At 71.9% G+C, this 112969-nt stretch carries 99 protein-coding genes, 2 tRNA genes, 6 pseudogenes and 2 riboswitches (2 of these 109 cut by a window edge); of the genes and pseudogenes, 72 read left to right on the top strand and 35 right to left on the bottom strand.

The window, feature by feature from the left end; all coding sequences use genetic code 11:
* Positions 1–25: the beginning of a hypothetical protein gene (locus Q3Y56_RS12305; protein ID WP_304461985.1), read on the bottom strand. The gene continues 287 nt to the left of window position 1, outside the view; the window shows 25 of its 312 coding nt (coding positions 1–25); it begins with the start codon at positions 23–25; its stop codon lies off the left edge, out of view.
* A 340-nt stretch (positions 26–365) separates the two neighbouring features.
* On the opposite strand from Q3Y56_RS12305, the gene Q3Y56_RS12300 reads away from it, so the two are divergent.
* Together Q3Y56_RS12300 and Q3Y56_RS12295 are read left to right on the top strand one after the other, a co-directional pair.
* Entirely contained in the window at positions 366–2762 is a 2397-nt protein-coding gene (locus Q3Y56_RS12300) for an immune inhibitor A domain-containing protein (RefSeq protein WP_304461984.1), read from the top strand.
* Between the two features lie 121 nt (positions 2763–2883).
* The gene (locus Q3Y56_RS12295) at positions 2884–3234 is read left to right on the top strand and encodes a hypothetical protein (protein ID WP_304461983.1); all 351 of its coding nucleotides are present in this window, start codon (positions 2884–2886) and stop codon (positions 3232–3234) included.
* A 126-nt stretch (positions 3235–3360) separates the two neighbouring features.
* Here Q3Y56_RS12295 and Q3Y56_RS12290 read toward each other — a convergent pair whose 3' ends face one another.
* On the bottom strand, positions 3361–3945 hold the full coding sequence (locus Q3Y56_RS12290; RefSeq protein WP_304461982.1) for a nicotinamidase: 585 nt from the start codon (positions 3943–3945) through the stop codon (positions 3361–3363).
* Positions 3946–4227: 282 nt separating this feature from the next.
* Positions 4228–5556, bottom strand: coding sequence for a nicotinate phosphoribosyltransferase (locus Q3Y56_RS12285; protein ID WP_304461981.1), 1329 nt, complete (start codon positions 5554–5556; stop codon positions 4228–4230).
* Between the two features lie 135 nt (positions 5557–5691).
* Here Q3Y56_RS12285 and clpS point away from each other — a divergent pair, with 135 nt between their 5' ends.
* From clpS to Q3Y56_RS12250, 7 genes are all read left to right on the top strand, one after another.
* A complete protein-coding gene (gene clpS / locus Q3Y56_RS12280) occupies positions 5692–6003 on the top strand; it encodes an ATP-dependent Clp protease adapter ClpS (RefSeq protein ID WP_304461980.1) in 312 nt (103 codons plus the stop codon).
* Entirely contained in the window at positions 6003–6623 is a 621-nt protein-coding gene (locus Q3Y56_RS12275) for a DUF2017 domain-containing protein (protein ID WP_304461979.1), read from the top strand. The genes clpS and Q3Y56_RS12275 overlap by 1 nt, the downstream gene beginning before the upstream one ends.
* A 336-nt stretch (positions 6624–6959) precedes the next feature.
* Positions 6960–8417, top strand: a complete 1458-nt coding sequence (locus Q3Y56_RS12270) for an amino acid permease (RefSeq protein ID WP_304461978.1) — start codon at positions 6960–6962, stop codon at positions 8415–8417.
* A 111-nt stretch (positions 8418–8528) separates the two neighbouring features.
* Positions 8529–8975 (top strand): M67 family metallopeptidase, encoded by a 447-nt coding sequence (locus Q3Y56_RS12265; protein ID WP_304461977.1) that lies wholly within the window; start codon positions 8529–8531, stop codon positions 8973–8975.
* Between the two features lie 166 nt (positions 8976–9141).
* Positions 9142–9420: a MoaD/ThiS family protein gene (locus tag Q3Y56_RS12260; protein ID WP_304465572.1), complete on the top strand. Its 279-nt coding sequence runs from the start codon at positions 9142–9144 to the stop codon at positions 9418–9420.
* 1 nt (position 9421) lies between these two features.
* The gene (locus Q3Y56_RS12255) at positions 9422–10372 is read left to right on the top strand and encodes a PLP-dependent cysteine synthase family protein (RefSeq protein ID WP_304461976.1); all 951 of its coding nucleotides are present in this window, start codon (positions 9422–9424) and stop codon (positions 10370–10372) included.
* Between the two features lie 186 nt (positions 10373–10558).
* The gene (locus Q3Y56_RS12250) at positions 10559–11311 is read left to right on the top strand and encodes an MBL fold metallo-hydrolase (protein ID WP_304461975.1); all 753 of its coding nucleotides are present in this window, start codon (positions 10559–10561) and stop codon (positions 11309–11311) included.
* A gap of 96 nt (positions 11312–11407) precedes the next feature.
* Here the strand turns inward: Q3Y56_RS12250 and Q3Y56_RS12245 are convergent, their stop codons facing one another.
* Positions 11408–12679: a PTS transporter subunit EIIC gene (locus tag Q3Y56_RS12245; protein ID WP_304461974.1), complete on the bottom strand. Its 1272-nt coding sequence runs from the start codon at positions 12677–12679 to the stop codon at positions 11408–11410.
* 256 nt (positions 12680–12935) lie between these two features.
* On the opposite strand from Q3Y56_RS12245, the gene Q3Y56_RS12240 reads away from it, so the two are divergent.
* The 4 genes from Q3Y56_RS12240 to rdgB all read left to right on the top strand — a co-directional run bounded on the left by Q3Y56_RS12240 (position 12936) and on the right by rdgB (position 15304).
* The gene (locus Q3Y56_RS12240) at positions 12936–13169 is read left to right on the top strand and encodes a PTS glucose/sucrose transporter subunit IIB (RefSeq protein WP_304461973.1); all 234 of its coding nucleotides are present in this window, start codon (positions 12936–12938) and stop codon (positions 13167–13169) included.
* Positions 13170–13281: 112 nt separating this feature from the next.
* Positions 13282–14013: a ribonuclease PH gene (gene rph, locus Q3Y56_RS12235; protein WP_304461972.1), complete on the top strand. Its 732-nt coding sequence runs from the start codon at positions 13282–13284 to the stop codon at positions 14011–14013.
* 133 nt (positions 14014–14146) lie between these two features.
* A complete protein-coding gene (locus Q3Y56_RS12230; protein ID WP_304461971.1) occupies positions 14147–14551 on the top strand; it encodes a hypothetical protein in 405 nt (134 codons plus the stop codon).
* Positions 14552–14698: 147 nt separating this feature from the next.
* Positions 14699–15304 (top strand): RdgB/HAM1 family non-canonical purine NTP pyrophosphatase, encoded by a 606-nt coding sequence (gene rdgB / locus Q3Y56_RS12225; protein ID WP_304461970.1) that lies wholly within the window; start codon positions 14699–14701, stop codon positions 15302–15304.
* A 55-nt stretch (positions 15305–15359) separates the two neighbouring features.
* Here the strand turns inward: rdgB and Q3Y56_RS12220 are convergent, their stop codons facing one another.
* The 4 genes from Q3Y56_RS12220 to bcp all read right to left on the bottom strand — a co-directional run bounded on the left by Q3Y56_RS12220 (position 15360) and on the right by bcp (position 19294).
* Positions 15360–17354, bottom strand: a complete 1995-nt coding sequence (locus tag Q3Y56_RS12220; RefSeq protein WP_304461969.1) for a serine/threonine-protein kinase — start codon at positions 17352–17354, stop codon at positions 15360–15362.
* A gap of 189 nt (positions 17355–17543) precedes the next feature.
* Positions 17544–17627 (bottom strand) — tRNA-Leu (locus Q3Y56_RS12215).
* A gap of 57 nt (positions 17628–17684) precedes the next feature.
* Positions 17685–18686, bottom strand: a complete 1002-nt coding sequence (locus Q3Y56_RS12210) for an HNH endonuclease signature motif containing protein (protein WP_304461968.1) — start codon at positions 18684–18686, stop codon at positions 17685–17687.
* Between the two features lie 140 nt (positions 18687–18826).
* Positions 18827–19294, bottom strand: a complete 468-nt coding sequence (gene bcp, locus Q3Y56_RS12205; RefSeq protein ID WP_304461967.1) for a thioredoxin-dependent thiol peroxidase — start codon at positions 19292–19294, stop codon at positions 18827–18829.
* 223 nt (positions 19295–19517) lie between these two features.
* Here bcp and Q3Y56_RS12200 point away from each other — a divergent pair, with 223 nt between their 5' ends.
* The 3 genes from Q3Y56_RS12200 to Q3Y56_RS12190 all read left to right on the top strand — a co-directional run bounded on the left by Q3Y56_RS12200 (position 19518) and on the right by Q3Y56_RS12190 (position 20741).
* The gene (locus tag Q3Y56_RS12200; protein WP_304461966.1) at positions 19518–19847 is read left to right on the top strand and encodes a DUF3618 domain-containing protein; all 330 of its coding nucleotides are present in this window, start codon (positions 19518–19520) and stop codon (positions 19845–19847) included.
* A 100-nt stretch (positions 19848–19947) separates the two neighbouring features.
* Entirely contained in the window at positions 19948–20250 is a 303-nt protein-coding gene (locus tag Q3Y56_RS12195) for a co-chaperone GroES (protein WP_304465571.1), read from the top strand.
* Between the two features lie 67 nt (positions 20251–20317).
* Positions 20318–20389: riboswitch (guanidine-III (ykkC-III) riboswitch) on the top strand.
* 31 nt (positions 20390–20420) lie between these two features.
* Complete coding sequence (locus tag Q3Y56_RS12190) at positions 20421–20741, top strand: multidrug efflux SMR transporter (RefSeq protein WP_304461965.1); 321 nt, start codon at positions 20421–20423, stop codon at positions 20739–20741.
* Between the two features lie 109 nt (positions 20742–20850).
* On the opposite strand, the gene Q3Y56_RS12185 is transcribed toward Q3Y56_RS12190, so the two are convergent.
* The gene (locus Q3Y56_RS12185) at positions 20851–23247 is read right to left on the bottom strand and encodes a transglycosylase domain-containing protein (RefSeq protein ID WP_304461964.1); all 2397 of its coding nucleotides are present in this window, start codon (positions 23245–23247) and stop codon (positions 20851–20853) included.
* 661 nt (positions 23248–23908) lie between these two features.
* Between Q3Y56_RS12185 and Q3Y56_RS12180 the strand changes: the two genes are divergently transcribed.
* The 4 genes from Q3Y56_RS12180 to Q3Y56_RS12165 all read left to right on the top strand — a co-directional run bounded on the left by Q3Y56_RS12180 (position 23909) and on the right by Q3Y56_RS12165 (position 27243).
* Positions 23909–24709, top strand: coding sequence for an ABC-2 family transporter protein (locus tag Q3Y56_RS12180; protein WP_304461963.1), 801 nt, complete (start codon positions 23909–23911; stop codon positions 24707–24709).
* A 100-nt stretch (positions 24710–24809) separates the two neighbouring features.
* The gene (locus tag Q3Y56_RS12175) at positions 24810–25574 is read left to right on the top strand and encodes an ABC transporter permease (RefSeq protein ID WP_304465570.1); all 765 of its coding nucleotides are present in this window, start codon (positions 24810–24812) and stop codon (positions 25572–25574) included.
* Positions 25575–25613: 39 nt separating this feature from the next.
* Positions 25614–26576, top strand: a complete 963-nt coding sequence (locus Q3Y56_RS12170) for an ATP-binding cassette domain-containing protein (protein ID WP_304465569.1) — start codon at positions 25614–25616, stop codon at positions 26574–26576.
* Positions 26577–26586: 10 nt separating this feature from the next.
* Positions 26587–27243 (top strand): DUF1707 domain-containing protein, encoded by a 657-nt coding sequence (locus tag Q3Y56_RS12165; RefSeq protein WP_304461962.1) that lies wholly within the window; start codon positions 26587–26589, stop codon positions 27241–27243.
* A 137-nt stretch (positions 27244–27380) separates the two neighbouring features.
* Here Q3Y56_RS12165 and Q3Y56_RS12160 read toward each other — a convergent pair whose 3' ends face one another.
* Positions 27381–28688 carry an SGNH/GDSL hydrolase family protein gene (locus tag Q3Y56_RS12160; RefSeq protein WP_304461961.1) on the bottom strand — a complete coding sequence of 436 codons (1308 nt, stop codon included), beginning with the start codon at positions 28686–28688 and terminating at the stop codon, positions 27381–27383.
* Positions 28689–28967: 279 nt separating this feature from the next.
* On the opposite strand from Q3Y56_RS12160, the gene Q3Y56_RS12155 reads away from it, so the two are divergent.
* Positions 28968–30401: a DUF445 domain-containing protein gene (locus Q3Y56_RS12155; RefSeq protein WP_304461960.1), complete on the top strand. Its 1434-nt coding sequence runs from the start codon at positions 28968–28970 to the stop codon at positions 30399–30401.
* A gap of 94 nt (positions 30402–30495) precedes the next feature.
* A riboswitch (TPP riboswitch) is annotated at positions 30496–30681 on the bottom strand.
* Positions 30682–30886: 205 nt separating this feature from the next.
* Complete coding sequence (locus Q3Y56_RS12150) at positions 30887–31744, top strand: fumarylacetoacetate hydrolase family protein (RefSeq protein ID WP_304461959.1); 858 nt, start codon at positions 30887–30889, stop codon at positions 31742–31744.
* Positions 31745–32275: 531 nt separating this feature from the next.
* Here Q3Y56_RS12150 and Q3Y56_RS12145 read toward each other — a convergent pair.
* Positions 32276–33367, bottom strand: coding sequence for a Gfo/Idh/MocA family oxidoreductase (locus tag Q3Y56_RS12145; RefSeq protein ID WP_304461958.1), 1092 nt, complete (start codon positions 33365–33367; stop codon positions 32276–32278).
* 56 nt (positions 33368–33423) lie between these two features.
* Between Q3Y56_RS12145 and Q3Y56_RS12140 the strand changes: the two genes are divergently transcribed.
* Complete coding sequence (locus Q3Y56_RS12140) at positions 33424–34659, top strand: ROK family protein (protein WP_304461957.1); 1236 nt, start codon at positions 33424–33426, stop codon at positions 34657–34659.
* A gap of 516 nt (positions 34660–35175) precedes the next feature.
* Positions 35176–35934 (top strand): hypothetical protein, encoded by a 759-nt coding sequence (locus Q3Y56_RS12135; protein ID WP_304461956.1) that lies wholly within the window; start codon positions 35176–35178, stop codon positions 35932–35934.
* A gap of 3 nt (positions 35935–35937) precedes the next feature.
* On the opposite strand, the gene Q3Y56_RS12130 is transcribed toward Q3Y56_RS12135, so the two are convergent.
* A complete protein-coding gene (locus Q3Y56_RS12130; RefSeq protein WP_304461955.1) occupies positions 35938–36672 on the bottom strand; it encodes a hypothetical protein in 735 nt (244 codons plus the stop codon).
* A gap of 77 nt (positions 36673–36749) precedes the next feature.
* Here Q3Y56_RS12130 and Q3Y56_RS12125 point away from each other — a divergent pair, with 77 nt between their 5' ends.
* Positions 36750–37817 (top strand): ribosomal protein L7/L12, encoded by a 1068-nt coding sequence (locus Q3Y56_RS12125; RefSeq protein WP_369696737.1) that lies wholly within the window; start codon positions 36750–36752, stop codon positions 37815–37817.
* Positions 37818–37967: 150 nt separating this feature from the next.
* Positions 37968–38735, top strand: coding sequence for a GntR family transcriptional regulator (locus Q3Y56_RS12115; RefSeq protein WP_304461954.1), 768 nt, complete (start codon positions 37968–37970; stop codon positions 38733–38735).
* 39 nt (positions 38736–38774) lie between these two features.
* On the opposite strand, the gene Q3Y56_RS12110 is transcribed toward Q3Y56_RS12115, so the two are convergent.
* Entirely contained in the window at positions 38775–39608 is an 834-nt protein-coding gene (locus Q3Y56_RS12110; RefSeq protein WP_304465567.1) for an SDR family NAD(P)-dependent oxidoreductase, read from the bottom strand.
* A gap of 209 nt (positions 39609–39817) precedes the next feature.
* On the opposite strand from Q3Y56_RS12110, the gene Q3Y56_RS12105 reads away from it, so the two are divergent.
* The 10 genes from Q3Y56_RS12105 (at position 39818) to Q3Y56_RS12060 (ending at position 49532) form a co-directional block, all read left to right on the top strand.
* Entirely contained in the window at positions 39818–40939 is a 1122-nt protein-coding gene (locus Q3Y56_RS12105; protein ID WP_304461953.1) for a TIGR03364 family FAD-dependent oxidoreductase, read from the top strand.
* A 74-nt stretch (positions 40940–41013) separates the two neighbouring features.
* Complete coding sequence (locus Q3Y56_RS12100; RefSeq protein ID WP_304465566.1) at positions 41014–41868, top strand: phosphonatase-like hydrolase; 855 nt, start codon at positions 41014–41016, stop codon at positions 41866–41868.
* Between the two features lie 413 nt (positions 41869–42281).
* Positions 42282–43394, top strand: coding sequence for an ABC transporter ATP-binding protein (locus Q3Y56_RS12095; RefSeq protein ID WP_304465565.1), 1113 nt, complete (start codon positions 42282–42284; stop codon positions 43392–43394).
* Positions 43395–43410: 16 nt separating this feature from the next.
* Complete coding sequence (locus Q3Y56_RS12090) at positions 43411–44280, top strand: 2-aminoethylphosphonate ABC transporter permease subunit (protein ID WP_304465564.1); 870 nt, start codon at positions 43411–43413, stop codon at positions 44278–44280.
* Entirely contained in the window at positions 44267–45073 is an 807-nt protein-coding gene (locus Q3Y56_RS12085; protein ID WP_304461952.1) for an ABC transporter permease, read from the top strand. The genes Q3Y56_RS12090 and Q3Y56_RS12085 overlap by 14 nt, the downstream gene beginning before the upstream one ends.
* 77 nt (positions 45074–45150) lie before the next feature.
* Positions 45151–46212, top strand: coding sequence for a 2-aminoethylphosphonate ABC transporter substrate-binding protein (locus Q3Y56_RS12080; protein ID WP_304461951.1), 1062 nt, complete (start codon positions 45151–45153; stop codon positions 46210–46212).
* A 100-nt stretch (positions 46213–46312) separates the two neighbouring features.
* On the top strand, positions 46313–47092 hold the full coding sequence (locus Q3Y56_RS12075; protein ID WP_304461950.1) for an HAD-IIA family hydrolase: 780 nt from the start codon (positions 46313–46315) through the stop codon (positions 47090–47092).
* A gap of 86 nt (positions 47093–47178) precedes the next feature.
* Positions 47179–47442, top strand: coding sequence for a hypothetical protein (locus Q3Y56_RS12070; RefSeq protein WP_304461949.1), 264 nt, complete (start codon positions 47179–47181; stop codon positions 47440–47442).
* A gap of 5 nt (positions 47443–47447) precedes the next feature.
* The gene (locus Q3Y56_RS12065) at positions 47448–48278 is read left to right on the top strand and encodes a sortase domain-bontaining protein (protein ID WP_304461948.1); all 831 of its coding nucleotides are present in this window, start codon (positions 47448–47450) and stop codon (positions 48276–48278) included.
* A 186-nt stretch (positions 48279–48464) separates the two neighbouring features.
* Positions 48465–49532, top strand: a complete 1068-nt coding sequence (locus Q3Y56_RS12060) for a glycoside hydrolase family 6 protein (RefSeq protein ID WP_304461947.1) — start codon at positions 48465–48467, stop codon at positions 49530–49532.
* A gap of 102 nt (positions 49533–49634) precedes the next feature.
* Here the strand turns inward: Q3Y56_RS12060 and Q3Y56_RS12055 are convergent.
* The 3 genes and pseudogenes from Q3Y56_RS12055 to Q3Y56_RS12045 form a co-directional block, all read right to left on the bottom strand.
* Positions 49635–51583 (bottom strand): annotated as a pseudogene (locus Q3Y56_RS12055) (galactose oxidase-like domain-containing protein).
* Positions 51584–51763: 180 nt separating this feature from the next.
* Complete coding sequence (locus tag Q3Y56_RS12050) at positions 51764–52444, bottom strand: FadR/GntR family transcriptional regulator (protein WP_304461946.1); 681 nt, start codon at positions 52442–52444, stop codon at positions 51764–51766.
* A gap of 92 nt (positions 52445–52536) precedes the next feature.
* Positions 52537–52610: transfer RNA gene (locus Q3Y56_RS12045), tRNA-Lys, on the bottom strand.
* Positions 52611–52708: 98 nt separating this feature from the next.
* Between Q3Y56_RS12045 and Q3Y56_RS12040 the strand changes: the two genes are divergently transcribed.
* Positions 52709–53374 (top strand): nucleoside/nucleotide kinase family protein, encoded by a 666-nt coding sequence (locus Q3Y56_RS12040; protein WP_304461945.1) that lies wholly within the window; start codon positions 52709–52711, stop codon positions 53372–53374.
* Positions 53375–53515: 141 nt separating this feature from the next.
* The gene (locus tag Q3Y56_RS12035; protein ID WP_304461944.1) at positions 53516–54109 is read left to right on the top strand and encodes a lytic polysaccharide monooxygenase; all 594 of its coding nucleotides are present in this window, start codon (positions 53516–53518) and stop codon (positions 54107–54109) included.
* Between the two features lie 69 nt (positions 54110–54178).
* On the opposite strand, the gene Q3Y56_RS12030 is transcribed toward Q3Y56_RS12035, so the two are convergent.
* The 3 genes from Q3Y56_RS12030 to Q3Y56_RS12020 form a co-directional block, all read right to left on the bottom strand.
* On the bottom strand, positions 54179–55036 hold the full coding sequence (locus tag Q3Y56_RS12030; RefSeq protein ID WP_304461943.1) for a cytochrome c biogenesis CcdA family protein: 858 nt from the start codon (positions 55034–55036) through the stop codon (positions 54179–54181).
* On the bottom strand, positions 55033–55830 hold the full coding sequence (locus Q3Y56_RS12025) for a DsbA family protein (RefSeq protein WP_369696736.1): 798 nt from the start codon (positions 55828–55830) through the stop codon (positions 55033–55035). Before Q3Y56_RS12025 ends, Q3Y56_RS12030 begins: the two co-directional genes overlap by 4 nt.
* Before the next feature lie 105 nt (positions 55831–55935).
* Positions 55936–56427 (bottom strand): hypothetical protein, encoded by a 492-nt coding sequence (locus tag Q3Y56_RS12020; RefSeq protein ID WP_304461942.1) that lies wholly within the window; start codon positions 56425–56427, stop codon positions 55936–55938.
* Positions 56428–56956: 529 nt separating this feature from the next.
* Between Q3Y56_RS12020 and Q3Y56_RS12015 the strand changes: the two genes are divergently transcribed.
* The 5 genes from Q3Y56_RS12015 to Q3Y56_RS11995 all read left to right on the top strand — a co-directional run bounded on the left by Q3Y56_RS12015 (position 56957) and on the right by Q3Y56_RS11995 (position 61634).
* Positions 56957–57754 carry a hypothetical protein gene (locus Q3Y56_RS12015; protein WP_304461941.1) on the top strand — a complete coding sequence of 266 codons (798 nt, stop codon included), beginning with the start codon at positions 56957–56959 and terminating at the stop codon, positions 57752–57754.
* A gap of 101 nt (positions 57755–57855) precedes the next feature.
* Entirely contained in the window at positions 57856–58611 is a 756-nt protein-coding gene (locus tag Q3Y56_RS12010; RefSeq protein WP_304461940.1) for a DNA-binding response regulator, read from the top strand.
* A 185-nt stretch (positions 58612–58796) separates the two neighbouring features.
* Positions 58797–59606 carry an ABC transporter permease gene (locus Q3Y56_RS12005; protein ID WP_304461939.1) on the top strand — a complete coding sequence of 270 codons (810 nt, stop codon included), beginning with the start codon at positions 58797–58799 and terminating at the stop codon, positions 59604–59606.
* Positions 59607–59671: 65 nt separating this feature from the next.
* Positions 59672–60724 carry an ABC transporter substrate-binding protein gene (locus Q3Y56_RS12000; RefSeq protein WP_304461938.1) on the top strand — a complete coding sequence of 351 codons (1053 nt, stop codon included), beginning with the start codon at positions 59672–59674 and terminating at the stop codon, positions 60722–60724.
* Positions 60725–60893: 169 nt separating this feature from the next.
* Positions 60894–61634, top strand: coding sequence for a TetR/AcrR family transcriptional regulator C-terminal domain-containing protein (locus tag Q3Y56_RS11995; protein WP_304461937.1), 741 nt, complete (start codon positions 60894–60896; stop codon positions 61632–61634).
* Between the two features lie 9 nt (positions 61635–61643).
* Here Q3Y56_RS11995 and Q3Y56_RS11990 read toward each other — a convergent pair whose 3' ends face one another.
* The 9 genes from Q3Y56_RS11990 to Q3Y56_RS11950 all read right to left on the bottom strand — a co-directional run bounded on the left by Q3Y56_RS11990 (position 61644) and on the right by Q3Y56_RS11950 (position 70848).
* Positions 61644–62069 carry a ferredoxin gene (locus tag Q3Y56_RS11990; protein WP_304461936.1) on the bottom strand — a complete coding sequence of 142 codons (426 nt, stop codon included), beginning with the start codon at positions 62067–62069 and terminating at the stop codon, positions 61644–61646.
* The gene (locus Q3Y56_RS11985) at positions 62066–62590 is read right to left on the bottom strand and encodes a cytochrome P450 (RefSeq protein WP_304461935.1); all 525 of its coding nucleotides are present in this window, start codon (positions 62588–62590) and stop codon (positions 62066–62068) included. The genes Q3Y56_RS11990 and Q3Y56_RS11985 overlap by 4 nt, the downstream gene beginning before the upstream one ends.
* A gap of 859 nt (positions 62591–63449) precedes the next feature.
* On the bottom strand, positions 63450–64745 hold the full coding sequence (locus Q3Y56_RS11980) for an MFS transporter (RefSeq protein WP_304461934.1): 1296 nt from the start codon (positions 64743–64745) through the stop codon (positions 63450–63452).
* The gene (locus Q3Y56_RS11975; RefSeq protein ID WP_304461933.1) at positions 64742–65581 is read right to left on the bottom strand and encodes an LLM class F420-dependent oxidoreductase; all 840 of its coding nucleotides are present in this window, start codon (positions 65579–65581) and stop codon (positions 64742–64744) included. Before Q3Y56_RS11975 ends, Q3Y56_RS11980 begins: the two co-directional genes overlap by 4 nt.
* Positions 65582–65603: 22 nt before the next feature.
* Complete coding sequence (locus Q3Y56_RS11970; RefSeq protein ID WP_304461932.1) at positions 65604–66620, bottom strand: zinc-binding dehydrogenase; 1017 nt, start codon at positions 66618–66620, stop codon at positions 65604–65606.
* Positions 66621–66735: 115 nt separating this feature from the next.
* Positions 66736–67449 carry a trans-aconitate 2-methyltransferase gene (locus Q3Y56_RS11965; protein ID WP_304461931.1) on the bottom strand — a complete coding sequence of 238 codons (714 nt, stop codon included), beginning with the start codon at positions 67447–67449 and terminating at the stop codon, positions 66736–66738.
* Between the two features lie 25 nt (positions 67450–67474).
* Positions 67475–68947, bottom strand: a complete 1473-nt coding sequence (locus Q3Y56_RS11960; RefSeq protein ID WP_304461930.1) for an asparagine synthase-related protein — start codon at positions 68945–68947, stop codon at positions 67475–67477.
* Between the two features lie 323 nt (positions 68948–69270).
* Positions 69271–69591 carry a hypothetical protein gene (locus Q3Y56_RS11955; RefSeq protein WP_304461929.1) on the bottom strand — a complete coding sequence of 107 codons (321 nt, stop codon included), beginning with the start codon at positions 69589–69591 and terminating at the stop codon, positions 69271–69273.
* A gap of 78 nt (positions 69592–69669) precedes the next feature.
* On the bottom strand, positions 69670–70848 hold the full coding sequence (locus tag Q3Y56_RS11950) for a helix-turn-helix domain-containing protein (RefSeq protein WP_304461928.1): 1179 nt from the start codon (positions 70846–70848) through the stop codon (positions 69670–69672).
* An 83-nt stretch (positions 70849–70931) separates the two neighbouring features.
* On the opposite strand from Q3Y56_RS11950, the gene Q3Y56_RS11945 reads away from it, so the two are divergent.
* Entirely contained in the window at positions 70932–71477 is a 546-nt protein-coding gene (locus Q3Y56_RS11945) for a GNAT family N-acetyltransferase (RefSeq protein WP_304465562.1), read from the top strand.
* Between the two features lie 18 nt (positions 71478–71495).
* On the opposite strand, the gene Q3Y56_RS11940 is transcribed toward Q3Y56_RS11945, so the two are convergent.
* Positions 71496–73070 carry an MFS transporter gene (locus Q3Y56_RS11940; protein WP_304461927.1) on the bottom strand — a complete coding sequence of 525 codons (1575 nt, stop codon included), beginning with the start codon at positions 73068–73070 and terminating at the stop codon, positions 71496–71498.
* A gap of 263 nt (positions 73071–73333) precedes the next feature.
* Between Q3Y56_RS11940 and Q3Y56_RS11935 the strand changes: the two genes are divergently transcribed.
* The 9 genes from Q3Y56_RS11935 (at position 73334) to Q3Y56_RS11895 (ending at position 82389) form a co-directional block, all read left to right on the top strand.
* Positions 73334–74152: a helix-turn-helix transcriptional regulator gene (locus Q3Y56_RS11935; protein ID WP_304461926.1), complete on the top strand. Its 819-nt coding sequence runs from the start codon at positions 73334–73336 to the stop codon at positions 74150–74152.
* Between the two features lie 334 nt (positions 74153–74486).
* Positions 74487–74738 (top strand): acyl carrier protein, encoded by a 252-nt coding sequence (locus tag Q3Y56_RS11930; protein ID WP_304461925.1) that lies wholly within the window; start codon positions 74487–74489, stop codon positions 74736–74738.
* A 37-nt stretch (positions 74739–74775) separates the two neighbouring features.
* Positions 74776–76023: a beta-ketoacyl synthase gene (locus tag Q3Y56_RS11925; RefSeq protein ID WP_304461924.1), complete on the top strand. Its 1248-nt coding sequence runs from the start codon at positions 74776–74778 to the stop codon at positions 76021–76023.
* A complete protein-coding gene (locus Q3Y56_RS11920) occupies positions 76020–77159 on the top strand; it encodes a beta-ketoacyl synthase (protein WP_304461923.1) in 1140 nt (379 codons plus the stop codon). Before Q3Y56_RS11925 ends, Q3Y56_RS11920 begins: the two co-directional genes overlap by 4 nt.
* Positions 77156–78301 (top strand): beta-ketoacyl synthase N-terminal-like domain-containing protein, encoded by a 1146-nt coding sequence (locus Q3Y56_RS11915; protein WP_304461922.1) that lies wholly within the window; start codon positions 77156–77158, stop codon positions 78299–78301. The genes Q3Y56_RS11920 and Q3Y56_RS11915 overlap by 4 nt, the downstream gene beginning before the upstream one ends.
* Entirely contained in the window at positions 78298–79161 is an 864-nt protein-coding gene (locus tag Q3Y56_RS11910; RefSeq protein WP_304461921.1) for an alpha/beta fold hydrolase, read from the top strand. The genes Q3Y56_RS11915 and Q3Y56_RS11910 overlap by 4 nt, the downstream gene beginning before the upstream one ends.
* A complete protein-coding gene (locus Q3Y56_RS11905; protein WP_304461920.1) occupies positions 79161–80222 on the top strand; it encodes a hypothetical protein in 1062 nt (353 codons plus the stop codon). The genes Q3Y56_RS11910 and Q3Y56_RS11905 overlap by 1 nt, the downstream gene beginning before the upstream one ends.
* On the top strand, positions 80222–81421 hold the full coding sequence (locus Q3Y56_RS11900; RefSeq protein WP_304461919.1) for a beta-ketoacyl synthase: 1200 nt from the start codon (positions 80222–80224) through the stop codon (positions 81419–81421). The genes Q3Y56_RS11905 and Q3Y56_RS11900 overlap by 1 nt, the downstream gene beginning before the upstream one ends.
* Entirely contained in the window at positions 81418–82389 is a 972-nt protein-coding gene (locus tag Q3Y56_RS11895; protein WP_304461918.1) for a beta-ketoacyl synthase N-terminal-like domain-containing protein, read from the top strand. Before Q3Y56_RS11900 ends, Q3Y56_RS11895 begins: the two co-directional genes overlap by 4 nt.
* An 11-nt stretch (positions 82390–82400) precedes the next feature.
* On the opposite strand, the gene Q3Y56_RS11890 is transcribed toward Q3Y56_RS11895, so the two are convergent.
* Positions 82401–83603, bottom strand: coding sequence for an RNA-guided endonuclease TnpB family protein (locus tag Q3Y56_RS11890; RefSeq protein WP_304465561.1), 1203 nt, complete (start codon positions 83601–83603; stop codon positions 82401–82403).
* Positions 83604–83761: 158 nt separating this feature from the next.
* On the opposite strand from Q3Y56_RS11890, the gene Q3Y56_RS11885 reads away from it, so the two are divergent.
* The 11 genes from Q3Y56_RS11885 to Q3Y56_RS11835 all read left to right on the top strand — a co-directional run bounded on the left by Q3Y56_RS11885 (position 83762) and on the right by Q3Y56_RS11835 (position 95350).
* Positions 83762–84556, top strand: a complete 795-nt coding sequence (locus tag Q3Y56_RS11885; RefSeq protein WP_304461917.1) for an SDR family oxidoreductase — start codon at positions 83762–83764, stop codon at positions 84554–84556.
* 15 nt (positions 84557–84571) lie between these two features.
* Positions 84572–85690 (top strand): beta-ketoacyl synthase N-terminal-like domain-containing protein, encoded by a 1119-nt coding sequence (locus Q3Y56_RS11880; protein ID WP_304461916.1) that lies wholly within the window; start codon positions 84572–84574, stop codon positions 85688–85690.
* A gap of 65 nt (positions 85691–85755) precedes the next feature.
* Positions 85756–86019, top strand: a complete 264-nt coding sequence (locus Q3Y56_RS11875; protein ID WP_304461915.1) for an acyl carrier protein — start codon at positions 85756–85758, stop codon at positions 86017–86019.
* A 2-nt stretch (positions 86020–86021) separates the two neighbouring features.
* Complete coding sequence (locus tag Q3Y56_RS11870; RefSeq protein ID WP_304465560.1) at positions 86022–86423, top strand: 3-hydroxyacyl-ACP dehydratase FabZ family protein; 402 nt, start codon at positions 86022–86024, stop codon at positions 86421–86423.
* Entirely contained in the window at positions 86420–86926 is a 507-nt protein-coding gene (locus tag Q3Y56_RS11865) for a beta-hydroxyacyl-ACP dehydratase (protein ID WP_304461914.1), read from the top strand. The genes Q3Y56_RS11870 and Q3Y56_RS11865 overlap by 4 nt, the downstream gene beginning before the upstream one ends.
* Before the next feature lie 20 nt (positions 86927–86946).
* Positions 86947–87690 (top strand): 3-oxoacyl-[acyl-carrier-protein] reductase, encoded by a 744-nt coding sequence (fabG, locus tag Q3Y56_RS11860; RefSeq protein WP_304461913.1) that lies wholly within the window; start codon positions 86947–86949, stop codon positions 87688–87690.
* Positions 87691–87712: 22 nt separating this feature from the next.
* On the top strand, positions 87713–88444 hold the full coding sequence (locus Q3Y56_RS11855) for a 2-hydroxychromene-2-carboxylate isomerase (RefSeq protein WP_304461912.1): 732 nt from the start codon (positions 87713–87715) through the stop codon (positions 88442–88444).
* A 150-nt stretch (positions 88445–88594) separates the two neighbouring features.
* The gene (locus Q3Y56_RS11850) at positions 88595–89521 is read left to right on the top strand and encodes an alpha/beta hydrolase (protein ID WP_304461911.1); all 927 of its coding nucleotides are present in this window, start codon (positions 88595–88597) and stop codon (positions 89519–89521) included.
* 57 nt (positions 89522–89578) lie between these two features.
* Positions 89579–91336 (top strand): biotin carboxylase N-terminal domain-containing protein, encoded by a 1758-nt coding sequence (locus Q3Y56_RS11845; protein ID WP_304461910.1) that lies wholly within the window; start codon positions 89579–89581, stop codon positions 91334–91336.
* A gap of 310 nt (positions 91337–91646) precedes the next feature.
* The gene (locus Q3Y56_RS11840) at positions 91647–92408 is read left to right on the top strand and encodes a thioesterase II family protein (RefSeq protein ID WP_304461909.1); all 762 of its coding nucleotides are present in this window, start codon (positions 91647–91649) and stop codon (positions 92406–92408) included.
* Between the two features lie 110 nt (positions 92409–92518).
* Complete coding sequence (locus Q3Y56_RS11835; RefSeq protein ID WP_369696735.1) at positions 92519–95350, top strand: AAA family ATPase; 2832 nt, start codon at positions 92519–92521, stop codon at positions 95348–95350.
* Between the two features lie 15 nt (positions 95351–95365).
* On the opposite strand, the gene Q3Y56_RS11830 is transcribed toward Q3Y56_RS11835, so the two are convergent.
* The 5 genes from Q3Y56_RS11830 to Q3Y56_RS11810 form a co-directional block, all read right to left on the bottom strand.
* Positions 95366–95932 (bottom strand): hypothetical protein, encoded by a 567-nt coding sequence (locus tag Q3Y56_RS11830; protein WP_304461907.1) that lies wholly within the window; start codon positions 95930–95932, stop codon positions 95366–95368.
* Entirely contained in the window at positions 95929–96309 is a 381-nt protein-coding gene (locus Q3Y56_RS11825; protein WP_304461906.1) for a PadR family transcriptional regulator, read from the bottom strand. Before Q3Y56_RS11825 ends, Q3Y56_RS11830 begins: the two co-directional genes overlap by 4 nt.
* Positions 96310–96501: 192 nt before the next feature.
* Positions 96502–96996 carry an RICIN domain-containing protein gene (locus tag Q3Y56_RS11820; RefSeq protein WP_304461905.1) on the bottom strand — a complete coding sequence of 165 codons (495 nt, stop codon included), beginning with the start codon at positions 96994–96996 and terminating at the stop codon, positions 96502–96504.
* Positions 96997–97471: 475 nt separating this feature from the next.
* Positions 97472–98107 carry a response regulator transcription factor gene (locus Q3Y56_RS11815; protein WP_304461904.1) on the bottom strand — a complete coding sequence of 212 codons (636 nt, stop codon included), beginning with the start codon at positions 98105–98107 and terminating at the stop codon, positions 97472–97474.
* A gap of 5 nt (positions 98108–98112) precedes the next feature.
* Positions 98113–99357 (bottom strand): sensor histidine kinase, encoded by a 1245-nt coding sequence (locus Q3Y56_RS11810; RefSeq protein ID WP_304461903.1) that lies wholly within the window; start codon positions 99355–99357, stop codon positions 98113–98115.
* Between the two features lie 175 nt (positions 99358–99532).
* On the opposite strand from Q3Y56_RS11810, the gene Q3Y56_RS11805 reads away from it, so the two are divergent.
* From Q3Y56_RS11805 to Q3Y56_RS33475, 8 genes and pseudogenes are all read left to right on the top strand, one after another.
* Complete coding sequence (locus tag Q3Y56_RS11805; protein ID WP_304461902.1) at positions 99533–100096, top strand: hypothetical protein; 564 nt, start codon at positions 99533–99535, stop codon at positions 100094–100096.
* A gap of 53 nt (positions 100097–100149) precedes the next feature.
* The gene (locus Q3Y56_RS11800; protein WP_304461901.1) at positions 100150–100650 is read left to right on the top strand and encodes a PH domain-containing protein; all 501 of its coding nucleotides are present in this window, start codon (positions 100150–100152) and stop codon (positions 100648–100650) included.
* Entirely contained in the window at positions 100647–102194 is a 1548-nt protein-coding gene (locus Q3Y56_RS11795) for a PH domain-containing protein (protein ID WP_304461900.1), read from the top strand. Before Q3Y56_RS11800 ends, Q3Y56_RS11795 begins: the two co-directional genes overlap by 4 nt.
* Before the next feature lie 260 nt (positions 102195–102454).
* Positions 102455–102703, top strand: a pseudogene (locus tag Q3Y56_RS11790) (acyl carrier protein); the annotation flags it as partial.
* Between the two features lie 161 nt (positions 102704–102864).
* Positions 102865–107427: pseudogene (locus Q3Y56_RS11785) on the top strand (type I polyketide synthase); the annotation flags it as partial.
* Positions 107428–107562: 135 nt separating this feature from the next.
* A pseudogene (locus Q3Y56_RS11780) lies at positions 107563–112053 on the top strand (type I polyketide synthase); the annotation flags it as partial.
* A 162-nt stretch (positions 112054–112215) separates the two neighbouring features.
* Positions 112216–112887, top strand: a pseudogene (locus Q3Y56_RS33480) (beta-ketoacyl synthase N-terminal-like domain-containing protein); the annotation flags it as partial.
* 30 nt (positions 112888–112917) lie between these two features.
* Positions 112918–112969, top strand: a pseudogene (locus tag Q3Y56_RS33475) (hypothetical protein) (its annotated part continues 293 nt past the right edge of the window); the annotation flags it as partial.

Raw genomic sequence — 112969 nt, 5'->3', positions numbered from 1 at the left:
ACTGGGCGCGAGTCGGACGCGGCATGGCGGGATCCGTCCTCAAGGCATCGGCGGACGAGCGTCTAAGGTCCTGCATGCCCGACCGGGACGGCGGGTAAGCGCGCGCCTCGCCACGGCCCCGCGCGACCGGTGCACAGGGGGCGCACGGAGTCACGTCCGGTTTCAACCCGTGAGACAAGCGCGCTCGTTCCGCTCAGCGGTATCCGCCCGTCGGCTTCGTCGACCGGTATCCCCGCGTCCGCATGATCGCTATGCGGGTGCCAAGGATCGGTTAACGTACTGCCGTTGTCTGTTCATGTCAAGATCTGTCTTTTCTGTCGCCACTCCTGTCAAATACGGCCCAGGTTTGACAGGGGAGGCATGTTTTGAACAGCCAACGGAGGGCCGTCAGATCGGCCGCCATCGCCACGGTGATCGCCGCTATCGGCGCGGTCGCCCTGACCAGTGGCATGGCACAGGCCGACGATCAACCGGCTGCGCCGCGTGCGGAGCGCCATGACCCGGCGCCCGCGCGGAGCGACGTCGACCACGATCTGACGGGGCCGTACAGCAAGGAGCAGGAGGCGCGCCGCGAGGCCGCCCTCCAGCAGGTCATATCCGGCGACGCCGACACCGAGCGGCGCGGCGGCTCGGAGGTCGTCAAGCTCGGCAAGGGCAAGTACGTCGAGCTCGCCCGGGAGAAGACGGACAAGATCTTCACCATCCTCGTGGAGTTCGGCGACAAGGTCGACGACACGACGATGCACGACCCGGACGGCCCGGACGGGCCGAAGCCGCCGGTGAAGAAGTACGGCGGCACGCCGGGTCCGGCGCACAACACCATCGCCGAACCCGACCGCGCCACCGACAACAGCACCGCCTGGCAGAAGGACTTCAACCGCAAGCACTTCCAGGACCTGTACTTCTCCAAGGAGAAGGGCAAGCAGTCCCTGAAGAAGTACTACGAGAAGCAGTCCTCGGGCCGCTACTCGGTCGACGGCGAGGTCTCCGACTGGGTGAAGGTCGACGCGAACGAGGGCCGTTACGGCTCCAACTACTGCGGCGACCACAACTGCAGCAACGCCTGGGACCTGATCCGCGACGGCGTCAACCAGTGGGCCAAGGACCAGAAGGCCGCCGGCCGCACCGACGCCCAGATCAAGGCGGACCTGGCGAAGTACGACCAGTGGGACCGCTACGACCACGACGGCGACGGCAACTTCAACGAGCCGGACGGCTACATCGACCACTTCCAGATCGTGCACGCGGGCGAGGACGAGTCCGCGGGCGGCGGCGCGCAGGGTGAGACCGCCCTGTGGGCGCACCGCTGGTACGCGTACGGCAGCGACGCGGGCAAGACCGGGCCGGGCGAGAACAAGGCCGGCGGCACCCAGATCGGCGAGACCGGCATCTGGGTCGGCGACTACACCATGCAGCCGGAGAACGGCGGGCTCGGCGTCTTCGCCCACGAGTACGGCCACGACCTGGGCCTCCCCGACGAGTACGACACCACCGGCAAGGGCGAGTCGTCGGTCGCCTACTGGTCGCTGATGTCCTCCGGTTCGTGGCTCGGCCGCGGCAAGGACTCCATCGGCGACCTGCCCGGCGACATGAACGCCTGGGACAAGCTCCAGCTCGGCTGGCTCAACTACGACCGGGCGAAGGCCGGGAAGAAGTCCACGCACAAGCTGGGCGTCGCCGAGTACAACACCAAGCGGAAGCAGGCGCTGGTCGTCGAGCTGCCCGCGAAGCCCGTCACCACCGAGGTCGTCAAGCCGGCCGAGGGCACCAAGCAGTGGTGGAGCGGCCAGGGCGACGACCTCAAGAACACCCTCGCCCGCACCGTCGACCTGACGGGCAAGGCCAAGGCCTCGCTGGACCTCCAGGGCTGGTGGGACATCGAGGAGAACTACGACTACCTCTACGCGGAGGTCTCCACCGACGGCGGCGCCAACTGGACGCCGGTGGACGGCACCGCGGACGGCAAGGCCATTCCGCGCGACGGTGGCGACAAGCCCGCCCTGACCGGTGTCTCCGGCGCGTACAAGAAGCTCTCGTACCCGCTGGACGCCTACGCGGGCAAGAAGATCGACGTCCGCTTCCGCTACCAGACCGACGGCGGCACGAGCGGCAAGGGCTTCGCGGCCGACGCGATCAGCGTGACGGCTGACGGCAAGGCGCTGTTCACCGACGGCGCCGAGGGCGACGACAACGGCTGGGCGGTGAAGGGCTACACGCGCATCGGCGCCTCCTTCACCAAGGAGTACGCGCAGTACTACATCGCCGAGAACCGGCAGTACGTGTCGTACGACAAGACCCTCAAGGTCGGCCCGTACAACTTCGGTTGGTCCGACACCAAGCCGAACTGGGTCGAGCACTTCCCGTACCAGAACGGCCTGCTGATCTGGAAGTGGGACACCTCGCAGCCGGACAACAACGTCGGCGTGCACCCGGGCAGCGGCCTGATCCTGCCGGTCGACGCGCACGCCAAGCCGGAGAAGTGGGCGGACGGCACGCTGATGCGCAACCGCTTCCAGGCGTACGACTCCCCGTTCAGCCGCTTCCGCACGGACGGCTACACCGTGCACAACAAGGGCGTCCCCACGAAGATCAAGTCGAAGAAGGGTACGTCGGTCTTCGACGACCGCAAGGGCGTCTACTGGTACGACACGAACCCGACCGGTGGTGTCAAGATCACTGACACCAACACCAAGATCGCGATCCTCAAGGAGGCCCTCGACGGCTCCTCGATGACCGTCCAGGTGGCCCCCTCTGTGAAGTAGACCTCGTCGTCGCAGGTCACAGCGTTACCGGCCGTCGCCCTCTAGCGGGCGGCGGCCGTTCGCGTTTAGATGCAGCTACGACCTTCTTATTGACACGACATCTCACGGGGGAGATGAACGCATGGCCGACGGCGGATTCACCAAGCTTCCAGGCGGGAGCGTGGTCGTCGCACTCTCGCTCCCGCGCCCGCCGCTGGGCGGCGCGGGCGGCGGCCGGGGTGCGGCGGTCCCGCAGGTCCGGGTGCTGGTGCACGCGGTCAACCGGCAGCGCGCCCTGACCAGGCTGCGCAACCTGGGGCTGGGCGCGGTCTACCTGCGCGGCAACATGAAGCCGCCGACGCCGGACGAGGTGACGGCGGTGCTGCACCATCCGGACGGGCTGGTGTGGCGTACGGCACCGGAGTGCGGCGGCGAGCTGTGGCACCCCATCGCCGCCCTGCTCCGCGCCCCTGTCCGCCCGCTCACGGCCTGACCTGCGCCTTCACCCCTGCCAGGACGCGAAGGCGTACCGGCAGGGCCGGGTGAGGGGTGGCTCGGCGGCGTACCGGCGGGGCGGGGGCGACCCGGAGGCGAACCGGCAGGGCCGGGTGCGGGTGGCTCAGACGACCGGTTTGCCGGTCAGCTCCACGCCCGCCGCCCGCAGCTCCTCCAGCGCCCGCTGCGTCGTCTCCGGCGCCACCCCCGCCGTCAGGTCCAGCAGCACCTGCGTCCGGAAGCCCTCGCTGCGCGCGTCCAGGGCCGTCGCCCGTACGCAGTGGTCGGTGGCGATGCCGACCACGTCCACCTCGGTCACGTCCCGCTCGCGCAGCCACTCCGCCAGCGGGGTGCCGTTCTCGTCGGTGCCCTCGAAGCCGCTGTACGCCGCCGCGTGCGCGCCCTTGTCGAAGACCGCCTCGATCGCGCCGGACGCGATCACCGGGGCGAGGTTCGGGTGGAAGCCGCTGCCCTCGGTGCCGGCCACACAGTGCACGGGCCAGCTGGTGACGTAGTCCGGGTGGTCGGAGAAGTGGTCGCCGGGGTCGATGTGGTGGTCGCGGGTCGCGACGACATGCCGGTAGCCGGCGGTGGACTCCCCGATCAGGTCGGTGATGGCGGCGGCGACGTCCGAGCCGCCCGCGACCGCGAGGCTGCCGCCCTCACAGAAGTCGTTCTGTACGTCGACGACGATCAGTGCGCGGTGCATGGCGCGTGCCTTCCGGCTGGAGACGGGAGGTGCCGGGGCGCGGCCCGGCCCTTGGCGGACGGTGATCTGCGGCGGATGTAACCGAGGGTATCCACTTGGCGGTGATTACGGGAGTGGTAGGGGAGCCGTACGGGAGTCGCACTGGAGTCGCATTGGAGTCGCAGGGGAGTCGCGCGGGGGCGGCCCGGGGCGCGCAGCCCCCTCCGGGGCGCCCCCCCACGATCGAGCCCGGCGAAGCGACCGGGGACCTCCCTTTCCCCGGTCGCCGGGCGCCGCGACGTCTCAGACGAACTCCGTCGGCAGCACCGGCTCGCCGCGCGACAGCTGCGTGGCCGACAGTGGCAGTCCCGCCCGGGCCGCCGCGTGCCGGGCGCGCGCCGCGTCCAGGGGCTCGCGGGCAACGGTCTCGCCGCCCCGTATCAGCGGCACCTGGAGCTGCCGGTCCGCCAGCTCCGCCGGGATCGCGCCGGAGCCGACCACCTCCGCGTCGGCCACCCCGTCCGCGTCCAGCCGCCGCGCCGCCCACTTGCGGCCGCCGACGGAGCTCTTGCCGCCCATCGACTTCTTCGCGACCGGCCGCAGCGGGGCGGCCGGGTCGTCGCTGTCGGCCCGGGCGACCAGTTTGTAGACCATGGAGCAGGTCGGGTGGCCGCTGCCGGTGACGAGCTGGGTGCCGACCCCGTACGCGTCCACCGGCGCGGCGGCCAGCGAGGCGATCGCGTACTCGTCGAGGTCGCTGGTCACGACGATCTTGGTCTCCTTGGCGCCCAGATCGTCCAGCTGCTGCCGCACCCGGTGGGCGAGCAGCAGCAGGTCGCCGGAGTCGATGCGGACCGCGCCCAGGCCGGGCCCGGCCACCTCGACGGCGGTACGGACCGCCTCGGCGACGTCGTAGGTGTCCAGCAGCAGGGTGGTGCCGCTGCCGAGCGAGTCGACCTGGGCGGTGAAGGCGTCCCGCTCGTTGTCGTGCAGCAGGGTGAAGGAGTGCGCGCTGGTGCCCATGGTCGGGATGCTGTAGCGGAACCCGGCGGCCAGGGCGGTGGTGGTGGTGAAGCCGCCGACGTACGCGGCGCGGGCGGCGGCCACGGCGGACAGCTCGTGGGTGCGGCGGGCGCCCATCTCGATCAGCGGCCGGTCGCCGGCGGCCACGGACATCCGGGACGCGGCGGCGGCCACGGCCGAGTCGTGGTTGAGGATCGACAGGAGCACCGTCTCCAGCAGCACGGCCTCGGCGAACGTGCCCTCGACGCGCATGACGGGGGAGCCGGGGAAGTAGACCTCGCCCTCCGGGTAGCCCCAGATGTCGCCGCGGAAGCGGTAGTCGGCGAGCCAGGCCAGCGTCGGCTCGTCGACGATCCGCTGCTCGGCGAGGAAGTCCAGGACGCCGCTGTCGAAGCGGAAGTTCTCGACGGCGTCCAGGACCCGCCCGGTGCCCGCGACGACGCCGTAGCGGCGGCCGTCGGGCAGTCGGCGGGTGAAGACCTCGAAGACGCAGGCCCGGTCGGCGGTGCCCGCCCGCAGCGCGGCCTGCAGCATCGTCAGCTCGTACCGGTCGGTGAACAGCGCTGTCGACGGCACGGCCACCGGCAGCCCCAAGTCCGCAGTGTTCATGGGCATGATGCTAACCCAATTTCGTCAGAGTGACGATTTCTAAGGTGGCGAGCCCGGGGTGCCGTCCGGCGCCGCGCCACGACGGGCCTCGCCGTAGCGGGGGCCTTTGTGCGCCGGTCCACTCCGGGTGGCAGCATGGAACCCGTGAGTGTCGCACCGGCGGAGATCGAACGTACCGAGACGAGCGAGGCGCCTTCGGCGGTGCCGGAGCCCGACGTCCCCTGGGTCACGGTGGTCCACAACGATCCGGTGAACCTCATGAGCTACGTCACCTATGTCTTCCAGAGCTACTTCGGCTACCCGAAGGACAAGGCGCACCGACTGATGCTGGACGTCCACCACAAGGGCCGCGCGATCGTCTCCAGCGGCAGCCGCGAGGAGATGGAACGCGACGTGCAGGCCATGCACGGGTACGGCCTGTGGGCCACCCTCCAGCAGGAGCGCTGATGTCGGGGACCTTTGAACCGCGGCCCGGCGGCGGGGCGGCCGTCGCCCTCGACCAGGTCGAGATCTCCATCCTGCGCAGCCTCGCCGTGCAGATGCTGGAGCTGATCGGGCCGGGCGACGAGCCGGCGGCCGGCGGCGACCCGCTCGCCGCGCTCTTCGCCGAGGGCCCCAGCGAACCGCCCGCCGATCCGGCGCTCGCCCGGCTGTTCCCGGACGCCTACGGGGGGCCGGACCGCGAGCTGAGCGCGGAGGAGGAGGTCGAGGCGCGGGCCGCCTCGTCCGAGTTCCGCCGCTATACCGAGACCGACCTGCGGACCCGCAAGCGCGAGGACGCCCTGGCCGTGGTGCGCGCGCTGGACGCGCTCGGCTCCGACGCCGCCGCCTCCGGTCCGGCCGCGGACTCCGCGGTGCTGGAGCTGGACCCGGGCGAGTGCACGCGCTGGCTGGGCGCGCTCAACGACCTGCGGCTGACGATCGGCACCCGGCTGGAGGTGACGGACGACGAGGACGGCGGCGAGCTGCTGCGGCTGCCGGACTCCGATCCGCGCAAGCCGATGGTGCTGGCGTACTTCTGGCTGGGGGGACTCCAGGAGTCACTCGTAGAGACGCTCATGACGTGACGCAGATACGTCGATAGCCGTCCTTTTCGGACATCTCTCGAGCCTGTTCGCTCAGAGGGTGCTCAATTCCGAATAACGATCGGATTACCGCGTACGCCTTATTTCGCACCCTGAGCGCAGTTTGTCCGGTTCTTTCTGTGGTGCCGCCCACAATCGCCTCGACGGATCACTGTTGCGGCCGTGATAAATCTTCACGACCAACCCGTGGACGCCACCCCTGTCCGCGGGACGCTCCAACCGGCAGACCGCCGGTAGCACTCCATCGAACATCCGGGGGGATCGGGACCCGATCCGAGCCGCAGAGGCCGGGTCGGTATGGAGAAAGGCGTCCAATCCATGACCTCAGTGCGGGTCGCAGAACATCACGACGGCAATGAGGCCGCGGGTACCACACCCGAAGAGGGTTACGAGCGGGGACTGGGCAGCCGCCAGGTCCAGATGATCGCCATCGGCGGCGCCATCGGCGTCGGCCTCTTCATGGGAGCCGGGGCGAACATCGCCAAGGCGGGCCCGAGCATCATCCTGATGTACGCCCTCGCGGGCGTCATCATCTTCTTCATCATGCGAGCGCTCGGCGAGCTGCTCCTCTACCGCCCGTGTTCGGGCTCCTTCGCGGAGTACGCCCGCGAGTTCCTCGGCCCGTTCTTCGGGTACGTCACCGGCTGGACCTACTGGCTCATGTGGGTCGTCACCGGCATGGCGGAGCTCACCGCGGCGGCCATCTACGTCCACTTCTGGTTCCCCGAGATCCCGCAATGGGTCAGCGCCCTGGTCTTCCTGGTGGTGCTGTTCGGCGTCAACCTGATCTCGGTGAAGATCTTCGGCGAGGTCGAGTTCTGGTTCTCGATGGTCAAGGTCACCGCGATCATCGGCATGATCGTCATCGGTCTGGGCGTGCTCACCCTCGGCTTCTCCGACGCCGGTGACACCGCCACGCCGTCCAACCTCTGGTCGCACGGCGGCATCTTCCCCAACGGCATCGGCGACAGCCTGATGACCCTGCAGGGCGTGATGTTCGCCTACCTGGCCGTCGAGCTGGTCGGCGTCACCGCCGGCGAGTCCGAGAACCCGGAGAAGACGCTCCCCAAGGCGATCAACACCCTGCCGTGGCGCATCATCATCTTCTACGTCGGCGCGCTCGCCGTGCTGCTGGCCGTGGTCAAGTGGACCGAGTTCACCGACGGCGAGAGCCCCTTCGTGCATGCCTTCGACAAGATCGGCATCCCGTTCGCGGCCGGCATCGTGAACTTCGTGGTCCTCACCGCGGCCCTGTCGTCCTGCAACTCCGGCATGTACTCCACCGGCCGCATGCTGCGCGACCTGGCCGCCAACAACGAGGCGCCCGGTGTCTTCGGCAAGCTCAACGCCCGCAAGACCCCGGCCATCGGCATCACGCTCTCCGTCATCCTGATGGGCATCGGCGTGGTCCTGAACTACGTCGTCCCGGACAAGGCGTTCGAGTACGTCGTCTCGGTCGCCACGGCCGCTGGCATCTGGACCTGGATGATGATCCTGGTCAGCCACATCCGCTACCGCCGCGCGGTGGTCGCGGGCCGGCTGCCGGGCTCCTCGTTCCCGGCCCCGGGCGGCGCCGCCTTCAGCTGGGTCGCGCTGCTCTTCCTGATCTTCGTCACCGGCATGATCGCCTACGACAAGGACGCCCGGGTGTCCCTGTACGTCGGCGCGGGCTGGGCCGTGGCCCTGGCCGTCGGCTGGTTCGTCCTCAAGAGCCGCAACCCGCAGATCGCGGCGGCGGCGCAGGCCGAGGCGGAGAAGGCACCCGCGGCCAAGTAGGCCCCGCGGCCAGGTGGGCCCGCGGCCGACCAGGCCCCGCGTCTCACCGCAGCGTCTCAACAGGCGGGCTCCGGATCTCGTATCCGGGGCCCGCCTGCCTATTCTGTGGCCATGCTGACCATCACCGAGGCCCTGCACGACGAGATCGTCAAGCACGCCCGCGCCGACCACCCCGACGAGGCGTGCGGCGTGGTCGCGGGACCGGCGGGCAGCGGGCGCCCCGAGCGCTTCATCCCCATGCTCAACGCGGCCCGTTCGCCCACGTTCTACGAGTTCGACTCGACCGACCTGCTCAAGCTCTACCGGGAGATGGACGACCGGGACGAGGAGCCCGTCGTCATCTACCACTCCCACACCGCCACCGAGGCGTACCCCTCCCGCACCGACATCTCCTACGCCAACGAGCCCGGCGCGCACTACGTCCTGGTCTCCACGGCCGAGTGCGGGAACGACGAGGGCCCGGTGCAGTTCCGTTCGTTCCGCATCGTGGACGGCGAGGTCACCGAGGAAGAGGTCCAGGTCGTCGCGGCGTACGAGGACGGGGCCGCGTCTCGCTAGGTGGTCGCTTTCTGTCCGGGTCCTGGGACAGAGTTCCGGGGCCCGGTCCGGGAATCGATACGATGCCCGCATGGTTGTCCAGGACGAGCGGCCCCGCCGCACCGTCCGCCGCCGGTCGGGCCCGCCGACAGCAGCCCCCGCCTTCAGTATCGACAGGAGCCTCTCCATGGCCATCGAGGTCCGCATCCCGACCATCCTCCGCACCTACACCGACGGCAAGAAGGCCGTCGAGGGCAGCGGCGGCACGCTCGGCGAGCTCTTCGCCGACCTCGAGACGCGACACCAGGGCATCCAGGAGCGGCTGATCGACGCCGGCAAGCTGCGCCGTTTCGTGAACGTCTACCTCAACGACGAGGACGTGCGCTTCCTCGACGGGCTGACCACCAAGCTCACCGACGGCGACAGCGTCACGATCCTCCCGGCCGTGGCCGGAGGAGCGCGCTGACATGCGCTACGACAGCCCGCTGGCCGCGGTCGGCAACACGCCGCTCGTCCGGCTGCCCCGGCTCTCCCCCTCCTCCGAGGTGTCGGTCTGGGCGAAGCTGGAGGACCGCAACCCCACCGGCTCGGTCAAGGACCGCCCCGCGCTCCACATGATCGAACAGGCCGAGAAGGACGGCCGGTTGGCTCCCGGCAGCACCATCCTGGAGCCGACCAGCGGGAACACCGGCATCTCGCTCGCCATGGCGGCCAAGCTCAAGGGCTACCGCATCGTGTGCGTCATGCCGGAGAACACCAGCGAGGAGCGCCGCCAGCTGCTCGCCATGTGGGGCGCGGAGATCATCTCCTCGCCCGCGGCGGGCGGCTCCAACACGGCGGTCCGGGTGGCCAAGGAGCTGGCCGCCGAGCACCCGGACTGGGTGATGCTCTACCAGTACGGCAACCCGGACAACGCGGGCGCGCACTACGCCACCACCGGCCCGGAGATCCTCGCCGACCTCCCCTCCATCACGCACTTCGTGGCGGGCCTGGGCACCACCGGCACCCTGATGGGCGTCGGCCGCTATCTGCGCGAGCATGTTCCCGGCATCCAGATCGTCGCCGCCGAGCCGCGCTACGACGACGTCGTCTACGGCCTGCGCAATCTGGACGAGGGCTTCGTTCCCGAGCTGTACGACGAGTCGGTGCTCACCACCCGGTTCTCGGTGGGCTCCGAGGACGCCGTGGCCCGCACCCGCGAACTGCTCGCCCAGGAAGGCATCTTCGCGGGCGTCTCCACGGGGGCCGCGCTGCACGCCGCGCTCGGGGTGGCGCGCAAGGCGGTCAAGGCGGGGCAGCGGGCCGACGTGGTCTTCGTCGTCGCCGACGGCGGCTGGAAGTACCTCTCCACCGGTGTCTACACGGCGGCCACCACGGAAGAGGCCATCGAGACGCTGCACGGCCAGCTCTGGGCGTAGCCGCCCACTCGTGACGCTTCGGCGGGCTGGGGGCAGGGGTCCGGCCGTCCTGGTGATTCCAGCCACAACGCAGGCTCGTGGAGGAGCGACCTGGGCTTTCGCGCCTTACGCTCGTGGGCACCGCATGACCCCCCGGATCCCGCCCCTGGCCCTCGGCACAGGGACCCCCAAGGAGGTTCCTGCTCCATGAAGCTCACCGTCGTCGGATGCTCGGGGTCGTTCCCGTCCGCGGAGTCGGCCTGTTCGAGCTACCTCGTCGAGGCCGACGGTTTCCGGCTGCTGCTCGACATGGGCAACGGCGCCCTGGGCGAGCTCCAGCGCCACTGCGGTCTGTACGACCTCGACGCCGTCGTGCTGTCGCATCTGCACCCCGACCACTGCATCGACATGTGCGCCTATTTCGTGGCCCGCTACTACCGGTTCGACGGGGGCCGTGCGGACGCCATCCCGGTCTACGGTCCCGAGGGTACCGAGCGCCGGCTGGTGCGGGCGTACGACGACGTGCCGGACGAGCGCTCCATGGGGGAGGTCTTCGACTTCCGGACCCTGACGCCCGGCACGTTCACCGTGGGGCCGTTCACGGTGCGCACCGCCCGGGTCCGCCACCCGGTGGAGGCGTTCGGCTTCCGGATCGAGCACGGCGGCCGCACCCTGGTCTACTCCGGGGACACCGGCCCCTGCCAGGCCCTGAACGAGCTGGCCGCGGGCGCCGATCTGTTCCTGTGCGAGGCGGCGTTCACGCACGGCAAGGAGGACATCCCGGACCTGCACCTCAACGGCCGCCAGGCGGGCGAGGCCGCGCGGGCCGCCGGGGTGCGCACCCTGCTGCTGACCCACATCCCGCCGTGGACCGATCCGCAGCTCAACCAGCGGGACGCGCAGGAGGTCTTCGACGGCCCGGTGGAGCTGGCGAAGGCCGGCGCGGTCTACGAGGTGTAGTTGTTCCTTCCCGGGGCTCCGCCCCGGACCCCGGGCCTCAAAAGCCGGACGGGCTGGCAATCGCCAGCCCGTCCGGTCTTTGCCGAGGAGCAGGAATCAGGCCTTGTACTGGGCCTTCTCCTGCTCGGCGATCTCCTCGTCGGACTCGCGGCCCGGCGTCGGAAGGTTGAACTTGATGATCGCGAACCGGAAGATCGCGTAGTACAGCACCGCGAAGCACAGGCCGACGACCACCAGCAGCCACGGCTTGGTCGCGATGCCGAGGTTGAGCACGAAGTCGATGGCGCCGGCCGAGAAGCCGAAGCCGTCCTTCATGCCCAGGGCCCAGGTCAGCGCCAGCGAGACACCGGTCAGGACGGCGTGGATCGCGTAGAGCACCGGGGCGATGAACATGAAGGTGAACTCGATCGGCTCGGTCACGCCGGTGACGAAGGCGGTGAGCGCGATGGAGAACATCATGCCGCCGACGACCTTGCGGCGCTCGGGGCGGGCGCAGTGCACGATGGCCAGGCAGGCGGCCGGCAGCGCGAACATCATGATCGGGAAGAAGCCGGTCATGAACTGGCCGGCGTTCGGGTCGCCCTCCAGGAAGCGGGCGATGTCGCCGTGCTTGCCGTGGAAGTCACCGGCCTGGAGCCACGGGAAGGAGTTGAGCAGGTGATGCATGCCGACGGGGATCAGCGCGCGGTTGGCGACACCGAAGATGCCGGCGCCCGCGGCGCCCGAGTCGACCAGCCACTCACCGAAGTTGTGCAGGCCCGAGCCCAGGACCGGCCAGATGTAGCCGAAGACGACGCCGATGAACAGCCCGGCGAAGGCCGCCAGGATCGGGACCAGGCGGCGGCCGCCGAAGAAGCCCAGCCAGTCCGGGAGCTTCTTGCGGTGGTAGCGCTGGTAGAGCAGGGCGACGACGATGCCGATCACGACGCCGCCGAGGACACCGGCGTTGACCGGCGCGGAGACCTCGACGATCTTGCCGTCCGCGACCTGCTGGACCTTCGGCAGATTGTCGTCGGTGAAGGTGCCCAGTACCTTGCTGAAGACGAGGTAGCCGACGACGGCGGCCAGCGCGGTCGAGCCGTCCGCCTTCTTGGCGAACCCGATGGCGATGCCGACCGCGAACAGCAACGGCATGTTGTCCAGCAGCGCGCCACCGCCGGCCGCCATGAACTCGGCGATCTTGTTCAGGAAAGCCGGGAGCTTCTCCTTGCCGAGCATGTCATCCTGGCCGAGGCGGACCATGAGCGCCGCGGCGGGCAGGGTGGCGATGGGCAGCATCAGGCTGCGGCCGATGCGCTGGGCCACGGCCATCACGCTGGAGCCGCGGCTCTTCTTCTCCGGGGCCGCCGTCGCGGTGTCCGTACTCATCGGGTTCCTCCTGGTGAGGCGGGCACTCGAAGGGGGACAGCCCGCTTTTGGTCTACACCACCTAGTGGTGTAGACCTGTTGTAGCACGGAGGCATCCGTCGAAGGAATCCGCGGTTCCATGGTTTCATGTGGCCTGGACCACATGGCCGTCGGTTCGGGAGACGCCCTGCTCGGAGAGCGACACCCGATGATCGTGGTTAACGTATGAAAACCGTTCGTCGGTATCTCCGCAGGGTCGAGACAACAGGAGTGGGCCATGGCCAGCAAGGCTGAGAAGATCGTCGCGGGGCTCGGCGGTCTCGACAACATCGTCGAGATCGAGGGCTGCATCACCCGCCTCCGCACCGAGGTCCACGACGCCGATCTGGTCGACGAGGGCGCGCTCAAGGCCGCCGGAGCACACGGCGTCGTGAAGATGGGCACCGCGGTCCAGGTCGTCATCGGCACCGACGCCGACCCGATCGCCGCCGATATCGAAGACATGATGTGAGCGACACGCCCCCGCGGCGCTGACGCACCCGAAGGGCCCCGCTCTCGCACGGAGCGGGGCCCTTCTCCTGCAGTCGCCCCGGGGCCCCTCGCGCAGCCGATAGGCTCATCCCATGTCTCGTATCGACGGCCGTACCCCCGAACAGCTCCGCCCGGTGACCATCGAGCGCGGCTGGAGCATGCACGCCGAGGGCTCCGTCCTCATCTCCTTCGGAGGCACCCGCGTGCTGTGCACCGCCAGCGTCACCGAAGGCGTGCCGCGCTGGCGCAAGGGCAGCGGCGAGGGCTGGGTCACCGCCGAGTACGCCATGCTGCCGCGCGCCACCAACACCCGCGGCGACCGCGAGTCCGTCCGCGGCAAGATCGGCGGTCGCACCCACGAGATCTCCCGGCTCATCGGCCGCTCGCTGCGCGCCGTGATCGACTTCAAGTCCCTCGGCGAGAACACCGTCGTCCTCGACTGCGACGTCCTCCAGGCCGACGGCGGCACCCGCACCGCGGCCATCACCGGCGCCTACGTCGCCCTCGCCGACGCCATCGGCTGGGCCCAGGGCAAGAAGCTCATCAAGGCCGGCCGGCAGCCCCTCACCGGCACCGTCGCCGCGGTCAGCGTGGGCATCGTCGACGGCGTACCGCTGCTGGACCTGTGCTACGAGGAGGACGTGCGCGCCGAGACCGACATGAACGTCGTCTGCACCGGCGACGGCCGCTTCGTCGAGGTCCAGGGCACCGCCGAGGGCGAGCCGTTCGCCCGCGAGGAGCTCGACGGACTGCTGGACCTGGCCGTGGCGGGCTGCGGCCGGCTCGCCGAACTCCAGCGTGAGGCGCTCGCCACGGTGCAGTAGCCGCAGCAGGCGGAGCCGATCAACGCCGATCAACCAGGAACGGGTTCCTTGCGTTCCTATAGGCAGGCAGGGAGGCAGGCGTGCGGTCCGGACCGCACGCCTGCCTCCGAGACCGATGGGGAGGAACCCGTTGATGACCGCGCGCCATCGCCCGCATCGCCGCACCACCGCCACCGTACTCGCCGCCGCGACGCTCGCCTTAGGGGCGACGCTGACCACCGGCTGCGACGGCGACTCCGTACGCAAGGCCGTCGACTGCGGTCGGCTCGCCCTCGAGATATCCAACGACATCGACGACCTCCAGAAGGTGGTACTCGAGGCCGCTCTCGACCCCGACGAGGCCGACAAGATCCTCGACACCCTCGACAAGGACATCGACAAGCTCAAGGACAAGACCGACAACGCCGATGTCAGCAAGGCCCTCGACGATCTGCAGGAGGCCGTGGACAACGCGCAGAAGTCGATCGACAAGGGCGAAAAGCCCGACCTCACGCCGGTCAAGGACGCGGCAGGCGAGCTGACCAACGTCTGCACCTAGGACTGATGCTCCCTCGGAGGGGCACACCTCTGGGGGCACGTTCGAGAAAGGCGGGCGGCGGACTTCGGCACGGGAGGTCCCCGCCCTCCGGATCCGGGACGCCGCCCGCGCGTCCCGGATGATCGGGGTCCCGGATAATCGGGCCCCATGACCCGTCTCATCCTCGCCACCCGCAACGCCAACAAGGTCGCCGAGCTGCGCGCGATCCTCGCCGCCGCCGGACTCGACCTCGAACTCGTCGGCGCCGACGCCTACCCCGAGATCCCCGACGTGAAGGAGACCGGCGTCACCTTCGCCGAGAACGCGGCGCTGAAGGCCCGGACCCTCGCCCGCGCCACCGGACTCCCGGCGATCGCCGACGACTCCGGACTGTGCGTCGCCGTACTGGGCGGCGCACCCGGGATCTTCTCCGCCCGCTGGGCCGGCCGGCACGGCGACGACAAGGCCAACCTGGACCTGCTGCTGGCCCAACTCCAGGACATCGACGACGAACACCGCGCCGCGCACTTCGCCTGCGCCGCGGCGCTCGCCCTGCCGGACGGCCGGGAGCGCGTCGTCGAAGGCCGACTGGAGGGCACGCTGCGGCGCACGCCCGCGGGCTCCGGCGGGTTCGGCTACGACCCGATCCTCCAGCCGCACGGCGAGTCGCGGACCTGCGCCGAACTGACGCCGGAGGAGAAGAACGCGATCAGCCACCGGGGCAAGGCGTTCCGGGCGCTGGTCCCGGTGATCCGCGAACTGCTCGGCGGCTGAGCTCCGGTCGGCGGCCGAGCTCCGGGCCGGGCGGGCCCGATCCCGCGTCCCAGGCTCACGGGAGTGCCTCGGCGGCCGAGCGGATGAGGTCGGTGGCCATGGCGCACGGCCGGTCCTTCGAGCGCGCCCCGCGAACGCTGAGCTGCACCGCCTCGAACGACCTCGCTCCGCCCCCGCCGGTGTAGGAGGGGCCGGCCACCTGCACGGTGCACGACCCTTCGCCGTCGTAGCCCGGCAGGACGACGGCCCGGCGCCCGTGGAGCCGGGTGCCGCGGCTGTTGTCCGCGTCCGAGAACCCGGGCCGGTTGAACCGCAGCTCCACCTCGATGTCACTGGTGGTGCTGAACCAGTCGCAGCTCCACCCTCCGAATCCCGGGTCCGGATCGCGGGCGTCGACGCCGGGCACGACGGCGAGGGCGCCGGTGTCGAGCATCGCGCAGGCGTCCTCGTTCGCCAGAGAGCCGGAAGGCAGGGAACGCCTGGCCAGTTCGCCCTTGTTGAGCCTGTCGACCGCGACGTCGGTGGCGGCGTCGGCGATCCGGCACAGGGGCATCCGCCTGTCGGCGGTCAGGTTCGCACTGATTCTGACGACGGTGTCCCTGACGCCGTCCACCGACAGCAGCCGGGTGCAGCCGTCGCTCTCGGGCTCGTCCGCCACGACGCTGACCCTCCCCTCCGTCCGCGCCGGACCGGCCGGCTCCGGCGGAGACGAGCTGTCGAAGTCCACCTGGACGTCCACGGCCTCGGTGCCGTCCCTGAGCAGGACGACGTCACACCGGTCGAAGTTCCCGTAGTCCTCGTCCAGGTCCGTCTCGCCGAACCGCTCGAACGCGGCGGGCTTCAGCAGAGCGCAGGGGTCGGCCGTACGGGGATCGTCACCGAAGACCCCTGCCGCGCCCGGCGCCGGGGCGCCCGGGCGGGAAGCGGAGCCCCCGTGCCCGTCCTCGGCCCCACCGCCCCCGCCCGCGCCGAGCAGCCCCGGCGCGATGAGCACGCTGGTGATCACCAGCGCCGTACCGGCGACGGCGATCCCGGCCGCGCGCCAAGAGCGCCGCCGGACGGCGGTGGGGATCCGCCGCCACCCTTTGGGGCCACCGCTGGGGGCACCTCCGGATGGCGGCTGGGGGAGCCCGCCCGCCGAGGGAGTCCGGGGGAGCTCGCCCGCCGGGGGAGTCCGGGGGAGGTCGTGCTGAGAGGCGTCCCGGCGGGGTGGCGGGAGCGGCACGGTCGCCTGGTCCAGGGGGACGGTCGGCAGCCGGTCCGCAGCCCCCGCGAGCGCCGTGAGCGATCCGCGGACCTCGGCGGCGGTGGGCCGGGCCCGCGCGTCGTACCGGAGCATCGCCGTGAGCACCTCGCGCAGCGGCTCGACGGCGGGGTCCATGGCATCCGTCCGGACCGCGCGCCCGGAGCCGCGCGGCGGCGGTTCCCCCGCGACCAGCGCGTACACCGTGGCCCCGAGGGAGAACACGTCGGACGCCCGCTCGGGTTGCCCCCGGAACGCCTCGGGGGATGCGTAGGCCGGGGTGAGGCTGACGGGGCCGTTGGGCGTGATCGTCTCGACGCCGTCGACCCGGTACGCGGCGCCGAAGTCGGCCAGCTTGGGCACCCGGTCGTCGGTGATCACGATGTTGCTCGGCTTGACGTCGCAGTGCACGATGCCTTCGGCGTGCAGGGCGGCCAGCGCGTGCGCGATCTGCGCCCCTATGTGGGCCGCGAGCTTCGGCGGCAGCTGCGCCTGCGCGTCCAGGCTCCCGCCGGACACGTGCTCCATCACCAGCCAGAGCGTGACGTCGCCGCCCTCGACCTGGCGCTCGGCGCCGTACAGGGTGACGACGTTCGGATGGCTGAACCTCGCCAGCGCGCGGGCCTCGGCCATCAACTCGTCGAAGGCCGCCGCCTGCCCGTCGTCCCCGCCTCCCCCATATAAGGCCCGCTTGAGGACGACGGGCCGGCCCAACTCCTCGTCGACGGCGAACCAGACCTCGCCTCTGCCTCCGTTGACGGGCCCCTCTGTGAGCCGGTACCTGCCGACCTTCTCACCCCGGCGCACCAGTGACTCTCCCCTCGGATCAGACGGGACTGGGATCGCGCTGCTGACTGGCGCGCGTCGAACTTACTGGGCGGAGGGGTGGGTCCACAGCGATTCCGGCGTACTGGGGAGGTGGCCGGGCCGGGGTGGGCAGGGGGCGCGGGAAACACCGGAGGCGCGACACCGGCAGGGTGTCGCGCCTCTGCGCGGTGCGGCCGGAGGGACTCGAACCCTCACGGGTGTTACCCCACTGGGACCTAAACCCAGCGTGACTGCCAGTTCCACCACGGCCGCGAGCCGTCAGCACGCACATCGTATCGGTTGGCTACCACGTCGGTACGCAGTCGGGCGCTACGCCCCGGCTTGGCGTCGTCGTCCGCGGTTTCGGCACCACGTATCCGTCGTCGCGTGGCAGTTCGGGCAGAGATAGCGCAGGTTCTCCGGGCGATTGTCGAGCCAGTCGCCATTGACGTGATCAATCTGCAGAGTGATCGACTTGCCGCGCCACTCGCCGCCGTTTCCGCAGAAGTCGCACCGATAGGGGACCCCGATGCCGCGGAGGGCCCGGTGGAGCCGTTCGCGGTTGACGCGAGGCGATCCGTCGGAGTGCATCCGGAGGACCTCGTTGGCGGGGCGTTTGGGCGGGGTGCACATGGCCGCCCGCCTGCTCTTTCGTGTGAAGTGCGACGTATCGAGGCGGAGTTGGCTCGCGCATCGCTGGACGCGGCGATGATTGGCGTCATTCACGGCGAGCCCCAGCCTGCGCATGACGTCGGCGTAGCTGGTGGCCTTGCTGATCGCCTCTCGTAGCTCGCCGTCCGGGAGGGCGAGGCGTGACGAGGTGAAGTGGCGCGTGTCGATGTGCTGCTCACGGAGCATGCGCCCGAGCGCTGCGCGGGACCTGCCGTCGTCGGGAACGCCGAGTTCGCGCGCCACCCCGCGCATGCTGCTCGCCTTGGCCGCGGCGGTCGCCAGCTCCTCTGTGGTGAACGGCAGGTCGGGGCGCGAGCGATGCATACCGGGGAAGTGGCTGATGTCGATTCCCGCCGCGGCTATCCGGCGCCGGAGGTGCGAGAGCGTGCCCGTGGCAGGTCGGGCGCCGAGCTTGGCCGCGACCTCGCGGAGGCTCGTCGAGGAGGCGGCGGCCGCGGCGATCTTCTCGTCCGGGTACGCGCGCCATGGGCTTCGCCGCGTGAAGTGTCCGGTGTCCAGGCCGTACTCGGCCACCATGCGCTGGAGGACGCGCCGTCGGCCGCCGCTTTCCTTGACACCGAGGCGCCGCATCAGATCCGCCCACCCTTTCGACTCGGCGACGGCGGCAGCCAGCTTGCCCCGCTCGTACGGGTCAGACATGGTCCCTCCCCTGTCGGCCGCCTGTCGCAGCCTCGCACTGAGTAACGAACCGACAGCCGGACGGTCACGCGCCGAACGGCGCGAGGTCCCGCGCCGGCGGGCGCGGGACCTCGGGAAGGGGATGGAGAGAGAAGGCCGGATCAGAGGCCCAGGTCCTTGATGATCTTGGCTACGTGGCCGGTCGCCTTGACGTTGTACAGCGCCCGCTCGACCGTGCCCTTCTCGTCCACGATGACCGTCGAGCGGATCACGCCCGTCACGGTCTTGCCGTACAGCTTCTTCTCCCCGAACGCGCCGTACGCCTCCAGCACCGCCTTGTCGGGGTCGCCGAGCAGCGTCACCTTCAGGTCCTCCTGCTCGCGGAACTTCGCCAGCTTCTCCGGCTTGTCCGGGGAGATGCCGATGACGTCGTAGCCGTGTCCGGCGAGGAAGTCGAGGTTGTCGGTGAAGTCGCAGGCCTGCTTGGTGCAGCCCGGGGTGAGGGCGGCGGGGTAGAAGTAGATGATCACCTTGCGGCCGGCGTGGTCGGCCAGCGAGATCTGCTTGCCGTCCGCGTCGGGGAGGGTGAAGGCCGGGGCGGTGTCGCCGGGCTGGAGTCGCTCGCTCATGGGCTCTCTTTCCGAAGGTGCGTGGTGCGGAGGATGGCGATGGTGCTCGGAGGATTGCGACGGCGCGTCGTCGGATCGCGGTCGTGCGCCGTCGCGGTGGCTACCTACCGACATTAACCAGGAGGGGCAAACGGGGGTGCTGTGGGGCACGGTGAGGACGGAACTGACAGACTGTCCACCACGGACCGATCGGGATCGACAGACTTGTGACGGAGGCAGCGCGGTGTCGGATGCGAGGACCCCTGCGCAGATCGAGGCGGACATCGCCAGCAGGCGGCAGGAGCTCGCCGTGACGCTCGACGAGATCGGGGTGAAGCTCCACCGGATCCACCCGAAGACGATCATCGGCGACGCCAAGGCGAAGGCGGCGTCGGCCGTGGATCGGACCGCCGGGCGGGCCTGCGAAGCCTGCCGCCGCGTGGCGACCACCGTGCGTGGCCACGTGATCGCGGAGGACGGCTCGCCGCGCCTGGAGCGCATCGTCCCGGTCGCGCTCGTGGTGGTCGGGGTCGTCGGTCTGATGGGCAAATCCGCGCGCCGCCGCAGGGGGTGACCGCCGCCGCAGCACGGGCCCTGTGGCGCGGGCGCGCCGCCCGGACAGGTACGGTCTTCGCGTGAGTGCGAAAACCTCCCATGACAAGCTGCCCATCCGGATGCTGCACGACCGGGTGCTGGTCCGTACCGACATCCCCGAGGGCGAGCGCCGCTCGACCGGCGGCATCGTGATCCCGGCCACCGCGGCGGTCGGCAGGCGGCTGGCCTGGGCCGAGGTGGTGGCGGTGGGGCAGAACGTCCGGACCGTGGAGGTGGGCGACCGGGTGCTGTACGACCCCGAGGACCGGGCCGAGGTCGAGGTCCGCGGAGTGGCGTACGTGCTGATGCGCGAGCGGGACCTGCACGCGGTCGCGGCCGAGCGGCTGGAGGGGTCGGAGGACTCCACCGGGCTGTATCTGTAGCGGTCTGCGGCGCACCGGCTTCAGCGAAGCGCGCAAAGAGGGTGGTGACCCCGGTCACCACCCTCTTTGCGTGTCCTTGCTACGGTCGAGGACATCCCGACGAGACGCGCCGTACCGGGTCATGCCAAGACGACGCACCCCTGTAGATCCCTGTACACGGAGGTGCCGCCATGGCCTGGGTCCTGCTCATCGTCGCCGGTCTGCTGGAGGTCGGCTGGTCGATCGGGATGAAGTTCACCGACGGGTTCACCCGGCTGTGGCCCAGCGTCTTCACCGGCGCGGGCATCGCCGCGAGCATGCTGCTGCTGTCGTACGCCGCCAGGACCCTGCCGATCGGCACCGCCTACGGAGTGTGGGTCGGCATCGGCGCGGCCGGCGCGGCGGTGCTCGGCATGCTGGTGCTCGGGGAGCCGGCCACCGCCGCGCGCGTGTTCTTCGTGGTGCTGCTGCTGGTGGCCGTCGTGGGGCTGAAGACGACGTCGGGCCATTGAGTGACGTCGGCCATCGAGTGACGTCGGGCCGGTGAGCGTCGTCGGGTCGTTCAGCGGTGTCGGGCCATTGGTCCAAGGGGCGGGCCCCGGACCAATGGCCCGCCTGGCGCTAGCCCGTCGTGCCGCCGTCGAAGCCGCCGCCCGGGTCGCCGGGGTCGCCGTTCGTGCCGCCGTCGAAGCCGCCGCCGGGGTCACCGCCCACCCCGCCGCCCGCCGGGAAGTCCGGCGGCGGGGTGAAGGTCGGCTCGGTCGGGGGCACGGTCGGCGGTACGACGGTCGGCGGGATGGTCGGGGGCGTGGTCGGCGGGGCCGTCGTCGGCGGCACCCCGGTGGCCGGCGGGGGCGTGTTGGCCGGCGGCTGGGTTCCGGCCGGCGGCACCGACGGGGTCTGTGCGCCCTCCTCCAGCTCCAGGTCGAACTCCTTCGCCGGCTTCCCCTTCAACGCGTCGGCGGTGTACGCGGCCCAGATCTCGGCCGGGTAGCCGCCGCCGTTGATCCGGGGCAGCCCGGTGGCGCCGTACAGCGGCTGCTGCACACCCGTGTTGGAGTCCTGGCCCATCACCGCGACCACGGTGGCCAGGTCGGGGGTGTAGCCCGCGAACCAGGCGGCCTTGTCCTCCTCCGCGGTGCCCGTCTTGCCCGCCGCCGGCCGCCCGGCCTCCCGGGCGGCGAACCCGGTGCCGCCGGGGGACTCGACCACGCTCTGCAGGATCGAGGTGGTGGTGTCGGCGGCGGCGCGCGGCACCGCCTGCTTCACCTCGCCCTGCCCCGGCAGATCGACCTGCTCGCCGTCCTTGGTGATCTTCGTGACGAGGGTGTACTTGCCGTGCTTGCCGTGGTTGGCGAGCGTCGCGTACGCCTCGGTCATGTCCAGCACGCTCGCGGTCGCGGGACCGAGCGCGATGGAGGGGTAGGGGCTCAGGTCCGGGGTGTCCTGCGGGATGCCGAGCGCGACGGCGGTGTCCTTGACCTTGGCCGGGCCGACGTCCACGGCCATCTGGGCGTAGACGGAGTTGACGGACTTGTCGGTGGCCTGCGTGACCGTGATCGGGCCGTAGTTGTGGCCGTCCTCGTTCTCCGGTGCGTACGGGCCGCCGCTCCAGCCGGTGACCGGCCGCTTGGTGGTGCCGTCGTAGACCGTGTTCGGGGTGATCGTCTGGCCACTCTGGGTGGTGGAGCCGTTCTCCACGGCCGAGGTGAACACCAGAGGCTTGAACGTGGAGCCGACCTGGTAGTCGCGCCGCGTGGCGTTGTTCACGTACTGCTTGGTGTAGTCGATGCCACCGTAGAGCGCGACGACCTTGCCCGTCTTCGGGTCGATGGAGGCGCCGCCGGCCCGCACGTACTTGTCGACCTTGCGGTCCTTGCTGAGCTTGCTCATCAGCCGGTCCTGGACCGCGTCGACGAAGGCGTCCTGCTTCTTCCGGTCGATCGTGGTGGTGATCCGGTAGCCGCCGCGCCGCAGCGTCTGCTCGTCGATGATGTCGTTGCTGATGAGGTAGTTCTTCACGGCCTCGACGAGATAGCCGCGCTGCCCCGACATGGCCGACTGCGGCTTGATCTTGCCGGGCGCGGGGAAGGTCATCTTCTCCCGCTCGGCCTTCTCCAGCCAGCCTTCCTCCACCATGCCGTCGAGCACGTAGTTCCAGCGGGCGACGGCCTTGTCCTTGTTCTCCGGGTAGGCCACGACGTCGTAGAGGCTGGGGGCGTTGAGCAGGGTCGCCAGATACGCCGCCTGGGCGGTGCTGATCTCGTCGATGTCCTTGCTGTAGTACGCCTGGGCCGCGGCCTGGATGCCGTAGGCGTTGCGGCCGAAGTAGCTGGTGTTCAGGTAGCCCTCGAGGATGTCGTCCTTGCTCACCTCGCGATCCAGCTTGATCGCGATGAAGAACTCCTTCGCCTTGCGGGTGACCGTCTGCTCCTGGTCCAGGTAGTAGTTCTTCACGTACTGCTGGGTGATGGTGGAGCCGGACTGCTTGCCCTTGCCGGTGGCGGTGTTCCAGCCGGCCCGGATCATCGCCATCGGGTTGATCGCCGACTCGGAGTAGAAGTCCCGGTCCTCGGCGGCCAGCACCGCGTGCTGGGCGTTCTTGGGCACCTGGCTGAGCTGGACCTTCTCCCGGTTGACCTTGCCGTCGCGGGCCAGCACGGTGCCGTCGGAGTACAGGTAGACGTTGCTCTGCGCGGTGGCCGCCGCGTTGGCCGGGGGAATGTCGACGAGCATGTACCCGGTGACCAGGGCGCCCATGACGAGCAGCACGAGCAGCAGGAAGCCGCCCAGCACCATGCGCCAGGTCGGGAACAGCCGGCGCCAGCCCTTGCGCTTCGGCCGCTTCTTCTTGGTCTTCTTGGCCTTGCCCGCGTCCTTGGCGTCCGCCGCCGAGGACGCCGCCGGCTCCGGGGCGTCCGGGATCTTGGCATCCGGGATCTTGGCGTCCGGGGCCTTGGCGCCCGCGTCGGGGGCCTTGGCGGCCGGGTCCGCCGCGTCGACCGGGACCGGGACCACGACGGCCGGGCCGGTGCCCGTGCCGCTGCTGGTGGCGGCCGCCGGGAGGGCGGCCGTGGCGTCGGGGTCCTTGTCCCCCTTGGCCGGCCGGCCCCCGTGGCCGACTTGGCCGGCTGGTCCTTCTTGACGGACGCGGCCGGCTTGCCCTGCTTCGCGAGCGTGGGGGGCGTGGCGGGCTTGGCGGGCTGGTCCTCGGCGGGCGCGTCCTCCTCGCCGCCCGCGGCCGCGCCGTCCGCCTTGTCGTCGTCCCGGGGGGCCCAGGTGGGACCGGAGCGGGAACCCTTGCCGGAAGCGGAACCGGATGTGGAACCGGAATCGGAGCCGGATGCGGAAGCGGAAGCGGTCTTGCTTCCGTCCTTCGGCTGTGGGGGTTCCTGCTTTTGGGGCTCGTCGCTCATGTCTCCTGAGACTCCTCGTCCGCCGTCAAAGGTTGCGCCGCGGCGGGATGGTGGCGTGGCGGGCGATTCGCGTGGTACGCCCCATAAAACACTGTCGCATCATCCGTTCCGGGCCGAGGCCGTGGCGCGCACCCGTGACAGCTCTGTAACCGGCTGGACGGATGATTTTCCTCACACTATCGAGTGAAAATCCCCTGGCTCCTGTTCCGCCCGCCGCATAAGCTCCCGAGCTTCGGTGTTCGGAAGCAGGGAGGGGCCGTCGGATGCGGCTGTACGCGGCCGTCGCGGTGAGCGGCTTCAGACGTTACGCGACCTACCGGGTGGCCACCGCGGCAGGCGTGTTCACCAACACCGTCTTCGGTCTCATCATCGCCTACACCTATATCGCGCTGTGGGACCAGCGGCCCCATCTCGGCGGCTACGACCGGGATCAGGCGCTGACCTTCGTCTGGCTCGGGCAGTCGCTGCTGACCGCCGCCGCGCTGATGGGCGGCAGCTTCCAGGAGGAGATGCAGGAGCGTATCCGGACCGGTGACATCGCCGTCGACCTCTACCGGCCCGTCGACCTCCAACTGTGGTGGCTGGCCGGGGATCTGGGCCGCGCGGCCTTCCATCTGCTGGGGCGGGGTCTGCTGCCGATGGCGTTCGGCGCGCTGTGCTTCGAACTCGCCCTGCCCGCCTCGCCGCTGACCTGGCTGTCCTTCCTGTGCGCGGTGGCGCTCGGCCTCCTGGTCAGCTTCGCGCTGCGCTACCTGGTCGCCCTCAGCGCCTTCTGGCTGCTCGACGGGGCCGGGCTCAACCTGGTCAGCACGGTGCTGTCGGTGTTCTTCTCGGGCATGGCGCTGCCGCTCAACGTCTTCCCCGGACCGCTCGGCACGGTGGCCGAGGCGCTCCCGTGGGCCGCGATCCTCCAGGTCCCCGCCGATGTGCTGCTGGGCGAACGCCACGGCCCGGCCCTGGCGGGGGCGTTCGCCTTCCAGGCCGGCTGGGCGCTGGCACTGCTGGCCGCCGGTCGCGCGCTCCAGGCCGTGGCGACCCGGAAGGTGGTGGTCCAAGGTGGCTGATTCCCGTCCGTGCGAAGGTCCCCGGTCGTATGAGGGGTCCCGGCCGTACCGGGGTTCCCGGCTGTACGAAGGTGTTCGCGGATACGTCCTGATCGTGGGGATGTGGGTGCGCTCCACGATGACGTACCGCACCTCCTTCGTGATCACGACGTTGGGGAACATCGCCATCACCGCGCTCGACTTCGCGGCGATCGCCTTGATGTTCTCCCATGTGGAGAGCCTGGGCGGATTCGGGCTGGCCGAAGTGACCTTCCTCTACGGCACCAGCAGCACCGCGTTCGGCCTCACCGACCTGGCGCTGGGCAGCATGGACCGGGTCGGACGCCGGGTGCGGGACGGCACGATGGACGTCCTGCTGGTACGGCCCGTGCCGATCCTGGCGCAGGTCGCGGCCGACCGCTTCGCGCTGCGCAGAGTGGGGCGGATCATCCAGGGGCTGGTGCTGCTCGGCTGGTCACTGCCCCGGCTCGACGCCGAGTGGACCTGGGACCGGCTGCTGCTCCTGCCCGTGATGGTGCTCAGCGGCGCCGCCATCTTCGGGGCGGTTTTCGTGGCGGGCGCGGCCTTCCAGTTCTGGGCCAACGACGCCTGCGAGGTGCAGAACTCGTTCACGTACGGCGGGACCACCCTGCTCCAGTACCCGCCCACCGTCTTCACCCGCGAACTGGTGCGGGCGGTCACCTTCCTCGTCCCGCTGGCCTTCGTCAACTGGCTGCCCGCGCTGTACATCCTGGACCGCCCGAACCCGATCGGGCTCCCGGGCTGGACCGGCCTCGCCGCGCCGCTGGTCGCGGTCGCCTGTTGCGCGCCGGCCGGGCTGGCGTGGCGGGCGGGGCTGCGCACGTACCGGAGCACGGGAAGCTGAAAGGGAGTGACGAGGGTGGGCGTGGACGAGGCGGGATGCGTGGACGAGGCCGGATTCATCGAACTCGACGGGGTCGAGAAGGTCTTCACGGTACGGCGCCGGGCGGGCCTGGTGCGCCGGGAGCGGCGCGAGGTGCGGGCCGTGGACGGCATCAGCTTCCGGGTACCGCGCGGCGAGATGGTCGGCTACATCGGCCCGAACGGCGCCGGGAAGTCCACCACCATCAAGATGCTGACGGGCATTCTGGTGCCCAGCGGCGGGCGGCTGCGGGTGGCCGGGGTCGACCCGGCACGGGACCGCGCCCGGCTCGCGCGCCGTATCGGCGTGGTCTTCGGCCAGCGGACGACCCTGTGGTGGGACCTGCCGCTGCGCGACTCCTACGCGCTGGTGCGGCGGATGTACCGGGTCCCGGAGGCGCGGTTCCGGGAGAACCTCGACCGGTGCGTGGAGCTGCTGGACCTGGGCGAGCTGCTCGCGGTGCCGGTGCGTCAGCTCTCGCTGGGGCAGCGGATGCGCGGCGACATCGCCGCCGCCCTGCTGCACGACCCCGAGGTGTTGTACCTGGACGAGCCCACCATCGGGCTGGACGTGGTCAGCAAGGCGAAGGTGCGGGTGTTCCTGCGCGAGGTGAACGCCGAGCTGGGCACCACCGTCCTGCTCACCACCCACGACCTGACCGACATCGAGCAGCTGTGCCGGCGGGTGATGGTCATCGACCACGGGCGGCTGGTCTACGACGGCGGGCTGGAGGGGCTGCACGCGGTGGGGGAGAGCGAACGGACGCTGGTGGTGGACCTGGAGCGCGAGCTGCCGCCCATCGACGTGCCCGGCGCGCGGACGGTGAAGGTCGAGGGGCCCCGGCAGTGGCTGGCGTTCCCGGCCACCGCCAGCGCGGCGCCCGTTGTGGCCGCGGTGGCCGACGGCTATCCGCTGGTCGACCTCTCGCTCCGCGAGCCGGACATCGAGGACGTGATCGCCAAGATGTACGCGGAAGCTCGCTAGGCTGACGGCCATGAGCGACGACCTCCCCGACCTGCGGGCCTCCGATGCCGAGCGCGAGCGGGTCGCCGACGCCCTGCGGGACGCCGTCGCCGAGGGCCGGCTGACCATGGAGGAGTTCGAGGAACGGTTGGACGCCGCGTACCGGGCCCGTACGCATGGCGAGTTGGCGCCGCTGGTACGGGACCTCCCCGCGCCCGGCCGGGCCGTGGTCCCCGAGCCCCGGACCGACCCGTTCTGGGCCGCCCGGATCGGCCACCGCCCCACCTCCAGGACCGGTGTCGCCGCGCTCGGCGGATTCGAGCGCAAGGGCCACTGGGTGGTGCCGCGGCGCTTCACCGCCGTCGCCTTCATGGGCGGCGGTGAGATCGATCTGCGGGAGGCCCGGTTCGAGGACCGCGACGTGGTCATCCGCTGCGTCGCCGTCATGGGCGGGATCCAGGTGACGGTGCCACCGGAGGTCGAGGTGTACGTCACCGGGGTCGGCGTGGCAGGCGGGTTCGACCACCGGGCGGTCGGCGAAGGACAGCCCGGCGCGCCGCGCGTGACGGTCACCGGGCTCGCGCTGTGCGGCGGCGTGGGGATCCAGCGCAAGCTGCGGAAGGGGGAGCGCAAGGCGCTCAAGGCGCGGCGCAGGGAGGAGAAGGCGCAGCAGCGCAAGGAGCTGTGAGCGCCTTCACCCCGTGTGAGCGCGGTTCACCAGGGGCCTCGCCCAGGGTCTCGGGGGCTTCGCCCAGGGGCTCGGCGGGCTTCGCCCAGCGGCCTCGGGGGCCTCGGGGGCCTTGCCCACGGGCCTCGGCCACGGGCCTAAAGCGCGGCGGAGGCCGTGCCCTTGAGCTGCTTCAGGTCCAGTGCCTGCGCCATCGCCCGGTAGCCGGCGTCGCTCGGGTGCAGGTGGTCGCCGGAGTCGTACGCCGGACGCAGCCGCTGCGGGGCGGCCGGGTCGCGCAGCGCCGCGTCGAAGTCCACCACGGCGTCGAAGACCTTCCCGGCCCTTATCTGCTGGTTCACCCGCTCCCGTACGGCGTTCAGCGCGGGCGTGAAGCCGCGGTGGCCGTGGAACGGGGTCAAGGTGGCGCCGATGACGCGCAGTCCGCGCTGGTGGGCCAGCTGGGTCAGCCGCCGCAGCCCGGCCGTGATCTGCTCGGCGTCGGTCTCGTGCGGGTTGCGCAGGATGTCGTTGACGCCCAGCTCGATGACGACGGCCTTCACCCCCGTACGCCCCAGGACGTCGCGCTCGAACCGGGACAGCCCGCTGGGGTTGTTGGGCGGGAACCGGGTGCCGTCGGTGAGTACCCGGTTGCCGCTGATGCCCTGGTTGAGCACGCCGTAGCGGGGGGCGTCGGGCTCGTCGCGGAGCCGGCCCGCGAGGTAGTCCGTCCAGCGGCGGTTCGCGCCCGCGGTGGAGGTGATGCCGTCGGTGATGGAGTCGCCGAGGACGGCGACCGCGCCCTGGGCCTCCTTGCTCCACACGTCCACGGCGGTGACGTACCGCCAGTACGGGCTCTGCTGGGTGTAGGCCACCCCGTCGCTGTCCTCGGTGTGGTCGCCGTGGGCCAGGTAGGAGGTCTGACGGGCGTGCGGGTGGTAGGTGACCAGACCGGAGGGGGTGGGGGAGTACGTGGTGACCAGCAGGTCGGCGGCGGCGGGCACGGTCAGCCGCGCCGGGTCGCTGACGACGGACTGGCCCGCCGGGATGGTCACCGAGGTGCGCTCGCCGAACGTGAGGCGGCGCATGGTGCCGACCGCCGCGCTCGGGTTGCTGGGCGCGGCGGCGAGGGCCACCGAGGCGTGGGTGACCGTCAGCGGGCGGGCGCTGTACAGGTTCGACAGGTGGATGCGGACGCTGGTGCCGCCGATGCTGGTGCGCACGACGTTCCGTATCGACCAGTCCGCGAGACCGTCGTAGGTGCGGGGTTCGGCCGCGGCCGCGGAGGTGCTCCAGGTGCCCACCCAGGTGCCCGCGGAGGCCGGGGCGGCCGAGCCGCGGGCCGGGTGCGCGGGGGTGTCGACGTCGTCGGCTCCGCGGTCCACGCAGAGGAATATCGCGACCGAGACGAGGACCACCACGGCCGTCAGCGCAGCGAGCACGGCGAACGCCGTGCGTCTGGGCATCGGGGGCACGCTCATGTGCGGGTGACTCCTGGGGCAGGCGGGGCCGAGGGCTCCGCGAGGGACGGGACACGTGCGGTTCGGACTCACACACGTTCGGCGGCGCCGGTGCCGTCCGATCGGCCCTCCATGATCCCATGAGCGGGGTGACGGGACGCCGCAGGGGCCGGTGTGCCGCCGGGCCTGTGACACGACCGGTACGACGCGGGAACCCCGCCGGCGCTCCGGGAGTAGGGCAGGTGGGGACAATGCAGAAGGGGACGGCGCGACCGGGTGGAGCGGATGGAACCGACGAATACGGATGGGGCCCCTGGGCGGCGGGATCCCCTGGGTGCCCGCGACGCGGCCGCCGACGGCGGCTTCCCGGGCGGCGGGCTCGCGGGACCGGGTGGCGGGCTCGCGGGCGGTGGCGGCGGGGTCTCCGGTGGCGGTGGCGGGCTCCCTGGTGGCGGGCTCGCGGCCGACAGCCCCGCGGACGAGGAGCGGCGGCGCGGGGTGCGCCGCATGAAGGCCTTCGCGACCGGGCTGCTCCTCGCCGTGGCCCTGGTGTTCGCGGCGGCCACCTGGGCTGACAACGCCGGCGCCGGGGGCTGGGCGGGCTATGTGGCGGCCGCCGCCGAGGCCGGGATGGTCGGCGCGCTGGCGGACTGGTTCGCCGTGACCGCCCTGTTCCGGCGGCCGATGGGCCTGCCCATTCCGCACACCGCGATCATCCCGACGAAGAAGGACCAGTTCGGCGGCGCCCTCGGCGAGTTCGTCGGCGAGAACTTCCTGTCCGGTGAGGTGATCCGGCGGCGGCTGCGCGCGGTCGGCATCGGCGCCCGGCTGGGCGGCTGGCTCGCCGAGCCCGCGCACGCGGACCGGGTCACGGCGGAACTCGCGACCGCGCTGCGCGGCGCGCTGACCGTGCTGCGCGACTCCGACGTCCAGGCCGTGGTCGGCGAGGCCGTCACCCGCCGCGCGGACGCGCAGGAGGTGGCGCCGGGCCTGGGCACCATGCTGGACAAGATCGTCGCGGACGGCGGCCACCACCGGGTCGTGGACCTGGTGTGCGTACGGGCCCATGACTGGCTGGTACTGCACAGCGACTCGGTGATGGACGCCGTGACGGGCGGCGCCCCGGGGTGGACGCCGCGGTTCGTGGACCGCAAGGTCGGCGAGCGCGTCTACAAGGAGCTGCTGCGCTTCGTCACCGAGATACGGGACATGCCCGACCATCCGGCACGCGGTGCGGTCGACCGCTTCCTCGCCGACTTCGCCGACGATCTGCGCACCGACCCCGACACCCGGGCCCGGGTGGAGCGGCTCAAGTCGGAACTACTGGGCCGCGGCGAGGTGCAGGACCTGATCGCCTCGGCCTGGGGCGCCGTACGGAGCATGATCGTGGCGGCCGCGGAGGACGAGCGCAGCGAGCTCAGGCTGCGGGTCCGCGCCTCGATCCTGTCGCTGGGCGCCCGGATGTCGACGGACGAGCGGCTGCGGGCCAAGGTCGACGGCTGGCTGGAGGACGCGGCGGTCTATGTGGTCACCACCTACCGCGACGAGATCACCTCGCTGATCACCGAGACGGTCGAGGGCTGGGACGCGGAGCACACCTCGCGGAAGATCGAGGCCCACATCGGGCGGGACCTGCAGTTCATCCGGGTCAACGGCACGGTCGTCGGCGCGCTGGCGGGTCTGTGCATCTACGCGGTGGCGCACGGGCTGGGGGCGTGAGCCACGGTACGGGCCGGGGCCGCCGGGGCGGGGCGGGGCGTACGGAGAAGCCCAGGTCATCGACCTGGGCTTCGGGTACCTCGCGGGTACGTCAGCGCCTGCGAGGTGGGCTTCCTTCGCCGGCATTGTCCGGATCAGGTAGTGGAGGTCGCCATCCGGTCTTCCGACCTTTCGGTCTTCCGGCCTTTTGGCCTCTCAGCCTGATCATTCGATGACGGTCGTCACCGAGGTACGAGACCTCACAACGCCATCTCCTGGTCAAGCTCCCTCGCTCGCCCCACAGGCTTACTAAAAGAGTAACTCCGATTGCTTTGTCTGCCTAGTCCAAATTGTCAAGGAAATTTCGCGACGGCGGCCCGGCAAGTGACGGTCCAGTATGTGAACGAGGTCTTGTGGAGTGGACCTCATTCTTGGAGGATCGAACAACTTGACGTCTGGGAGCCGTCCCCCTGGACCGTTGTCCACGACCACGGGAGTTGGGTCAGATGAAGCTGCTGCGTGTCGGACCGGCGGGGGCGGAGCGCCCGGCGCTGCTGGACTCGTCGGGGAGCCTGCGCGATCTTTCGGGGCTGGTCCAGGACATCGACGGCGCACTCCTCGCCGACGAGGCCGCGCTCGCCCGGATCCGGGCCGCGGCCGAGGCCGGTGACCTGCCGGAACAGGACCCGACAGGGCTGCGGATCGGCCCGCCGGTGGCCCGTATCGGCAAGATCGTGTGCATCGGGCTGAACTACCACGACCACGCGGCCGAGACCGGTTCCGCGATCCCGCGGGAGCCGATCCTGTTCATGAAGGCCCCGGACACGGTCGTCGGCCCGAACGACACGGTGCTGGTGCCGCGCGGCAGCGAGCGGACCGACTGGGAGGTGGAGCTGGCGGTCGTCATCGGCTCCACGGCGCGCTATCTGGCCTCGGACGAGGCGGCGCTCGCGGCGGTGGCCGGATACGCGGTCGCGCACGACGTGTCGGAGCGGGCGTTCCAGCTCGAGCGCGGCGGGCAGTGGGACAAGGGCAAGAACTGCGAGACGTTCAACCCGCTCGGCCCGTGGCTGGTGACGGCGGACGAGGTCCCGGACCCGCAGGCGCTGGGGCTGCGGCTGTGGGTGAACGGCGAGCTCCGGCAGGACGGTACGACGGCCGATCAGATCTTCCCGGTGGCCCAGGTGGTGCGGTACGTCAGCCAGTTCATGACGCTGTACCCGGGGGACGTGATCAACACGGGCACCCCGGCGGGGGTGGCGATGGGCCACCCGGACCCCAAGCCGTATCTGCGGGCCGGCGACGTGGTGGAACTGGAGGTCGACGGCCTGGGCCGCCAGCGCCAGGAGCTGAAGCCGGCGTAGTAGCGCCCTTCGCCCATGCCTGGCCCCTTCCCTGCGGTGTCTGACTCTGCGGCTCCGTGGCGTGGGGGCTCCGCCCCAGACCCCGTGGCCAGGGGCGGAGCCCCCTGCACGCGACACCGCGCCGAGACGCGGCTCCGCCGCTTGGGGTCCGCCCCGGGGTCCAGGGGCGGAGCCCCCTGGTTACGGGAAGGGGCGGGGAAGGGGAGAGACCCACGGGACACCCCGTGGCGGGCCGGGCCCGGCCTGGTGCGCGCAGTGGGGACGGTTCCGCCGTGCCGGGGGCTCGGCGGGGCGGTCTCGTCGAGGGCGGGGCGCCGGGCCGTACGCGGGGAGGGGCGTGGAGGCCCGGCTGCTGGAGGGGCGCAGCCGGACCTCCGTCCCGCGGGGGCCGGGCGGGCCGGGGAACCGGGGCCGGGCCCTGGCCGGGCGGCCGTGGTCAGGGGACGGGACCGGCCTCGGGCGGCCGGGGTCGAGCCAGGCCCGACGCCATGGGCCCCGGCCTCGGGCGGCCGGAGCCGGGCCGGGCCCGGGTCAGGGGGCGAGGTGGATCGTGCGGCCCGTCGTGGCGGAGGCGCGGGCCGCCTCCAGGACCCGCAGCGCGGCGGCGGCCTCCGCGGCCGTAACCGGCGGTTCGCCGCCCTCGCGCAGCGCGGCGGCGACGGCTGCGTAGTACGCCGGGTAGTCCCCGGGCAGCGTCGCCACCGGCTCGCCCGCGTCCCCGGAGCCCACGCGGCCCCACGCGGACTCCGGCTCCACGCCCCACGGGCGGTCGCCGCCGGGCCGCGCGCCCGCCCGGAGCGCCGCCTCCTGCGGGTCGAGGCCGTACTTCACGTACGCCGCCTCGCTGCCCAGCACCCGGAAGCGCGGCCCGAGCTGCGCGGCGGTGGCGCTCATCCACAGGTGGCTGCGGACGCCGCCGGCGTGTGTGAGCGCGATGAACGTGTCGTCGTCGGCCGCGGCGCCCCGTCGGCGCACGTCGACCTCGGCGTAGACGGAAGCCGCCGGGCCGAACAGGGTGAGCGCCTGGTCGACGAGGTGGCTGCCGAGGTCGTAGAGGAGCCCGCCGACCTCGGCCGGGTCGCCGGACTCCCGCCAGCCGCCCTTGAGTACGGGCCGCCAGCGCTCGAACCGCGACTCGAACCGGTGGACGTCGCCCAGGGCGCCGTCGGCGAGGAGCCGCCGGACGGTACGGAAGTCGTTGTCCCAGCGGCGGTTCTGGAAGGCGCTCAGCAGCAGCCCGCGGTCGTCGGCGAGCGCGGCCAGCCCTTCCGCCTCGGCCGCCGTCGCGGCCAGCGGTTTGTCCACGACGACCGGCAGCCCCGCCTCCAGGGCGGTACGGGCGAGGGGGACGTGGGTGCGGTTGGGGGAGGCGATGACGACCAGGTCGAGGTCCTCGGCCCGATCCCACAACGCGTCGGACGACGCCGCGCACCGCACGTCCGGGTGCTCGTCGAGGGCCTGTCGCTGCCGCTCGGGGTCGCCGGTCACCACGGTGTCGAGGACGAGACCGTCGGTGGCCGCGATCAGCGGGGCGTGGAAGACGGAGCCCGCGAGACCGTAGCCGATGAGCCCGACGCGGAGGGGCGTGCCGGGGCGGAGGGGGGTGCCAGGGATGCCATCCATGGACTCCACTTTGGCAACAGCGTTGCTTAAGCGCAAGCGGCGGGGACAATGGAGGCGTGCGGCAACTTCACGGCGGTGACAGCGGCGACCTCGGCGCCAATCTGACGGTTCTGCGCGGCCACAACGCCGCGCTCGTCCTCGGCCTGCTCCGCGACGCGGGCGAGGAGGGGGCGAGCAGACTGGAGCTCGCCGAGCACACCGGCCTCACCCCGCAGGCCGTCAGCAAGATCACGGCGCGGCTGCGGGCGGACGGCCTGGTCGCCGAGGCCGGCCACCGCCCCTCCACCGGCGGCAAGCCGCGCACGGTCCTGCGGCTGGTGCGCGGGGCGCGCGGCGCCGTGGGCCTCCATCTCGACCGCGACCGGCTGACGGCGGTACGGACCGACCTCACCGGCGAGCCGCTGGTCGTCCGCGAGACCCCGCTCGACCTGGGCGCCGGCGCGGAGGCGGTCCTGGACACGGCGGTGGCGGAGGTCGCGGCGCTGCTGGCGGGGGGTGTGGGGAACGCAGGGGACGCCAGGGAGGCGGGGGAAGCAGGGGACACGGGGGGCACCCGGGAAGTAAGAGGCGCGGGGGGTGGTACGCCCGGCGCCGTGCTCGGGGTCGGGGTCGCCGCTCCCGGCCCGCTCGACCACGTCTCCGGCGTCCTGCGCCGCGTCACCGGCTTCCCCGGCTGGGACGGCTACCCGTTGCGCGACGCGCTCGCCGAACGGCTCGGCCTCCCTGTCGTCCTCGACAAGGACACCAACGCCGCCGCGCTCGGCCTCGCCCTGCGCGCGGCCGACGTACCCGGCGCCGCCGAGTCGTTCGCGTATCTGCATCTCGGGACGGGCCTCGGCGCCGGGCTGGTGCTGGGCGGTGCGGTGTACCGGGGCGCGCGCACCGACGCGGGGGAGTTCGGCCACCAGGTGATCCAGCTGGACGGGCCGCGCTGCGGCTGCGGCAACCGGGGCTGTATCGAGGCGCTCTGCCTGGCGGCGGCCGCGGGCGGCGACACCGCGCGGGCGGCGCGGCTGCTCGGCGTCGGCGCCGCCAACCTCGTACGGCTGCTCGACATCGACCGCGTCCTGCTGGGCGGCCGGACCGTACTGGCCGACCCCGGACCATATCTGCACGGGGTTCGCGAGGCCCTGCACGAGGAGGCGGCGCGGCGCGGCGGCGCGGCGGTACCGGTGGCGGTGGCCGGTCGGGGCGGGCGCGCGGTCGCGGAGGGCGCGGCGCAGCTGGTGCTGGCGCCGCTGTTCGCCCGCCGGATGCCCGCCGGACAGGCCGGGGCGGGGAAGACCGCGTAGACCGCGAGGGAGGGAACCGGCCGGGCCCTGAGGCCTGGAACCGGGCGACTCCGGGCCTGGAACCGGGCGGGTCCCCGCTCAGAAACCAGCCGGTCCCCGCCCCGGAATCGGGGCTGGCCCCCGGAAACCGGGGCCAGCCCCCCGGAAACTGGGCTGATCGAGGGGGATCCTGACCGCCAGTCGGAGGGCATCGACGGACGACGCCAGGGCTTCCCCGTCCGGGCGGGGAAGAACGCAGTCAGCCCGGAAAGCACGGCAGCAAAGGTTCGTCATGCGTCTGCCCAGCGCCCCCGCCGTCTGTGCCGCCGCGGCCGCGGCCGCGCTCGCGTCTCTCCCGTCGTCACCGTTCGCCCCGTCCCCGGCGGCGGCCCACGCACAAGCCGCCACCCACGCCCCCGTCCCCGCCGCCCCCGTACCCGCCGTCGCCACGGCCTCAGTCCCAGCCCCGGTCCCAGCCCCTGGGCCCACCCCCGCGCCTCCGCCGGCGTCCCCCGACCGCGGCTCGGCTGCCGCCCCGTGTGCGGGGACCGCGACGGTACGGAGTTCCCGCTGCGCGCGGAGCTGCGGGACGGACCGGCCGAGTTCCCGCGCGGCGGCTACTGGCGCGCCTGGCACCTGGAGCTGCGCAACACCACCCGCGCCGCGTGCCGCGCCATCCATCCCGTCGTCGTGCTGGCCGACGAGCACCGTGCGCTGCGTCCTGAGCACATCAGCTTCGAGTTCTACGACGTCGAGGCGAGCCGATGGCGCGCCGTACGGTTCGAGAGCACCGACGAGGACGAGAACGTGGGGGTCTTCGAGGGCGACGGCTTCCCGGGCTTCGCCGTACCGCCGGGGCGGACGGTCACCGTGACGCTGCGGTCCCGGTTCACCCGGACCGCCCCGATCGGCGAGGTCACCGCCAACGTCACCACGGTGCAGCGCCGCGGCGACGACGGGGACTGGGTGGGCCAGTCCCGCGACTACACCTTCGGCGTCACCGAGGGCCCGGGAACGGAACAGAGGAAGGAGCGGGGCGAGGAGAGCGAGAGCGCGGACGCGGACGCCGGCACCGGAGCCGCCAAGGACAAGGTGCCCGAGGCCCCCACCGACCCGCGACCGCCCGCCGCCACCCCCGGCGGCGACCCGCTCGCCGGCAGCCCACCCGCCCTCGCCGACACCGGCCGCCCGGACCGCAGGGGTCGAGACGCCCTGCTGCCGCTGGCGGCGCTCAGCGCGGCCTGCCTCCTGGCCGGAACCGCCCTGGTCACAGCCGCCCGCCGCCTCCGCCGTTGACGTTCATCGGGCGCGGGCGTGGTCGACGGCGGCCGCGGCCAGCCCGGTGATCAGCGGGTGGGCCCGAGTGCCGTCGCCGTCCAGCTCCGGCTGGAAGAGGGTGGCCAGGAAGAAGGGGTGGGCGGGGAGTTCGGCGATGCGGATGTCGCCGGACTCGTCGGTACCGGTGAAGGCCAGGCCATGGTCGCGCAGGACGTCGAGGTGGTGGGGATTGGGGCCGTAGGCGCAGTGGTAGCGCGCCTGCGTACGGTCGGCGCCGAGCAGGTGGGCGGCGCGGGAGCCGGGGGCGACCTTGACGGTGCCTTCGTGGCCGACCAGGGAGCAGGCCAGCGGAACGACCACGGCGTCCTCACCGGCGGTTTCCGGGTCGTTCTCGGCGTGGCCGGCGCGCGTCATGCCGCAGACGTTGCGGGCGTACTCCAGCAGCGCGTGCTGGAAGCCGCCGCAGGTGCCCAGGAAGGGGATGCCGCCTTCGCGGGCCGCGCGGATCGCCGCCAGGACGCCGGCCTCGCTGCGGTAGGGGCTGCCGGGCAGGACCCAGACCGCGTCGAAGCCGTCCATGCCCTGGTCGGCGTCCTCGGTGGGGATCCAGTAGGCATCCAGATCCAGCCCGTCGCGCACGCGCAGCGCGTCGAGCAGGCCGGGGACGCGGGCATGGGATCGGACGGCGTCCGAGCGGTCCCCGACCAGGGCGATGCGTGCGGTGTGGGTCGTGGTGTGGTTCGCGGTGCGGTTCATGGCGACGATCCTGCGGCCCTGCCCCGCATCAGGTCCAACGATGATCACTGCATCGCGCATAAGCGATGCTGATGCGCATGGATCCGCATCTGCTCCGTACCTTCGTCGCCGTCCTCGACCACCGCTCGTTCTCCGCCGCCGCCTCGGCCCTCGGCTACACCCAGTCCGCTGTCTCCCAGCACATCGCCGCCCTGGAGGCCGACCTGGGCACCCGGCTGGTCGAGCGCCGCCCCGTGGCTCCCACACCGGCAGGGGAACGGCTGATGGAGCACGCCCCTGCCCTGCTGCTGCGCCTGGATGTCGCCCGCGCCGACATCGCCCGCCTGCACCGCGCCCACTCCACGCGCCTGACCCTGGCGTGTTCGCCCGCCGCTCTCGGCCCCGGCGTCGCGCGGGCCCTGGCCCAACTGCACGCCCTCGCCCGCCCGTTGGACCTTGAGGTACGCACGCTCGGCCGGGACGCGGTGATCGAGGATGTGCTCACCGGGCGCGCGGACCTCGGCCTCGTCGACGGCGTGGCCGCCCCCAGCGACCCGCTGCCGCTGCCCGACCTGGGGCCCACGACCACCCTCGCCGCAGCCGAGGAGACCCTGGCCGTGCTCTTCCCCCGCGACCATCCCCTGGCACTGCGCGGCTCCGTGCGCCTGACCGACCTGGTGCAAGCCCAGTGGATCGATGCCCCCGACACCGCCATCCCCCTCGACCGGCTGCGCGCCGTGTGCCGCGCTGACGGCTTCCGGCCTCGGATCCGCCACCGCGGAACCGACCTGCACGGCCTCGCCGCACTCGCCGCCGCCGGCCACGGCCTTGCCGCCCTCCCCCTGCCGCTGGCCGCCACCCTCGGCGGGGCGGCCGTTCCGGTGGCGGAGGCCCGCCTGGTGCACCGCACCGAGCTCGTCCACCCGGCCAACCCCACCGGGCCGGCCCGGCAGTTGGCCGACCTCATCACCGATGCGGCGCTCCCGCCCGGCCATTCCGGGGAATGGCGGCTCGCGCCCCTGGGCCTCCGCGAGGACGACCCGGAACTCGGACGGGTCGCCGAGCTCGCGCGGAATGGAAAGAAGGTCCAGGCCATCAAGGTCTACCGCGAGGTCACGGGCGCCGGCCTCAAGGAGGCCAAGGACGCGGTCGACCGCATGGCGTAGCAGGCGCGACCCACAGATAGATCCGCTTCCCGCATTTCTCGCCTCGCGGTACATCGTGCCCACAGGGCGCATCCCATTCCTTCACGGCACATTCCCGTGGGGTTGTTCGCGGGGCCACGGGCCCCTCCGCCGAGGTGCGAGGATCGCCCCGTGGACTATCCGAACGACCAGAAGCCCGGCGCGCCCGTGCGCGCCGGGATCCCCGAGCACGGCCGTATCCCCAAGTACTACGCGGCCAAGGCCGAGATCGCCGCGCTCCTCGACGAGCTGGGCGAGGGGGAGCCGCTGCCCACCGAGCGGGATCTCGCGCTGCGGTTCGAGGTGTCGCGGGAGACCCTGCGGCAGGCGCTGCGCGAGCTGCTGCTGGAGGGGCGGCTGCGGCGGCACGGCCGGGGGACGGTGGTCGCGGGGCCCAAGCTGGAGCAGCCGCTCTCGCTGGCCAGCTACACCGAGGGCGTCCGGCGGCAGGGGCGGCGGCCCGGCCGCACCCTCATCGGGCTCGACCGCTTCCCGTGCCCGCCCGCCATCGCCGCCGAGATCGGGGCCGAGGCCGGGGAGCCGGTCTGGCACATGGAGCGGGTGCTGCTCGCCGACGACGAGCGGATGGGCCTGGAGAGCACGTACGTACGCGTGGCGCGGGTGCCCCGCCTGGACACCGAGTTCGACCCCGACTCGTCCTTCTACGCCTACCTCGGCGACAGGCTCGGCCTGTTCTTCGGCGACGCGGACGAGCGGCTGGAGACGGTGCTCGCGACGCCGCGCGAGGCGCTGCTCATCGGGACTCCGCCCGCGCTGCCGATGCTGCTCATCCACCGGGCCTCGCGGGACAGCGAGGGGCGTCCGCTGGAGCGGGTGCGCTCGCTCTATCGCGGCGACCGGTTCAGCTTCTCGGCGCACCTGAGCCGGGCCGCGACGTGAGATGACGTGCGGTCCTGGGCCCATCAGCCCTGGAGACCGTCAGCCCTGTGCCATGCGGCTGAGGGATTCCCAGGCCCGGTACTGCTCGTCACGGGCCCGGCTCATCTCCTGGACGAGATCGAACGATCGGCCACCGACGATCAGGCGCCGCGGCGGGTCCGGCAGTTCGGCCAGCTTCATGATGACGGGCGCCGCCGTGGCCGGCTCCGGGCCGGCGTCGTCGCCCCACATCTCCGCCAACCGGGCGCGGAGCGCCTCGTAGGCGGGGTCGGGCGCGGTCGCCGTGGTGCCGGCCGTGAACAGCTCCGTCGCGTAGCCGCCCATCTGCACGATGGTGACCTTGATCCCGAACTGCTCGACCTCCATCGCCAGCGCCTCGCTGACCGAGTCGAGGGCCGCCTTGCCCGCCCCGTAGAACCCGACGGAGGCCATGCCGCCGCCGGTGCCCATCGACGTGACCTGGAGGATGCGGCCCGAGCCCTGTGCGCGCAGGTGGGGGACCACGGCCTGGGCCACCCACACCGCGCCGAAGAAGTTGACGTCGAGGTGGTCGCGGATCTGTTCCTCCGTGGCCTCCTCCACCATGCCGTACAGCAGACCGCCGGCGTTGTTGACCACGACGTCGAGCCGGTCGACGGCCGCCACCGCCCGTTCCACCGCGTCGAACACGGCTCGGCGGTCGGAGACGTCCAGGGCGAGCCGTACGAGGTGGTCCGGGTACTTCTCGGCCAGCTCGGCGAGCGGTTCGACGTTGCGGGCGGCTGCCACGACGCGGTCTCCGGCGGCGAGGGCGGCCTCGGTGAAGGCGCGCCCCAAGCCGCGGGAGGCACCGGTGATGAACCAATTCCTGGCATTACTCCTGGCGTTCGTCAGGGAAACCCACTCCTTCGTCTTCGCCGCCGGCTAACGCGACGGACCGTTCCGTCTCGTCGTAGACGTTAGTAGATCTTCGGCTCCCGCGCCAGAAGTTTCCCTCTGTGTCACGAATGAATAACGGGTCTAGGCCAAACTTGCTCGGCTGTTCACGATGGCGTTGCCACGCGGTCCCGCGCGGTCCACCGAACGCAAGGAGCGTTGCCGCCGTGAGAGTGATAGTCGTCGGAGCCGGCGTGCTGGGGTCCATGCACGCCTGGCACGCCATCGAACGCGGCCACGAGGTCGTCCACATCGAGCGCGAGGCCGAGGCGCGCGGGGCGAGCCTGCGCAACTTCGGCCTGGTCTGGGTCAGCGGGCGCGCGGACGGCCCGGAGCTCGCCGCCGCGCTGCGCGCCCGCGAGTTGTGGGAGGGGATCGGGGCGCGCGTGCCGGAGCTCGGCTTCCGGCCGAACGGCTCGCTCACCGTCGTACGGAACGCACACGAACTGGCCGTCGCCGAGGCCGCCGCCGCCCGCCCCGACGCGGCCGTCCGCGGCTACCGGCTGCTGACCGCGGCCGAGGCGCGCCGTCTCAACCCGGCCCTGCGCGGCGAGTTCACCGCTGCCCTGTGGTGCGAACGCGACGCCGCCGTCGAGCCCCGTACCGCCCAACTCGCGCTGAAGCGGGCGCTGCTGGCATCCGGCCGCTACACCTTCCTCGGCGGCCGCGAGGTGCGCGAGGTCGTCGGCGAGCACGCCGTCCGGGACGACCACGGAGACGTCCATACGGGGGACGCCGTCATCCTGTGCACGGGCGCGTGGCTCGGCGGACTCGTCAAGGAGCTCGTCCCCGAACTGCCGGTGCGCCGCGTCCGTCTGCAGATGATGCAGACCGACCCGCTCGGCGAGCCGCTCACCACCTCCGTCGCCGACGCGGACAGCTTCCGCTACTACCCGGCGTACGCGGGCGGGGCGCTGGACGCCCTCGCCACGGGGCAGCCGCAGGCCCCCACCGCCGCCGCGCACCGGATGCAGCTGCTGATGGTCCAGCGCCGGGACGGCGGGCTGACCATCGGCGACACGCACGAGTACGACCAGCCCTTCGGCTTCGACGTCGTCGAGGACCCCTACGACCACCTCGCCGAGGTCGTCGAGGCCGTCCTCGGCCGGCCGATGCCGAGGATCCGCCGCCGATGGGCCGGCGTGTACGCGCAGTGCGTCGACACGGCGGAGGTCGTGCACCGGCAGCGGGTACGCGACGGCGTCTGGCTGGTCACCGGGCCGGGCGGACGCGGCATGACGTGCGCTCCGGCGATCGCCGAGACGACTGCTGACGAACTGGGCTGGTGAGGGCGATGACTGATACCGACGGGACGATGAGCGTGTCGGCGAACGTGTCGACGGACGCGCGGGTGAACGGGCCGATGGGCGCGCCGGTGAACGGGCCGACGAACGCGCAGGCGGCCACGCCGACCGGCGCCATCCGGCTCGTGGTGCTCGACATGGCGGGCACGACCGTCGCCGACGACGGCCTGGTGGAACGGGCCTTCGGCGCCGCCGCGGAACGGCTCGGCGTGACGCCCGGCTCCCCGGAGCACGCCGCCCAACTGGAGTACGTCCGCGCCACCATGGGGGAGTCCAAGATCTCCGTCTTCCGGCACGTGTTCGGCGACGAGGAGCGGGCGCGGCGCGCCAACGCCGCGTTCGAGGAGGCCTACGGGGAGTTGGTGGCCGCCGGGCACTGCGCCCCGGTGCCCGGCGCCCGCGAGGCCATCGAACGGCTCCGGGCCGACGGCCGCACCGTCGCCCTGACCACGGGCTTCGCCCGCACCACCCAGGACGCGATCCTCGCCGCCCTCGGCTGGGACCGCGGCCTGGTCGACCTGACCCTCTGCCCGGCCGACGCGGGCGGCCGCGGCCGCCCGTACCCGGACATGGTGCTGGCCGCGCTGCTGCGCACGAAGGCGGCCGACGACGTGCGCGGGATCGCCGTCGCGGGCGACACCTCCTACGACATGCTGTCGGGCCGCCGCGCGGGGGCCGGGCTCGTCGCGGGCGTACTGACCGGCGCCCACGACGAACCCGCGCTGCGCGCGGCGGGCGCCACGCATGTGCTGCCGTCGGTGGTGGCACTGCCCGACGCGATCGCCCGGTGGGAGCGCGCGACGGCGGCGGTGACCGGGCCCATGGCGGACGTCGGCGTGGAGGATGGGTGGGCCGCGGCGGCGACGGTGACGGCTTCGGCGGAGGGCGCCGGGACACCGGAGGCCCGGCCGTGACCGCCCCCGAGCCTGGTCGCGAGACCGCCCCCGTGGCCGGTCGGGAGCCCGGCGAGCCCGGCTGCGTGGCTGGTCAGGAGACCAGTCGGGAGTCCGCCCTTGACCTCTCCTCGGCCGACGCGCCCGCCCCCACCACCGGCCGGGGCGCCGATCGGCAGGAGGGCCCTGGCGCGACGGCAGAGTCCCCGGCCGGTGCGCCGCGCCGCAGCGGCGGGGGCATGGGCCCGGTGCGGGCCCGGGGCGCCGGGAAGGTCGCCGGGCCGGGCGGCGGGGGGCAGGCGCCTGCCCCTGATGGGATGACGGACTCACCCGGCCCGGCCCCCGCGGCGCCGCCCCGCCGTGGCAGGGGCTCCGGTCCGGTCGTCGGCCGGAAAGGCGTCGTCTGCGGGCCCGGCACCCGTCCGGTCGGCGGCATCCGCTTCGATCAGGTCTCCGTCGCCTACGACGGCACCGTCGTCCTCGACGCCCTCGACCTCACCGTCGAACCCGGCGAGGTCATGGCCCTCCTCGGGCCCTCCGGCTCCGGCAAGACCACCGCCCTGCGCGCGGTGGCCGGATTCGTACGGCCCGCATCCGGGCGGGTGCTGATCGGGGGAGAGGACGTCACCGACCTGCCCCCGTACCGGCGCGGCATCGGCATGGTCGTCCAGAGTTACGCCCTCTTCCCCCACCTGCGCGTCGAGCAGAACGTCGCGTTCGGGCTCAGGGCGCGGAAGGCGCCCCGGCGCGAGATCCCCGGGCGGGTCGCCGAGGCGCTGGAGATGACCGGCATGGCGGCCTACGCCAGGCGCTACCCGCGCGAGCTGTCGGGTGGTCAGCAGCAGCGCGTCGCCATCGCCCGCGCGCTGGCCATCCGGCCGCGCGTCCTGCTGCTGGACGAGCCGCTGTCGGCGCTGGACGCGCAGTTGCGCTCCGGCATGCTCACCGAGCTGGCCCGACTCCACCGCGAACTTCCCGACGTATCCGTCCTGTACGTCACCCACGACCAGGTCGAGGCCCTCACGCTCGCCGACCGGATCGCCGTGATGGACAAGGCCCGCCTCCAGGACGTCGGCACCCCGCAGGAGCTGTACCGCGCCCCGCGCACCGAGTTCACCGCGTCCTTCGTCGGCAACGCGAACCTGCTGCGGGTGCTCCGGAGGGGCGGCCCCGACGGAGGCGGCGGCACCGTGCCCGTAGAGCTGGCCGGAAGCATCCTCCACGTCCGCGCCGGCGGCCCGGGGACGGCGACCGGCTCCCCGGCGACCCTGTGCGTCCGCCCCCACCTGGTCTCCCTCGGCGAGGGCGGCGCCGGGCACAACACCCTGCGGGGCGTGGTCACCGGGCTCCAATGGCGCGGCTCCTCGCACCGGGTGACGGCCGAGGTCGACGGGCAGGAGGTCACCGCGGAGGTCCGGGAGCTGCGCAATCCGCCCGCCCTCGGCGAGAAGGTGGCGCTCCACTTCGCCCCCGGCGACGCCCACCTGCTCCCGGCGGGCGGCCCCGGCGCCGCCGACGCGCACCGAGGCGGTGCGACCGATGCCTGAGTCGATGACCGAGCCGATGACCGACCCGTCCCGCGAACGCGCCTCCCGCACCGTATCGGCGCCCGAAGGGATACCCGCCTACCTCTGGGCCCTGCCCCCCATCGCCCTCCTCGCCCTCGTCTTCCTCTATCCCCTCGCCCTCGTCGTCCAGCAGTCCGTCCAGCCCGACGAGGGCGGCACGTCCCTCGCCCCCTACACCGAGGTCTTCGCCTCCGAGGCGTTCCGTGAGGCGCTGGTGACGACGGTGTGGATCGCGCTCGGCGCGACCGCCGGATGCCTGGTCCTCGGGTTCGTTCTGGCACTGATCATCGCCTTCGTGCCCTTCCCCGGCGGCAAGGCGGTCGCCAGGTTCATCGACGTCTTCCTCTCCTTCCCGTCCTTCCTGATCACCTTGGCGCTGCTGTTCATCTACGGCACGGTCGGCATGGCGAACGGGGTCTGGACGGACGCCACCGGTGCCGCCGAAGGACCGTTCCAGTTCCTGACCACCCCCTGGGGCGTCCTGCTCGCGGAGATCACCTACTTCACGCCGTTCGTGATGCGCCCGCTGCTCGCCGCTTTCTCGCAGCTCGACACCGCGCAACTGGAGGCCGCCTCCTCGCTCGGGGCGCGGCCGGGGCGGATCGTCCGCCAGGTGATCCTGCCGGAGGCGCTGCCCGCGCTCGCGGCGGGCGGCAGCCTCGTCCTGGTCATGTGCCTGAACGAGTTCGGCATCGTGCTGTTCACCGGCGCCAAAGGTGTCACCACCCTGCCGATGCTCGTCTACAGCGAGGCGATCCTGGAGTCCGACTACCCCGCGGCCTGTGTCGTCGCCGTCGTCAACATCGCGATCTCCGTCGGCTTCTACGGCCTGTACAGGGTGGTGAGCCGCCGTGCTGGTGCATAGCCGCAAGGGCCGCTGGGCCGCCTGGACCGTGTTCTTCCTGCTCTTCCTCCCGCTCTTCGCCATGCCGCTGCTGGTCGTCGTCGCCGCGTCCTTCGCGACCAACTGGAGCGGCGCGTTCCCCTCCGGCCCGACCACCCGCCACTACGACGCCGCGCTGCGCGGCGACTCCCTCCAGGCGCTCACCACCAGCCTGGTCACCGCCCTCACCGCCAGCGTCCTGGCGCTCGCGGCCGGCACCTGGGCGGCGCTGTCCGCCGCCGCGCTGCGCACGCGCGGGCGCCGGTTCCACCGGATCCTGGACGCGCTGTTCATGCTGCCGGTGGCCGTGCCCTCGGTCGTCGTGGGCCTGGCCGTACTCGTGGCGTTCAGCAAGCCGCCGATGCTGCTCAACGGCACCCGCTGGATCGTGATCCTCGCGCACGCCGTGCTCGTGACCGCCTTCGCCTACCAGTCCGTGTCGGCCGCCGTCGCCCGTCTCGACCCGGTCTACGAGCAGGCCGCGGCGAGCCTGGGCGCCCGGCCCGGCTACGTCCTGTGGCGGGTCAGGCTGCCGCTGCTGCTGCCCTCGCTGAGCGCCGCCACCGGACTGTGCTTCGCCCTGTCCATGGGCGAGCTGAGCGCCACGATGATGCTCTACCCCCCGGACTGGGTACCGCTGCCCGTCCAGATCTTCGCGGCCACCGACCGCGGCTCGCTGTTCACCGGCTCCGCCGTCGCGGTCGTGCTGATGGCGACGACCCTGCTGGTCCTGCTCGCCGTCTCCCGCATCCGCACCAAAGCCTCGTACCGATAGGTCCCCGTATCGCCGAGCCCGTATCGCCGAGCCCCGCATCACCAAGCCCCCGTCTCGCCAAGGAGAAGTACGACGTCATGCGCACCCACCTCAAGCCGCTCGCCGCCGCCTGCGGCGCGCTCCTCCTCGCCACGGCCCTCACCGCCTGCGGCTCAGGCTCCGCCGCCGACGACGAGAACGCCGTCACCGTCTACAGCGCCGACGGCCTCAAGGGCGAGAACGGCGACGGCTGGTACGACCGGATCTTCAAGGACTTCGAGAAGAAGACCGGCATCAAGGTGAACTACGTGGAGGGTGGCTCCGGCGAGATGGTGCAGCGCGCCCTCCGCGAGAAGTCCAACACCCAGGCCGACGTGCTGGTGACCCTCCCGCCGTTCATCCAGCAGGCCGACGGCAAGGGGCTGCTCCAGTCCTACGCGCCCGCGGGCATCGAGCACGTCGCCGCCGCCGACAAGGACGAGAACGGCAGATGGACGGCCGTGGTCAAGAACTTCTTCGGCTTCGTCTACAACAAGAAGGAATTGAAGGAGGCCCCGCGCACCTGGGAGGAACTGCTGGCCGGCAAGTTCAGGAACAAGGTCCAGTACAGCACCCCGGGGGTGGCCGGTGACGGCACCGCCGTCGTCATCAAGGCGATCCACGACTTCGGCGGCGAGAAGCCCGCCATGGACTACCTGAAGAAGCTCCAGGCCAACAACGTCGGCCCGTCCTCCTCCACCAGCAAGCTCGCGCCGAAGACGGACAAGGGCGAGATCCTGGTCGCCAACGGCGATGTTCAAATGAACTTCGCCCAGTCCACGTCCATGCCGAACCTCGGCATCTGGTTCCCCGCCCGGGGCGCCCACGGCACGCCCACCACCTTCTCCCTCCCGTACGCCGCCGGACTGGTCAAGAACGCCCCGCACACCGCCAACGCCAGGAAGCTGCTGGACTTCATGCTCAGCGAGGGCCCGCAGCGCCAGGTCAGCGCGATCGGCGGCGGCTTCACGGCCCGTACCGACATCCGGGCGACGGACGAGAACGCCACCGAGCTCGCCAGGATCATGAAGGGCGTCGAGATCTTCCGGCCGGACTGGAAGGACATCGACGAGAACCTCGACGACTACATCGACGCATGGAAGTCCGCGACCGGCAGCTGACGGCTCACGGTGCCGCGTGATTAGGGTGGGGCATCGGACCGGCACCGCGCGGTGCCGCCGATGTCCCCAGCACAGGCGTCACGCGGCAGGAGTGCGGCAGATGGCAGAGCGCAAGCCGATCGAGTCATGGCTCACGGACATGGATGGCGTGCTGATCCACGAGGGCGTGCCGGTGCCCGGCGCGGACGCCTTCATCAAGAAGCTGCGCGAGTACGGCAGGCCCTTCCTCGTACTCACCAATAATTCGATCTATACGCCGCGTGACCTCCAGGCCCGGCTCGCCCGCATGGGTCTCGACGTGCCCGTGGAGAACATCTGGACCTCGGCGCTCGCCACCGCCCAGTTCCTGGACGACCAGCGGCCCGGTGGCACCGCGTACGTCATCGGGGAGGCGGGCCTCACCACCGCCCTGCACGACATCGGGTACGTGTTGACCGACGCCGAGCCGGACTACGTGGTGCTCGGTGAGACCCGTACGTACAGCTTCGAAGCCCTCACCAAGGCGATCCGGCTGATCAACGACGGGGCCCGGTTCATCGCCACCAACCCCGACGAGACCGGCCCCTCGCCGCAGGGCCCGCTGCCCGCCACCGGGTCGGTCGCCGCGCTGATCACCCGGGCCACCGGGCGCGACCCGTACTTCGTCGGCAAGCCGAACCCGTTGATGATGCGCGCCGGGCTCAACGCGATCGGCGCCCACTCCGAGACCAGCGCGATGATCGGTGACCGGATGGACACCGACGTGCTGGCCGGGCTTGAGGCAGGCATGCGGACGTTCCTGGTGCTGACCGGGCTGACCACGCCCGACGAGGTCGAACGCCACCCGTTCCGGCCGTCCCGGGTGGTCGACTCCATCGCGGATCTGGTCGACCTGGTCTGACCCCTCACCCACGTGGCGCAGCCACTGGCCGCAGCGGATGCGGACAGTGGCCGTCGGAGTGAGCCTTCTGGTATCGGAGGTTCACTATGCGTTTCGTTCGCGTCACACTCTGTGTCGCGGCCGCCGTGGTCGCGGCCTGCGCCCTGAGCGCTCCCGCGTCGTCCGCGGCGGCCGACGGCGGCGGTGCCACCGCCGAGCGCGCGCGGGCGGACGCCTTCGGGCCCGCGGAGGCGTACGGACTGGTGCTGGCGGGCGGTACCGCGCTGGGGGTCGGGACGCTCGCGGTACTCCGCCGCCGGGCGGCCCGCGCGGCCCGCGCGTCCCGGTCGCAGCGGCCGCCCGCGGACTGACCGTGATGTCCGGCGACGGCGACGGCGACGGTGGCAGCGACGGCGGCGGTGGCCGCGAGCGCGACCGCGAGCGCGACCGCGAGCGCGACCATGACCGCGTACGGGCCGGTGGCACCCGGCTGCTCACGGGTGTGGCGTGGGTGGTGCTCCTGCTGGGGGTGTGGCTGTGGGGCCGGGGGGCGCCCGGCGGTTCGGAGGCGATGACGGGGGATGCGGCGGCCGCCGGGCGGCCGCCCGCGCCGGGGCTGCCCGCCGCCCGTGGTCCGCTGACCGCCGCCCGCCCGCAGCAGGTGGTCATCGAGTCGGTGGGGGTCCGGGCCCCGGTGGTCGGGCGTGGTTCCCGCGCCGGCATGGGGGGCGCGGCCGGTCCGCCGTCGTACGGCCGGCCGGGGGATGGCGGCCGGTACCGGCCCGGGGAGGTCACCTGGTACCGGGCCGGGCCGCAGCCGGGGGCGAAGGGGGTGGCGGTGCTGGTGGGGCAGGCCGAGGACCCGTCCCGCCCGGCTGTGCCGCGCCCGCTGCCGGCCGCCTTCCGCCGGCTCGCCGACGTGAGGCCCGGTCAGAAGGTGCGGGTGGGGCGGGCGGACGGCTCGGAGGCGGAGTTCACCGTCGAGCAGGTCGAGGTCGTCGGTGCCGCGCGCTTCGAGGCCGATCGGGTCTACGGGCCGCGGACGGCGGGCCGCGCCGAGCTCCGGCTCCTCACCTGCGGCGGCCGGTTCGACCGCACCCGCGGGACGTGCACGGCCGACGTCGTGGTCTCGGCCTATCTGACGGGCGTGCGCAAGGGCGCCGCCTCGGCTTCGGGCGGCGCCGCCGACCGCGGCGGAGGGGGGTAGCCGGGGAACTTACCGGAGCCGCCGGAGGGAGGTGGCCGGGGAACCTGCCGGAGCCGCCGGAGGGTCGCCCTCTCGTACGCCTCCCCCATACGCGCCCCATACGGCTCAGTTCGCGCCGCGCCTGCTCGCGCGGTGTGTAAGGATGCATTCGTTCCCTCTCATCCTATTTGTACGAAAGGTGAGTGTATGTACGGTAGTTGCGCCGCCCAGCGCATGCGCGCAGGGGTGTGTGCGGCGGCGGCAGGAGCTCTGCTGGTGCTGTCGGGATGCTCCGGATCCTCCAATGGGGACGCCCGCAAGGCGGAGCCACCGCAGCAGCGGCCGAAGTCGCTGGTCCCGTACTGGGTGAACCCCGACGGCAACGCGGCGAAGCAGGTCGCCGCGTACCGCAAGAGCGGCCATACCGACGACGCCAAGCTGATCTCGACGATCGCCGACCACCCCGTGGCGGAGTGGATCGGGCCCGACAACCCCGAGGGCGAGATCCGCGGCATCACCGCGGGCGCCGCGGCCGCCGACCGCGAGGCGCTGCTGGTGCTGTACAACATCCCGCACCGCGACTGCCAGAAGTACTCCCAGGGCGGCGCGGGCGACGGCAACGCCTACCTGGCCTGGCTCGACCGGGCGATCAAGGGCATCGGTGACCGTGCCGCCACGATCATGCTGGAGCCGGACGCGCTGCCGCACGTGGTGGACGGCTGTACGCCGCAGAAGTTCCACGAGGAGCGGTTCTACCTGCTGACCACCGCGGTGAAGCGGCTCAAGGCGCTGCCGCACGTCAAGGTCTACCTCGACGCGGGCAACCCGGCCTGGATCACCGACCCGGCCAAGATGGCCGAGCCGCTGAAGCGGGCGGGTGTCGCCCAGGCGGACGGCTTCGCCCTGAACATCTCCAACTACCAGACGACCGAGGCCAACACCGCCTACGGGCGGGACCTGTCCGCCCTCGTCGGCGGCAAGCCGTTCGTGATCGACACCAGCCGCAACGGCAACGGGCCGGCGCCCGGCGAGAAGGATCCGGAGGTGTGGTGCAACCCGGCGGGCCGGGCGCTGGGGGAGCGGCCGACCACGAAGACGGGTGACAAGCTCATCGACGCCTATCTGTGGGTCAAGCGCCCGGGGGAGTCGGACGGCACGTGCAAGGGCGGCCCGCCGGCGGGCAGGTGGTGGGCGGACTACGCCCTCGACCTGGCCCGTAACACCCAGGAGCGGGACAACGCCAAGGCCCGCAAGGAAGCAGGGAAAGGCCGCTAGGACGCCGCCACGGGCAGAGCCCGTGACCGCGGAATTCCCGCGACGCCGAACCCGTGGCGCGGAACCCCGCGACCGCCGGACGGGTGACGACCCGCGCCGCCGTCAGGCGGCCGGGCTCACCGGCACCTTGACCCAGACCGCCTCGGAGGGCGTGCCCGTCTCGTCCGCCACGGTGAGCATGTACCAGCCCGGCGGCACCAGCGACGGGTCCTTCGGGATCCGCACCGTCAGCCGGCCGTCGGCCTTGGCCATGTCCAGCTCGATGGAGCGCTGTTCGACGTTCGTGACGTGGGTGAAGGAGCCGGGTCGGATCAGCCGGGCCTGCCTGATCGTGCCGGTGTCGGGGCTCTCGTACGTCACCTTGCCGCCCGGCTTCACGACCTTGGGCCCGGGGTCGACGAGCACCGGCCGTCTGTCCCGGAAGAGATAGGGCGGACTGTAGATGTCGATCTGCTGTTCGAACTCGCCCGGTTGGGTGTTGGCCTTGTCGCTGAACAGCGAGTCGGAGCCGAAGGTCATCACCCGGCCGTCGGGCAGCAGCAGCGCGCCGGAGTGGTAGTTGCGGCCGACCAGCGGGTCGGCGACGCCGTGCGAGGCGTTCGTCCGCGGGTCGTAGATCTCGGCCCTGAGGATGTTGCTCGCGTCCCGGCCGCGGTAGTCGCCGGATCCGTTCGTGGTCAGCACCGTGTCGTCGGGCAGGATCACGCTGCTGGGATAGCGGGCCTTGGCGTAGAGGTCCGGCCCGTCCTTGAAGCGCGGGTGCTTCGCCCGCAGGTCGACGAGCCGGGTCCTCGCGGTGGACTTGGAGCTCTCCCCGACCCCGCCGCCGCCGAGCACCATGTACCGGCGCTTCTGGGCCGGCGGCAGCAGGACGGACATCGAGGTCTCCAGGATGCCGGGGTCGCTGATGCCCGGTACGACGTCGAACGTGTTGCGCTTGAGGTCCCAGATGCCGGGGTGCGGCCCTGGTCGTCGGGGCCGTAGCCCGCGTTGGAGCCGGTGTAGAAGATCGTGCCCCGGTCGTGGAGGAACAGCGCGGGATAGGTCGGGAAGAAGCGCTGCTTGCTCAGATAGCGCCACTTCTTCGCCTTCGGGTCGTAGATCTCGTTCTTGCCGGGCACCACCTGGCCGATCTCGTCGAGCCCGGAGACCGAGAGGACCTTGCCGTCGGGGAGGGTGGTGAGCGTCGGATACCAGCGGGCCTCGTGCATCGGGTCGACCCTGATGTAGCGCTCGGCGACCGGGTCGAATTCGAAGGAATCCTTGATGCCCTGGAAGTCCTTCTTGTCGAACGACAGCTTCTGCGCGATGCCGTAGTAGTTCCGCTCGTCAGCGCCCTTGAGGCCGGCGATCCGGTAATTGTCCTGGGTGCCGGTCTGGTAATTCTCGCCCTTGTGCAGCGCCTCGACGTAGACGCGGGTGGTGCCGGGCGTCACCGTGACCTTTCCGGTCTTCTTGTTCGTGGTCTTCTCCGCCCGCGGTACGAGGACCGGATCCTTGGACTCGAACGACTTGCCGTTCGCCCGTCCGGTGAAGCGGGTGCCGGCCGGGAACGTCTTCGGCTTGTCCGGGTTCTCGTTGTGGACGATCATCAGACCGCCGGCCTTCTGCACGTCGCCCTCGAGCTTCTCGTAGCGCTGGGTACCGCCGGCCACCAGCAGTTTTCCGTCCGCCAGCTGGGTGTGCCCGGTACAGAACATGTCGCTCGGGGTCGGAATGTTCTTGAAGGTGTTCCGCTTCGGATCCCATAGCACCGACCGGAACGACTTGGCCGCGAAGTTCTTGGCGTCGTTCCCGGAGCCGGCGATGAGGAGGACCTTGCCGGTGTGCAGCAGCGCGGCGTGGATCGTGTTGATCCGGTACTCCTCGGGAACGTCCACCACCTTCCAGTGGCCGTTCTCAGCCTTGTACTCCGGCTGGTTGATCTTGTGCTCGTGGTATTTCTCCGTACCGAAGCGGTACAGGGCCGGGCCATTGAATCCTGCCAGCACGATCACGGCGGCTGTGCCGATGGCGTAACGGCGAGTGCGGCGACTCGGTCGGTACTTCACTGCGCACGTCTCCCCAAGGACGGTCGTCACATGGATATCGCTGGACGACTGTGTCCCAAGGAGCACAAGGAGGCGAGCGACCCGCCGGAGATCGCCTCAATAGTTGAAGACCGCCCGAATAGATGAGGAGCGTACCGGCCACGGGCGGACCGGGTGCGGTGCGCGAGCGCCCCGGTCGGATCAGCCCTGGTGCGCCGAGCGCAGCCGCGCCCGGATGTTCCCGAAGTGGTCGCGGACCGCCTGCTCGGCCCGTACGGCGTCCCCCGAGCGCACCGCCGCCAGGATCTCGCGGTGCTGCGCGCAGGTGACCCGGGGATCCTGGTGGACGTCGACCAGGTCGGTACGGACCCGGTGGAAGGCGTCCCAGAACGCCTCCAGCACCTCGCTGAGCAGCAGGTTGTCCAGATGGCGGTAGAGCGCGGCGTGGAACGCGCGGTCGGTGTCGGCGCCGACGGCTCCCGCGGCGGCCTCCTCCTCCATCCGCGCCACCACGGCGTCGAGGCCGGCGAGGTCCTCCTCCGGTATCCGCCCGGCCAGCCGCGCGACCAGCCCGGTCTCCACCGCCTCGCGCAGCTCCAGCAGCTGGAGCAGGCTGTCCTCGCCGCGGTAGTGGCCCGCGACCGTGCGGAAGATCAGCCCCTCGATCATCGGGGCCATCGACATGGGGCCGACATAGGTGCCGAACCCGTGGCGGATCTCCACGATGCCCATCGCCTGGAGCGCCTTGAGCGCCTCGCGTACGGAGTTGCGGCTGACGCCGAGGAGCTCCATCAGCTCCGTCTCGGTCGGCAGGGGGGAGCCGGAGGGCAGCCGCTGGTCGACGATCAGCTTCTTGATCCGCTCCTGGATGTCGCGCGCCATTCCGCGACTGTGCACCGCGACCTCCCCATGTGACCAGCGGTCGGTACGACCGAGGGCCCCCTCGCCTAGGCGAGGGGGCCCTCGGTGTGACGTGCGCCGCCAGGGACTCGAACCCCGGACCCGCTGATTAAGAGTCAGCTGCTCTAACCAACTGAGCTAGCGGCGCTCGCTGACGTAGGAAATCTTACCCGACGCAAAAGGATGCTCCGCACCACCCGGACGGCTGGTAGAACCGGCCGTCCGGAGCGGAGGAGGGATGCGGTGATGGCGGAGCACGTGGAGCACGTGGAGATCGGCGAGGTGGCGGCGGACGCCTGGGCGCTGGGCGGCGGCGCGAGCCGCCGCGTGCTGGGGATCGCCGGGCCGCCCGGCGCGGGGAAGTCCACCCTGGCCCGGGCGCTGGTCGCCGAGCTGGCGCGGCGGTACGGGCCGGACGCGGCCGCCTATCTGCCGCTCGACGGGTTCCATCTGTCCAACGCGCAGCTGGAGCGGCTCGGGCTGACCGCGCGCAAGGGCTCACCGCCCAGCTTCGACGTCTGGGGGTACGCCGCGCTGCTGCGCCGCGTGGTCGAGGAGCCGGGGCGGGAGATCTACGTACCGGATTACGACCGGACGCTGCACGAGCCGGTCGCCGCGCGGCACCGGGTGGCGCCCGGCGCCCGGCTGGTGGTCACCGAGGGGAACTACCTGGCGTGCGACGAGCCGGGGTGGCGTGACGCGCGCCGCCTGATGCGCGGGCTGTGGTACCTGGAGGCGCCGGACGAGGTGCGGCACACCCGGCTGGTGGAGCGGCAGCGCGCGGGCGGCCGGAACGAGGGGGAGGCCCGCGCCTGGGTCGCGGGCAACGACCAGCCCAACGGCGAACTGGTGAAGGGGAGCCGGGACCGGTGCGACCGCGTCCTCGGGGCGGTGGCCCTGGAGTCTCTGTGATTGGTATGGACATGACCAAATGCGGGGTCTAACCTCCGTCGTGGTCTCTGCCTTGGTCTAGACCGCACTCGCCGGCGCCGGCGATTCGCTTCACCACGCGGCTACCGCCGCGTGGCCCCCCACGTATCCCAGGAGCGAAGCATGCGCAGAAGGATCCGCGCGGCCGTCATCGGCGTCGGCCTCGCCGCTGTCACCGTCCTCGCGACGGCCGGCAGCGCCTCCGGTCACGGCTACACCGACTCACCCATCAGCCGCCAGAAGCTGTGCGCCAACGGCACGGTGAAGAACTGCGGCCCCATCCAATGGGAGCCGCAGAGCGTCGAGGGCCCCAAGGGGTTCCCGGGCGGCGGACCCGCCGACGGCCGGATCTGCTCGGGCGGCAACAGCGAGTTCGCGCAGCTCGACGATCCGCGGGGCGGCTCGTGGCCCACCACCAAGGTCTCCGCGGGTCAGGAGCAGACCTTCACCTGGCGGTTCACGGCCGCACACGCGACCACCGACTTCCGCTACTACATCACCAAGGACGGGTACAGCCCCAGCGAGAAGATCACCCGGGCCAACCTGGAGCTGACCCCGTTCCTGACCGTCCCCTACAACGGCCAGCGGCCGCCGAGCACCCTCTCCCACTCCGGGCGGCTGCCCAGCGGCAAATCCGGCCACCACGTGATCGTCGCCGTGTGGACGATCGCGGACACGGCCAACGCGTTCTACGCGTGCTCGGACGTCCAGTTCTGAGCGCACAGCTCTGAGCGCACGCGGACCCCGTGGCCCTGCTCGGCCCGCAGGCCGGGCAGGGCCGCACGGCTACTCCTTCGGCTCCTTCGGCTCCTTCGGCTCCTTCGGCGCGCGCAGCGCGATCCGGGCCAGCGCGGCCGCCACCACCAGCGCGACCGCGGCGAGCAGGGCGGCGTCCGGAACCGCGTCCCCGACCCGCCGCGCCCACTGCTCCAGCCGGAACTCCTGGTCGGCGTCGAGCACCCCGGAGACCGCGGACATGCCGTTGTACAGCAGGAACAGGGTGCCGATGCCGATGAAGAACAGGCCGGACAGCAGCGAGGTGGTGTGCAGCCGCAGCCGCCCGACGCCCAGCTCCCGGCCGCGCAGCCAGCGCCGCCGCCCCAGGTCGAAGCGGTCCCACAGCAGCGCCAGCAGGAACAGCGGCAGCGCCATGCCCAGGGCGTAGACGGCCAGCATCGACCCCCCGTACACCGGGCTGCCGCTGACCGCCGTCACCGTCAGCACCGCGCCCAGGATCGGCCCGGCGCAGAAGCCCGCCAGCCCGTAGACGCAGCCCAGTACGAAGGTGGCCGCGGCCGACGCCGCCGAGCGGGGGGTGATCCGGCCCGCGGCCGCCTGCGCGCGCCGCGACGCGAAGCCGAGGCCCAGGATCTGCGCCGCCCCCATGGCGATCACCGTCCAGCCGCCGACCGCGACGAGGGTGTCCCGGTGTCCGTAGAAGAGCCGGCTGGCGGCGGTGCTGGCCACGCCGAGCGGGACCAGCGTGGTGGCGAGCCCCACGTAGAACACCGAGGTACGGGCCAGCAGCCGGCCCGGTGAGGAGAGGGAGTACGCGAAGAAGGCGGGCAGCAGCAGCGCGCTGCACGGGCTGAGCAGGGCCAGCGCGCCGCCGAGGAAGGCCGCGAGGTAGCCGATGTCGGTCACTTCGCCGCCTTGCCCTTGTCGTCGTCCTTGCCCTTGCCCTGGGCCTTGGCCACCGCGGCGGCCTCGTCGATGACCGACGAGAAGACCTCGGTCGGCTGCGCCCCGGCCAGCGGCCGTCCGTTGACCAGGAACGACGGGGTGCTCTGCACGCCCAGTCGGTACCCCTCCTCCTGGTCCTTCTTGAGCGCCGCCTTCGCGGCCGCGCCCGACATGTCCTCGTGGAAGCGGTCGAGGTCGGTGACGCCGCTGCGGCGCGCCATCTCGGTCAGCTTCTCCTCCGAGAGCGCGTCGCCCTTGCGGGGCTTGGCGTACAGCTCGTCGTGGAACTGCCAGAACCTGCCCTGCCGCCCGGCGGCCCACGAGGCGCGCGCGGCCCGTTCGGAGTCCTCGCCGAAGATGGTGTAGTTGCGGAACTCGATGCGCAGCACCCCGCTGTCCACGTACTTCTCGATCAGGTCCGGCTTGGTCTCGCGGGAGAAGCGGCCGCAGAACGAGCACTGGTAGTCGGCGTACTCGATGAGGACGACGGGCGCGTCCTTGCGGCCGAGGGCGAGCGGGTCGCCCGCCTCGCGCCGCTCGGTGGACCGCGCCAGCTCGTCGTAGGCGCGTTGCTGCGCGGAGTCGGTGGCCGGGGGCGCGGAGGCGCCGCCCGCCTTCGTCCCGTCGTCGTCCCCGCCGCTGTCGTTGATGGCGAGGATGGTGCAGAAGAGGGCGACGACGAGGGCGATGGCGGCGCCGATCGCCGCGAGCCGCCGGGTGGTGGTGGCGCGTGCGGGCATGGTGGTGTGCTCCATGTGGTCATACGGAATCCGGGCATGCGGAACACCGGCCGAACGGGCGCGGGGGCGCGCGGGCGTGGGACGCACGGGCGCGGGGCGCGGAGGCCGGTGGAGGCGGGCCTAGATTCTGAGGACCGGGAGGAGTTCGGCGCAGCCCGTCGGCGGGAGCGGCGGCGCGCGGGGTGGCACGGCGTGCGGAGTGCGTCCCGCGGGTACGGCGACGTGGGTGGCGGCCGGATGCGGCAGCGGGTCGGTGTGCGGGGTTCCGGTCACCGCGGCCTGCGTTCCGTCGCGGGCGGGGTGGGGAAACCTGTCGCACTGGGCGGGCTGCCGCGACGCGGCGGTCACGTCGGACCGGCGGGCCTCGGCCATGGCGGTTCGGAGCTCGGCTGACGCGGCCCGGTCCCCGGCCACGTCGGCTGTGGCTCCGGCCGCGTCGGCCCCGGCGCCGACCGGGGTGGCGATGTGTGCGGTCGCGAAGGCCGCGTACCGATGGCCCGCGGCCGCGGGCGTCGGATCGGCGGCGAGCCCCGCGACGAACCCGGCGATGAGCGCGAGGAGCAGCGTCACCGCCCGGGAGGGGCGCTTGATCGAACCGCGCGGCGGCGTCATGCATCCCTCCCTTTGGGTGGCTTCGGGGTGTCTGTCCGGGCACCGTAGGCGGTCCATGCTATGCGGAAGCGCCCTCGGCGGGCTGTTCGGGCTACGCGCGTCAACAGTGGCAGCAAGTGGACACCTGTTTGACTTTCGGGTCGCCGTTCGTCGCGCTCCGGGTGCGGTGCGTACAGGTGGAGGGTCGCTCGGGCCGCCCGTAGGCAACTTGCTGCCAGATGGTCCACGCCCTGGCTGCTCGCGGGCGTCACCATGGCGCTAAGGCTCCGACTTTGCTCATTCTTTACCTCACGCCCCGCGTTGACTTCGTTGCCGTGTGCGAATTAGGGTCGGCTTGGTTTGAGCTCGGAGATCGTCTCCCTTTGGGGCCAAGGAATTCCTCGGGCGGGGAGCCAGAAGGCGCGTGCGGGATTGGCCCCAGCCGGGGTTTTCACAGCAAACCTCGGTCATCGACAATTGTTCGCCGCGCCACTCAGGGGAAGCCATGGTTGCTCTGCCGATGACGTCCGAGCCCGTTCACAGAAGTGCGGTGGCGGGCTTGGGAGCGCTCCCGCTGGAGATTCCGCGTCCGAGGGAGCCCGCCGCCTCGGAGTACGCCGCCACCCCGGACTACGTGGAGCGCGCCCTGCTGGCGGCGCGGGATCTGATCGAGTCGACCGTCCACCGCCACCGCCGCGAACTCGCCCGGTCAGCCCTCGTCGGCGCCGTGCCCGCGGAGGCCGTCGACCGGCTGGTGCGCGGCGCCACCCAGAGCGTCAGCGCCGTGCTCGTCGGCGGCGAGCAGGAGGACGCCCTCTTCGCGGCGCTCGGCCGACCGGCGGCCGGGACCGACGGCGACCGAGTCGCCGTCAAACTCCTGTGCGTGCCCGGCGCGGCGCCCGCCACCCGGGCCCGCGCCCGGGCGAGCGGCGCCCCGGCATGCGAGATCCGGGTGGCCGACACCGACCTCCAGGAAGCGCTGTTGATCGACGGCCGCACGGCGTACGTACGGCTGGGCGCCCAGCGGGCCGACCGCCACGCGTCCCTCGTCGAGGACGCGGCGACCGTCCAGGCCATGGAGCTGCTCTTCGCCGGGGCCTGGGCGAACGCCGTGGCCTTGGAGGAGTATCCGCAGCTCGGCGGACGGCTGTCGGCGGAGACCGCGCGACGCGTCCTGGAGTGCCTGCGCACCGGCCACACCGACGAGGTCGCGGCGCGCGAGATGCGGGTCTCGCTGCGCACCTACCGCCGCTACGTCGCCGAGCTCATGCGGGAGCTGGGGGCGCATTCCCGGTTCCAGGCCGGGGTGCGCGCGGTGGAGCTGGGACTGCTGCCGGGCCGGCACTGACCGGTTCGGGCCATCGCCGGGCCGGCACCGACCAGCCGCCCGGTGCCGACACCGACGCCACGAAGACGTAGGGAACGACCGACGCCACGAAGGCGGGGGGAATGAAGGAAGGCACGCTGCCGGGCGGGGGCGGACCGGCCTCCGCGGCCGACACCGTCGACCGGACCCTGCGGGAGGTCCGCGCCCTGATCGAGTCCACCGTCGCGGAGCACCGCGCCCGCCGCAACCGCGCGTCGCCGGTCACCGAGGTGGGGGTGGAGGAGGCCGCGGTCCGGGCCGCCGCCGAGCAGGTGGCCGAGCAGGCCCGGCGGACGGTCGAGGTCGTCCTGCCCGCCGCGACCGGCCGGACGGCGCCGGTGCACACCGCTGTGGCCCAGGTCGTGGCCGGGCTCGCCCCCGGGATCGCGGTGCGGGCGCTGTGCGCGCAGGTGCCGCCCGACTGGGGCGGGCGCGGCGAGCTGCGCCAGGCCCGGGTGCCCCTGCCGACGCTGCTGATCGCCGACGGGCGCTGCGCTCTGGCGTGTACGGACTCGGCCGCCGGCCGCCAGACGTCGGTGGTGACCGATCCGACCGTGGTACGTGCCCTGCTCTCCCTGTTCACCAGCGTCTGGGGCGGCGCCGTGCCCGTCACCGGGCCGTTCGACTTCGGCAGCCGGGCCCGTGCCGACATGGTGCGGCGGGTGCTGGAGCGGCTGCGGGACGGGGTGACCGACGAGGCCGCGGCCCGCGACCTGGCCGTCTCCGTACGCACCTATCGCCGCTACGTCACGGGCATCCTGGAAATGCTGGGGGCCAACTCCCGCTTCCAGGCCGGGGTGCGCGCAAGCGAACTCGGCATTCTGCCCGGCCGCGGCTAATTGCCCCGAACGCCTCGGCGTCCGCGCATTTCCGTTTTCCTGGGCCGCATTGTGAACCGGCGCGGGCGGGCGATAGGTTGCAGACAGGCGTGCCGTAATCCCGGCAACCGCCAGTAATGCAAGGGGATTTGAGGATGACGGTGCGAGGAGCGACGGCGGTGCGGGGAAGCGCCGGGAGAACGCGGGTGAACGGCCGGGGAACCCGGACCGGTGTCCGGAAGGCGACGGGTCGGCGGGCGGCGCCGCGCGCGGCGTCCCTGTCCCGCACCGTGCTGCCGCCGCTCGTCCTCGGCGCCGTCCTGCTCGCCGTGTGGGACGTGGTCACCCGCACCGGTGCCGTCTCCACGTACTTCCTGCCCACGCCCTGGAGTCTGGCGGACTATTTCGCCGACGACCTCGTCCACGGCGCGCTGCTCGACTACACCGGCGAAACCCTCTGGGAAGCGGCGGTCGGCGGCGCCCTGGGTATAGCGGTGGCGCTTCCGCTCGGCTATCTCATCGCCCGCAGCGATATCGCCGCCGCCGCGCTCCAGCCTTATCTGGCGGCTTCCCAGGCCGTCCCCGCGGTGGCCCTCGCCCCGATGCTCGCCCTCTGGTTCGGATACGGACTGACGCCGATCGCGATCCTGTGCGCGCTGCTGGTCTTCTTCCCCATTCTCGTCAACACCGTGCTCGGGCTGCGCTCCCTGGACCCGGAGGTGCTGGGCGCCGCGCGGGTGGACGGCGTGGGCTGGTGGGGAATGCTGCGGTACATCGAGTTCCCGCTCGCCCTGCCGAGCATTCTCGCCGGTGTCCGCAACGGCCTCACCCTGTCCATCACCGGCGCCGTCGTCGGCGAGTTCGTCATGGGCGGCGAGGGCCTGGGCATGCTGCTGACCATGCAGCGCGACTCCCTCGACACCGTCGGCATGTTCAGCACGATGCTGATGCTCTCCCTGCTCGCCGTCGGCCTGTACGGCGCGATCCGCCTGGTCGAGCGGCTCGTTCAGCGATAACCGATTCCTGACCTGACAAGCTTGTGCACCCTTCCGTCCTTTCCACCCTTCCAAAGGAGAAGTACGTGTCTTCCACGCTGGGCACGGCCAAGCGACCGGTGCGTAGACGTCACGCCATAGGAGCGGCTCTGCTCGCGGTGACGGCGGTCGCCACGATGACCTCGTGCGCCGAGGAGCCGGGGAAGGACGGGGGCAAGAGCGGCGACACCATCACCATGGGCCTGACGTACACGCCCAACATCCAGTTCTCGCCTTTCTACGTGGCCAAGGAGAAGGGGTTCTACGAGGACGCCGGGATCAAGGTGACCCTCCGCCACCATGGCCCCGGAGAGCAGCTGTTCGGCGCGCTGCAAGGCGGTAAAGAAGACGTGGTCTACGCGGGTGGAGACGAGATGCTCCAGGCCCGCTCCCAGAATGTCCCGGTCGTGGACATCGCCACGATCTACCACAAGTACCCGGTGGCCCTGCTGGTGCCGGAGGACTCCGACATCCGCAAGCCCGAAGACCTCAAGGGCCGCACGATCGGCACGCCCGGGCCCTTCGGCGAGACGTATTTCGGATTGCTCGCCCTGCTCAAGGAGGGGGGACTCTCCGACAAGGACGCGAAGGTGAAGTACATCCAGTTCACCCAGCAGGCCGCGTTGAAGGGCGGACACGTCGACGGCGTCATGGGATACGTGAACAACGACGCCGTGACGTTCGAGGAGACCGGGACCCCGGTCCGCGCCATCGGGCTCTCCTCGGAGAACGGCGGTGAGGCCCTCGTCGGCCCGTCGCTCGGCGCCAAGAAGAGCACCCTCGACAAGCGGGGCGACGACATCGCGAAATTCGTGGACGCCTCGCTGCGCGGAATGCAGTACGTGATCGACCACCCCGAAGAAGCGGTGAAGCTGAGCCAGAAGTACGTTCCGGTCCTCAAGAAGGAGTCGAACAGGAAGAACGCCCTCGCCGTGCTCAAGGCCACCGAGCCGCTGATGCGCAACGACCACGGCGAGCTGGGCTACATCGACCCGCAGGCCTGGGGGCAGATGGCCGACTTCATGTACGACCAGGGGCTGCTGGACAAGCAGGTCCGGCCCGAGGACGGCTACGACGCGGACTACCTGCCCAAGTCCTGACCCGCGGACTCTCTCGCGGCGGCGCGGTCGCGCATGAGGAGGAGGGCCGGCGCGGCCGCGCCCAGCACCCGCGGGCGGCCGAACGCCGTACGGACATACCGCACGGTGTGCGCAATCTCGTACGGCGTGCGCCAGGGCGTTATCCTGATCGGCGAGAGAGGGAGGCCGTATGGAGGCCGACGAGCAGCCGATCACGTCGGTGTGGACCCGTCGGCGTCGCAGGCGGCGGGAGCAGCCGGCGCTGAGCCGGCAGCAGATCGTGGCCGAGGCCCTGCGGCTGCTCGACACCGAGGGCATCGACGCCCTGAGCATGCGGCGCCTGGGCACCAGCCTGAACGCCGGCGCCACCTCGATGTACTCGCACGTGGCCAACAAGGACGAGCTGATCGAGCTGGTCGTGGACGAGGTCTACGGCGAGATGGCGGCCCCGGCCCCCGGCGACCCGGCGCAGTGGCGGGCGGCCGCGCGCGAGTGCGCCCACAGCATGCGGTCGGGCATCCTCCGGCACCCGTGGGTGGGGTCCGTGCTCGGCGGGGTGGGCCTGGCCCACCTCGGGCCGAACATGATGCGGTTGACCGAGGACATGCTCGCCCTGTTCGAAGCGGCGGGCTTCTCGCTGGACGAGGCCGACCACGCCATGAACACGCTCGCCGCGTTCGTCATCGGCATCGCCACCAGCGAGGCCGCATGGCTGACGACGCTGGCCCGCAGCGGCCAGGACGAGCAGGAGTGGACCGAGACGTTGCGGTCGGCCGCGGAGGAGGCGGTGCGGGACCACCCGCGCCTGCGGAAGGTGTACGCCGCGCAGCGGGGCACGCGGACGGAGCGCACGCGCGAGGGCCGTTTCGCGTACGGGCTGGAGCGGGTCCTCGACGGCCTGGAGACCCGGCTCGGCGGCTCGTCTCGGTAACGGGGAGAGCTACCCGTCAGGCCGTCCGGCCGCCGGTTCTGCCGGTTCCGCCGGTCCCGCTGGTCCCGATGGTTCGGCCGGTCCCGCCGGTTCGGCCGGTTCCGCCGGGGCGATCAGCTCGCCGGTACGGGCCAGCCGTACGGTGATCGCTTCCGTCGGGCACAGCTCCGCCGCCTCGGCGAGGCGGGCTCGCGCGTCCGCCGCGGCCGTGGGCGTGCGGGGGCGGGCCTGGCTGTCCGCGCCGAGTTCCATCTGGTCCGGCGCCGTGAGGACGCACTGGCCGCTGCTGACACAGCGCCCGCGGTCGACGCGGACGACCAGCTCACCGGGGTCTTCGGCGGGGACGACCGGCTCACCGGCGTCGTCCGTTGGGGCGACCGGCTCACTGGGGTTGTCCGTGGGGACGACCGGCTCCCCGTGGTCTTCCGTGCTCACCAGGCGACCTCCAGCCGCAGCGGGCTGCGGGTCCGCATGCCCTGACGCCATTCGACCGCGTCCACCGGCCCGGCCAGGCGCAGCCGAGGCAGCCGGCGGGCGAGCCGGTGCAGCGCGAGCTCCATCGTCATCCGGGCCAGCCAGGCGCCCAGGCAGTGGTGCGGGCCCGCGCCGAAGGTGAGGCTCTGGGCGGGAAGGGGACGGAAGAGCCCGTCGGTGCCGGCGCAGAGATCCGGGGCGAACACCTCCGGGTCCCTGCCGGCCGCCAGGATGTCCACGGACAGCACGTCGCCCGCGGCCACGGTGACGCCGCCGACCTCGACCTCCGCCGTTGCCCGGCGGAGGATCCCGCCGCCCGTGGTGACGTCCGCGCGGGGAATGAACCGCAGCAGCTGCTCCACCAGCGGCGCGGCTCCCGCCTCGTCCTCCGTCCCGGCCTCGCCGAGCCGCCGCCACGCCTCGGGGGCCTCGTCGAGCAGATAGACGACGCTGTTGCCCAGCGCCACCTGGGTCGTCTCCATCCCGGCCACCACCAGCACGCGGGCCGGGAGACGAGTTGGGACTCGCCGATGCCGCCGTCCGGGCCACCCCGGCCTCCCGCACCCTCGTCGTCCCCCGCACTCCCCTCACTCCCTTCGTCCGCCGCGGCCACCAGGCCGCTGACGAGGTCGTCACCCGGGTCGGCGCGGCGGGCGGCGAGCAGCCCGGCCATGAAGGCCCCGAACTCGGCCAGCCCGTCCCGTACCTCTTCGGGGGTGTAGGCGCCGCGGGAGAGCGCCATGCCGCTCCAACGGGACATGGCGGCGAGGTCGTGTCGGTCCAGAGCCATGAGCCGGCTGATGACCGTACTGGGCAGTGGTTCGACGTAGGCCCCGATCAGGTCGGCCGGCGGCCCTCGGCGCACCAGCTCGTCCAGCAGGTCCTCGACCACCGAGGCGACCCACGGGCGCCAGCGGGCGACAGCCCGCGGGGTGAACGCCCGCTGCACCGTCCGGCGCAGTCGGCGGTGCTCCTCGCCGTCGAGGTTGAGCAGCGACTCCGGGTCGTCCAGGATGCTCGGGGAGGCGGCCAGGGGAGGGGCGTCGGGAGCGAACATCGGCGCCCGGCCGATCCGGTGGTCGGTCAACACGTGGCGGACGTCGGCGTACCGGGTCACCACCCATACGGGGACGCCGGTGGGCAGCCGCTCCCGCCGGGGCGGCCCGAGCGGGCGCTGGGGCGTCCGGTGCATCGGGGGCAGGGGGGATCTCGGGCCGGTCATGAGTCCTCCTCGACTGCTGGAGACGTGGGGACCTGGAGAAGGAGACGGTCGGGGCGTGCGATCGACCCCACACCAGTTATGCGCAGGACCGGGCGGAGGGCATGGCGCGACACGGCGTGCTACTCCACGTGGGCGGCGGCCCGGCGGTGCAGCGCGGCGGCCACCGCGAAGGCCGCGCCCGCTCCGGCGGCGAGCGCCAGCCAGCTGCCCGCCGCCGGCGTGTGCCCGATGACGAACAGCCCGAGCGGCGGGCCGGAGGCCGTCCCCAGGTTCCAGGCCAGCGAGGCCAGCGCGCTCGCCCGGCCCACGGCCGCCTCGCCGGACCAGCGCAGCAGCAGCGGGTAGTAGGCGGAGGAGTACGTCAGCTCGCCCGCCGCGAAGAGCACCGCGAACGCCAGCAGCAACCCGTACCGCACGGCCGGGCCGCCACCGTTGTCGCTGCCACCGCTGCCGTCGCCGCCGTCGCCGAGCACCGCCGCCAGCAGCCCGCAGCCGAAGGCCGCCGCCCACAGCACCGGTCCCACCGCCAGGGACACGGTCTCCGGCAGCCGCTCGAACCAGCGCCGCGCCAGCGGCTGGAGCGCCACCAGCGCGAAGGAGTTGGCGGCCACCACCGCGCTCACCCAGCCCAGTGTCACCGCCATCCGGTCGTGCATCAGCAGCGGCACGGTGGCCTCGATCTGCGTGAAGCCGACGATGGCGAACAGGGCCTGGGCGAGGACGAGCAGCGCCATCGGACCGGACCGCAGCAGCGTGCGGTACGTGGGACTGTCCCCGCCCCCGTCGGCGGCCCGCGGAACCACGTTCCGCCCACCCCGGGGCCGTACCGCCCAGACCACGGCGACCAGCGGCAGCGCGGCGGCGGCGTTGGCGACGTACAGCCAGCGCAGCGTCGCGGTCGGGGTGTCCGCCCCGTGCAGCGCGAGCCCGGCGAGCACCGAACCCGCCCCGATGCCGACGTTGTTGACGATGTGCCGGACCGTGAACGCGGTACGGCGCAGCCGCTCCGGCACGGCGGCGTCGACGACCCCGACGACCGCCGCGTAGAACAGTCCGAAGCCGACGCCGACGCAGGCGCCCGAGGCCAGCACCAGCGGGGCGCCGTGGGCGGGCGCCAGCATGGCGTAGCCGACGCCGAGCGCGGTGCCGCCCAGCGCCGCCACCTTGTGCGGCCCGGCTCGGTCGGCCAGCGGGCCGCCCAGCAGCGCGGCCGCGAAGCTGGCGGCGGCCATCGCGATGAAGTAGCCGCCCGTGCCGCCCGAGCCCAGCCCCAGCAACTGACTGATGTAGATGGAGGTGAAGGGGAAGCACAGGCCGTTGCCGAGACTGGACAGCGCCAGGCAGGCCATCAGGACGACGAAGCGCCGCCCGACCCGCTCGGGCGCCGCCCCGGCCGCGGCGGGCTGCGCGGTCAACCCGCCAGCCCGTCCCGGATCTTCATCAACTCCTCGGCCTGCCGCAGGTCGTACGGCGTGGGCAGGGACAGCACGACGTGCACCGCGCCGGCCGCCGCGAAGCCCTCCACCAGCGGCAGTTGGTCCGGGTTGACCATCACGGTGCGGGCGACGGCGGCCGGGTCGCGGCCGACGCGCTCGCACCAGCGGTCCAGTACGCCGCTCAGCTCACGGAACTCCGCGACCGGGTCGGCCGAGGCCCAGCCGTACCAGTTCCACCAGTCCGCCTCCCGCGCCACCAGCTCCAGGGTGCGCTTCCGCCCGGCGCCGCCGATCAGCAGCGGCAGCGGCCCGGCCGGTCCGGGGTTGAGCGCGCCGAGCCGCTCCTTGACCGCCCTCACCGACGCCTCGAAGGCGTCCAGGCGCGCACGCGGTCCGGGGAAGGGCAGCCCGTACGCGGTGTGCTCGGCCTCGAACCAGCCGGCGCCGAGCCCCAGCACCAGCCGCCCGCCGCTGAGCTGGTCGACGGTGCGGGCCATGTCGGCGAGCACGTGCGGGTTGCGGAACGCCGTACAGCTCACGAGCGAGCCGATCGCCGCGTGCCGGGTCTCGACCGCCATCGCGGACAGCAGCGACCAGCACTCGAAGTGGCGGCCCGCCGGGTCGCCGGTGTGCGGCAGGAAGTGGTCCCAGGTCCAGATCGAGTCCAGGCCCAGCGCGTCGGCCTCCCGCCACGCGGCGCGCAGGGGGCCGATGTCGGTGTGCTGGGGGTGGAGCTGTACGCCGACGCGCAGGCCGGACTGCTGCCCTGGGGACACGTGGACCACTTCGGGGACACCTTCTTCGGGAATGGTCACGGCGCAACGACCCTGAGAACGGTCACGGCGTGACGACGACGCGGTAGACGGGCGTCTCCGCGGTCTGCCGGAGCGCCTGCTCGACGTCGTCGAGGGGATAGCGGGCGGAGACCAGCGGCTCCAGGCGCGCGGTGAGTGCCCCGCCGCGCAGCAGCTCGGCCGCCGTACGCCAGTCCGCGGGCTCCTGGCTGTACGAGCCGGTGACGGTCAGCTGACGCCGGTGCACCTCGTAACCGGGCAGCTCGGCCGGCGGCCCGTCGGGGGAGCCGCCGAACAACACGATCCGCCCGCCGTCCGCGACGGCTTCCAGCGCGGTGGCGATCGACTCCCGGGAGGCGATGGTCACGAAGACGACGTCCGCGCGGGGCACGTCGGCGAGCCGGTCGGGTGCGACCGCCGCATCCGGCCCGGCCGCCAGGATGTCCACCCGCCGCTGCTCGTCCCGCTCCACGACGACCACGGAGCGGGCCTGGAAGTGGCGGGCCAGGGCGAGGTGCAGATGGCCCATGTATCCCGCACCGATGACGGTGACCCGGTCGCCCGCCTGGAACCCGCCGCGGCGCAGCGAGTGCACGACGCAGGCCAGCGGCTCGCCCATGGCAGCCAGTTCGGGCGCGATGTCCCCTACGGACCACACCTGCGCGGCGGGAACCCGGACGTACTCGGCCAGCCCCGCCCCCATGGTGATCGCCCCGTCGGCCCGCATCCCGCCCTGCGGCGAGGCGCAGACGGCGGACCCGCCACCACGGCAGCCGCGGCAGGCCCCGCAGCGCGTGAGCAGATCGACGGCGACCAGCTCCCCGACGCCCGGCACGTCCTCCAACTCACCGGCCCGCGCCCCGACCCGCTCCACCCAGCCGGCGACCTCATGGCCCGCGGCGGTGGGGTAGACCGGCATGCGACCCGCGTAGAGGTTGCCTTCCATGGTGCACAACCCACACGCGGCGACCCGCACGAGCACCTCGTCGTCCCCCACGTCCGGCACGGGTATGTCACGTAAGTCGACCTGGCCCGCTGCGGTGATCACCGCTGTGCGCATGCGAACTGCCTTCCGAATACACGATGTTGTGTCCGGAGGCTATGCCGGGCCGCTCGGCGAGGCAAGATCTTCACCGGGGTCTGCCCCGGCCGATCGCGCGGGGCGCATGGGGGATTCAGGGCGCGTACCGAGCCATCGTGTACGCGGTCGGACCGACGAGCCCACCCCAGGACTCGCCCACCATGTCCACCACCTCGAACCCCGCGCCGGACGCGTAGCGCTCCAGCTCACGCGGAAACAGCACTCGCCGCCGGATCTCGTCATGAACCTCGTCACCGGATGGGAGCATCCAACGCCTGTACATCGTGTTGATCTGCGTCCGCAGGTCCCACGCATAGCGGATGGTCACCAACGCGGGTCCGTCCGAAGTTTCGACAACGGCACTGGTCGGCTCGGGGCCGGTGATCGGCGACACTGGCGAGCACAGCACGAGGAGCGCCCCGGCCCGTGCATGCGCGGCGAATGTGTCGAAAACCGCGCTGATCTCGTCATTGTCCTGCACGTAGCCCAGAGAGTTACCGAGGCACGTCACGACATCCATGCGTCGCCGGAGCCGGACCATGCGCATGTCACCGGCTCGGATGTCGACTCCGGGGCGCACTCGACGTGCGTAGTCGACCAGGCCCGGCTGAAGATCCACCCCGACACACTCGAAGCGTTTCGCAAGGATCTCCAGATCCCGACCGGTCCCGCAGCCGAAGTCCACCAGCGTGGACGCTCCCGGGTGGTGCAGTTCGATTAGGGCCTGGCACACCTCGGCGCTGCCACTGTCCGACTGCACCTCGTCGTACATCGCGGGGTTCCGGTAGAAGATGTTCGTTTCCTGCATGTGTTGACTTCCGCAAGGAGGCTGGTCATGTGAGGGCCCGCAACCCGACTTCCAGAGCGAGCACGTCGCACAGCAGATCGGGCACAACGGGTGTGCGTTCGGCGTCCTCCCGGGCTTGGGCAAGCGCTTTGGGGTCAACGTAGCCGAGATCACCCAACAGAGACTCCCGCAGCATGCTGTCCAGGGTGGGCAGCCCGAACGTGCGCAACCCCGTTTCCATAACCTCCAGGAAGTTTTCCGGCTCGGCCGGTGAGGCGACCGACTCGGGCAGTCCCGCACGCCGTAGCCGCTCACGGAACATCGCCTTTCCGCGCTTGTGCTCGTGCGGCAACTGTTCCATGAACCGCACGATGCGGGGGTGTACGAGGGGGCTCACGGGCCAGACGCCGACACGGAGGAATCCGGGGTTGTGGAGCCCGAACGCCATGAGTGCCGGTATGGGGAGTACCGGAATCGGTGCCAGCTGCTCATCCACGTCAGCGAGTGCTTGTTTGGCTTTACTGCCAAGCCACGGAACCGGTTCCGTCATGGGAAGTTCGGCGCTCGTCCTCGAATGGTGTGCGTTGATCTCGTCGCCGCCGTTGCCCGTGAAGATGACGTCACAGCCCCGTGCGGCTGCCTGGGCGCGCAGTACGTCGAAAGCCTCTTGGTAGAAGGCCCCTGCGGGGTCGTGCGGCTTCCCGAGGGCTCGCACTCCTCCTGGCACGAACGGCGGATGTTGCATGGCAGGAATGGCCGTATCGCGGAAGCCGCAATGGTCTACGAACCGCCTTCGCCGCTCGCGCTGTTGAGCACCCATGCTGCCGCTCATGACCAGTCCGAAGCTGTATACCCGGTTGCAGCGGGCCGCTCTCACGGATAGCGCGACGTTGCCTGAGTCGGCTCCGCCTGAGAGTTCGATGCCCACGCACTCCGTAGCTGTGGGAGTTTCGCGGACTGCTTCGGACAGGAGCGAGCTGAACACATCCACCGGATCCACGCCGAGGCGCAGAGTGCGGGGCTCCAGTACGTGCTCGGCGGGTTCGGGGTAGCGCACGGTCAGACCCGAGGCCGTGAATACGGCCGTTGCACGCTCTGTGAGTCGGTACACCCCTTCAAACAGGGTGTCCGTGGTGTAACGGTGCTGTCTGGTCAGGATTCGGGCGACTGTACGCGGCACGACCCGGCCAGTCCGCAGATACGGGCGCAATTGGGCAAGGTCCCAAGCCCCGTGCAGCTCGTCCCCGACTGCCATGAGGTACAGAGGTGCCGTGCCGAACACTCCTGCGGAGAGGCGGACTCGTCCCTGCTCCATGGCAACCGTAGTGAAATCCCGCTCTCCGGCCTTGCGCTCCTCCACGGTGACGGTGCAGCGGTGGCCGTGGTTGTTGACCAGTGTGCGTGTGAGCACGGACGATGCAACGGGCTTGATCCAACTCGCTCCATTGGTCCATTGGTCAGTGCTCCACCGCCAATTGGCGGATTTTAGATCTTCCAGACGGATACGCAAAGAAAGCATGCGAATACCTCTCCATGGGAGCGGCGGAGTGAGTCCCGGAGTCGGCCCCACCCCGCCGCACAGCATGGATCACTTGGAGCAGTGATCACCGTTGTTGTCGCCGCCGCCCGGCATCTTGTCGAGCAGCGCCGCGTCCATGCTCGGAACGCCAGTGATCAGGTCACCGGTGAACAGTTTGTCGACGTTCATGGCTTCTACCTCCTCTCTAGGTACATTGGTTGGGACTCCGCGTACTTGCGGAGGGTCGCGGTGCCCACTCTCTGCTGAGGCGAGACGGGCGAAGGTAGATCCGTGGTGGCTTACGTGGGGCAGCTGGCCGGGGGCTATTCGACGCGGGTCACGTGTGCGTGATCGGTTACGACGCGTCGGAAGAGATCGTGCCCCGTGCGGCCACTGTGCCGCAGTGCCCAGTCCTGCGCTGCGTTCTGTTCGTCCTGCGGACCTGATTCGGCACCACATTCATACGCGACGCAGAACGCCTCGTAGATGATTCCACCCTCAGCCGCGTGCCGGATCACGTGGTCGGCGAAGCGAAATATGTGGCGGGGCTTGCGCGATGCTTCCTGATCGATAGCCAATCCCACACGGTCGCGCTTCACATCGTGGGCGGCGGTTCCTGTAACCGGTGGTCCACTGTCTGCCATGCAAATGACACTACGGATTATCGCCAACCAGCAGCAATGGCAGTTCAGTTGATGATCGTCAAGAAGTGCCACACAGGGTCACATCGGCACGCCAACCGCGTCGGCGAGGATGCGCATCTCGGGTGTGAGGGTCCGGCGTCGGGCGATGATCGTGCTCACGATGTCCCGGGCGTAGCGCTGGTTGGGAAGCCACTGGGGCGCGGTGGCACGGATGCCTGACAGTACGTCGACAGCCTCCGCATATTGACGGGTGCGGGTGTGGGCGTTGGCCACGTCCAAGAGGTGTCGATTGCGGTTGTTCGATGTGGGGCGAAGGCCCTCTGTAGGGACCTTGGCTGCCAGCTTGAGCACGAGGTCGGGGCGGTCGACGACCATCGCGTTCTCGGTTCGCTTGAGAGCCACCGTCACGGGGCCGAATGCTCTGAGGAAGTCGCCTTCCGGCGCGTACTCCCGTCCCATGGCGACTGCGGCGGAGTGCGCCAGCCGGATGGCGTCCTCCGCCTCGCCGGGGAGGTTGTCCCGTACGGCGGCAGCGGACATGCGCAGCAGCAACCAGCCCCATGCGCTCAGCTCCGCAGGTGTGGCGCGGGAGAGACGGGGCTCGACTTCGTCGGCCCAACGAGTGGCCAGGTCGCGGGCCTCGGTGAGTCGGCCACGCCGGAGCAGGAGCCAGCACATGGTGCTCACCGTCGTCGCGCTGTGCAGACGGTCGGTGGGCGCATCGAGAGAGCGGTCAAGGGCGACCTGCGCCGCCTCGAACTGGCGTGTCTGGGTCAACAGCCAGCCACTGAGCTGCAAGATCCGTGCGCGGACGCTCCGCCCCTCGAGATCGTTCTGTGCCAGGGCGTCTGCGTCTCGCAGGAGCGGAGGAAGGATCACACTCAATTCGGCGAAGCGGTCACCGGAGAACAGCGGCAACGCGGAGTCCAGTGCCTGGCGCAGCCCCGCTGCGGTCGGTGGCTCGTCCAAGCCGTCAGCCGATACGGGCGTCAGGAGTGCACGGCGTACAGGTTCCCACTGGTCATCCGCACTGCTGTCCCCATTCTCGTCACGAGACAAGGCCATGAGGTGAGTGGTCGGCACGTGCAGAGCCGACGCCAGCCGGCGCACGGTTTCCAGCCGCGTGTCCTCACGCTCTCCCTGCTCCAACTTGCGGATCAGGGACAAAGAGACGCCCGACTCGCTGGCCAGTTCACGCTGTGTCAGGCCCCGGCGCTTACGGATCTCCCGGAGCCGCTCCCCAACGTTGGCACCCATGCCATGAGCGTACGCCTGGAGGCACACTGCAGCAGGCAAAAGCAGGGCTGGTGTGCTGCCTAGCCTTGCGTGACTATGGCCGAATGGTCATGGTTCAGACGCCCCGCCTGCTGCTGCGGCGCTGGCGAGACGAAGACATCGCGCCGCTGACGGCCATCAACGCCGACCCCGAAGTGATGCGCTGGATCGGGGACGGCTCGACCCGGGATGAGGAGCAGACCCGTGCCGGCGTCGAGGCGATGGAGCGGGAATGGGAGGCGGAGGGCTTCGGGTTGTTCGCGGTGGAGATCCGGGCAACCGGCCGGCTGGCCGGATTCACCGGCTTGTCAGTGCCCCACTTCCTGCCCGAGGTGCTGCCGGCGGTCGAGGTGGGGTGGCGGCTGGGGCGGGCCTTCTGGGGCAGAGGGCTGGCAAGCGAGGCCGCCTCCGCCGCGGTGCGCTTCGGATTCCACGATCGCGGGCTGGAGAAGATCGTGAGTATCGCCCAGATCGGTCACGGGGCCTCCGAGCGCATCATGGGCAAACTGGGGATGCGCTTGGAGCGCGAGCTGGTGGATCCCGCCTGCGGGCGACCGGTCCGGGTCCGCGCGATCACCAGGTCCGAGTACGACACGCCGCAGCCGTCGTGACGGCGGTCGCGGGGCACCCTAGTCGCGGGCCGCGTCGTGTCCGTCGGTCCCATGCCGGCGGTACGTGGTCCAGATGATCGCCGCGCCCGCCGCCGAGACGGCCGAGCCCACGACCGCCGCGACGTGCATGGCGTCGATGAACGCGGAGTCGGCGAAGGCGGACAGGCGGGGCAGGCCCTGGTGGTGGGCGACGAGGCGGGTGGACTCGGCGGATTCGCGGGCCGTGTCGGCGGCCTGCGGGGGGAGGTCGGTCAGCTTCGGGGTGATCTTGTCGCGGTAGACGGTGGTGAGGACGGAGCCCAGGACGGCCACGCCGAGGACGCCGCCGACCTGGCGCAGGGAGTTGTTGACGGCGGAGCCCGCGCCGGTGCGGTCGGCGGGGAGGACGGACATGATGGCCTCGGTGGTGGGGGCGACGGCGGCGCCCATGCCGAGGCCCTGCAGGACCACGAAGAGCCAGAAGAGCGGGAGTCCGCTGTGCTCGTCGAGGAAGACGTAGCCGCAGAAGCCGGTGGCGGCGATGAGCATGGCGGTGGTGACGACGGGACGGATACCGAACCGCTTGACGAGTACGGCCGAGAACGGGGCGCCCAGCAGGACGCCGGCGGCTATGGGGGCGAGGGTGAGTCCGCAGGTGAGGGGGGACTGGTCGTGGACGCCCTGGAGATAGAACGTCGTGTAGTACATGCAGCCGTTGAGGCCGAAGAAGACGAGCATGACGGCGACGCTGGCGCCGGTGAAGCGGGTGTTGCGGAACAGCCGTACGTCGAAGCTGGGGTTGGGGACGCGGAGTTCCACGATGACGAAGACGGCTATCAGCAGTGCTCCGCCGGACAGGGATATGAGGATGGCCGGATCGGTCCAGTCGTTGCGGTGGCCGCCCTCGATGATGCCCCAGACGATGGCGAACAGGCCGGCGGTGGACAGCAGGACGCCCAGCGGGTCGAACTTCTGCCGGACCTTGGCGGCGGTCCCGGGCAGGAAGGCCAGCGATCCGGCCAGGCAGAGGACGACGATGGGGACGTTGACCAGGAAGACCGAGCCCCACCAGAAGTGGTCGAGCAGCGCGCCGCCGAGCATCGGCCCCGTGGCGATGGCCAGCCCGCTGGAGCCGGACCAGATGGCGATGGCGGTGGCGCGGTGCCGTTCGTCGAAGACCTGGGCTATCAGGGCCAGGGTGGCGGGCATGATCAGGGCGCTGCCGACCCCCATCGCCCCGCGCGCGACGATGAGTTCGGTCGCGGAACCGGCGTAGGCGGCCCACGCCGAGGCGGCGCCGAAGCCGAGCATGCCGGTGAGCAGCAGGGTGCGGTGGCCGTAGCGGTCGGCGAGCACGCCGCCGGTGAACAGCAGCACCGCGAAGACCAGCGTGTAGGAACTGATGCTCCACTGAAGCTGGTTGGGGCTGGCGCCGAGCCCCTCGTCCGGATCGGCGAGGGTTTTCAGCGCCACGTTGAGGACGGTGTTATCCAGCCAAACGGCCAGTTGCGCCAGAACCAGCACCGAAAGCGCGAGCCATTGGCGGCCGGTGGGGGACCCGGAGGAATCGGCGGGAGTGTCGGCGGAGGAGGGCGCGGTGTGCTGAGCGGCCATGTGTGCAGCGCCTTTCGGGGACCACGGGCGGTGCGGTCCGTGTCGTACGACAAGTGATGGCTTGCTGGCGCAACGAGAAGTTACCGCCAGTCAGGGGAGCGGGGGCGACTTCATGGAAACGTCCCGGCCTGTCGCGAACTGCCCCGAAGATTCTGATCTTCCTTGCCTGCAAGCACGCGTGCTGGTTATGGTGCATTGGCGTTGGCGGGGGCTGATCGCTGTTCTGCAAAGGCAACGGGGGGTGCCCTTTGAGCCATTTCGGAATGCAACCAGGTGATTCCAGGCCCAACGGTGAGGGATCGGGTGCGCCGGTCGGCCAGGATCCCGTCGACAACCTCGAAGCCGCCCTCGGCCAGGCCCTGGTGCTGCTGGAGTCCGCGGTCCACCACCACCGCCGCAGCACCCTCGCCTCCGTGGCCGCGGACCTGCCGGTGGACGGCGAGGCGGTCGCGGGCTGGGTGGCCCGGCTGGTGCTGCGGGCCGAGCGGGACGTCGTGTGGAGCCTGCCCGAGATCGCCTCGGAAGCCCACGGCAAGCTCATCGCGCAGACGCTGACGCACCTCGCGGCCAAGGGCGTGCGCACCCGGATGCTCTGCCCGCCGCCGGTGATCCGCGGCGCGCTGTGGGCCCGTACCGTCGGCGCGTTACGCCAGGAAGCAGAGGTACGGGTCTCCCGGGCGGTCCGCCGGGAACTCGTCGTCGTCGACGCCGCCGCCGTCATGGTGCCCGACGCCACCTCGGGCGAGCCGAGCGGCTCCCAGGCCTCACCGGCCTCGATGATCCAGAACTCCACCGTCGCCGACATGCTGCACCACCTGCTCGACGGCGTGTGGGCCACCGCCCAGCGTCCCACCCGGCCCCTGTCCTTCGAGGGCGGCGCCCGCGGCCGCGTATTGCGGGAAGTGCTCACGCTCATGGCCAACGGGTACAAGGACGACGCCGCCGCCCGGAAACTGGGCCTTTCCGTGCGCACCTACCGCCGATACGTCGCCGACATCATGCGTGACCTCAAGGTGGAATCGCGGTTCCAGGCCGGCGTACGCGCCGTACACAGCGGCCTGATGGAGCCGGACGGCGAGTGAGTTCGTGAATGAACTCGCGAGTGGGTGAGTTCGCGAGTGGGCCGTGAGCGGGTTCGCGAGTGGGTGAGTTCGCGAGTGAGTCGTGAGCGGGTTCGCGAGTGGGTGAGTTCGCGAGTGAGTCGTGAGCGGGTTCGCGAGTGAGCCGTGAGTGAGCCGCATCACTTCCATGCAGGTCCCTGACACTCTGAGTCAACGCTCCGTGACCCCGTCAAGGGGCGTGACAGGTAGTGGACTCACACCTTGTAGCGGCCATTGCCCGCCGCCTAGCGTCATGGCCGTTCGTCGGAGACTCCCCCCGCTTGGTTCATGACGAAAGTATGGAGGTGCGCGGCATATGACCGCCATCGTCGAAGAGCGCCAGGAAATCATCAGGGAAATCGTCATAGACATCCTTGAGATCGAGGCCGATGAGGTCACGGACACCAGCCTCTTCAAGGAGGAGCACGACGCCGACTCGCTCCGCGCCATCGAAATCCTGGCGGCGCTGGAGAAGGAGTTCAATGTCGTGATCAATCAGTCTGAACTGGGACGTATGGTCAACCTCAGGGGAGTCTACGAGGTCGTCGCCGAAGCGGCCGGCTGGTAATCGGCGACCGGCCGCACTCCCAGGAGACAGGGCAGCCATGCGAGAGACGACGCCCCGCAGAGTCGTGATCACGGGACTCGGAACGGTGTCCGGCATCGGCGTGGGCACCGCGGACTTCCTTATCGGACTGCGGGCCGGTAAATCCGCCGCGAAACCCATCACCGCATTCGACACCGAAGGCTTCGAGCACGCCATCGGATGCGAGATCGCGGATTTCGATCCCGACCGGTGGATTCAGCACCTCGATGTCCGCACCCTCGGCCGCGCGAGCCAGTTCTCGGTCGCGGCCGCACGCATGGCGGTGGCCGACGCCGGACTCTGCGACCAGGAGCTGCGGGACTCCGCCTGCCTCGTCTCCATCGGCACCACCGACGGCGAGTCGCGCGACCTCGACCACCTCACCGAGGTCTCCGTACGGCAGGGTCCCGAGCAGATGGACCCCGTCGTCGCCCGCCGGGTCCCCGCGGGCCGGCTCTCGGCCGCGATCGCCCAGGAGTTCGGCCTGCGCCGGGTCGAGGCGGTCACCCTGCCCACCGCGTGCGCGGCCGGCAACTACGCCATCGGGTACGGGCTCGACGCGATCCGCGCCGGGGACGTGGCGTACGCCCTGTGCGGCGGCGCCGACGCCCTGTGCCGCAAGACCTTCACCGGCTTCTACCGGCTGGGCACCATCGCCCCCGAGCGCTGCCAGCCCTTCGACGCCGACCGCAAGGGCATCCTCACCGGCGAGGGCGCGGGCGTGCTGCTCATGGAGTCGCTGGAGTCCGCCCTCGCCCGCGGCGCCCGGATCTACGCCGAGGTCCTCGGCTACGGACTGAACTGCGACGCCTCCCACCCCGTCGCCCCCCACCAGGACAGCGTCGCCCGCTGCATGCGGCTGGCCCTGGACGACGCCGGCGTCGCGCCCGCCGAGGTCGACTTCATCTCCGCCCACGGCACCGGCACCAAGGCCAACGACGTCACCGAGGCCGGTGCGATCCGCCAGGTCTTCGGCGACCAGGCCCCGCCGCGCACCGTCTCCCTCAAGTCGATGCTCGGCCACAGCATGGGCGCCGCCAGCGCGCTGGCCTCCATCGGCTGCGCGCTGGCGCTCAGCGAGGGCTTCATCCCGCCCACCGTCAACCACGTCCGCACCGACCCGGAGTGCGGCCTGGACTGCGTACCGAACCACGCCGTCGACGCGGACCTGAAAGTCGTCCAGAACAACGGCCTGGCCTTCGGCGGCAACAACGCCGTCGTCGTCTTCGGCCGTTACGAGCCGGAGCCCGCGAGGGCGACCGCATGAGCCGGCTGATCACCGGCGCCGGTGCCGTGGTGAGCGTCGGCGACGGCGTCGACGAGATCTTCGACGCGCTGTGCGCGGGCACCACCGGGCTGGCCGGACTGCGCGGCTTCGACCGCACCCGGTACCGGACCCGCAACGCCTACGAGATCGACGACCGGCCCGGCGACGGCGACATCCCCGGCCGCGCCACCGCCTGGCTGCTGCGCGCCGTCGAACAGGCCGCCGCCCAGGCCGGCCTCGGCGACGACCTCAGCGACGTACCGATCCTGATCGGAACCGGCCTGCGCGAACTGCGCTCGATCGAACTCGCCCACCGCGACGGCGCCGACTTCGGCCTCGACCGGCTGCACTTCGGCACCGCCCTGCGGGAACGGTTCGGCGCCGCCCGCACCTACACCTTCTCCGGCGCCTGCTCCGCGTCCCTGTACGCCCTCGCCATGGCCTCCGACCTGATCGCCTCCGGCGCCGAGGAACGCGTGATCGCGGCGGGCGTCGACACGCTCACCGAGAGCATGTACGGGCTGCTGGACCGCGTGCACATGGACCCGCCCGAGCGCGTCCAGCCCTTCGACCGCGACCGCCGCGGCGTGCTGATGGGCGACGGGGCGGCCGCCGTGGTGCTGCGCCGCGAGACGCCCGGGGCGGCCCGGGGCGCCCTGGGCAGACTGCGCGCCGTCAGCATGAACTGCGACGCGCGCCACGTCACCGCCCCCGACCCCGAGGGGATCGCCGAAGCGGTCCGCGACGCCCAGCGCCAGGCGGGCGTCAAGCCCGGGGACATCGACCTGGTGCTGCTGCACGGCACCGGCACGCTGCTGAACGACGAGGCCGAGGCCACCGCCATCGCCGAGGTCTTCGGCGCGGACGTCACCGCCCCGCTGATGACCGCCATCAAGTCCATGACCGGACACACCTCCGGCAGCGCCGGGCTGGTCAGCCTGATCGTCGCCCTGCGGGCCATGGACTCGGGCCGGGTGCCGCCCACCGTGGGCCTGACCGACCCGGTCGACGAGGCCGCCGGATTCCGGTTCGCCACCGGCCGGGTCGAGGGCGCGGACATCGGCGTCGCGCAGATCGACGCGTTCGGCTTCGGCGGCGTCAACGCGGTCGCCATCGTGGAGAGGACGGGGCGTTGAGCGCCGCGGGGGCTGCTGTCGGGAGCGCCGAGGCGACCGCCGTCAGGAGCGCCCCGGAGATCGTCGTCACCGGCGTCGGGCTCGCCCTGCCCGGCGCCGCGCACCCCGCGGAGCTGCTGCGCGCCACCCCGGTCGGCACCGACACGTACGACACCACCGCCGTCATCGGCCGCCGCGGCCACCGCTACAAGGACCGCGCGACCCGGCTGGCGCTGTGCGCCGCGGTCGGCGGACTGCGGGACGCGGGGCTGATCCCCGCGGACGGCGAGGAGTTGGCCGTACCCGGCGGCACCGTCGGCGTCGTCGCCAGCTCCAACCTCGGCAACCTCGACACGGTGTGCCGGACCGCCGCCGCCATCGGCGAGCAGGGCGTCACCGCCATCAGCCCGATGGACCTGCCCAACGCCTCCGGCAACGTCGTCGCCTCGACCGTCGCCATCCGCTTCGGGCTGCGTGGACCCAACACCCTGCTGTGCAACGGGCCCGCGTCCGGCCTGGACGCGGTGCACTGGGGCGCCAACCTGGTCGCGGCGGGCCGGATCCGCCATGCCCTCGTCATCGGCGTCGAGACCCGCAACGACATCGTCCAGGAGCTGACCGGCCACGGTGCGGACGAACTCCTGGACGGCGCGGTCGCGCTGGTCCTGGAGAGCGCCGGCGCCGCCCGCGAGCGCGGCGCCGTCCCGGCCGCCGTACTGGGCGCCTACGAGCGCCGAGCGGGCCTGCGCGCCTGCGTCGACGCCCTGCTCGCCGAGGGCGGCGGCGGTGGCGAGAGCCCCGGGATCTGGTTCACGCCGGAACGGTACGAGTCGGCGGGCGGCGGCCGGGTGGGCGGGGGCGACCGCGTGTCCGGGGGCGGTCCTGCCCCTGGAGTTGGACCGGCGCCCGGAGACGGGCCCGTACCCGAAACCGGCCGCGCCACCGGCCCCGCGCCCGTGCCCGACACCGTCCCCCGGCACGACGTCAGCCGCGCCTTCGGCCGGTCCTCCGGCGCCCTCGGCGTCCTGCAGTGCGCCGCCGCGACCGCCTGGATGACCGCGGCGGAAGCCCGCGGCGCCCGCGGCCGGGCCCTGATCACCGCCGGAGACGACGCCGCCGACGGCGTCGCCGGACTCTGGCTCCATCCGTACGGAGCGTCGTGAGCGTCGTGGACACCGAGCCCGCACAGCCCGTGGTGGTACGCCGCGCCCGCGCCGCCCGGACCGAAGGCATCCCGCTGCGGGTCCTGCTCCTGCACGGGCTGGCCGGCAGCGCCGCCGTCTGGGAGCCCTTCGCCGAGCGCGCCGACCCGGTCTGCGAGCTGTGGACGGCCGAACTGCCCTGGCGCGGCTACGGCGTCCGCGGCTGGGCCGACCGCCCTGTCGAGGACTGGGTGGAGCAGGCCGTCGCCCGACTGCCCCACGCCCCCGACGTCGTGATCGGCCACTCCTTCGGCGGCAACGCGGCGCTGGCCTGGCTGAGCCGGCGGGACCCGGCGGACAGCGGTGTCCCGCGCGGCGCCGTGCTGGTCTCCCCGTTCTACCGCCCCCGGCAGGAGCACTTCGACTGGGACGCGATCGCGTACTACCTCAACCGCTTCCAGGACGTCATCGCCGACGGGCTGCGGGTCAGTTCCCGCGGCCGGCTGGCCCCGGCCGTCCAGGAGGAGATGGCCCGCGTGCTCCGGGACCGGATCGGGCCCTACGGCTGGATGCGGTTCTTCGACACGTACCTCGACACCCCGCGGCTGCCGGTCGAGCGGCTGCTCCTGCCGTTCCTGATCCTCGGCGGCGAGACGGACATCGCGGCCTTCCCCCGCGACGCCCGGACGCTGGCAGGGGCGCTGCCCGACGCCACGGCCCGGATCCTGCCGGACGTCGGCCACTTCACGATGGTGGAGCGCGCGGCCGAGTTCGCGGACGCGGTCAACGGCTTCCTCCGCACCCTCAGCCCCGCCCGGCCCGCACCGGGCCGCGGCCCCTCCGCAGATTCCGCCGACCTTCCCGCCATGGAGTACGACTGATGACTGCCGCCGTCGCGCCGACGCTCACCAAGTCCCTGCTCAGCGATGCCACCGTGGTGCGCATGCGGCCCCGCTACGAGGGCGTCAACATCTGCACCTGGATCGGCTTCAAGCACGTCAACTACCTCGTCGAGGAAGCCGTCCTGATCCATCTCAAGGAGTCCGGGCTCTCCGCCCGGCAGCTGTACGAGGAGCACGGCCTGGGCGTCGACTTCGTACGCCTGGACACCCGCATCCTGCACGCCCTGCACCTGGACGACGAGGCCGAGGCCACCGTGGAGCCGGTGCGCGGAAAGCGCGGAAAGCGCGGAAAGCGCGAGAAGGGCGAGAACGGCGAGAAGGGCGAGGAGCAGGCGCTCACCTTCAAGGTGACCCTCCGCGTCGACCGCGACGGCGCGACCGTGAAGGCCGTCACCTCCACGGTCCGCCTGGCGCTGCGCGTCGACACCTACCTGCCGGCGGCCGCCGAGGTCCCGGCCGACCTCCGGCCGTTCGCGGTCGAGCGGCTCGGCGCCGACCTGCCGCCGGTCGCCGACCCGGCCCCGGAGTCCGCCGCGGCCGCCACCGCGGCGCTGGCGGCGGGCGGCGACGAGGAGGCGGTGCTCGCGGCGCTCACGCGCGGCCGCAACGCCCACGCCTGGAAGTGGACCGTCTCCTACCCCTACTGCCACTTCACCGAGCGCCTCCAACTGTCGGGCTACCTGCGGCTGATGGAGGAGGCCAAGGACCGCTTCGTCGCGGCCCGCGGCATCTCCATCAAGACCCTGCTGGACGAGCGGCGCTGGATCCCCGTCGTCCCGCGCTCCCAGGTCCGCGTCGTCGACGAGGCGCTGATGGAGGAGGACCTGTACACGGTCTACACCGTGGAGGAGGTCTTCAAGGACCTCACGTACACCTCCCGCATGGACAACTACGTCATCCGGAACGGCTCGTTCCACCTGGTGCAGACCGGCACCATCACGCACGGCTACGCGGAGATCGCCGACCGCCGGGACTGGCGCCTGGTGCCCTTCGACCAGAAGGTCCTGGACGCCCTCGACGGGAAGCCGGTCGACGCCTGATGGACGACGTACTGGTCACCGGACTGGGCGTGCTCTCCTGCCTGGGCTCCGGCGCCGACACGTACTGGGAGGGCATGAACGCGGCCCGCAGCGCGCCCGGGCGGGTGCCCGACCCGGACGCGCGCATGGACCACCCGCTGCTCTACATGGTGCCGGAGGCCGACCTGCCCGCCGGCCCGCGGGAGCAGGACGGCCTGCTGCTCGGGCGCGCCTCCCAGTTCGCCCTGGAGGCGGCCCGCCAGGCGGTCGCCGACGCGGGGCTGACCCTGCCGGGGGACACCGATCCGCGGCGGGTGGCGGTGGCCATCGCCACCGCCATGGGCGACTCCGGGCTGCACGACCAGTGGCGCTCGGCCGGCGCCGCCGAGGGCGACCGCTGGACGCCCACCTTCGCGGTGTCCTCCGTGGTCGGCGGCCTGCTCGGCGCCCAGGGTGCCAACGTCAGCGTCAGCAACGCCTGCGCGGCCGGCGGCTTCGGGCTCTCCCTGGCCGCCGACCTCATCCGCTGCGGCGAGGCCGACGTGGTCGTCGCAGGCGGCTCCGAGGCGTACTCCCGGGTCGCGCTCGCCTGCTTCAACCGGCTCGGCGCGATCGACCCCGAGCGTTGCCGCCCCTTCGACGCCGCGCGCCAGGGCACCATGTTCGGCGAGGGCGCCGCGGTGCTGGTCCTGGAGTCCGCCGCGCACGCCCGCGAGCGGGGCGCCACCAAGGCGTACGCCACGCTGGCGGGCACCGGCTGGAGCTGCGACGCGTACCACACCACAGCGCCCGAGCCCGGCGGCGAGCAGATCGAACGGGCCATGCGGCAGGCGCTGCGCGAGGCGGGCGCACCGGACGACGGCGGCGGCATCGGGTTCGTGGTGCCGCACGGCACCGGCACCGAGCTGAACGACACCGTCGAGAGCCGGGTGCTCAACACCGTGCTCGGTGCCGCCGCCCGCGACACCCCCGTCTACAGCCTCAAGGCGCTGCTGGGCCACACCGGCGGGGCCGCGGCCGCGCTCGCCGTCGCGACGGCGGCGCTCATCCTGCACCGCGGGTCGGTCCCGCCGAACGTGCCGCTGGGCGAGCGGGACCCCGACTGCGCCGTGCGCCTGCCGACCGGGCCCACCGCGCCGACCGGCCCCTACGGCCTGGTCAACGCCTACGCCTTCGGCGGCAACAACGTGTCCCTCGTACTGAAAGAGGCCACCCTGTGAGCGCTGACCGCGACCTGGTGGTCACCGGCGTCGGCGTCGTCGACGCGGAGGGCTTCGACTACCGCACCGCCCTGGGCCGACGCGGCTACAAGTACCTGCCCACCGCCACCCAGTACTTCCTCGCCGCCGCCAAGCGCGCCCTCGAATCGGCAGGCCAGGACAGCCTGGAAGCCGTGGACCCCGAGCTGCGCGGCGCCGCCGTGGGCACCAACAGCGCGGCCGAGGCGCTCCACGACCGCATGGACCGTACGGTGCTCCAGACCAGCGCGGCGGACCTGAGCCCGGCCCTCGCGCCGTACTTCTCCATCAACCTCTTCGGCAGCAGACCGGCCACCGAGTACGCCCTCAAAGGCTTCAACATCACTCTCGTCGGCCCGCGCGTCGCGGGCTTCGACGCGCTGCGCACCGGGCAGCGCTGCGTGGCGCTGGGCCGCGCCGACTGGCTGCTGGCCGGGGCCACCGAGGAGGCGCTGCCGCCCACCGCGCCGGGCGCGGCGGCGTCCGAGGCGGGGGCCGTGGCCCTGGTGCTGGAGCCGGCCGCCGCGGTCGCGGCCCGGGGCGGCACGGCGTACGGCCGGGTCGCGGCGCGCTCGTTCTTCCTGCCGCCGCGGGCCGCCCACGACCCGGCGCTCGCGCGGGAGCTGCTCGACAGCGCCCTCAAGGAGCTCGGCCACGGCCTCGACACCGGCCTGGCCGCCACCGCCGTCCTCGACGACTCACCCGTCGGCCGGGCCGTCGCCACCGCGCTCGGCGACGGCACGACCCACGTCCCCGCGCGCGCGGGCTGCCTGGAACCGGTGCTGCGCGTGGCCGCCGCGCTGCGCGCGGGCGGAGAAGCCGCTGAGCGCCGCCCGTCCGCCGTCGTCACCGCGGCGGCCGAGGGCAACGTCGCGGTCTGCCTGGTCACCCCGGGCGGCCCGGACACCGAGCGCGACACCGACCACAAGATGAGGAGAGCAGAACGTTGACGTTCTCTCGCCTAAAGGCGGGAGACTCCACGGGTCGCCCCGTGGGTTTCCTGCTTCGTTGCCGACTGCCCGCCCGGAGTTCTCCGTTGAGGTCTTACACCGGCTCCACAGGCCGACACTGCCCGTCCGGCAGCCAGAAGGTTCTTCGCCGCGTTCACGTCCCGGTCGTGGGTCGTGCCGCAGTCGCACGTCCAAGTGCGGACGTGGAGCGGCAACTTGTCAGCCAAGGTGCCGCAGTGGGAGCACAGCTTGGAGGAGGGGAAGAAGCGGTCCACCGCGATCACTTCCCGCCCGTACCAGGCGGCCTTGTACTCCAGCATGCCCCGGAACTCCGACCAGGACGCGTCCGAGATGGCGCGGGCCAGGGTCCGGTTCTTGACCATGTTGCGCACGGTCAGGTCCTCGATTACGAGCGTTTGGTTCTCACGCACGAGCCGAGTGGTCAGTTTGTGCAACGCGTCGCGCCGCCGGTCGGCGATGCGGGCATGGATCTTGGCGACCTTGCGCCGCGCCTTGGCCCGGTTCGCCGAACCCTTGTCCTTCTTCGCGAGGCGGCGCTGGGCCAGGGCAAGGCGAGCCCGGTCGCGCCGCTCGTGCCGGGGGTTGGCGATCTTCTCTCCAGTGGAGAGCGTCAGGAGATGGTCCAGGCCCACGTCAATACCGACCGCTGCATCCGTGGCTGGGAGTGGTTTGATGCCGGGGTCCTCGCACAGCATCGAGACGAACCAGCGGCCCGCACTGTCCTGGGACACGGTCACCGTGGAAGGCTTCGCACCCTCGGGGAGAGACCGGGACCACACGATGTCCAGCGGGTCCGTCATCTTGGCAAGGGTCAGCCTGCCGTCACGGAAGCGGAACGCGGACGTGGTGTACTCGGCGGACTTCCTCGACTTCTTCCGCGACTTGAAACGCGGATACTTCGCCCGCTTGCCGAAGAAGTTGGTAAACGCCACTTGGAGGTGACGCAAGGCCTGCTGGAGCGGGACCGAGGAGACCTCGTTGAGGTAGGCCAGTTCCTCGGTCTTCTTCCACGCCGTCAGCATTGCGGAGGTGGCGTTGTAGTTGACCCGCTCCTGCCGCGCCCACGCCTCCGTGCGGGCGGCGAGCGCCATGTTGTAGACCTTGCGTACGCATCCGAACGTGCGCGACAGCTCTGCCGCCTGCGCATCGGTCGGATAGAAGCGGTACCGATACGCCCGCTTCACGCACGTCATGGTCACGCTCACAAGCTAATGCGACCACAGCTAAAGACCAAACCTGCGGGTCAGAGCACGGTCCTTCGCCTTGACGGCGAAGCCCCGCTCCTTGCTCTCCTCCGCAGGAGTCCGTTTCCCCTCCGCCCTAAAGGGCGCAGCATCCACGGAGGTTACCGATGATCGCCTCTCTGGAAGGCTCCTGGGCCCTGATCCTGGGCGCCTCCAGCGGAATGGGACTGGCGACCGCCCGCGAGCTGGGACGCGCGGGAGTCAACGTCGTCGGCGTGCACTTCGACACCGCCGAAGGCCAGGAGAAGGCCGCCGTCGCCCAGGAGGAGATCCGCTCCGGCGGCGTACAGGCCCACTTCTTCAACGCCAACGCCGCCTCCCCCCGCACCCGCGACGAACTCGTGCCGCGGATCGCCGAGCTGACCGGGGAGAAGGGCGTCAGGATCCTCATGCACTCGCTGGCTTTCGGCACCCTGGTGCCGTTCCTGCCCGCCGACGACACCCCCGGGCTGACCTCCCGTCAGATGACCATGACCCTCGACGTCATGGCCCACTCGCTCGTGTACTGGACACAGGACCTGTTCGGCGCCGGCCTGCTCCGCAAAGGCGCCAAGATCTACGCGATGACCAGCGCGGGCGACGTCAAGGTGACCGCCAACTACGGCGCGGTCTCCGCCGCCAAGTGCGCCCTGGAGTCCCACGTACGCCAGCTCGCCCTGGAACTCGCCCCCACCGGGATCGCGGTCAACGCGCTGCGCGCCGGGGTCACCGTCACCCCGTCGCTGGAGCGCATCCCGGAGAGCGAGCGGCTCATCGCGTACGCCGCGGACACCAACCCGCACCGGCGGCTCACCCGCCCCGAGGACGTCGCCGAGGCCGTCGTCCTGCTGTCCCGCACCGAGTCCTCGTGGATCACCGGCAACGTGATCGGCGTCGACGGCGGCGAGATCCTGACCGGCTGAGGAGCGCACGCGACCATGGTTTCCGCCACCACCGCGGGCGCCCCGCTGATCACCGCCTGGGCCGCCGTGTCGCCCTGGGGCCCGACCAGGGACGACTTCGCCGCCGGACTGGCCTCGGGCCGCGCCACCCGGGTGCCGCTGGACCCCGCGACCTGGGCCGTGCCCCACCCGTACGGCTGCCTGGTCCCGGACTTCTCCCTCCGGGAGACCCTGGGCCGCAAGGGCACCCGCTCCATGGACCGGGCCACCGGGCTCGCCGTCACCGCGCTGCGCGACCTGCTCACCGACCACCCCGCCGACGGGGAGCCCGCCCGGCTCGCCGGGGTCGGCGAGGACACCGGACTGGCGCTGGGCACCAGCACCGGCAGCGCCCAGAGCATCATGGACTTCACCCGCGACTCCCTGGTCGGCGAGAAGCCGTTCTTCGTCGACCCGGCCCGGTTCCCCAACACCGTCATGAACTGCGCCGCCGGGCAGTCCGCCATCTGGCACCGGCTCAAGGGTCCCAACACCACCATCGCCGGCGGCCGCGCCACCGGGCTGCTCGCCCTGCGGTACGCGCTGCGCCTGCGGCGGGCCGGCCGCGCGGACACGGTGCTGTGCGGCGCGGTCGAGGAGTTCTCCGCCGCCCGCGCCTGGCTGGACTGGCACGCCCGGGGCGTGGGCGAGGACCCCGCGGTGCTCGGCGAGGGGGCGGCCGTATGGCTGCTGGAGCCCGCCGGGACCGCCGCGGCGCACGGCCGGACCGGGCTGGCCGAGGTCGCGGGCCTGGAGTTCGGCTTCGCGCCCGGCCCCGGCCAGGCCCGCGCCGCCCTCGCCGACGTCCTACGGCGCCTGCTGGACCGTACGGGCACGGCCCCCGGCGACGTGTGGGCGGTCGCCGACGCCCGGCCACCGGGCGCCGAAGGACAGGCTGAACAGGGCGCGCTGGCCGACGTGCTGGGGGAGCACCGGCCGCGGCGGATCGCGACCGCCGACGCCATCGGGGACACCCACGCCGCGTCGGCGGCGTTCCAGGTCGCCGCCGTGCTCGCCCTCTGCGAGCGCGGCGGCGCCGAGCCCGGCAGCCTCGCCCTGGTCACCTCGGTCGACCGGGACGGCGTCGTCGGCGCCGCCCTGCTGCGGACCCGCTGACGGCCCGGCGGCAGACAGACCCCACCCCACCCCACCGCACGAGAACCGCGACAGAAGGAGACACCGTGTCCGACACCGCCGCCACCCTCGACCTCGACGAGCTGCGCACCCTCATCGCCGACGTGCTCGACGTGGAAGAGGAGGAGGTCACCGAAGACGCCCACTTCGTCGACGACCTGGGCGTCGACTCCCTCATGGCCCTGGAGGTCATGGTCGAGCTGGAGAAGAAGTACTCCATCAAGCTGGGCGAGCGTGAGCTGAAGAAGATCACCTGCCTGCGCGCGGCCCACGACCTGATCGCCGCGAAGCTGGCGAAGCAGGGGCGGTGACCATGCCCGCGCGCGGCTGCGGGCCCGTCGACGGCACGCCCGAGGTCACCGACCCGGGCGCCACCGGCGGGCCCGCGAGGACCGTCGTGCTCGTCGATCCGGCGGAGCGGGTCTTCGCCGGGCACTACCCCGGATTCCCGATCTTCCCCGGCGTCTGCGTCATCGAGTACGCCCGGCTCAGCGCCCTGGCCACCCTGCCGGAGCCGGGCGACCGCTGGACCCTGGCGGCGATCGAGAGCACCCGCTTCCTCAGCCCGGTCCTCCCCGGCGACACCCTCACCACCGAACTCACCTGGGCGCGGGCGGAGGACGGCGACGCCTGGCGGTGCCGGGCCGCCGTGTCCACCGAACGCGGCCGGTCCGCCCAGGTCAGGCTGCGCTTCGCACCCCGGGAGGACCGATGACCCCGCTCACCGTCGCCGGCATCAAGCGGCTGGTGCCGCACCGCCATCCCATGCTGCTCGTGGACCGGGTGACCGAACTGGTGCCGAACGAGCGGGTGACCGCATGGAAGGCCGTCACCGCCAACGAGCCCTGGTACGCCGAGCTCGCCGACGAGGCGCCCGACGCCGCGTACGCGTACCCGTCGGTGCTGCTGGTCGAGTCCTGGTGCCAGGCGGCCGGTGTCCTGGTGACGTGCGAGAAGCCCAACCCGGACGTGCTCGGCGGCCAGGTGATGCTCTTCGCCGGCCTCTCCGACGCGGAGTTCGTCCGCCCCGTGTGGCCCGGCGACGTCGTGGAGCACCGGGTACGGCTCAGCCGTGCGGTCGGCGACGCCGTCATCTTCGAAGGAGAGAGCGTCGTCGGCGGCGAGGTCGTCCTGCGGATCGAGCGCGCCACGATGGCCATGCGCCCGGCGTCGGAGCTCACCGGGGCCGAACCCGCCCCGGGCGAGCCGCGGAAGTAACGGAAGGGAAGAGCGAGTAAATGTCCGACACCACCAGGCGGGTCGCGCTGGTCTCCGGCGGTTCGCGCGGCATCGGCCGCGCCACCGTGCTGCGGCTGGCCCAGGACGGCTTCGACGTGGCGTTCTGCTACCGGGCCGACCCGGACGCCGCCCGCGCGCTGGAGAAGGAGGCGGCCGAGCTGGGCGCCGGCCGGGTGGTCGGCCGCCAGGCCGACGTCTCCGACGCCGACTCGGTACGCGAGCTGGTCGCCTTCACCCAGGAGCAGTTGGGGGACATCGACGTCGCCGTGGTCTGCGCCGGGATCACCCGCGACAACCCGCTGGTGCTGATGCGGGACGAGGAGTGGCACGAGGTCCTCGACGTCAACCTCGACGGCACGTACCACGTCTGCCGGTCCGTGGTCTTCGAGATGATGAAGCGCAAGTCCGGCTGCGTCGTCACCGTCTCCTCGGTGGCCGGGGTCCACGGCAACGCGACGCAGACCAACTACGCCGCGTCCAAGGCCGGGATCATCGGCTTCACCAAGTCCCTCGCCAAGGAGGTCGGCCGCTACAACATCCGGGCCAACGTCGTCGCACCGGGCTTCATCGAGACGGACATGACGGCCGGCCTGTCCGACGGGGTCAGGAAACAGGCGGAGAAGAGCATTCCGCTGCGCCGCTTCGGCCGCCCGGAAGAGGTCGCCGACATGGTCGCGTACCTGGTCCGCGCCGACTACGTCACCGGCGCGGTGTTCCAGGTCGACGGCGGCATCGTCATCTGACCGTCAGCTGAGGGAGGCGGCCGTGGCCGGCAGACGCACCAAAGTGCCCCGTTTCTATTTCAACTTCCGTAGTCCGTACTCCTGGCTCGCCCACCACGACCTGACGGTCCACCATCCGGACGTGGCTCGGGCGGTGGAGTGGCGCCCCTGGTGGGAGCCCGACGAGCGGAACGAACGCCGCGTCAGCGAAGCGGGCGGGCACTTCCCCTACGCCGCCATGTCCCGGGAGAAGCACCTGTACATCCTCCAGGACGTGCGGCGGCTGACCCGGGACCGAGGCCTTCCGGTCACCTGGCCGGTCGACGACAACCCGCTGTGGGAGGTCCCGCATCTGGCGTATTTCGTCGCGCTGGCCGAGGGCAGGGGCCCGGAGTACATCGAGCGCGTCTACCGGGCGCGCTGGCTGGAGGGTCGCGACATTTGCGCCCGGGAGACCGTGGCACAGATCGCCGAAGACCTCGCCCTGCCGGTCGCGAGGATGACCGGCGCCGCCGACGACGAGGAGTTGCGGGAGCGGGAGGGACTGCCCGCGCTCCTCGCGATCGCCCGCGACGGCGCCTTTGGTGTCCCCTTTTTCACGTATGGTTACGACAAGTTCTGGGGCGTGGACCGACTGCCGGCGTTCGTGGCGGCGGTACGCGCCCGCGGCGGGCGGCGTGCGCCGGCACCCCCGTCGGCCGGGCCGTCCCGGCCCGGAGCGGACTTCGTGGCGGCCCGGTCCGGTGACCAGGGCCACGAAGGGGGCTGCGGCTGACCCCGCGCCCGCCGCTCGGGCCGTGTCCGGTGGACCCGGGGCTCCGCCCCCGGACTCCGGTCTCCCCATCCCCGGACGACGCTGTCCGGGGGGACCGCCGACGGGTTGGACACGCCTGCCCGTACGCCCTTCACCTCACGGAGGACGCAGATGCCCGAGTCGGAACCGGCCAGGCGTACCACGCTCAGGAGCCGGGTGCTGTCGACGGCGGCCCTGCCGATAGCGCCCCTGTACGGAGCGGCACTGGCATACCTCGCGTTCCACCCCCGCCGCAAGGGGCGGCGGCTCGCCCACCCGCGCGACTACGGACTGCCCGGCACCGAGCTGAGGATCCCCTTCCGCGCCGGCAAGTACGTCCACGCCTGGCTGTGTCCCGGGGCCGAGGACCGGGTGGTGGTCCTCGGCCACAGCATGGGCACCGACAAGTCACGCAGCCTGGGGCACGCCAAGTTCCTGCACGACGCGGGCTACACGGTCTGCCTGTTCGACCACCGCAACCACGGGGCCAGCAGCCAGGACCCCTCGTGTCTCGGCCTCGCCGACCGCTTCGCCAGCGACCTCACCGCGGTCGTCGCCCACCTGCGCGGGGCGCGCGGCTACGGGGCCGCCCGCGTCGCCGTCTACGGCTTCTCCTTCTCCGGGTTCAGCTCGCTCTGGGCGCTCACCCACAAGGGGTTCTCGGTGGACGCGCTGGTCTGCGACAGCGGGCCGGGGCACGATGTGCCGCCGCTGTTCCGCAAGTTCCTGGAGGCGGACCTGCTGCCGATGCCGGGACCGCTGCGCACCGGGCCCTCCCGGGAGGTGGTGACCGGGGTGCTGTCCGCGCTGGGCACGGCGATGACCGGCGCCCAGTGGCCGCCGCCGGTGACCGGCACGCTCGCCCAGGTGCCGCTGCTGTTCATGTCGGGGGAGCGGGACGCCGTCGTACCGCCGTCGTCCGTGGACGCGCTCGCCGAGCGCTTTCCGCAGGCCGAGACCCATGTGCTGCCGCGCGCCGAGCACCTGCTCGGCCTGGAGACCGACCCTGAGTCGTATGCGAACGTCGTCCTGGATTTCCTCAAGCGGAGTCTGGGGTAATTTCGAGCAACTGACCGCCCGCGAAGGGCGGTTCTTCGGGAAAAGGGAAGAGAGCGCATGCGTAAGGTGCTCATCGCCAATCGTGGCGAAATCGCTGTCCGCGTTGCCCGGGCGTGCCGGGATGCCGGGATCGCGAGCGTTGCCGTGTACGCCGATCCGGATCGGGACGCTGTGCATGTGCGCGCGGCTGATGAGGCCTACGCGCTGGGTGGTGACACCCCGGCCACCAGCTATCTGGACATGGGCAAGGTCCTCTCGGCGGCGAAGGACGCGGGGGCGGACGCGGTCCATCCCGGGTATGGGTTCCTGTCGGAGAACGCGGAGTTCGCGCAGGCGGTGCTGGATGCGGGTCTGATCTGGATCGGTCCGCCGCCGCAGGCGATCCGGGATCTGGGTGACAAGGTCGCTGCTCGTCATATCGCGCAGCGTGCCGGTGCCCCGCTGGTCGCGGGCACCCCCGACCCGGTCTCCGGTGCGCAGGAGGTGGTGGCGTTCGCGGAGGAGCATGGTCTGCCGATCGCGATCAAGGCGGCGTTCGGTGGCGGCGGGCGCGGGTTGAAGGTCGCCCGCACCCTGGAAGAGGTCCCCGAGCTGTACGACTCCGCCGTCCGCGAGGCCGTTGCGGCGTTCGGCCGGGGCGAGTGCTTCGTCGAGCGGTATCTGGACAAGCCCCGCCATGTGGAGACCCAGTGCCTGGCCGACAGTCACGGCAACGTGGTGGTGGTCTCCACCCGTGACTGCTCCCTCCAGCGCCGGCATCAAAAGCTGGTGGAGGAGGCCCCGGCCCCGTTCCTGTCCGTGGAGCAGAACGCCGAGCTGTATGCCGCGTCGAAGGCCATCCTCAAGGAGGCCGGGTATGTGGGTGCGGGCACCGTGGAGTTCCTCGTCGGCGCGGACGGCACGATCTCCTTCCTCGAGGTCAACACCCGCCTGCAGGTCGAGCACCCGGTCACCGAAGAGGTCACCGGCATCGACCTGGTCCGCGAGATGTTCCGCATCGCCGATGGTGAGGAACTGGGCTATGGCGATCCGGTGGTGCGGGGGCACAGTTTCGAGTTCCGTATCAACGGTGAGGACCCGGGCCGGGGTTTCCTGCCCGCCCCCGGCACGGTGACGGCCTTCGCCCCGCCGTCGGGTCCGGGTGTGCGGCTGGACGCGGGTGTGGAGTCCGGGAGTGTGATCGGCCCGGCGTGGGACTCCCTCCTGGCGAAGCTGATCGTCACCGGCGCCACCCGCGAGCAGGCACTGCAGCGGGCGGCCCGCGCCCTGGCGGAGTTCCGCGTGGAGGGCATGGCGACGGCGATCCCGTTCCACCAGGCCGTCGTCACCGACCCGGCGTTCACCGCTGATCCGTTCACGGTCCACACGCGGTGGATCGAGACGGAGTTCGTCAACGAGATCAAGCCGTTTGCTTCTGCTGTGGATGCCGAGGCGGAGGACGAGGCGGGTCGTGAGACGGTCGTCGTCGAGGTCGGCGGCAAGCGTCTGGAGGTCTCCCTCCCCGCCTCCCTGGGCGTGGCCACGGTCGGCGCCGGCGGTGGTGGGGGTGCGCGTAAGCCGAAGCGGAAGGCGGCGAAGAAGACCGGCTCGGCCGTGTCCGGAGACGCGTTGGCCTCCCCGATGCAGGGCACGATCGTGAAGGTCGCGGTCGAGGAAGGCCAGCAGGTCGCAGAAGGCGACCTCGTCGTCGTCCTGGAAGCGATGAAGATGGAACAGCCCCTCAATGCCCACCGCGCGGGCACCATCAAGGGCCTGACCGCCGAAGTCGGCGCCTCCCTCACCTCCGGCGCCGTCATCTGCGAGATCAAGGACTGAGCTTCGACCTGAACCACCAGTAACCCCCGGAATGCGCAGGGTTTCCGGGGGCCTACCATGGTCATGAATATCGAAAATTTAATCTTTGACGACCAATTGTTCGAGGCCGAGTCGACGAAATCGAGCATGTGAAGGTTCCAAGGAGGCGCCCCTTCCCTGCCCTCGGGGTGGCTTTCTAAACGTAGGGGTACCCCCTACGTCAAGTGCCATGCTAGACATGACTCTTGTCAGGAACGTCGTGCTCCAGATGTCTGACCACGCGAGCAGGACAGTGCCCATACGAGAAACCTAAGGAATGGCCGTCGGCATCATGGGTGAGCAGCGAGAGAGCAGCACGTGGGTGCGCCGATTCCACCCGTCCGAGGAGAGTCGGCTCCGGCTGGTCTGCCTGCCGCACGCGGGCGGTTCCGCGCCGTTCTATTTCCCGATGTCCCGGGAGCTTTCTCCGGCGATCGACGTCCTTTCGGTGCAGTACCCGGGGCGGCAGGACCGGCACATGGACCCGCGGATCGAGAACATCCACGAATACGCGGACGTCATCGCCGCGGAGATCAAGCCCTGGCTGGACCTGCCCACCGCGTTCTTCGGGCACAGCATGGGCGCGGCCATCGCCTTCGAGGTGATCCGCCGTCTGGAACAGGACCCGGCGTTCAGCGCGGTCGCCCTCTTCGCCTCCGGCCGCCGGGCGCCGTCCTGTTACCGGGACGAAAACGTGCACACCCGGGACGACGACGGGATCGTGGCGGACATGAAGCTCCTCAGCGGCACCGACGCGCAGGTCCTCGGCAACGAGGAGATCCTGCGCATGGTGCTCCCGGCCGTCCGCGGCGACTACACCGCCATCGAGACCTACCGCTCCGAGCCCGGCGCCACCGTCCGCGCCCCCGTCACCGTCCTCACCGGCGACGCGGACCCCCGCACGAGCCTCGACGAGGCCGGGGCATGGCGTGAGCACACCACCGGGGCCTTCGACCTCCAGGTGTTCCCCGGCGGCCACTTCTTTTTGGCCAACCACCAGGAAAAGATTCTGAAGCTCGTGGCCGACGGAATGTCGGCCCCCGGCGCCCGATAGTCCCGACCGCTCACGACAGACCACCGAAGCAATCAAGGCGGCATGCCCGACGCCTGAATCGACCATCAGGCATCGGGCCCCGCTTTCTCTTTCTCGGGGGATGAACGTCTTTGCCTGCGACCCTGTCAACCTCTTCGCCCGCGACCGTTTCCGAGCGGGAGAACCACGTGGCCGCGCTGCGCGAAATGCTGCGCTGCGCGCAACAGGGCCGGGGAAAGCTCGCCCTCGTCAGCGGCGCCGTGGCCAGCGGGAAAACCGACCTGCTCGACACCTTCAGCGGACACGCCATCGAATCCGGCGCGCTGCTGCTGGAGGTCACCGGTTCCCGAGCCGAGCGTGAGCTGCCGTTCGGCCTGCTCAAGAAGCTCTTCGACAACGCTGCCATACCCCCCGCCACCCGCGCGGAGGCGGCCCGCCTCCTGGACGACCACGACCTGCGCGCCACCGCCCCGGGGCGCATGCGCATGATGTCCGACGTGTCGTCGGTGCTGCTGCGGCTGGCCGAGGAGCGCACCCTCGTCCTCGCCGTCGACGACGTGCACTGCGGCGACGAGCACTCCCTCCAGTTCCTGCTGCACCTGGCCCGCCGGGTCCGCCAGGCCAAGGCCCTGGTCGTGCTCACCGAGTCGACCCGGCTCCGCCAGGACCAGCTCGCCTTCCACGCCGAACTGCTGCGCCAGCCCAACTGCGCCCGGCTGCGGCTGCACCTGCTCACCGAGTCCGGCACCGCCGAGATGCTGTCCGGCCATGTCTCCGCCGCCGTCGCGGCCCGGCTGGCGCCCGAGTGCCACCGCGTCACGGGCGGCAGCCCCCTGCTGCTGCGGGCTCTGCTGGAGGACTGGCGGACCGGCGGCGAGTGCGGGGAGTCCCGGCAGCGCCCGGCGCCCGGCGAGACCTTCGAACAGGCCGTACTCGACTGCCTGCACCGGGGCGAGCCCGACGTCCTGACGATCGCCCGGGGCGTGGCCGTGCTCGGCGACGCGGGCTCCCCGCACCTCCTCGGCCGACTGCTCGACACGGGAGTCGGCACCGTCGAACAGGGCCTGCAGGATCTCCAGCAGTGCGCCATCCTCGACGGGGCGGGCTTCCGCGACACCGCGGCTCGCGCCGCCGTCCTCGACGCCGTCCCCGCACCGGTCCTCTCCGAACTCCACCGCCGCGCCGCCGAACTGCTGCACGGCGACGGCGCGGCCGCCCTCGAGGTCGGCCGGCACCTGGTCGCCGCCCGGCAGGAGGCCGAGCGCTGGACCGTGCCCATCCTGCGCGAGGCCGCCGAGTACGCCCTGGTCGAAGAGGACCTCGACTTCGCCCTGCGCTGCCTGGAACTCGCCTACGACGCCTGCGCGGAGGGCCCGCTGCGGGCCGAACTCAAGACCCGTATGGTCAGCGTCGCCTGGCGGCTCGGCCCGGCCGGCGCCGACGGCCACCTGCCGCAGCTGGCCACCGCGGCCGCGAACGGCCAGGTCGCCCCGCGCGACCTTGCCATGACCGTCGCGTACCTGGCGTGGTCGGGGCGGCTGGAGACGGCCGCCGACGCCATCGACGAGATCACCCGTACCGTGCCCCGTGGCCGGCACGCCGCCGCCGACCCGCTGCCCGGCGCGGCCGTCGCCGCCGCCGGCCAGTGGCTGACGATGCTCAGCCCGCCGCTGCGCGACCGTATCCCCACCGCCGGCGGCGCCCCCACCGCGTTCATCGGGCCGAGGGACCTGGCGGGGGAGGCGTACGCCCAGTCCGCCGCCACGCTCACCGCCGCGCTCGGCGGCGGCTGCGGCGGCCGCGCGGAGATCGAGGCCGAACGCGTCCTGCAGCGCTACCACCTGAGCGACGGCGCCCTCCAGCCCCTGGTCTTCGCCCTGCTGGCCCTGGTCTACGCCGACCGGCTGGACCTGGCCCTGTCCTGGTGCGAGCGGCTGCTGGGCGAGTGCGCGGCACGCCGGGTGCCGACCTGGCAGGCCCTGCTCTCCGCGGTACGGGCCGAGATCGCCCTGCGCCAGGGCGACCTGCCGGTCGCCGCCCACCAGGCGCGCTCGGCCATGGCGCGGATCAGCGTGCAGGGCTGGGGGATCGGCATCGGCCTGCCGCTGGCCACCCTGATCCAGGCCGAGACGGGCATGGGCCGGTACGACGAGGCCATGGCCCTGCTGGAACAGCCCATCCCCGACGCGCTCTTCCAGACCCTGCCCGGACTGCACTACCTGCGCGCCCGCGGCCGCTGCCACCTGGCCACCGGCCGCTACCACGCCGCCCTGGGCGACTTCACCGCCTGCGGTGAGCTGATGGAGGCGTGGCGGCTGGACGCCCCCGAGCTGGTCCCGTGGCGGCTGGACGCGGCGGAGGCGTGGCTCGCGCTCGGCGAGCCGCAGCGGGCCAGGGCGCTGGCCGACGACCAACTTCGGCGCGGCTCCGACCGCCCGCGGCTGCGCGGCGCGCTGCTGCTGGCCCTGGCCCGCACGGACGACCTCAAGCGCCGCCTCCCCGCGCTCAAGGAGGCCGTCGAGATCCTCGAAGCGGGTGACGACCGGCTCCAACTGGCCATTGCTCTGGGTGAGTTGGGGCGCGGATACCGGTCTTTGGGGGACTTCAACCGGGCCCGGATGCTCGTCCGCAAGGCATGGCACGTGGCCAAGGCGTGCGGCGCCGAGCCGCTGTGCCGGCAGCTGATCCCCAGCCACGCCGAAACGGGCGACCTGGTGGCCCCGGCACAGCCGGGCCGCGAGGCGGACCCGCAGCGGGAGATGGAGGTGCTGACCGAGGCGGAGGCGCGGGTCGCCCTGCTGGCCGCGCACGGCAACACCAACCGGGAGATAGCCTCCAAGCTTTTCGTCACCGTCAGCACGGTGGAGCAGCACCTCACCCGCATCTACCGCAAGCTGAAGGTCAAGCGGCGCCGCGACCTGCCGGCGAAGCTGGCCGACAGCGCGCTCACCGGGATCGCCTGACCGCTCGGGCGCCGTTTACGCGCTCGGCACGGCGCTCTTCCTGGCCCGTGCGTCCGCGACGGCATACGGCAGCCCCGGGAGCAGCAGCACCGGCGTGACCCACAGTGGCAGGGTGCACAGCACGGCGTCTCCGACCAGCCACCAGGTCAGGAACGCCGCGGGCAGGCCGGCGGCCAGGAAGACGACGTGGGTTCTGCCCAGGCCGAGGCTGCCACGCCGCAGTTCCAAGACGACGGTCACGGTCGCGGCAGCGGCGTAGAGGGCGACGTTGTCGGCGTTCACGGAGAGCCGGGTGGTCCAGTGGAGCAGATGGCCGAGCAGGAGGAGCATGCAGCCGAGCACGAAGCAGGTCAGCGACGCCATACGCAGCGCTCGGCGGGGGAACGGAGTGCGTGCCCGCGCCCATGACGCGGCGAACGCCGGGACGTCGTCGCCGACGACGTCCCGTGCCGTACGGCCCGCCGCCTGCGCGTCCTCCAGGTGCGCGGAGAGTTCGTTGACCATGTCCCGCACCGACGCGTCGTCGATCCCCCGGTACTCCCAGTTGCTGCGGCAGATCGCGAGGGTCTCCTCGTTGGTCATGATGCTGTGTCCCCCGTGGATTCGGTGTCGGTCAGGATCCGGCTCACTTGCCCGGCGAAGGTGTGCCAAACGGCCCGGCCGCTGGTCATTTCGGCGCGTCCCGCGTCGGTCAGGCGGTAGTACTTGCGCGGGGCACCGCCGCTGGCGGACGGCGCGCGGAACGAGGAGACGAGCCCGGCCCGTTCCATCCGGGAGAGCAGCGGGTAGATGCTGCCCTCGCCTACCAGGTCCAGCCCTTTGCCGGTGAGTGCCTCGACGAACTCGAAGCCGTACCGCGGCCGTTCGGCGATGAGCGACAGCAGGCACAGGTCGAGTACCCCGCGCAGGAGTTGGCTGCGCCGTTGGTCACCAGCGGCTGCCGCGGACTCCTTTGTCATGCGGTGCAAGATAGTCAGCCATTCCCATGCACCGCAAGATACTTGGACTCGCGGGGCGTGAGCACCGGCGGACCGCCCGGGCGCGTGATGGGCCCGGCAGAGGTCTGCCGGGCCCATCGAAGCCGGGGACGGTCGGGGACAGCGGATGAGTTCCCGCCGCGGTGGCGCTACGGGGATGCCACCGGCTCGCGGCTACTTGGTCAGCGCCATCCACATCTGGTTCTCGGCACCGGTGCAGCGCATCAGCGACACCGCGGTGAAGTTGCCGTTGTCCTGGACGCAGCCGCGCGGGTACTTGCGGCTCTGGAAGGTGTCACCGTCCTCCGAGACGGTGTAGTTCCAGTACTGCGCCTGGACGCTGGTGTTGCACTTTTCGAGCTTCACCTCCTTCCCGATGCCCTTTGCAGTGGCGCACTTGCCGGGGAGGAACGTGCTCTCGATCTGGTAGCCCTGCCGCTCCCCGGTGCGCAGGTGGAAGTCCTGCGTGCCGGACTGGTCCGGGGTCCACGACAGGACGGAGCTGTTGCCGGTGGCGTCGAGGTTCCGGTCGGTTCCGATGTTCTGGAACGTGTACGAGACGTCCCCGTCGGCCGTGTCGGCGGCGGTCGCGGGGGTGCCGGCCAGCAGGCCGCAGCCGAGCAGGGCGGTTGCGGACAGTGCGACGGCGGTTCTCTTGAATGTCGCCACGTTCTCCTCTTCCTTCGCTGAGGGAAATGGGTGGGCAACTGCTCGGGGCGCTTGCCCCGTTGCCTGGCACGAGAACGTAGCGGCGGTTGCAGCCGAAAAGGTAGGCGGATTCCGGGCATCGGCGCGCCGGGAAAGTCGGCTGTTCAATTGGTTCGATTCCCGTATGCGCGGTGCCCTCGGCAAGTGCGCGAAACCGCCGGTTCTCCGCTGACTCGAATGCGGTGCGGAGTTTCCGGGTCTCGGGACGGAATAACAAATTCCGTGGCCGGGCTGCGCGGATGCGATCGAAAGGAGAGCGGAAGCGGTCGGAATCGTTCTCGTGTCGCCGCGGGCGGACCGTCCGTCGTGAGGGAGTTCGGACGAATCCGGTCAACGGTGCGGCGCCGCCCGCCCGCGCGCACCGGCCCGAACCCGACTGATCGCCGTATGTCCGAAATGGCGGCTCGGGTGGGTCGGGCAGGGCGTCAGTAGTCGGTCAGGGCGTCAGCAGGCCGTGCTCCAGCGCCGCCATCACCGCGGCCGTGCGGTCGGAGACCCCGAGTTTCCGGTACGCGCGCAGCAGGTGGGTCTTCACGGTGGCCTCGCTGATGAACAGCTTCGCGCCGATCTCCGCGTTGGTCAGGCCCTGGCTGACCAGCCGGAGCACCTGGCACTCGCGCCCGGACAGCGGCGCGGGCTCCACCGTCCGCGGCCGGAACAGCTTCCCGGCCAGTGAGGGGGTGAGGACGGTCTCGCCGCGGGCCGCCGTGTGCACCGCGTCGATCAGCTCCTGCCGCGAACTGCCCTTGAGGAGATAGCCCGCCGCACCGGCCTCCACCGCGCGCAGGATGTCGGCGTCGTCCTCGTACGTGGTGACGATGACGACCTTGGTGGACGGCGACCGGCGCAGGATGTGGCCGGTGGCGGCGACGCCGTCCATGCCGCCCATCCGCAGGTCCAGCAGCACGATGTCCGGCCGCAGCGCGGCGGCCTGGACGACGGCCTCCTCGCCGGAGCCCGCCTGGCCGACGACCGTGATGCCGTCGGCGGACTCCAGCATCGCGCTCAGGCCCTCGCGCACCACCGGATGGTCGTCGGCCAGCAGGACCGCGATCGGCTTTCCTTGGGACATGTTCCTCACCCGCTGATGGCCTCGGTCGTCGGCGTCTCCAGGGGCACCGCCACCTCGACGGTGGTGCCCGCGCCCGGTCGGCTGGTGACGGTCGCCGCCCCGCTGATCTCCTCCACGCGCGCCTGCATGCCGCGCAGACCGTACCCCTCCTGCCGCTCGTCCGCGGCGAAGCCCTGGCCGTCGTCGCTGATCAGCACCCGGACGGTGTCCTCGTCGTACGCCACCACCACGTCGACCACCCGGGCCCGGGTGGCGTGCTTGCGTACGTTGGCGATGGCCTCCTGCACCGCGCGCAGCAGCACCACGCTGACCGCCATCGGCAGGGGCTTCTCCTCGCCCTGGACCGAGCACCTGACGTCCAGTCCGGTCTCGGCGACCAGGCCCTCCGCCTGCCGGCGCACCGCCTGCACCAGAGAGCTGCCGCGCAGCGCGGGCGGGGTGAGGGCGGCGACGAAGTCGCGCGCCTCGGCCAGGGACTCCTTGGCCACCCGCCCGGCCAGGGCGAGATGGGTACGGGCCAGCTCCGGGGCGCTGCCGACCTCCGACTCGGCGGCCTGTACGAGGGAGATGATGCTGGTCAGGCCCTGGGCGAGGGTGTCGTGGATCTCCCGGGCCAGCCGCTCGCGCTCGGCGGCGATGCCGGCCTCGTGGGAGAGCCTGGCCACCCGCTCCCGGCTCTGCCGCAGCTGCTCGATCAACCGGCCGCGCTCCTTGCTCTGCCGTACCACCCGCTTGATCCACATGCCGAGCAGGACCGACAGGCCGATGCTCAGCAGGGCGATGGGCAGGATGGTCAGCGCGTCCATGCCCAGGCTGCCGCCGTGCAGCCACGCCACGGCCACCGGCCAGAAGTTGGCCACCGTCACCAGCACGACGGCCGTACGCATCGGCAGGCTCATGATGAGCATGGGGACGATGGCGAACAGGGCGAAGGCGCCCGCCAGGTTGAACGCGGTGGTCCCGGCGAACAGCACCAGCAGGCCCGCGGCGAAGACCAGGTTCCGCGGCCCCGTCGTGTCGCTGATCATCAGCCCCCGGCCGAGGGCCGCGTACCAGGGCACGATCAGGGTCAGCGCGCCGATGCCGACGGAGTGGTACACCTGCTCGCCGCCGGAGATGAACAGTAAGACGGCGGTGACGAGATACGAGACGGCGAAGAAGCCGTCCCACAGGCCGAACCAGCGGGTTCCCGACTCGGGGCCGTAGTACGCGCCGGCCTCCGGCACGTCCCCCTGAGGGTGATTGAGCACGCCACCAGTCCTACCACGCGTGTCCGCCGTGTCCACCGGTCGGTTGACACGGGGAACCCACCGTTCAGTCGTCCCGGCGACGCCGGTCACCGGCCTAGCGTGGAGACACCACATTGAAGTGCAACGCAGCACGCGAACAGCACGCGAACAACCCAGTACGGCCGGGAGTCGTCATATGAGCCAGTTCATGTCCGCACTCGTCGCCAGCGGCACGATTCTGATCATCATCCTGGCCACCGACATCGGGCACCGCCGCATCACCACGATGCGCATGGTGCGCTCGGTGATCGCGGTCGCCGTCGTGATCGCGATCTTCGTGCACTCCTTCCCCACCCAGGGGAACGATCTGTCGCTCCAGCTCGTAGGGGTCGGGGTGGGGGTGATCTGCGGATTGATCGCCGGTACGCTGCTCCCCGCCTACCGGCACGAGTCCGGCGAGATCTACACCGTCGGCGGCATCGGCTACGCGCTGGTGTGGGTGGTGCTCTCCTGCGGGCGCATCGTCTTCGCCTACGGGGCCGAGCACTGGTTCACCGCTGACCTCATCCGCTTCTCCATCGAGAACAAGATCAGCGGCGAGGACGCCTACGCCAACGCCTTCGTCTTCATGTCGCTGGCCATGGTGCTGACCCGTACCGCCGTCCTGCTGACCAAGATGCGCAAGGTGCGGGCCGCGGCGGCGCAGGCCCCGCTGCCGGGCGCCGGGCAGCCCGTCGGCGGCACCGGCCCGGTGAGCTGACCTGGCGTCAGCGGGCAGTCAACAGCGTGAGACGCAAGAGCGAGGGTGAAGCAGTGGAACACAACGGGAACGTGAGGCTCCGGCCGCCTCGCCACCGGGTCGGCAGCCGCGCGATCGGCTGGTGGACCCTGCAGTCGGCGCTGTTCGCCCTGCCCCTGCCGCTCACCTTCGGGATCCTGTCCCTCTCCATCCCGCCCACCCGCGCGTTCTTCGCCTGGGCCACGCTCATCTCCGCCGTTCCCGGCCTGCTCTACATGGCCGTCATGCCGGCCTGGCGCTACCGGGTCCACCGCTGGGAGGCCACCGACCAGGCGGTCTACGCCGCCTCCGGCTGGCTGTGGCAGCAGTGGCGCGTCGTACCGCTGTCCCGCATCCAGACGGTGGACACCCTGCGCGGGCCGCTCCAGCAGATGTTCGGGCTCTCCGGCGTCACCGTGACCACCGCCTCCGCCGCCGGCGCGGTGAAGATCAAGGGCCTCGACCACCGGGTCGCCGACGATCTCGTGGCGCACCTGACCCGGTTCACCCAGGCCACACCGGGAGACGCGACGTGACCCCCGAGACCGCGGTCCGGCGGCGGGCCCACGCGGCGCAGCCCGAATGGGGGCGGCTCAGCGGCCGGCTCGTCCTGGTCAACCTGAGCATCCTCGCCTCGCCCGCGGCCCTGTTCGCGCTCAGCCTCGCGCTCGGCGGCGGCGAGACCAACCTCCAGGTCCTGATCACCCTCGGCTCGCTGTTCCTCACCTTCCTCGTCGTCAGCGGCATCGGCCTGATGCGGCTGGCCACCACCCGCTACCGGGTCACCGACGACCGGGTCGAACTCCACTCCGGCCGCTTCTTCCGCAGCGAGCGGTCGATCCCCCTCGACCGGATCCGCAGCGTCGACCTCACCGCCAACCCCCTGCACCGCCTCTTCGGGCTCACCACCCTCCGGATCGGCACCGGCGAGCAGTCCGCCGCCGGCGGCCGCGCCCTCGCCCTCGAAGGCATCCGCACGACCGACGCCGTCGAGCTGCGCCGCCAGATCATCGAGCGGCGCGACGCGGGCCGCGGCGCGGCACCGGTCCGGCAGGACGGCCCGATCAGCGAACTCGACTGGTCCTGGCTGCGGTACGGCCCGCTGAGCGTCTGGGGCGTCGGCGGCGTCTTCGTGGTCGCCGGCAGCCTCTACCGCACGCTGCGCGAGATGAAGGTCGACCCCCTCGAACTCGGCGTCGTCAAGGACCTGGAGCACCGCTTCGGCTCCGTACCCCTGTGGTACGGACTCCTGGTGGCCGCCGCCGTCGTCGTGGTCCTCGGGATCGCCGGTTCCACCGGCGCCTTCATCGAGAGCTGGTCCGGCTACCGGCTGGAGCGCGCCGAAGGCGGCATGTTCCGGATCCGCCGCGGACTGCTCGTCACCCGCTCCGTCAGCATCGAGGCACGTCGGCTGCGCGGCGTCGAACTGATCGAACCGATCCCGCTGCGCTGGGCCAAGGGCGCCAAACTGCACGCCGTGGCCAGCGGCCTGGGCAATCAGGAGGACAACCGCAGGCGCCGCGTCCTGACCCCGCCCACCCCCCGCGACGAGGCCCGCCGGGTCGCCGCCGACGTGCTCGTGGACCACCCGGCCCTCACCGAACGGGCCGGCCTGACCGCGCACCCCAGGGCAGCCCTGCGCCGCCGGATCAGCCGCGCGGTCACCGCCACGGCCCTCATCGCCGCCGTACCCGTCGGCCTCGGCCTGTGGCTCGGCCCCACGCTCGTCACCGCGGGCTGGATCACCGCCGCCGTCCTGCTGCCGCTGCTGCTGGCCTTCGCCTACGACGCCTACCGGGCCCTCGGCCACGGCCTGCGCGGCCGCTACCTGGTGGCGAGCTCGGGGACGTTCGCCCGCCGCACCGTCGCCCTGCAGCGCGACGGCATCATCGGCTGGAAGATCTCCCGGGCCCCCTTCCAACGCCGGGCCGGACTGCTCACCCTCGGCGCCACCACGGCCGCCGGCGACGGCGTCTACAAGGTCCGCGACGTGCCCGTCACCGAAGGGCTGATGCTCGCCGAAGGCGCCGTACCCCAGCTGCTCGCCCCGTTCATCGAACGGGCGCCGGACCGCGGCTGACCCACAAGACCAACTGGCGCATCCCCCGAGAGGTGGAGGGGCGGACCGCAAGGCCGCCCCTCCACCTCTAATTATGTCCAGGGGAAAGGAATTCCTTGTCTGGCGCGGAATTCTCGGGCACCCTGGATAATCTCCGATGAATTGTGTGCCCCGATAGAAAAATAGGGGTGCATAGGGGGTTTGAAGGGGTTTCTCGGGTTCCTGCCCTGTGTAAGGCTGGCAACGGTCTTGGATTATGTCTGCGGGGGTAATGGGGCGCGATGATGAGTGAGTCCGAGGATTTCACGCCCGAGCACACGCCGGTGGCGTCGTGGCAGCAGCGGCTCGCGGAGCTGCCCGAGACCGAGCGCACCGAAACGCTGTGGGACTGGGTCGCCGTCCTCGTCCGGGCCGCCCTGCGGGACAACGCGCCCGAGCTCCTCGAACCCCACCGCTCCTTCCTGGACCTGGGCTTCGACTCGCTCGCCGCCGTCGACCTGCACGCCCGGCTGACCGCCGCCACCGGGCTGCGGCTGCCCGTCACCCTCGCCTTCGACCACCCCACCCCGCACGACCTCGTCACCCACCTGCGCGCCGCGCTGCTGGGGGAGTCCGAGGCGGACACCGGGCGGGTCGTCACCGCTTCCTTTGCCGGCGATGAGCCTGTTGCCATTATCGGAATGAGCTGCCGATTCCCCGGTGGCGTCCATTCCCCGAAGACCTGTGGAATCTCGTCGCGGACGAGCGGGACGCCATTTCCGCATTCCCCACCAGCCGCGGCTGGGACCTCGCCGGGCTGTACGACCCCGACCCCGACACCCCGGGCAGCAGCTACACCCGCGCCGGCGGATTCCTGCACGACGCCGACCAGTTCGACCCGGCGTTCTTCGGTATCTCGCCGCGCGAGGCCCTCGCCATGGACCCGCAGCAGCGGCTGCTGCTGGAGACCTCCTGGGAGGCGTTCGAACGCGCCGGGATCGACCCCACGGCACTGCGCGGCGGCCAGGCCGGAGTGTTCGTCGGCGCCGAGACCCAGGACTACGGCCCCCGCCTGCACGAGGCCGAGGCGGGCCTGGAGGGCTACCTGGTCACCGGCAACGCCGCCAGCGTCGCCTCCGGCCGGATCGCCTACACCTTCGGCTTCGAGGGCCCCACCGTCACCGTCGACACGGCCTGCTCCTCGTCGCTGGTCGCGCTCCACCTGGCCGTCCAGGCACTGCGCAACGGCGAATGCCCCCTCGCCCTGGCCGGCGGCGTCGCCGTCATGGCCAACCCCGGCTCGTTCATCGCCTTCAGCCGCCAGCGCGGGCTCGCCCCGGACGGCCGCTGCAAGCCGTTCGCGGCCGCCGCCGACGGCACCGCGTGGGGCGAAGGCGTCGGCATGCTGCTGGTCGAGCGGCTGGCCGACGCGCAAGCCAACGGCCACCAGGTGCTGGCCGTCATCCGCGGCACCGCCATCAACCAGGACGGCGCCAGCAACGGCCTCACCGCCCCCAGCGGCCCCGCCCAGCAGCGCGTCATCCGCCAGGCCCTGGCCAACGCCCGGCTGACCGCCGCCGACGTCGACGCCGTCGAGGCGCACGGTACGGGCACGACGCTCGGCGACCCCATCGAGGCGCAGGCCCTGCTGGCCACCTACGGCCAGAACCGCCCCGAGGACCGCCCGCTCCGGCTCGGCTCGCTCAAGTCGAACATCGGCCACACCCAGTCCGCCGCCGGTGTCGGCGGCGTCATCAAGATGGTCATGGCGATGCGCCACGGCGTGCTGCCGCGCACGCTCCACGTCGACCAGCCGTCGCCGCACGTCGACTGGTCGGCAGGCGCCGTCGAACTACTCACCGAGGCACGCGAGTGGCCCGCCGCGGGGCGGGTCCGGCGCGCCGCCGTCTCCTCCTTCGGCATGAGCGGCACCAACGCCCACGCCATCATCGAGCAGCCGCCCACCCCCGTGGCCGCGCCCGAGCCCCGGCCGGACGCCGCCGACCAGGGCGACCCGGCGGCCATCGCCGCGCCCGCCGCGGACACCACCGGCCGGGCCGCCGCCGACGTCGCGGACGCCACCGGCCAGGCCCCCGGCGACGCCGCGCCTGCCATCCTCCCGTGGGTGCTCTCGGCGAAGTCGGCCGAGGCACTGCACGCCCAGGCGGGCCGGTTGCGCGCCCGGCTCGACGCCCAGCCGCACCTCGCCCTCGCCGACATCGGCCACTCCCTCGCCACCACCCGCGCCACCTTCGAGCAGCGCGCCGTCCTCCTCGCCACCGACCGCGCCACCGCCCTGGAGAACTTGCGGACCCTCGCCGAGGGTCGTGACACCCCCGCCGCCGTACGCGGCGCGCCAGCCGCCGGAAAGCTCGCGTTCCTGTTCACCGGCCAGGGCAGCCAGCGGCTCGGCATGGGCCGCGAGCTGTATGACACGTACCCCGTCTTCGCCGACGCGCTGGACGACGCCTGCTGGCACCTGGAGGAGCAGCTCGACGTCCCGCTGCGGGACGTCGTCTTCGCCGAAGCGGGCTCACCCGACGCCGCGCTGCTGGACCGGACGGCGTACACCCAGCCCGCGCTGTTCGCCGTCGAGGTGGCCCTGTACCGCCTGGTCGAGTCCTGGGGCCTGCGCCCCGACCTGCTCGCCGGGCACTCCATCGGCGAACTCGCCGCCGCCCACGTGGCGGGCGTGTTCACCCTGGAGGACGCGGCCGCCCTGGTCGCGGCACGCGGCCGCCTCATGCAGGAACTCCCCGCCGGCGGCGCCATGGCGGCCGTGCAGGCGACCGAGGACGAGGTCCTGCCGCTGCTCACCGACCGGGTGGGCATCGCGGCGGTGAACGGGCCCGCCTCCGTCGTCGTCTCCGGCGACGAGGACGCCGTACAGCGGATCGCGGGCCACTTCGAGGACCTGGGCCGCAAGACGAAGCGGCTCACGGTGAGCCACGCCTTCCACTCGCCGCACATGGACGGCATGCTCGACGAGTTCCGGCGCGTCGCCCAGGTCCTGGAGTACGCGCCCCCGCGCATCCCCGTCGTGTCCACCGTCACCGGCCGCCCGGCCTCCGTCGAGGAACTGTGCTCGCCCGAGTACTGGGTCCGGCACGTACGGGAAGCCGTGCGGTTCCACGACGGCATACGCGCCCTCGCCGACCGGGGTGCCACGACCTTCCTGGAACTCGGCCCCGACGGCGTACTGACCGCCATGGCCGAGGACTGCCTGCCCGACGCCGACGGCGCCGTCCTCGCGCCCACGCTGCGCGCCGCCCGCCCGGAGCCCGAGACCCTGATCCGGGCCGTGGCGCAGGCGTACGTCCGGGGCAGGAAGGTGAACTGGGCCGCGGCCTACGCCGGTACGGGAGCGCGGACGGTCGACCTGCCCACGTACGCGTTCCAGCGCGAGCGGTACTGGCTGGACACGCCTGCCGCCACCGCCGCGCAGAGTGCCGCGGACCCGGTCGACGAGCGGTTCTGGGAGGCCGTGGAGCGCGGGGACGTCGACGCGCTCGCCGCAGAGTTGGCGGTGGATCCGGGGCTTCCGTTGGGTGACGCGCTGCCCGCGTTGTCGTCGTGGCGGCGGCAGCAGGCGGACCGCTCGACGGTGGACGGCTGGCGCTACCGGGCGACGTGGAAGCCGCTGGCCCTGGACGCCGCGGCGCGCCTCACCGGGCTGTGGCTGGTGGCCGCCCCGCAGGGCAGCACGGCGGAGGAGCGGGCCGCGGACGTGGTACGGGCGCTGTCCGCGCGGGGCGCCGAGGTCCGGCGCGTCGAGCTGGGCGAGGACCGGGCCGGTGTCGCCGAGCGGCTGCGTACGGCGGTCGCCGACGATGCCGTGGCGGGAGTGCTCTCCCTGCCGGCCGCCGAGGGTGCCGGTGGGCTGTTGGAGACCCTGGCGCTGGTGCAGGCGCTGGGTGATGCCGGTGTGGACGCGCCGTTGTGGGTGGCCACGCGGGGCGCCGTGTCGGTGGGCCGTTCCGATGGTGCGGTGGATCCGGTGCAGGCGCAGGTGTGGGGTCTGGGCCGGGTCGCGGCGCTGGAACTCCCCGAGCGCTGGGGCGGCTTGGTCGATCTGCCCGAGGTGCTGGACGACCGTGCGCTGTCCCGGCTGGCCGGTGTGCTGGCGGGTGGCAGTGGCAGTGGCAGTGGTGAGGATCAGGTGGCGGTCCGTCCGACGGGGCTCTTCGGGCGCCGTCTGGTGCGCGCTTCCGGATCGTCGCCGGCCGGTGGTCGCGGTTGGTGGCCGGGCCCCGGGTCTGTGCTGGTCACAGGCGGTACGGGCGCGCTGGGTGCGCAGGTGGCCCGTTGGCTGGTGCGTCACGGTGCCGAGAACGTCGTCCTGACCAGCCGCCGGGGCCTGGAGGCGCCGGGCGCCGCCGAACTGCGCGACGAACTCGCGGGGCTCGGCGCGCGGGTGACCATCACGGCGTGCGATGTGGCCGACCGGGAAGCGCTGGCCGGGCTGCTGGCGGGGCTGCCCGCGGAGGCGCCGTTGACGGCGGTCTTCCACACGGCGGGCGTGCTGGACGATGGCGTCCTGGACGCGTTGGACGCCGAGCGGGTGGAACGGGTGCTGCGGGCGAAGGCCGCGTCCGCCCAGAACCTCCACGACCTGACCCGTGGCCGCGACCTGTCCGCGTTCGTCCTGTTCTCGTCGATCAGCGGTTCGGTGGGTGCGGCCGGGCAGGCCAACTACGCCGCCGCGAACACCTTCTTGGACGCGTTGGCGGAGCGGCGGCGGGCGGAGGGGCTTCCGGCGACGTCGATCGCGTGGGGCCCGTGGGCCGGGACCGGCATGGCCGCCGACGAGGCGCTGGAGCAGCGGATGCGCCGCGAGGGCATGCCGCCGATGGCGCCCGAGCTCGCCATCACCGCCCTCCAGCGGGCTCTCGACCTGGACGAGACCACGGTGACGGTCGCCGACATCGACTGGCACCGCTTCACCCGGACCCTCACCGCGGTCCGGCCGAGTCCGCTGCTCGCCGAGCTGCCCGAGGTGGGCCGGGACGCGAACGCCGCGGACGGCCCCCGCGTCGTCACCGACGCCGACGCCGCGTCCTCCCTTGCCGAGCGGCTGGCAGGGCTGAGCGAGGCCGAGCGCCGTCGTACCCTTCTCGACCTGGTGCGTACGCAGGTGGCGGCGGTGCTGGGGCACGGCGGTGCCGACGCGGTCGAGCCTGGGCGGGCGTTCAAGGAGCTGGGCTTCGACTCGCTGACCGCTGTCGAGTTGCGGAACCGGTTGGGTGCGGCGAGTGGGCTGCGGTTGTCGGCCACGCTCGTCTACGACTATCCGACGGCTTCGGCTCTCGCGGAGCATCTGCGCGCCGAGCTGCTGGGCGCGGACGCGGTGGTCTCCGGCCCGGCGTCGGGATCGGTCGCGATCGACGAGGATCCGGTCGCGATTGTGGCGATGAGCTGCCGGTTCCCGGGTGGGGTGCGTTCGCCGGAGGAGCTTTGGCAGTTGCTGTCGGCCGGTGGGGACGCGGTGGCGGGGTTCCCGTCCGACCGTGGTTGGGATCTGGGTGCGTTGTATGACCCGGATCCGGAGCGGCAGGGGACGTCGTACACGCGTGAGGGCGGGTTCCTGTACGACGTGGCCGACTTCGACGCGGCGTTCTTTGGTATCTCGCCGCGTGAGGCGCTCGCGATGGATCCGCAGCAGCGGCTGCTGCTGGAGACGTCGTGGGAGGCGTTCGAGCGGGCGGGCATCGACCCGGCGACGCTGCGCGGCAGCAAGACCGGGGTCTTCGCGGGGACGAACGGCCAGGACTACGCCGCGCTGGCCGCCACCCCGCCCGAGGGCCTTGAGGGGCACCTTGGTACGGGCAACGCGGCCAGCGTCGTCTCGGGTCGCGTCTCGTACACGTTCGGGCTGGAGGGCCCGGCGGTGACGGTGGACACGGCGTGCTCGTCGTCGCTGGTGGCCCTGCACATGGCGGTGCAGGCCCTGCGGAACGGCGAGTGCACGCTGGCCCTCGCGGGCGGCGTCACGGTCATGTCCACGCCGGAGCCGTTCGTGGACTTCAGCCGTCAGCGGGGGCTGGCGGCGGACGGCCGGGTCAAGGCGTTCGCGGCGGGTGCGGACGGCACGGGCTGGGGCGAGGGCGTCGGCATGCTGCTCGTGGAGCGGCTGTCGGACGCGCGGAGGAACGGCCACCCGGTGCTCGCCCTCGTCCGCGGCAGCGCGCTGAATCAGGACGGCGCGAGCAATGGGCTGACCGCCCCCAACGGGCCGTCCCAGCAGCGGGTCATCCGCCAGGCGCTGGCGGGCGCCGGGCTCTCGGCCGCGGATGTGGACGCGGTGGAGGCGCACGGTACGGGTACGACGCTGGGTGACCCGATCGAGGCGCAGGCGCTGCTGGCCACGTACGGCCAGGACCGGCCCGAGGACCGGCCGCTGTGGCTGGGATCGGTCAAGTCCAACATCGGGCACACGCAGGCCGCCGCCGGTGTCGCGGGCGTCATCAAAATGGTGCTGGCGATGGAGCACGGGCTGCTGCCGCGGACGCTGCACGTCGACGAGCCGTCACCGCACGTCGACTGGTCTGCGGGCGACGTCGCGCTGCTGACGGAGGCGCGCGAGTGGCCGGAGACCGGCGGTCATCCGCGCCGGGCCGGTGTCTCCTCGTTCGGACTCAGCGGCACCAACGCGCACACCATCATCGAGCAGGCGCCCGTCGACGACCTCCTGGCGGCGGCGCCGACCACCGCCGACCGCGCGGCGCCCGCCGCCCTGCCGTACGTCCTGTCCGCCCAGGGCGGGACGGCGCTGCGCGCCCAGGCCGCGCGGCTCGCCGCCCACCTGCGCGCGCACCCCGAGCTGAGCGGGCCCGATGTCGCGCAGGCGCTCGCCACCGGCCGCGCCTCGCTGGACGACCGCGCCGCGATCGTCGCCGTCGACCGCACGGGGCTCGTCGAGGGCCTGGAGGCGTTCGCGGCCGACCGGGACGCCGCCGGGCTGGCGGTGGGAACCGTCACCGAGGGCAAGGTGGCGTTCCTGTTCACGGGGCAGGGCAGTCAGCGGCTCGGCATGGGCCGTGAGCTGTACGAGACGTATCCGGTGTTCGTTGAGGCGCTGGACGCGGTGTGCGCGCATCTGGACGGGCACCTGGACCGGCCGCTGCGGGACGTGCTGTTCGGGGACGACGCGGGGTTGTTGGATCAGACGGTGTACACGCAGCCTGCGTTGTTCGCGGTCGAGGTGGCGTTGTTCCGTCTGGTGGAGGCGTGGGGGCTGCGGGCGGACTTCCTGTCCGGGCATTCGATCGGTGAGCTGGCCGCCGCGCATGTCGCCGGGGTGCTGTCGCTGGAAGACGCCTGCACGTTGGTCGCGGCTCGCGGCCGTCTGATGCAGGAGCTGCCTGACGGTGGCGCGATGATCGCGCTCCAGGCGTCGGAGGACGAGGTACTGCCGCTGCTCACCGAGCGCGTGAGTATCGCCGCGCTCAACGGCCCGACGTCGGTCGTCATCGCGGGTGACGAGGATGCGGCACTGGCGATTGCGGCGCGCTTCGAGGCCGACGGCCGTAAGACGAAGCGGCTCGGCGTCAGCCACGCGTTCCACTCGCCGCGTATGGATGGGATGGTGGAGGCGTTCCGGGAGGTCGCGGAGGGCCTGTCGTACGAGGCCCCGCGTATCCCGATCGTGTCGGGTCTGACCGGTTCCGTGGTGGCCGCTGAGGAGATCGCGACCGCCGACTTCTGGGTGCGGCACGTCCGTGAGTCCGTCCGCTTCCTCGACGGCGTACGGACCCTCGAAGGCCAGGGCGTCACGACGTTCCTGGAGTTGGGTCCCGACGGGGTGCTGTCCGCGTTGGCGCAGGAGTGCGTGACCGGCGACGGGGCGGCCTTCGCCCCCGCTCTCCGCAAGGGCCGTCCCGAGGCCGAGGCGTTGGCCGAAGCCGTCGCCCGGCTGCACGTGCGCGGGCTGTCCCCGGACTGGACGGCGTACTTCGCGGACACCGGCGCACGTCGGATCGCGCCGACCGCGCTGCCTACGTACCCCTTCCAGCGCGAGCGGTTCTGGCTGGAGGCCGCCCCGGCCTCCTCGGGGACCGCGCCGCACAGCGCCGTCGACGAGCGGTTCTGGGAGGTCGTGGAGCGCGGGGATGTGGATGTGCTCGCGGCGGAGTTGGCGGTGGATCCGGGGCTGTCGCTGGGGGACGCGCTGCCCGCGTTGTCGTCGTGGCGGCGGCAGCAGGCGGAGCGCGCGACGGTGGACGGCTGGCGCTACCGCGTGACGTGGCAGCCGGTAGCCGTGGACCGGTCCGGCGGCGGTGCGCCGTCCGGGACCTGGCTCGTCGCCGTACCGGCCAGTGGTGCGGCCGAGGAATGGGCCGCCGGGGCCGTGCGGGCGCTGTCCACGCGCGGCGCCGAGGTCCGGCCGGTCGAGGTCGACGCGGAGGACCGGGCGGGTGTGGCCGCGCTGCTGCGTGCCGCGGCGGCCGACCGGCCCGTCGCGGGTGTCTTCTCGCTCCTCGCCGTCGAGGACGCGGACGGCGCCGCCGGGCTGCTGCGTACGGCCACGCTCGTGCAGGCGCTGGGTGACGCCGGGGTGGACGCGCCGTTGTGGGTGGCCACGCGGGGCGCGGTCTCGGTGGGTCGCTCGGACGCGTCCGTCAGCCCGGTGCAGGCGCAGGTGTGGGGCTTGGGCCGGGTCGCGGCCCTCGAACTGCCGGAGCGCTGGGGTGGTCTGGTCGACCTCCCCGAGACGGTCGATGAGCGTGGGCTGTCGCGGCTGGCGGGTGTGCTGGCGGGCGGCAGTGGCGGTGGCGAGGACCAGGTGGCGGTCCGTTCGTCGGGGGTGTTCGGGCGTCGGCTGGTGCGGGCGTCGGCACCGTCGGGCGGCGGTCGTGGCTGGCGGCCCGGGGCCGGGTCGGTGTTGGTGACGGGTGGTACGGGCGCGCTGGGTGCGCATGTGGCCCGTTGGCTGATCGGCCAGGGTGCCGAGCATGTCGTCCTGACCAGCCGTCGTGGCCTGGAGGCGCCGGGCGCGCAGGAGCTGCGCGACGAACTCGCCGCGTCGGGCGCCCAGGTCACCGTGGCGGCCTGTGACGTCGCCGATCGGGAGGCGCTGGCCGGTCTGCTGGCCGGGCTTTCGGCGGAGTTGCCGCTGACGGCGGTGGTGCACGCGGCCGGTGTGCTGGACGACGGTGTGCTGGACGCCTTGGATGCCGAGCGGGTGGAGCGGGTGCTGCGGGCGAAGGCCGCGTCCGCCCAGAACCTGCACGAGCTGACCCGCGACCTCGACCTGTCCGCGTTCGTGCTCTTCTCCTCCTTCGCCGGTTCGGTGGGTGCGGCCGGTCAGGGCAACTACGCGGCGGGTAATGCGTTCCTGGACGCGTTGGCGGAGCGGCGGCGGGCGGAGGGGCTTCCGGCGACGTCGATCGCGTGGGGCCCGTGGGCCGGGACCGGCATGGCCGCCGACGAGGCGCTGGAGCAGCGGATGCGCCGCGACGGAGTGCCGCCCATGGCACCCGAGCCGGCGCTCCGGGCGCTCCAGCAGGCTCTCGATCTGGACGAGACCGCGCTGACGGTCGCCGACATCGACTGGGACCGCTTCCTGCCGGAGTTCACGGCGGTGCGGCCGAGCGCAATCCTCGCCGAACTGGCGGCGGCACGGCGGGCGTCGGCCGTCACCGGAGCCGATGGCCCCCCTCGTACCGCCCTGACGCCCGGCACCGGGGCCCTTGCCGAGCGGCTGGCAGGACTGAGTGAGGCCGAGGCCCGTCGTACCCTGCTGGAGCTGGTGCGTGCGCAGGTGGCGGCGGTGCTGGGGCATGGCGGCGTGGACGCGGTCGAGCCTGGGCGGGCGTTCAAGGAGCTGGGCTTCGACTCCTTGACTGCTGTCGAGTTGCGGAACCGGTTGGGTGCGGCGAGTGGGCTGCGGTTGTCGGCCACGCTCGTCTACGACTATCCGACGGCTTCGGCTCTCGCGGAGCACCTGCGCGTCGAACTGTTGGGCTCGCGAAGCGCCGAGGCCACCCTCCCCGGGGCCACGGCGGCTGTGGGGGCACCTCCCAGCGGCCGCGCTGGGGGAGATGATCCGGTCGCGATCGTGGCGATGAGCTGCCGGTTCCCGGGCGGGGTGCGTTCGCCCGAGGAGCTCTGGCAGTTGCTGTCGGCCGGTGGGGATGCCGTGGCGGGGTTCCCGTCCGACCGTGGTTGGGATCTGGGTGCGTTGTATGACCCGGATCCGGAGCGGCAGGGGACGTCGTACACGCGTGAGGGCGGGTTCCTGTACGACGTGGCCGACTTCGACGCGGGGTTCTTCGGGATCTCGCCGCGTGAGGCGCTCGCGATGGATCCGCAGCAGCGGTTGCTGTTGGAGACGTCGTGGGAGGCGTTCGAGCGGGCGGGCATCGACCCCGCCACCCTGCGCGGCAGCCAGGCCGGCGTGTTCGTCGGCACCAACGGTCAGGACTACCTGTCCCTGGTGATGAAGGCGCCCGAGGGCCTTGAGGGGCACTTGGGTACGGGCAACGCGGCCAGCGTCGTGTCGGGTCGTGTCTCGTACACGTTCGGGCTGGAGGGCCCGGCGGTGACGGTGGACACGGCGTGCTCGTCGTCGCTGGTGGCCCTGCACATGGCGGTGCAGGCGCTGCGGAACGGCGAGTGCACGCTGGCCCTCGCGGGCGGCGTCACGGTCATGTCCACCCCCGAGAACTTCATCGACTTCAGCCGCCAGCGCGGCCTCGCCGCCGACGGTCGCATCAAGGCGTTCGCGGCCGCCGCCGACGGCACCGGCTGGGGTGAGGGCGTGGGCATGCTGCTCGTGGAGCGGCTGTCCGACGCCCGCCGCCACGGCCACCCGGTAC

The sequence above is a fragment of the Streptomyces sp. XD-27 genome, assembly GCF_030553055.1.
Classification (GTDB): domain Bacteria; phylum Actinomycetota; class Actinomycetes; order Streptomycetales; family Streptomycetaceae; genus Streptomyces.
Note: the sequence above shows the minus strand (reverse complement) of the source record. Positions and strands in the feature narration are given on the sequence as shown.

What these genes read in the sequence shown, in the direction of transcription:
- Q3Y56_RS12295 (WP_304461983.1), top strand. Translation starts at nt 2,884, where the DNA reads ATGGCCGACGGCGGATTCACCAAGCTTCCAGGCGGGAGCGTGGTCGTC.
- Q3Y56_RS12290 (WP_304461982.1), bottom strand. Translation starts at nt 3,945, where the DNA reads ATGCACCGCGCACTGATCGTCGTCGACGTACAGAACGACTTCTGTGAG.
- Q3Y56_RS12285 (WP_304461981.1), bottom strand. Translation starts at nt 5,556, where the DNA reads ATGAACACTGCGGACTTGGGGCTGCCGGTGGCCGTGCCGTCGACAGCG.
- clpS (WP_304461980.1), top strand. Translation starts at nt 5,692, where the DNA reads ATGGAACCCGTGAGTGTCGCACCGGCGGAGATCGAACGTACCGAGACG.
- Q3Y56_RS12275 (WP_304461979.1), top strand. Translation starts at nt 6,003, where the DNA reads ATGTCGGGGACCTTTGAACCGCGGCCCGGCGGCGGGGCGGCCGTCGCC.
- Q3Y56_RS12270 (WP_304461978.1), top strand. Translation starts at nt 6,960, where the DNA reads ATGACCTCAGTGCGGGTCGCAGAACATCACGACGGCAATGAGGCCGCG.
- Q3Y56_RS12265 (WP_304461977.1), top strand. Translation starts at nt 8,529, where the DNA reads ATGCTGACCATCACCGAGGCCCTGCACGACGAGATCGTCAAGCACGCC.
- Q3Y56_RS12260 (WP_304465572.1), top strand. Translation starts at nt 9,142, where the DNA reads ATGGCCATCGAGGTCCGCATCCCGACCATCCTCCGCACCTACACCGAC.
- Q3Y56_RS12255 (WP_304461976.1), top strand. Translation starts at nt 9,422, where the DNA reads ATGCGCTACGACAGCCCGCTGGCCGCGGTCGGCAACACGCCGCTCGTC.
- Q3Y56_RS12250 (WP_304461975.1), top strand. Translation starts at nt 10,559, where the DNA reads ATGAAGCTCACCGTCGTCGGATGCTCGGGGTCGTTCCCGTCCGCGGAG.
- Q3Y56_RS12245 (WP_304461974.1), bottom strand. Translation starts at nt 12,679, where the DNA reads ATGAGTACGGACACCGCGACGGCGGCCCCGGAGAAGAAGAGCCGCGGC.
- Q3Y56_RS12240 (WP_304461973.1), top strand. Translation starts at nt 12,936, where the DNA reads ATGGCCAGCAAGGCTGAGAAGATCGTCGCGGGGCTCGGCGGTCTCGAC.
- rph (WP_304461972.1), top strand. Translation starts at nt 13,282, where the DNA reads ATGTCTCGTATCGACGGCCGTACCCCCGAACAGCTCCGCCCGGTGACC.
- Q3Y56_RS12230 (WP_304461971.1), top strand. Translation starts at nt 14,147, where the DNA reads ATGACCGCGCGCCATCGCCCGCATCGCCGCACCACCGCCACCGTACTC.
- rdgB (WP_304461970.1), top strand. Translation starts at nt 14,699, where the DNA reads ATGACCCGTCTCATCCTCGCCACCCGCAACGCCAACAAGGTCGCCGAG.
- Q3Y56_RS12210 (WP_304461968.1), bottom strand. Translation starts at nt 18,686, where the DNA reads ATGTCTGACCCGTACGAGCGGGGCAAGCTGGCTGCCGCCGTCGCCGAG.
- bcp (WP_304461967.1), bottom strand. Translation starts at nt 19,294, where the DNA reads ATGAGCGAGCGACTCCAGCCCGGCGACACCGCCCCGGCCTTCACCCTC.
- Q3Y56_RS12195 (WP_304465571.1), top strand. Translation starts at nt 19,948, where the DNA reads ATGCTGCACGACCGGGTGCTGGTCCGTACCGACATCCCCGAGGGCGAG.
- Q3Y56_RS12190 (WP_304461965.1), top strand. Translation starts at nt 20,421, where the DNA reads ATGGCCTGGGTCCTGCTCATCGTCGCCGGTCTGCTGGAGGTCGGCTGG.
- Q3Y56_RS12180 (WP_304461963.1), top strand. Translation starts at nt 23,909, where the DNA reads ATGCGGCTGTACGCGGCCGTCGCGGTGAGCGGCTTCAGACGTTACGCG.
- Q3Y56_RS12175 (WP_304465570.1), top strand. Translation starts at nt 24,810, where the DNA reads ATGTGGGTGCGCTCCACGATGACGTACCGCACCTCCTTCGTGATCACG.
- Q3Y56_RS12165 (WP_304461962.1), top strand. Translation starts at nt 26,587, where the DNA reads ATGAGCGACGACCTCCCCGACCTGCGGGCCTCCGATGCCGAGCGCGAG.
- Q3Y56_RS12160 (WP_304461961.1), bottom strand. Translation starts at nt 28,688, where the DNA reads ATGCCCAGACGCACGGCGTTCGCCGTGCTCGCTGCGCTGACGGCCGTG.
- Q3Y56_RS12155 (WP_304461960.1), top strand. Translation starts at nt 28,968, where the DNA reads ATGGAACCGACGAATACGGATGGGGCCCCTGGGCGGCGGGATCCCCTG.
- Q3Y56_RS12150 (WP_304461959.1), top strand. Translation starts at nt 30,887, where the DNA reads ATGAAGCTGCTGCGTGTCGGACCGGCGGGGGCGGAGCGCCCGGCGCTG.
- Q3Y56_RS12145 (WP_304461958.1), bottom strand. Translation starts at nt 33,367, where the DNA reads ATGGATGGCATCCCTGGCACCCCCCTCCGCCCCGGCACGCCCCTCCGC.
- Q3Y56_RS12130 (WP_304461955.1), bottom strand. Translation starts at nt 36,672, where the DNA reads ATGAACCGCACCGCGAACCACACCACGACCCACACCGCACGCATCGCC.
- Q3Y56_RS12125 (WP_369696737.1), top strand. Translation starts at nt 36,750, where the DNA reads ATGGATCCGCATCTGCTCCGTACCTTCGTCGCCGTCCTCGACCACCGC.
- Q3Y56_RS12100 (WP_304465566.1), top strand. Translation starts at nt 41,014, where the DNA reads ATGGGCGCGCCGGTGAACGGGCCGACGAACGCGCAGGCGGCCACGCCG.
- Q3Y56_RS12090 (WP_304465564.1), top strand. Translation starts at nt 43,411, where the DNA reads ATGACCGACCCGTCCCGCGAACGCGCCTCCCGCACCGTATCGGCGCCC.
- Q3Y56_RS12080 (WP_304461951.1), top strand. Translation starts at nt 45,151, where the DNA reads ATGCGCACCCACCTCAAGCCGCTCGCCGCCGCCTGCGGCGCGCTCCTC.
- Q3Y56_RS12075 (WP_304461950.1), top strand. Translation starts at nt 46,313, where the DNA reads ATGGCAGAGCGCAAGCCGATCGAGTCATGGCTCACGGACATGGATGGC.
- Q3Y56_RS12070 (WP_304461949.1), top strand. Translation starts at nt 47,179, where the DNA reads ATGCGTTTCGTTCGCGTCACACTCTGTGTCGCGGCCGCCGTGGTCGCG.
- Q3Y56_RS12065 (WP_304461948.1), top strand. Translation starts at nt 47,448, where the DNA reads ATGTCCGGCGACGGCGACGGCGACGGTGGCAGCGACGGCGGCGGTGGC.
- Q3Y56_RS12060 (WP_304461947.1), top strand. Translation starts at nt 48,465, where the DNA reads ATGTACGGTAGTTGCGCCGCCCAGCGCATGCGCGCAGGGGTGTGTGCG.
- Q3Y56_RS12050 (WP_304461946.1), bottom strand. Translation starts at nt 52,444, where the DNA reads ATGGCGCGCGACATCCAGGAGCGGATCAAGAAGCTGATCGTCGACCAG.
- Q3Y56_RS12040 (WP_304461945.1), top strand. Translation starts at nt 52,709, where the DNA reads ATGGCGGAGCACGTGGAGCACGTGGAGATCGGCGAGGTGGCGGCGGAC.
- Q3Y56_RS12035 (WP_304461944.1), top strand. Translation starts at nt 53,516, where the DNA reads ATGCGCAGAAGGATCCGCGCGGCCGTCATCGGCGTCGGCCTCGCCGCT.
- Q3Y56_RS12025 (WP_369696736.1), bottom strand. Translation starts at nt 55,830, where the DNA reads ATGGAGCACACCACCATGCCCGCACGCGCCACCACCACCCGGCGGCTC.
- Q3Y56_RS12020 (WP_304461942.1), bottom strand. Translation starts at nt 56,427, where the DNA reads ATGACGCCGCCGCGCGGTTCGATCAAGCGCCCCTCCCGGGCGGTGACG.
- Q3Y56_RS12010 (WP_304461940.1), top strand. Translation starts at nt 57,856, where the DNA reads ATGAAGGAAGGCACGCTGCCGGGCGGGGGCGGACCGGCCTCCGCGGCC.
- Q3Y56_RS11995 (WP_304461937.1), top strand. Translation starts at nt 60,894, where the DNA reads ATGGAGGCCGACGAGCAGCCGATCACGTCGGTGTGGACCCGTCGGCGT.
- Q3Y56_RS11985 (WP_304461935.1), bottom strand. Translation starts at nt 62,590, where the DNA reads ATGGAGACGACCCAGGTGGCGCTGGGCAACAGCGTCGTCTATCTGCTC.
- Q3Y56_RS11970 (WP_304461932.1), bottom strand. Translation starts at nt 66,620, where the DNA reads ATGCGCACAGCGGTGATCACCGCAGCGGGCCAGGTCGACTTACGTGAC.
- Q3Y56_RS11965 (WP_304461931.1), bottom strand. Translation starts at nt 67,449, where the DNA reads ATGCAGGAAACGAACATCTTCTACCGGAACCCCGCGATGTACGACGAG.
- Q3Y56_RS11960 (WP_304461930.1), bottom strand. Translation starts at nt 68,947, where the DNA reads ATGCTTTCTTTGCGTATCCGTCTGGAAGATCTAAAATCCGCCAATTGG.
- Q3Y56_RS11955 (WP_304461929.1), bottom strand. Translation starts at nt 69,591, where the DNA reads ATGGCAGACAGTGGACCACCGGTTACAGGAACCGCCGCCCACGATGTG.
- Q3Y56_RS11950 (WP_304461928.1), bottom strand. Translation starts at nt 70,848, where the DNA reads ATGGGTGCCAACGTTGGGGAGCGGCTCCGGGAGATCCGTAAGCGCCGG.
- Q3Y56_RS11945 (WP_304465562.1), top strand. Translation starts at nt 70,932, where the DNA reads ATGGTCATGGTTCAGACGCCCCGCCTGCTGCTGCGGCGCTGGCGAGAC.
- Q3Y56_RS11940 (WP_304461927.1), bottom strand. Translation starts at nt 73,070, where the DNA reads ATGGCCGCTCAGCACACCGCGCCCTCCTCCGCCGACACTCCCGCCGAT.
- Q3Y56_RS11935 (WP_304461926.1), top strand. Translation starts at nt 73,334, where the DNA reads ATGCAACCAGGTGATTCCAGGCCCAACGGTGAGGGATCGGGTGCGCCG.
- Q3Y56_RS11930 (WP_304461925.1), top strand. Translation starts at nt 74,487, where the DNA reads ATGACCGCCATCGTCGAAGAGCGCCAGGAAATCATCAGGGAAATCGTC.
- Q3Y56_RS11925 (WP_304461924.1), top strand. Translation starts at nt 74,776, where the DNA reads ATGCGAGAGACGACGCCCCGCAGAGTCGTGATCACGGGACTCGGAACG.
- Q3Y56_RS11920 (WP_304461923.1), top strand. Translation starts at nt 76,020, where the DNA reads ATGAGCCGGCTGATCACCGGCGCCGGTGCCGTGGTGAGCGTCGGCGAC.
- Q3Y56_RS11905 (WP_304461920.1), top strand. Translation starts at nt 79,161, where the DNA reads ATGACTGCCGCCGTCGCGCCGACGCTCACCAAGTCCCTGCTCAGCGAT.
- Q3Y56_RS11900 (WP_304461919.1), top strand. Translation starts at nt 80,222, where the DNA reads ATGGACGACGTACTGGTCACCGGACTGGGCGTGCTCTCCTGCCTGGGC.
- Q3Y56_RS11890 (WP_304465561.1), bottom strand. Translation starts at nt 83,603, where the DNA reads ATGACGTGCGTGAAGCGGGCGTATCGGTACCGCTTCTATCCGACCGAT.
- Q3Y56_RS11885 (WP_304461917.1), top strand. Translation starts at nt 83,762, where the DNA reads ATGATCGCCTCTCTGGAAGGCTCCTGGGCCCTGATCCTGGGCGCCTCC.
- Q3Y56_RS11880 (WP_304461916.1), top strand. Translation starts at nt 84,572, where the DNA reads ATGGTTTCCGCCACCACCGCGGGCGCCCCGCTGATCACCGCCTGGGCC.
- Q3Y56_RS11870 (WP_304465560.1), top strand. Translation starts at nt 86,022, where the DNA reads ATGCCCGCGCGCGGCTGCGGGCCCGTCGACGGCACGCCCGAGGTCACC.
- Q3Y56_RS11865 (WP_304461914.1), top strand. Translation starts at nt 86,420, where the DNA reads ATGACCCCGCTCACCGTCGCCGGCATCAAGCGGCTGGTGCCGCACCGC.
- fabG (WP_304461913.1), top strand. Translation starts at nt 86,947, where the DNA reads ATGTCCGACACCACCAGGCGGGTCGCGCTGGTCTCCGGCGGTTCGCGC.
- Q3Y56_RS11850 (WP_304461911.1), top strand. Translation starts at nt 88,595, where the DNA reads ATGCCCGAGTCGGAACCGGCCAGGCGTACCACGCTCAGGAGCCGGGTG.
- Q3Y56_RS11845 (WP_304461910.1), top strand. Translation starts at nt 89,579, where the DNA reads ATGCGTAAGGTGCTCATCGCCAATCGTGGCGAAATCGCTGTCCGCGTT.
- Q3Y56_RS11840 (WP_304461909.1), top strand. Translation starts at nt 91,647, where the DNA reads ATGGGTGAGCAGCGAGAGAGCAGCACGTGGGTGCGCCGATTCCACCCG.
- Q3Y56_RS11830 (WP_304461907.1), bottom strand. Translation starts at nt 95,932, where the DNA reads ATGACCAACGAGGAGACCCTCGCGATCTGCCGCAGCAACTGGGAGTAC.
- Q3Y56_RS11825 (WP_304461906.1), bottom strand. Translation starts at nt 96,309, where the DNA reads ATGACAAAGGAGTCCGCGGCAGCCGCTGGTGACCAACGGCGCAGCCAA.
- Q3Y56_RS11815 (WP_304461904.1), bottom strand. Translation starts at nt 98,107, where the DNA reads ATGTCCCAAGGAAAGCCGATCGCGGTCCTGCTGGCCGACGACCATCCG.
- Q3Y56_RS11805 (WP_304461902.1), top strand. Translation starts at nt 99,533, where the DNA reads ATGAGCCAGTTCATGTCCGCACTCGTCGCCAGCGGCACGATTCTGATC.